The sequence below is a fragment of the Streptomyces sp. NPDC002176 genome, assembly GCF_044903645.1.
Classification (GTDB): Bacteria; Actinomycetota; Actinomycetes; order Streptomycetales; family Streptomycetaceae; genus Streptomyces.
Map to the genome: position 1 here is coordinate 1408928 of NZ_JBJDQW010000001.1, position 112896 is coordinate 1521823.

Here is a 112896-nt window from a genome sequence, read left to right on the forward strand (position 1 = left end):
GCACGACCGCGAGCCGGGCGTCCCGGATGCCGGCGACCAGGGTGCGGGCCTCGGCCGGGCCGGTCACCTGGTCCTCGGAGCCGACCAGGACGAGCGTGGGCACCCCGATACGGCCCAGCTCCGGGCGTACGTCGAAGGCGGCGAGCGCCTCGCAGGCGGCGATGTAGCAGCCGGGGTCGGTGGTGCGCACCATCTGCACCGCCCACTCGGTGATCGCGGGCTGCGCGGCGGCGAAGCCTCCGGTGAACCAGCGGTCGGGGGCGCTTCGCGCGATCGGGTCGAGCCCGTTCGTGCGTACGATCACGCCACGCTGACGGAACTCGTCCGGCGTGCCGAACCGGGGTGAGGCGGCGACCAGCGCGAGCGAGGCGAGCCGCTCGGGGTGGCGCAGGGCCAGCTCGATGCCGACGGCGCCGCCGAGGGCGCAGCCCGCGTAGCCGAAGCGCTGCACGCCGAGGCTGTCCAGGGTGGCCAGCAGGCGGGTGGCCAGCTCGGCGACCGAACCGGCCGGGTGGGCGGGGGCGCCGCCGTGGCCCGGCAGGTCGAAGCGCAGGACCCGCCACTGCTTGACCAGTTCCGGCACCTGGCGGTCGAACATGTGCCAGGTGGTGCCCAGGGAGGGGCCCAGGATCAGGACAGGTGCGTCTTCTGGCCCGTCAAAGCGGTATTGCAGGGTGTTCGGTGGTGTCTCGCTCACCCGTCAGACCCTCTCATCTCTCGGGGGCGCCTCTAAAACGGGGGCATGAGTGTACGGCCCTGATCAGGTGGAAGACCTCGCGGGCGGGGTGCCTCCGGAGGCATCGGACGACCGGAGGAGGAACTTCGGTCAGGGGCCTATGAAGCGGCGGTTCGCGCGAGGACCGTGTCGGCGAGTGCGGCCTGGGACAGGTAGCGGACGGCGTCGTGGGGAGCGGCGATGCCGTTGCTGACGCGGGTATCGAGGAGCGATCCCGACGTCACGACGTGCGCGAGGCCCGCCCCTCCGGTCACCGGGTCTCCGTCGGCGTGCAGGTTGTGCCAGTGGAGCGGCTCCGGCACGCTCAGGTGAGCCTCGCCCGGAAGGCGGCGGCGTACGGTCAGCCAGCCCAGCGGGGAGCCGCAGGTGATCAGGGTGTGGGTGTCGGGGTCCCGTAGTTCTCCGCGTCGCAGCATGTCGTACGCGATGACGCTGCCGAGCGAGTGGGCGATGAGGACGCGTGCTCCGGAGCGTTCGATCTCGGCCCGGATCACCTCGCGGATGCGTCGGCCGAGTTCCTCGTCGTGCAGGTAGCGGTATGCCTGCCGGACCAGGACCAGTACCTTCGCCCCGGCTCCCCGTCCGTGGCGGGCGTCCGCCGCCGCGAGGCGACGGGTCACCGCGTCGGGGAGGTAGGGCAGGGGCGCGCCGAGCGTATCCGGGGACCGGCCCGCCTCGGGGAGCGGACCCGGTGCGTAGGCCGCGAGTGCCCGGGTGACGAAGTCCTCCTCGTCCGCGTCCATCGGTTCGTCCGCGTCGCGTACGTCCGCGTCGCCAGGGCCCAGGTGCCGGCCACCACCGACGGGGGCGGGCCGGTAGAGGCCCGTGTAGTGGGGCACGGTCAGGCTGGGGACGGCGGTGTGGGGGCCGTACTTCCGCGTCAGGCCCCGCTGGAGCGCGTTGCCCCAGTCGTCCTTGAGGCGGACTTCGTTGGTCCTTCCCTGGCCGATGCCGTGCACGCCGACGATGTGACCGGCTGCCTCGGTGGTCTCGTTCATGCCGCTGTCCTCTGTCCGTCCCCGTCGGCGCGCAGATCGTATCGTGTGGGCCTGGAGAGGATTCAGCGATCCGATGAGGTGCTTGTGCGGGGGGACCGGCAGCCGGTGACGGCCGGGCGACGGCTCGTGGTGGTGAGCGTCGACGACTACAAGGATGACCACAAGAAGCAAGACGGCGCGGGTTTCGCCCAGGCCATCGAGGCTCAGGTGTCCGTCGTCACCGACTGGCTCGCCTCACCCGTCCTCGCCGATGAGCACCGGTTCACGGTCTCGCGCGCGACCGGTCTGCACTCGGTGCGGGACCTGAAGCGGTTTCTCGCCGAGCAGGACCTCGTGGAGACCCCCGCGGACGAGGCTCTCGTCGTCTACGTGACCGGCCACGGCATGAGCACGGGCGCCCGCAACCACTACCTGACGTTCGCCCACACCCAGGACGACGCTCTGGAGAGGACCGCGTTCCCCACCCGGGAGATCGTGTTCACCGCCCTGCACAGTCCGGCGGAACACGTGCTGGTCCTCGTGGACTCCTGCTTCGCCGGGGCCTTGCGCGAGGACGTCGCCTCGATCGTGTCCGAGATGAGCCCGGAACGACGGGCCACGCGCACGGTGGCCGTGGTGGCGAGCGCCGATCTCCACGAACGACCGGAGACCGGGGAGTTCAGCGAGGTGATCTCGCGTGTGCTGGCCCGGCTCGGCGACGAGTCGCTCGGGATCGTCGGCTCCCACCTCTCCTTCGAACAGTGGGGCAAACTCCTGGACCAGGCCAGCGAGCAGGCTCCCCGGCGCATGGAACCCCAGTGGCTGTGGCCCCACCGGCAACGGGACGTACCGAGCGCCTGCCTGCCCAATCCCCGTCACCGGCCGGTCGAGCCCGTGGTGTCCGGCCCACGGCGCCAGGTGTCGCTGTCCCGCCGCACCCTCGCGTACTGGACCTCGCGGGCCTCGGGCAGGACCAGCGACAAGGACCCGGGCTGGTACTTCAGCGGCCGGGCCGCGCTGATGCGTGAACTGGTCTCCTTCGCCGACTCCGGGACCGGTGTGCTGGTCGTCACGGGGTCCGCTGGTTCGGGCAAGTCCGCACTACTGGCGCGGCTCGTGACGTTGAGCGATCCGGACTTCCTCGCGGACCCGGACCTGTCCTCCCTCGCGCAGGCACTCCCGGAGGATGTACGTCCGGCCGAAGGTGCCGTGGACATCGCGGTGCTGGCCCGCGCGAAGACCTCGCTGGTCCTCCTCCAGGACCTGTTCGCCGCCTGCGGTCGCCCGCTGCCCGAGGGCGACACGCCGCTGCTGCCCGTCCTGCTGCAGCATCTCGACGCACGCGGGCCCGTCACCGTCGTACTCGATGGACTGGACGAGGCCGCCGATCCGGCCGCGTGCATCACCGACGTGGTCCTCCCCCTGGCGCGGAGCCGTCGCGTACGCCTGCTGCTCGGCATACGCAGCTCCATCGGGTTCGACGGCTACGCCACCGACCTCGACGAGGAGGCCGACCAGCTGCTCTCGACGCTGCTCGGCGCGCTCCAGGAGGACACCTTCGAGGACATCCCCCACGAGGTGCTCCGCACCGACCACTCGGAATCCCGCGCGGACATCACCGCGTACGTGACCTCTCTCCTGCTGAGCGGCACGAGCCCCTACCGCGACCGGGCCAATACCGCGAAGGCCACGGCGCGCATCGTGGCCGACGGGGTGTGGCCGTCCTTCCTCGACGCCCGCCTGGCCGCGGCCCAACTGCGCGCCGCACCGGCCGTCCAGGATCTCGACGAGGACGCGTGGCTGGGGCGGCTCGAGGACGGTACGACCGGGCTGCTGCGCGAGGATCTCGAGCATGTCGCGCGCGACGCGGGCATGGCGGCGCGCCTGTTGCTGACGGTGCTGCGGGCCACGGCCTTCGCCCCCGGTGCCGGTCTGCCCTGGGCGGAGGTATGGCCCGCCGTCGTGCGGGCCATCCTCGCGGAGGAGGGGTGCCACGAGGACGACGGAGACCTGGACGAGGCGGTTCGGGCGTTCCGTGCGAGCCGTCTCGTCGGATACCTGACGGAGGGCCAGGAGGATGGCCGCACCGTCTACCGCCCGGTGCACCAGCGGGTGGCGGAGAAGCTCCTCACCGAGCCGGATCAGCTGCTCGACACCGAGAACGCGGGCGGCACACCGCCACTGCTGTCACCGCGCCGGGTACACCGGGCCATCGCCGAGGCCCTGGCCGAACTCGCCGAACGCGACCGGCCGCACACCCCGCACCCGTACGTGCCGCGGCACCTGGCCGCCCACGCCCACGCCGCCGGTCTGCTGGACGACCAGCACCTCCCGGTGGGAGTGCTGGCCCGGGAGACCTCCGGAGAACTGCGCAGCCGACTCCAGCTCCCGCTGCCGGTCCATGATCTGACCCGGCGCAACGTGACGGCGGCGGCGCTGGTCGAGCCGTACGTGGACGAGACCACCGACGCCGCCTCGCGGCTGGACAGCATCGTCTTCCTGAGGGAGGCGCTGGGCGGGGAACTCCCCGAGGAGGGAACCCTCCCCACGGGCCGCCCGGTCCGCGCGCCCGAACCACCCCTGCTCACTCCGGCCTGGTCGGACTGGGTCCCCGCGGCGAACGTGCTCGCTCAGGCAGAAGGCCGGGTGACCGCCCTGCACGGATTCGGCCTCCCCGACGGGCGTGCGCTGGTGGCCTCGGCGAGCTACGACGGGGTCCAGGTGTGGGACAGCGGGACGGGAAGGTCCGTCTCCGGCCACAGCGGAATACGGACGAACGGCCTCGCACCGCTCACCGGAAGCAGCGGCCGGGTCTTCCTGGTCTCCACCGACCACCGTGGCGCGAGAGTCTGGGACCCGTTGTCCGGCCGCTCCGTGGCCCATGAGGAGAGCCTGTACGGCGACGAGGTGCGGGTGCTCCGCGAGGGAGAGGACCGCTGGCTCGTCGCGTTCCTCGCCGAGGACGCCCTGCGGCTGTGGCGGCCCGGCGAGTACGGACGGCCCGAGCTGGTCCGCTACCCGGCGCCGCTCCACCGCCCCGACAACTCGGTCGTGCTGCGCGGCCGGTGGGGCAGGACACGGATCGCCTACGGCGGGCGACGGGCCGGTGTCCACCTGTGGGACCCCGTCAACAGCCACGCCGAGTCCGAGTTCCTGGATCTGGGCGGATCGTTCAAGGGCCATGTCATGGCCGCCGTACGAGGACCGCACGGCTACGACCTGCTGGTGACCTCGCACGGCTTCAAGCACGGCCTCCATGTGTGGGACCCCGAGACCGGCGAGAAGGTCGACAGGCTCCCCTGGGCGGCCAGTCGGCTGGTCTCGGTGACGGGCCCGCAGGGACACCCCGTGCTCGCCGTCGTACGGCGACGGACCCTGAGCGTGCTGGACTTCGCGGGGGCGTCCCGGAGGCTGTTGGCGGAGTTCCCGGTGTCGGAGGTGGACGCGATCGCCGGAGTCGGCGGACGCACCCGTCCCTGGGCCGTGGCCACCGCGGGCAAGGAGGGCATCCGGCTCACCGTCCCGGTACAGGACGGCTCCGCACCGGCCACCGCCGGGTCCGTCGCGCGGGGGCGGACCGCGCCCAGGGCGCGCGCCGAGGGCCCCGTCGTCCTCCACCCGCCGGAGCGCCCGGGCAGTCTCTGTCTCGTGGCAGGCGGCGGCCCGCGCGGACGCGACTTGCTGGCAGTGGCCGCGAACAGCAGGATCACGTTCTTCGACGCGGGGAGCGGCGGCTGGTTCCGCGGGCAGCAGTCGTTCCCGGGCGTCCGCGGTGTCCGGCAGGTCCCTTCGGTCACCGAACGCGTCCTCGCCGTGGCCGGCTCCCAGGGCATGACCCTGTGGGACATGGAGCGGCGACAGGTCCTGAGATCCCTGCCCACCGGGGAGGCGGTGTGGTGCACGACGGCACTGGTCGACGACGTACCACCCGGTGTGATCACGGCCGGGCGGAGCGGCCTCCGACTGCACGACAGCACCGAATCCCACGCTCTTCCCCTGCCCCAGGGTGACTCCCCCGACGACATCACGTGCATGACCGCGCTGCCGGACGGCCGCCTGGCAGCGACCGTGCGAGGGAGGCTGCTGCTGTGGGACCTGAGAACCCGGCGCCTCATCGGCGAGGAGAAGATCGAAGATCTTTCCTGGATCCGCGCCCTCTGCGTGATCCCCGCGCCGAGGCACGGCTTCCACCTGGCCGCGGCGTCCTACGACGGACTCTGGCTCTGGCCGGGGAAGAAGGGGATTCGCGGGCTCGGGTCCTCACGGAGGATCACGATCCCTGGTGATTCCGTGACGGCACTCACTCCCCTGCGCCTCGAGTCCGGCGAGGTCATGCTCGTGTCCGCGGGTGGGACCGGGGTGCGGCTGTGGGATCTTCCGTCGGGCAGCGTGGTCCACTCCCTGGTCACGGCGGCGCCGGTGACCAACGCGGTGACGGGCGCCGGGCTGCTCCACCTCGGCGGCCCCGCCGGACTCGCCGCTCTCGCGCTGCCGACCCACGGATTCCTCCCGAACCCGTGACCACCCCGCCGGTGCGCCCGCCGAAGCACCTGGGCAGTGGATCTCGCCGTCCCGCCGCCAGGTACCGTCAGGGTATGAGTCATCCCCACCCCGACCTGAAAGCCGCTCCGCCCCTTCCCGAAGGAGGGCTGCGGGTCATCGCCCTGGGCGGCCTGGGTGAGATCGGCCGCAACATGACCGTCTTCGAGCACGCGGGCAAGCTGCTCATCGTCGACTGCGGCGTGTTGTTCCCCGAGGAGAACCAGCCCGGCGTGGACGTGATCCTGCCGGACTTCACCTCGATCCGGGACCGGCTGGACGACATCGTGGCCGTGGTCCTCACCCACGGGCACGAGGACCACATCGGCGGCGTGCCGTACCTGCTGCGCGAGCGGTCCGACATTCCCGTCGTCGGCTCCAAGCTGACGCTGGCCTTCCTGGAGGCCAAGCTCAAGGAGCACGGCATCCGGCCTCGGACGGTACGGGTGCGGGAGGGCGACCGGCGTCGCTTCGGGCCCTTCGACTGCGAGTTCGTGGCGGTCAACCACTCCATCCCCGACAGCCTGGCGGTCGCGCTGCGCACCCCGGCCGGGATGGTGCTGCACACCGGTGACTTCAAGATGGACCAGTTCCCTCTCGACGACCGCATCACCGATCTGCGCGCCTTCGCCCGCCTCGGCGAGGAGGGTGTGGACCTGTTCCTCACCGACTCCACCAACGCCGAGGTGCCCGGTTTCACCACCTCCGAGCGCGAGCTGAACCCGGCGATCGAGCAGGTGATGCGCACCGCGCCGCGCCGGGTCATCGTCTCCAGCTTCGCCAGCCATGTGCACCGTATCCAGCAGATCCTGGACGCCGCCCACCAGCACGGCCGCAAGGTCGCCTTCGTCGGCCGCTCCATGGTCCGCAACATGGGCATCGCCCGCGACCTGGGCTATCTGAAGGTCCCGTCCGGTCTGGTGGTGAGCACGAAGGAGCTGGAGAAGCTCCCGGACCACAAGGTCACCCTGGTGTGCACCGGTTCCCAGGGCGAGCCGATGGCGGCGCTGTCGCGGATGGCCAACCGCGATCACATGATCCGTATCGGCAAGGGCGACACCGTCCTGCTCGCCAGCTCCCTCATCCCGGGCAACGAGAACGCGATCTACCGGGTGATCAACGGGCTCACCCGGTGGGGCGCCCACGTGGTCCACAAGGGCAACGCCAAGGTGCACGTCTCCGGGCACGCCAGCGCGGGCGAACTCGTCTACTGCTACAACATCGTCAAGCCCCGCAACGTCATGCCGGTGCACGGCGAATGGCGACACCTGCGGGCCAACGCCGACCTCGCCATCCGTACCGGTGTCGATCCGGACCGGGTCGTCATCGCCGAGGACGGCGTCGTCGTCGACCTCGTCGACGGGCGGGTGTCCATCACCGGCAAGGTCCCGGCGGGCAACGTCTACGTGGACGGCATGGAGGTCGGCGGCGCGAACGAGGCGTCCCTCAAGGACCGTCTCACCCTCGCCAACGAGGGTGTGGTCACGGTGGTGGCGATCGTCGACGCGGACACCGGCGCCCTGACCGAGGCCCCTGACTTCCTGGCCCACGGCTTCGTCCACGACGACACGACGTTCGAGGCGGTCGTCCCCGTCATCGAGAAGACCCTGGCCACCGCGGCCGAGGAAGGCGTCGGGGACGCGCGTCAGCTCGAACAGCTCGTCGCCCGCGCCGTGTCGAACTGGACGTTCCGGACCTACCGCCGCAAGCCGCTCATCGTCCCCGTGATCATCGACGCCTGAGCCACAGCACGATCCGGGGGCGGGCAGGTCCGCCCCCCTCCACAGACCAGGGGCCCGCGCGGCGATCGCCGCGCGGGCCCCTGGTCTGGTTCTGCGAGGTCAGGCCACGTTGATGTTCTCGGCCTGCGGGCCCTTCTGGCCCTGGGTGACGTCGAACGTCACGGTCTGGCCCTCCTGCAGCTCACGGAAGCCCGTCGAGTTGATCGCGGAGTAGTGCGCGAAGACGTCCGGGCCGCCACCGTCCTGAGCGATGAAGCCGAAGCCCTTCTCCGCGTTGAACCACTTCACAGTTCCCGTAGCCATGGTCATGCCTTCCAGTCGATGAACGTCTCCCACACCTTGTGGCAGACGGAGGTGATCGCCCTGGTCCCTGCGGCACAGCACAGCAAAACGCCCACACCAAAGGCGTGGGCAGGAGGGAATTCCGAACCACGACAGCTGACGCAGACGCTACACGCCCACACACCGCGTCACCATAGGGAAATGATCACACCGCGTTTCGGTCGACCTGGATTCCCGCGTGCCCGGGGAGAGGGAAACGCGCCTCGACCGGCCCCTGGGTGGACCGAGCGGCCCCCGCTGAGCTGCCCGTCGGAGCCCCGGATCGCGGGCGCGGATATTGCTCCACTCGGAGTACCGCGTTTCCGGACACCGTGTCATTCCGGAGGAAAGCGGAACTCGAATTCCGGACGGTCCCACAGCACGGCGGGCGGGTTCGCGGGCACGGTTCCGATCCGCACCGCGCCGACGCTGCGGTAGAAACCCTCGGCGGGAGGATGCGCCACGACCTCGACCCGGTCGAGCCCGGCGGCCCGCGCCTCGGCACGCAGATGCGCGACGAGCAGGCGTCCGATGCCCAGCCCTTGCGCCTCGTCGGCGACGAACAGCAGGTCCAGCTCCGGTGGCGCGAGGACGAGCGAGTAGAACCCGAGGACCCTGCCGCCCTCCTCGTCGGCGTCGACGGCCACGAAGACGCGGTGGGTCTCGATGTAGTCGGGACCCACCCGGTAGCCCGCGACCATGGACGCGTACGCACCCTCGTAGGCGCCGGAGCCACGCACCAGCCGCGTGAGCCGCTTGGCGTCGCGCGCGACGGCCCGCCGGATCGTGACCGGACGGCTGGCCGGGGAGACGCGTGGACTCATCGGAAGAGTATTTCGCACCGGGGAGCTCCTTCGGGCGGTGGGTCGTGCCGGGGCGGTACACCTTCGGCGCTCAGAGCGGGTCCGGTATGTCGAGGGTGGTGAGGGCGGAGACCGGGTCGAGGTCGGGGGCTCCTCGGGGCCACCAGTCGTCATGGCCGGGCTCCGACTCGTACGCGTACCACAAGCCGTCCTGGCCCAGGCGGAGTTGGGCGTGGCCCGCCGGGTGGGTGAGCTGGTTGCGCCGGGGGCGGAACGCGGGCAGGTCGGCGGCGAGCAGCAGCGGGCGGGCGCGGTCGAAACGGCCCGCGGGCGGGTCCCAGGACTCCTCCAGCACGGTCAGCCCGGCGAGCCCGCCCTGCCGCCAGGCGGCGACCGCGCGGGCCAGCTCGGCGGGGGTGCGGTCCACGGCGGCGGCCAGGGTGGCGTACAGGCTGCGGGTGGCGGCGGTCAGGCCGGAGCCGGGGCGGGCCGCGGCCAGGCGTACGGCGTCCTGCCACAGCGTGAGTCCGCCCACCGGGTCGCGGCCGGTGGTGAGCAGCGCGTGCGCGCGGGCGGCGGCGTCGGTGGCCAGCTGGTCCAGCGCGAACGGGTCGGGGCCGCCGGGCGCCGCCGGGTACGCCGGTGGCGCCTCCGGGTGCGCGGGCGGGGGCAGGGGTGCCGGGAGCGGCGGGAGCGGGCGTCCGGCGAGCGCCTCCGACGCCCGTACGCCGGGCAGCGCGGCCGGGCCACGCTCGCGTGCGGCACGGGCCGCGTCGGCGGCGCTGCGCTGGGAGAGGGCTTCCAGCAGCTCCCGCTCGCCCCGGCCGCGCAGCAGGAGCAGGACGAACGGGTCGGCGTCCAGCAAGCGGGCGGTCTGGTAGCAGAGCGCGGCCGCGTGTTTGCAGGGGCGGCCGGAGTCGGGGCAGCTGCAGTGCGGGGTGAGGTCGCCGGGGCGGGGCAGCAGGGGGACCCCGCGGTCGGCCAGGGTGTGCGGCAGCTCCTTGTCGAGCAGCGCGGCGATGTCCGCGGGGCTGTCGACCGCCGCGTCCAGGAAGCGGTCCCAGTCCGCGTCGTCCAGCGTCCGCAGCCGCAGCTGCACCCGGTACGGGCGCGGGCGGCTCCCGCGCACGTACGCCAGCACGAGCCCCGGTGTCACGGTGATCGCGTCCACATGGCCCGCGTCGGCGTAACCGCGGCCTCTGCTCAGCCGGTTGACGTCCAGCGCGCCTCGCTCCAGCGCGTCGACCCATGCCTGCCCCCACCAGGTCCCGGCGAACTCCTGCCGCGGCTCGGGGCGGGGGGCGAACGGGGGGAAGGTGCGGCGGTGTTCGCTGTCGCGGTGCGGGGTGGCCATGGACGGGGGGACCTGCGGGGGCGCGGCGGGGTGGTCGGCGGTACGAGGGTCGGCGGTACGGGGTTCGGGGCGGGTCGGGGTGGTGCCGGGGGACGGCGGGGTCGGCTCGTGCTCGGGGTGCGGTTCCGGGGACTTGGGGCGCGGCGGGAGCACCGGGCCGGCCTTCAGCAGGGCAGCCATGCCGACGGGCTCAGGGGTGTCGGCGGGCGGCTGGGCCTCGGTGTCCTCGGGGCCGTCGGCCCATTCGGGCATACGGAAGGCGTTGCTGAGGAACTCCCGCATCTCACGCGCGACTTGGGCACGGGGAGACCGCCCGGAACCTTCGGCGGGCGCGGGTGCGGGTCGCGGGGTGGTCCGACGCGGGCGCCGCTCCCCACGCTCGGCCTCCCGCCGGGCGGCGCGGAGTGCCTCGCGGGCGACATCGCCGGGGCGCGGGGTCGCTGGGGTGGGCTGCTCGGGGGTCGGCGGAGGGTCGGCGGGCGTGGGCAGGTCAGCGGGACCGGCACCGGGATCAGCATCGGCATCGGCGTCCGCATCCGTGCCGGGGTCCGCCTCCGCGCCCTCACGCCGAGCCGCGACAGCGGCCCGCAGCGCGGCTCGGGCGACCTCACCGGGCCGGGCCTCGGTCTCGGCCGCCGCCCTTCGGGTCGACGCGGGTCCGCCCAGCTCCGCCGCTGCTCCCCCGAGCTTGTCGGACGCGACGCCATCCGCCGCGCGCCCCGCCCCGGAGGCGTCCTCCCCCGACCGGGCCGCGCGCAGCGCCTCGCGGGCCTCCTCCGCCGGGCTGTTCTCCCCGGAACTCATGTCGGCCTCCGCAAGGACACGAGGTCGGTCAGCTCGCGGTCGGTCAGCTCGGTGAGGGCGGCCTCGCCGGAGCCGAGGATGGCGTCGGCGAGGGCGCGCTTGGCGGTGAGCATCTCGGCGATGCGGTCCTCGACGGTGCCCTCGGTGACGAGGCGGTGCACCTGGACGGGCTGGGTCTGGCCGATGCGGTAGGCGCGGTCGGTGGCCTGTTCCTCGACGGCCGGGTTCCACCAGCGGTCGAAGTGCACGACGTGTCCCGCGCGGGTGAGGTTCAGGCCGGTGCCCGCCGCCTTGAGGGAGAGCACCAGGACCGGGATCTCCCCGGACTGGAACCGGTCCACCATCCGCTCCCGCTCGGGCACCGGGGTGCCGCCGTGCAGGAGGTCGACGGGGACCGCGCGATCGGCGAGGTGGGCGGTGATGAGCCGGGCCATGCCGACGTACTGGGTGAAGACCAGCACCGAGCCGTCCTCGGCGAGCACGGTGTCCAGCAGTTCGTCCAGCAGGGCGAGCTTGCCGGAGCGGGCGGAGAGCCGGTCCGGGTGGGACGGCTCCTCCTTGAGGTAGAGCGCTGGGTGGTCGCAGATCTGCTTGAGGGCGCCCAGCAGCTTGAGGACGAGGCCCCGGCGGGCGATGCCGTTCGCGTCCTCGATGGCGAGCATCGACTCGCGCACCACCGCCTCGTACAGCGCGGCCTGTTCGCGGGTGAGCGGGACGGGGTGGTCGGTCTCGGTCTTGGGCGGGAGTTCGGGGACGATGCCGGGGTCGGACTTCTTGCGGCGCAGCATGAACGGCCGGACCAGGCGGGCCAGCCGCTCCACCGCCTCGGCGTCCTCGCCGTTCTCCACGGCGCGCGCGTGCCGGGCGCGGAAGGACTTCAGGGGGCCGAGCAGGCCGGGGGTGGTCCAGTCGAGCAGGGCCCACAGCTCGGAGAGGTTGTTCTCCACCGGGGTGCCGGTAAGCGCCACGCGCGCGGGGGTCCTGATGGTGCGCAGCGCCTTCGCGGTGGCGGAGTACGGGTTCTTCACGTGCTGGGCCTCGTCCGCGACGACCATGCCCCAGGGGTGCTCGGCGAGCTGGGCGGCGGTGGAGCGCATGGTGCCGTAGGTGGTGAGGACGAAGCCGCCGGTGAGGCCGTCGAGGGTGCGGTCGGCGCCGTGGAAGCGGCGGACGGGGACGCCGGGCGCGAAGCGGTTGATCTCCCGCTGCCAGTTGCCCAGCAGGGAGGCGGGGCAGACCACGAGGGTCGGCTCGGTGCGGGCGCGCCGGAGGTGGAGGGCGATGAGGGTGATCGTCTTGCCGAGGCCCATGTCGTCGGCGAGGCAGCCGCCGAGGCCGAGGGAGGTCATGAGGTCGAGCCAGGCGAGCCCGCGCAGCTGGTAGTCGCGCAGGGTCGCGTCGAGACCGGCGGGGGGCTCGGCCGGGGCGATGCCCGCGGTCAGCCGGTCGCGCAGGGCCGCGAGGGCGCCGGTGGGGACGGCCTCCACGGTCTCGCCGTCGACCTCGGCGGTGCCGGTGAGGGCGACGGAGAGCGCGTCGACGGGGTCGAGCAGGCCCAGTTCGCGCTTGCGGGCCTTGCGGACCAGGGCGGGGTCGACCAGGACCCAGCGGTCGCGGAGCCGGACGACCGGGCGGTGGGCCTCGGCGAGGGTGTCCATCTCGGCCTCGGTGAGCGGGTCGCCGCCGAGCGCCAGCTGCCAGCGGAAGCTGAGCAGTTCCTCGCTCTCGAAGAAGCCGGTGCCGTCGGTCGCGGAGCCGGGGGCGGCGCGGACCTCGGCGGTGGCGGCGAGGTCGCTCGCGAGATCGCGGGGCCAGTGCACGGCGACCCCGGCCGCGGCGAGCCGGGCCGCCGCGACGCCGAGCAGGTCGGTGACCTCCTCCTCGGACAGGGCGAGCACGTCGGGCACGTCCTGCTCGGCGAGCCGGTCCAGCGGCGCCCACACGCGGGCCGCGCGCCGGACGGCGAGGGCGGCGTCCACGTGCGCGCGGGGCCCGAAGGCGTCCGCGTCCCCCGCCCACACGGTCGCCGCGTCGGCCACCAGGGTGGGGTCGGCGAGGCTGTGGACCTGGACGACGGCGGCTCCGGCGGCCCGCGCCCGCTGGTCGTCGCCGGTGTCGAAGACGCTGTACCCGGACAGGTCCAGGCGCAACGAGATACGCACGCCCGCGTCCATGCCCGCGGCGACCTCGGCGGCCCAGTCGTGGGCGCCGGGCAGCGGCTGGGGCTCGCGGGCGGCGAAGGGGCGCCCGCCGGCGTGCGGGGCGGCGGGGGTGCGGGGCAGGGTGTCCGCGACGGCGTCCACGAAGGAGCGGACCAGGGCCTCGGGCTCGGGCAGGGTCAGCGGTCCGGGGCCGGGCAGCGGCACGGCGTGGCCCTCGGGGGGCAGGGCGGCGGCCACCGCGCGCAGGTGCGCGATGTCGTCGGGCTCCAGCGGTCCGGCGCGCCAGGCGTCGTGCCCGCTCGGGGTGAGGCCGGGCAGCAGGCGCCCGCGCGCGGCCAGCCGCAGGGCGTGCAGCGCGGCGGCGCCCCAGCAGGCGGTGGCGGGGTGGGCGGCCGGGTCGTGCCGGGCGCGGACCAGCAGGGGCAGCGCGTCGGCGAGGGGCAGGGTGAGCGCGGGCACCTGGCGGCGGCGCACCCCCGCGCCGTGCGGGCGTACGACGGTCAGCTCGTCGGTGGTGTCCGGGCCGGGCAGGGGGTCGCCCGCGGGGTCCCAGAAGGCGATGCGGGCCTCGCGCGGGAGGGGCGCGGGCAGGTATACGCAGGCGAGGCGCGCCGGGACCGTGTCCTCGGTCCACGCGTGGCCTGTCGTGGGGGCCTGTGCCGTGGCCGTGCCGTCGCTCATGCGTCCTTCACCTCCCGTCGTCTCCCGTCCGTGCCGGATGAGCTGTCTCCGACTGTACGGGTGGGGTCTGACAACGGGTTCCGGAGCGGGCTCAGGGCACCGTGCGGGAGACCGCGTACACCATCGGGTACTGCGGGTCGGACATGTTCACGACCACGTCCTGGGTGGGTGCCGGGTTCTTCTGCTTGTGGGTGAAGCCGGACCAGGGGCCGGGGCCGGTGAGGTCCCAGCCGGAGACCTGCCGGTCGCGGGTGCCGATGGTGACGGCGCCCTGCTTCAGCTGGTCCCGGCGCAGGCCGAGGGCGCCGAGGAAGCTGTCCAGGCCCGCGTCGTTGGTGCGGAACTGCACGTACAGGCGGCTGGTCTTCCAGTTGTTGGTCTCGTAGTAGGCGAGCCGGTCGGCAGGGCGCGGTACGGGCACCTGGTAGAGGCGGCGCTGCACCTTGGAGGGCCAGCCGGGGGTGAGGCCGGTGGCGGAGTACTTCGCTTCCTTGTCCTTGCCGCTGTCGCGGCTCTGGTTGGCGGAGATCACCAGGTAGCCGGCCGGTACGCCGGTGAGCAGCACGATGAGCAGCAGGGTGAGGGCGCGGCGCTTGACGCGGTGGCGCGGGTCCTCGCCCGACGGCTGCGGCGTGGTGGGGGCGGCCGCCTGGTGGGGAAGCGAGGTGGTCATGCGGTGTCCCGGTCGCGGCGGGTCTGGGTGTACCGCTCGTAGCGTTCGTAGCGCTCCACGCGGCGGCGCTTGGCGCGGCGGAAGCGGCGGGCGACCAGCCGGGCGAGGTCCGCGGCGCCGACCATGCCCGCCTCGGGGCCGAGCTGGGCGCGGGTGATGCGGGCCTCGGGGCGGTAGCCGCGGCCGGTGAGGTGGCGCTTGAAGGCGTCGCGGGCGGGGCCGATGAGGAGGTCGTCGGCGGCGCTGACCCCGCCGCCGATGACGAAGCAGGACGGGTCGAGGGCGGCGGCGAGGTTGGCGATGCCGACGCCGAGCCACTGGCCGATGTCCTGGAGCAGCTCGATGCACATGGCGTCGCCCTCGCGGGCCAGCTCGGTGATCATCGGGCCGGTGATGTCGCCGATGTTGCCCTTGACGTGCTCGATGATCCCGTAGGCGACCGGGGAGTCGGCGGCGGCCAGCTCCCTCGCCTCGCGTACCAGGGCGTTGCCGGAGCTGTACTGCTCCCAGCAGCCGCGGTTGCCGCAGGGGCAGCGGTGTCCGCCGGGGACGACCTGCATATGGCCGAACTCTCCGGCCACGCCGAACTTGCCCCGCTTGACCTGGCCGTCCTCCAGGATGGCGCCGCCGATGCCGGTGCCGAGGGTGATCATGACGAGGTGGTCCTCGCCGCGCCCGGCGCCGAAGCGCCACTCGGCCCAGGCCGCGGTGTTGGCGTCGTTGTCCACCAGGACGGGCACGGACAGCCGGGCGGCGAGGCGGTCGCGCAGGGGTTCGTTGCGCCAGGACAGGTGGGGGGCGAAGAGCACCCGGTTGCGGTCGGCGTCGACCCAGCCGGCCGCGCCGATGCCGACGGCGTGCACGTCGTGCCGGTCGGAGAGGTCCAGCACCAGTTCGGCGATGGTGTCCTCGACGACCTGGGGGCTCTTGGACTTGTCCGGGGTCTCCGCGCGGAGCTTCTCCAGGATGTTGCCGTCGGCGTCCACGACGCCCGCCATGACCTTGGTGCCGCCGATGTCGATGCCGACCGTGGGCACCCGGGGCGCGGTCAGGTGGGAGCGGCGTTCCCGGGTGCCCACCGTGCGCAGGACGGGGGCGCGGCGGGAGCCGATGGGGGCGGCGAGGTCGCGGTAGGTGCTCATCGGGCTCGATTGTGCCTCACGCTCACGCCGAGTGCGGCGCGGTCAGCCGAGTGCGGCGCGGTCAGGGGCGGAGCCGCGAATCCCCGCGGCCCCGCGCCGGTCAGTCGCGCTTCAGCTCGTGGTGCAGAGCGTCCAGGTCCGCTCCGCCCGCCATCTGCTTGGTCAGTTCGTCCAGGGTGATCTCGTCGCGTGTGTGGTTGCCCACCATGGCGCCGCGGCGCAGCAGCACGAAGCGGTCGCCGACGAGATGCGCGTGGTGCGGGTTATGGGTGATCAACACAACACCCAGGCCCGCGTCCCGTGCCGCGGCCACATATTTGAGGACCACACCGGACTGCTTGACGCCCAGGGCGGCGGTGGGCTCGTCCAGGACGAGCACCTTGGCGCCGAAGTGGACGGCACGGGCGATGGCCACGCACTGGCGCTCGCCGCCGGAGAGGGTGCCGATGGGCTGGTCGACGTCGCGCAGGTCGATGCCCATGCGCAGCAGTTCCTCGCGGGTGGTGCGGCGCATCAGATCGGTGTCCAGGCGCGCGAAGGGGCCCTTGCCCTTGCGGGGCTCGGAGCCGAGGAAGAAGTTGCGCCAGACCGGCATCAGGGAGACGACGGCGAGGTCCTGGTAGACGGTGGCGATGCCCCGGTCCAGGGCGTCGCGCGGGGAGGCGAGCCGGGTCTCCTCGCCCTCGATGCGCAGGGTGCCGCCGTCGTGCTGGTGGAGGCCCGCGATGGTCTTGATCAGGGTGGACTTGCCCGCGCCGTTGTCGCCGAGGACGCAGGTGATCTCCCCGGCGTGCACCTGAAGGGAGACGCCCTCCAGGGCGCGGACGTTGCCGTAGTGCTTGCTGACGTCGGTCAGCTCGACCAGGGGCGTGCGCTCTTCGGTGACGGTCATTTGGTGGCCTCCGCGCGCTTGCGGACCCAGGTGTTGAGCAGGGTCGCCAGGAGGAGCATCGCTCCGAGGAAGAACTTGAACCAGTCGGGGTTCCACTCGGCGAAGACGATGCCCTTGCTGGTCATGCCGAACAGCAGCGCGCCGACCGCCGAGCCGATGGCGCTGCCGTAGCCGCCGGTGATCAGGCAGCCGCCGATGACGGCCGCGATGATGTAGATCAGCTCGTTGCCGACACCCTCGCCGGACTGGACGGTGTCGAAGGAGAACAGCAGGTGCTGCCCGGACACCCAGGCGCCGAACGCGACGCCCATGTAGAGGCCGATCTTGGTCTTGGCGACGGGGACGCCGACCGCGCGGGCCGCGTCCTCGTTGCCGCCGACCGCGAAGATCCAGTTGCCGACGCGGGTGCGCAGCAGCACCCAGGAGGCGAGAGCGACCAGGCCGAGCCACCACAGCACGGTGATCTTGATGTCGACCCCGCCCAGGCTGAGCGTCGAGGCGAAGACCGCTCGGGCGCTCGGGAAGCCCTCCATGTCACCGATGGACTTGGTGGAGACGGTGTCGTCGATCAGCTTGGTGAAGCCGAGGTTCATGCCGGTGAGCATCAGGAACGTGCCGAGCGTGACGATGAAGCTGGGCAGCTTGGTGCGGGTCAGCATGAACCCGTTGAACGCGCCGACCGCCAGCGTGGCCAGCAGGGACACGCCCGCGCCGACCCAGATGTTGGCCGTCATCTGGTAGCTGAACATCGAGGAGATCAGCGCGGAGGACGTGACCATGACGCCCGCGGAGAGGTCGAACTCGCCGCCGATCATCAGCAGGGCCACGGGCACGGCCATGATGCCGATGGTCGAGGAGGCGTACAGCACGGTGCTGATGCTGGACGCGCGCAGGAAGCCGTCGGCGGCGACCGCGAAGAAGACCAGGACGGCGAGGGCGCCGACGACCGAGCCCAGTTCGGGCCGGGACAGCAGCTTGCGCAGCGGGGAGGTGCGCAGCAGGCGTTCGTCGTGGGGCCGGTCGCCGCCGGGTGCCGGGCCCCCGGTGGGCCGGATGTCGGTGGTGGTGCTCATCGGGTGCCCCGATCGGTGTACGCCGCGAGCGCGCCCGCCTGGTCCTTGGTGATGATCTGCGGGCCGGTCAGGACGGGCCTGCCGCCGCCGAGGACGTCACCGTTGTACTTGTACAGCCACAGCAGGTCGACCGCCTCGTAGCCCTGGAGGTAGGGCTGCTGGTCGACGGCGAAGCCGAGGGTGCCGTCCTTCAGCTCGGCGGCGACCTTGGCGTTGAGGTCGAAGGTGTCGACCTCGGCCTTGCTGCCCGCGTCCTCCTTGGCCTTCACCACGGTGTCGGCGTAGGGGGCGCCCAGGGTGACGACGGCGTCCACGTCCCGGTCGGCCTGGAGCTTGGCGCCCACGGCGGACTGGACGTCGGGCATGTTGGTGCCGTTGACGTAGAGCTTGCGGACCTTGCCGTGGAAGGTCTTCTCCACGCCGTCGCAGCGCTGCTCGTGGCCGACGTTGCCCTGCTCGTGCAGGACGCACAGGGCGTTCTTCCGGTGGCGCTTGTTCAGCTCCTCGCCCACGGCCTCACCGGCGATGGTCTCGTCCTGGCCGATGTGGCTGAGGGCGCCGAACGCCTTGGACTGCGCCGAGCCGGAGTTGACCGTGACCACCGGGATACCGGCCTTGTGGGCGCGGGCCACGGCCGCCTTGAGGGCGTCGGGCTTGGCGAGGCTGACGATGATCCCGTCGACCTTCTTGTCGATCGCGGCGTCCACCAGCTGGGCCTGCTGCTGGGCCTCGTCGTCGTGCGAGTACAGGAACTTGATGTTGTCCTTGATCGCCGCCTGCTTGGCGCCGCTCTGCACGATGTCCCAGAAGGTGTCGCCGTCTCCGGAGTGGGTGATCATCGCGATGGTCCAGCGGGGGGTGGTCACCGCTGCCCTGCCCTGGGCCGTGGCGGCCTTGCGGGCGTCCTCGGCCTTCTTGCCGCCGGTGCTGCTGCAGGCGGTCAGCGAGACGCAGGCGAGCAGTGCGAACGCTCCTGCCACCGTCATGCCTACCCGGTTCTGAAACCGTGCCACGAGGCCGTGCCCCTTCTTGCCGTGTTCTGAGGTGCTTTACGTGCTCTGCATGCGAGAGGGGCGGGCGGCGCACCGGTCCGGTCGTCCCGGCGGTGCCTCCACCTGCCCCCAAACACTTCAGTATCGAACACGGGGAACACTCGTCACCTGCCCGGGGCGCCCCTGACGGGGTGTTTGTCCGGACAATGTGACGCGGCCGGGGATGGCTCAGGGGCGTACGAGGAGCTGGAACTCGAAGGAATACCGGGCCGGACGGTAGGTGTGGTCGCCGTGCTCGACCGCGCGGCCGGTGTCGTCGAACGTGACGCGCCTCATGGTGAGCAGGGGGGCGCCCTCGGCCTCGGCGAGCCGGTCGGCCTCGGCGGGGGTGGCGCCGCGGGCGCCGATGGACTGGCGGGCGCTGTGCAGGGTGATCCCGGCCGAGCGCATCAGCCGGTACAGGCCGGTGGCCTCCAGCCGGGCGGTGTCGAGGTCCAGCAGGCCGAGCGGCAGATGGTTGATCAGGTACGCCATCGGCTCGCCGTGGGCCAGCCGCAGCCGCTCGACGCGGTGTACGTCGCCGCCCTCGGTGACACCGAGCGCGGCGGCGATGTCGGCGGTGGCCGGGACGACCGTGTTGACCAGGACCTTGGTGGCGGGCCGCTGTCCGGCCGCCTCCAGGTCGTCGTAGAGGCTGCTCAGTTCCAGCGGGCGCTTGACCTGGCTGTGCACGACCTGGGTGCCGACGCCCCGGCGGCGCACCAGCAGGCCCTTGTCGACGAGGGACTGGATGGCCTGGCGGACGGTGGGCCGGGACAGGCCGAGCCGGGCGGCCAGCTCGATCTCGTTGCCGAGCAGGCTGCCGGGAGTGAGGGCGCCGCGCTCGATGGCGGCCTCCAGCTGCTGCGCGAGCTGGAAGTACAGCGGCACCGGGGAGCTTCGGTCCACGCGGAGATCGAGCGGCGCGGTCGGGTCCACATCTGGTTTCGGCACGGGCCCGAGCGTAGTCCGGCGCCCGGATGACGGGAAGTCGTGAAGTCCGGTTGTCCTGACATTTTGATTGACAGGTGCACGTTGTTCCCCCTCAATGTGTCCTCATGCGCATCGGGGTCATCGGGACCGGCCGTATCGGGGCCATCCACGCCAACACACTGAGCCGCCACCGGGAGGTCGGATCGCTGATCCTGACGGACTCCGATCCGTTACGCGCGCAGGAGCTGGCGCACCGGCTGGGCGAGACCGCGGCGCCGGGCGTGGACGAGGTCTTCCACTGGGGCGTGGACGCGGTGGTGATCACCACGGCGACGGCGGCGCACGCGGAGCTGATCGGCCGCGCGGCCCGCTCCGGGCTGCCGGTGTTCTGCGAGAAGCCGATCGCGCTCGACCTGCCCGGCACCCTGCACGCGCTCGCCGAGGTCGCGGCGGCCGGGACCGTGCTCCAGATGGGGTTCCAGCGGCGCTTCGACGCGGGGTACGTCGGCGCCCGTGAGGCGGTGCGCTCGGGTCGGCTCGGGCGGCTGCACACCGTGCGCGCCCTGACCTCCGACCAGTCCCCGCCCCCGCGCGAGTGGCTGCCGCTGTCCGGCGGCCTGTTCCGGGACACCCTGATCCACGACTTCGACATCCTGCGCTGGGTGACCGGCCGCGAGGTGGTCGACGTGTACGCGACCGGCTCGGACGCCGGTCCCCCGATGTTCCGCGAGGCCGGAGACGTCGACACCGGCGCGGCCCTGCTCACCCTGGACGACGGCACCCTGGCCACGGCGACCGCGACCCGCCTCAACGGCGCCGGTTACGACGTGCGCATGGAGCTGTCCGGCGAACTCGACACGGTGGTCGTGGGGTTGGACGACCGCACCCCCGTCGCCTCCACCGAACCGACGGGCCCGCCTCCGGCCGACAGACCCTGGCCCGGCTTCCTCGAACGCTTCGGCACCGCCTACGCGTCGGAACTCTGCGCCTTCGTCGACGTGGTACGCGGTGAACGCCCCAACCCCTGTGACGGCTGGCAGGCGTTGCAGGCCCTGCGGATCGCGGAGGCGTGCGAGATCTCGCGGCACGAGCGAAGAGCGGTGGCGCTGGCGGAGGTTCCGGACCGGGTGGAGCCCTCCTACATCTGAGCCGCCCCGGACATGACCCCGCCCCGCGACTCCTGGTGTGGGGGGAAGAGTCGCGGGGCGGGTCGAACGGGGGTGTCAGCAGCCGTAGTCGACGAGGTCGAACGTGGCGTAGTGGTCGGAGGTGTAGTAGTCCTCCTCGGTCTGCTGGCCCGTGACGATGCGGCGGGCGCCGCGGGTGGATTCGCCGGGGGTCTTGACCGTGTACTCGTGGTAGTACCCGGAGGACTGGCCCGGCAGGACGCCCTCGCGGTTCTGGAAGACCACGCCGTCCTGGGAGTAGGGGTAGGGGCCGCCCTGCGCGATGAGGTCGAGGGTGTCGTGCGCCTGGGACGGCAGGGAGCCGTAGCAGATGCTGCCGACCGACGCGGTGGCCGCGTCCGCGGTGGTGGCGGAGACGGTGCCGCCGACGAGGAGGGCGGAGAGGAGGGCCGCCGCAGCGCCGATACGAGTGGTGCGTGGGGGGAATCTCATGGATTCATGATGACGCGCGTAGACACGTTCATGTCAATGACGGAGATGTGGATTTTCCCGGCAGGTCCGATGAGTTCGCACGGAGTTAACCTGCGCCAACAGGAGCTGTTCGGGCTCCTGTTGGCATCCCGTCGACCGACTAGAAAGAGCCGTACTCGGGGCGGCCGTCGAGGTCGTACGACTGGATGGAGACCCCCTTGCCGGTGACCTTGCCGCCCGCGTGCCGGAAGCGGGTGGGGACGGCTCCCTCCACGAACAGGCGGCGGCCCTCGCCGAGCACCACGGGGAAGGTCAGCAGGTGCAGGGTGTCGATCAGACCCAGGTTGACCAGCGCCCGGACCAGCGCCCCGCTGCCGTGAATCTGGAGTTCGCCCTCGGTGCGCTCCTTCAGCGCCTGGACCTCCTTGCCGAGGTCGCCGGAGAGCACGGTGGTACCGACCCACTCGGGGTTCTCGACGGTCGCGGAGACGACGTACTTCGGCAGCGCGTTCAGCTTGGCCGCGACCGGGTTCCCGGGGTCGGTGACCTTCGGCCAGTAGCCCGCGAAGATGTCGTAGGTGTGGCGGCCGAGCAGGAAGGCGCCGACCCGGCCGAAGCTCTCGTCGACGAAGCCGCCGAAGTCGTCGTCGGCGTACGGGAAGGTCCAGCCGCCCTGGCCGAAGCCGCCGCTGGTGTCCTCCTCGGGGCCGCCGGGGGCCTGGTAAACGCCGTCGAGCGAGACGAAGACGGTGGATACGAGCTTGCCCATGGGTGCCTTCTTCCGGGTGCGGGGTCGTGCTGTCAACGGTGCAGACCCCGCGCGGGACCGCAACTCATCGGTCCCCCCGGCGGGCGTCAGCCGTCCAGTTCCCGGTACCGGGCGGCCAGGCGGCTCGCGCCGCTCTCGGTGAGGGAGCCGAAGAGGCGCAGCCGGGAGATGCCGCCGTCCGGGTGGATGTCCACGCGCGCGTGCGTGCCGACGACGGGGGCCGGGAGCGGGAAGCGGTGGTTGGTGTCCGGCTGGAGCCGGGTGCGCGGCAGGATCTCCGTCCACTCGCCGCTCTCGCCGTCCCGCACCGACACCGAGGCCCAGCCCGCGCTGTTCCCCTTCAGATACGCCGTGTCGATCTCGACGGCCCGGATGCTCGCCTGCCCGGTCAGCCGGTACGTGATCCAGTCGTGGCCCCGGTCGCGGCGGCGCCGGGTCTCCCAGCCGTCGTCCATCCGCTGGGAGCGGCCGGGCCGGATGGTGTTGGCGGCCGGGGAGTAGAAGCGGTCGGAGGCGTCCTCGGCCCGGCCGCCGTTCTCCAGCGCGGCCACGTCGAAGGTGCCGAGCGTCGCCAGCCACTCCGGGTCCGGGACGATCTCGCCGTGCACGCGCAGCCGGGCGACACCGCCGTCCGGGTGCTGGTTCAGCTTCAGGTGGGTGAAGCGCTGGGGCGCGGAGACGGTGAAGCCGTTCGCCGCGTGGCCGCCGACCGGGGTGCGCGGGACGAGCGTCGTCCACTTCACGCCGTCGCCGAGCAGTTCCTCGGGGGACGGGGTGCCGGGCGCCGAGGTCGCCTCGACGGAGACGGCCTGCGGGTGGTTGCCCCGGAAGTGCGCGGTGTCCACGACGATCCCCCGGATCACTCCGGGTGTGCCGAGCCGGATCAGCGCCCAGTCGTGGTCGTCGGCGCCCGGCCAGGGCTCCTCGGCGCTGGTGCCGCGTCGGCGGCGGGTCTCCCAGCCGTCCATGATCTTGCCCTTGTGGCCGAAGCGGCCGGGCTCGAACTCGGCGTGGTGGGGCAGCAGCAGGTTCTCCCGCTCAGCGAAGAACTCGTCGTTGGCGGCGATCACTCCGGCCCCCAGGCGCCGGTCGGCGAGGTCGGGGTGGTGGGTGAAGGGGAAGTCGGCGGTGCGGTAGTCCGCGTAGGGGTCGCCGCCGCCGTAGGGAGCCGCGTCGCCGGTGAAGTGGGGCGGGGTGGGGGGTTGCTGCGCCGTCACGGTGATCGGGGGTCCTTTCGGCGGGGGGATGCGGGGCTCAGCCGCCACGGGTGAGCAGGCGGCCCTGGGGCTCGGTGAACTCACCTTGGCTGTACACCTGTTGGCCGCGCAGCCAGGTGGACCTCACCACACCGTGCAGGGTCTTCCCGGCGTACGCGGTGACCGGGTTGCGGTGCTGGAGGCGGCCCGGGTCCACGGTGAAGGTGTCCTCCGGGGCGAGGACGGCGAAGTCGGCGTCCCGGCCCGGCGCGATGGCGCCCTTGCGGTCGAGACCGGCGAGCGCGGCGGTCCGGGCGGACATCCAGCGCACCACGTCGGTCAGTTGGTGTCTGCGGGTCCGTGCCTCGGTCCAGATCGCCGGAAGGCTCAATTGGAGGCCGGAGATGCCGCCCCAGGCGGTGGCGAAGTCCGGTGTCTTGAGGTCGGCGGTGGAGGGCGAGTGGTCGGTGACGACGCAGTCGATGGTGCCGTCCGCGAGCGCCTGCCAGAGCAGGTCACGGTTGGCGGCCTCACGGATGGGCGGACAGCACTTGAACTCGCTCGCCCCGTCCGGGACTTCCTCGGCGCTCAGGGTGAGGTAGTGCGGACAGGTCTCCACGGTGACCCGGACGCCGTCCGCGCGGGCGGCGGCGATCAGCGGGAGCGCGGCGGCGGAGGAGAGATGGAGTACGTGCACGCGTGCGTCCAACCGCCTTGCCAGGTCCAGCAGTTGAGCGATGGCGTCGGTCTCGGCCGCGTGTGGGCGGGAGGCGAGGAAGCCCGCGTACGCCGGTCCGGCGGGGGCGTCCGTGAGGTGGGACGGGTCTTCGGCGTGCACGATCAGCAGTCCGCCGAATCCGGCGATCTCGCCCAGGGAACGGGCCAGTTGGGCACCGTCCAGCTGCGGGAACTCGTCCACGCCGGACGGCGAGAGGAACGCCTTGAACCCGAACACCCCGGCCTCGTGCAGCGGGCGCAGGTCCTTGACGTTGCCCGGCAGCGCGCCGCCCCAGAAGCCGACGTCGACATGGGTCCGCCCCTCGGCCGCCGCCCGCTTCACCCGGAGGTGGTCGACCGTGGTGGTCGGCGGGAGGGAGTTCAGCGGCATGTCGACGAGCGTGGTGATGCCCCCGGCCGCCGCCGCGCGGGTCGCGGTCCAGAAGCCCTCCCATTCGGCACGGCCGGGGTCGTTGATGTGTACGTGCGTGTCGACCAGGCCGGGCAGCAGGGCGTCGTCATCCAGTTCGACGGCCGGAATTTTCGCCTCGTACGGCAGCACGGCCTCGATCGTCCCGCCTGCGACGGTGACCGTCGCGGGCCGCATTCCCTCCGGGGTGACGACACGCGTGGAACGCAGCGCCAGCTCGACGTCGGACACCCGAAACCCCTCTCCGCCGTTCACGTCCAGGAAACGGTGTTAACACCCATGTAACGGACTTCAACGTTCTGTTGAAGGAGTCTTGCCGCACGCTCGGGCGCGAGTCAAGGGTGCCAGGCACTGAGGCCGGCCCGTGTGCCTGCATGCTGTTCCCATGACACCCGACCGAGCCCCCCGCCACCCCCGAGTCGCCGGGCTGCTGCTCGCCGCCGGAGGAGGGCGGCGGCTCGGCGGGAGCCCCAAGGCCCTCCTGCGCCACAACGGCGCCCTGCTGGTCGAGCGGGCGGCGCGCGCCCTGTGGGAGGCCGGGTGTACCCGCGTGCACGTGGTGCTCGGGGCGGGAGCCGAAGAGGTGCGCGCACAGGCCGAGTTGAGTGGATGCGTGATCGTGGACAACCCCGGCTGGGACGAGGGGATGGGGTCCTCCCTCCGCGTCGGCCTTCGCTCCCTCACGGGCACGGACGCACGCGGCGCTCTCGTGAGCCTCGTCGATCAGCCGGGCATCAGCCCCGAGGCGTACGCACGGGTGCTGGACTCCTTCACCGGCGAGACCTCCCTCGTGTCGGCCGCGTACGGCGGAAGGCGCAACCACCCGGTGCTGCTGGGCGCCGCCCACTGGGCCGGTGTGGCCGCGGCCGCCCAGGGTGATCAGGGGGCCCGCGCGTATCTGCGGCGGCACTCCGCCGAGATCCGGCTCGTGGAGTGCGGGGACGTGGCCGAGCCGTACGACATCGACACCGGGGCCGACCTCGGCAGGCTGCGCCCCGGCGGGGCCCATTGAGCTTCGGCGATCAGGAAATTACGCTGCCCAGTCCGACCCGCCCGCCACGGAGGAAGTGACCGCTCATGTCCGCACCCGCGTCCCCGCCGGTCGTCGTCGACGCCGAGCCGCTCCCCCGCCAGGAGGAGGTCCTCACCGGCCCGGCGCTGGACTTCCTCGCGGAGCTGCACCGGCGGTTCACCCCGCGCCGGAACGAACTCCTGGCCCGCAGGACCGAGCGCCGCGCCGAGATCGCCCGTACCGGCACCCTGGACTTCCTGCCCGAGACGGCCGATGTCCGGGCCGACGACTCCTGGCGGGTGGCCCCGGCGCCGCCCGCGCTGCAGGACCGCCGGGTGGAGATCACCGGCCCGACCGACCGCAAGATGACGGTCAACGCCCTCAACTCGGGCGCCAGGGTCTGGCTCGCCGACTTCGAGGACGCCTCCTCCCCCACCTGGGAGAACGTGATCCTCGGCCAGCTCAACCTGACCGACGCCTACGCGGGCCGCGTCGACTTCACCGACGCCCGCAGCGGCAAGTCGTACGCGCTGCGCCCGCAGGAGGAGCTGGCGACGGTCGTGATGCGTCCGCGCGGCTGGCATCTGGACGAGCGGCACCTCGTGGGCGCCGACGGGGAGCCGATTCCGGGCGCCCTGGTCGACTTCGGCCTGTACTTCTTCCACAACGCCGCCCGCCTGCTGGAGCTGGGCAAGGGCCCCTACTTCTACCTGCCGAAGACCGAGTCCCACCTCGAAGCCCGGCTGTGGAACGACGTGTTCGTCTTCGCGCAGGACCAACTCGGCATCCCACAGGGCTCCGTACGGGCCACCGTGCTGATCGAGACGATCACGGCCGCGTACGAGATGGAGGAGATCCTCTACGAACTCCGCGACCACGCCTCCGGGTTGAACGCGGGCCGCTGGGACTATCTGTTCTCCATCGTGAAGAACTTCCGTGACGGCGGGCCGGAGTTCGTGCTGCCGGACCGCAACCTGGTCACGATGACGGCGCCGTTCATGCGCGCGTACACCGAACTCCTCGTCCGCACCTGCCACAAGCGGGGCGCGCACGCGATCGGCGGGATGGCGGCGTTCATCCCGTCCCGCAAGGACGCCGAGGTGAACAAGGTGGCCTTCGAGAAGGTGCGGGCGGACAAGGACCGTGAGGCGGCCGACGGCTTCGACGGCTCCTGGGTGGCCCACCCGGACCTGGTATCGATCGCCATGGAGTCCTTCGACAAGGTGCTCGGCGACCGCCCGCACCAGAAGGACCGGCTGCGCGAGGACGTCCACGTGGAGGCGGCCGACCTGATCGACATCGGCTCGCTGGAGGCGAAGCCGACGTACGCCGGGCTGGTCAACGCGGTGCAGGTCGGCATCCGGTACATCGAGGCGTGGCTGCGCGGGCTCGGCGCGGTGGCCATCTTCAACCTGATGGAGGACGCGGCCACCGCCGAGATCTCCCGCTCGCAGATCTGGCAGTGGATCGACGCGGGCGTGGTGTTCGAGAACGGTGAGCGCGCCACCCCCGAGCTGGCCCGCTCGCTGGCCGCTGCCGAGCTGGCGGCGGTGCGGGCAGAGATCGGCGCGGAGGCGTTCGCGGCCGGGCACTGGCAGGAGGCGCACGACCTGCTGCTGACGGTGGCGCTGGACGAGGAGTACGCCGACTTCCTCACCCTTCCGGCCTACCGGCGGCTCACCGGCTGAGCGGCCTCACTTGTCCGAGTGGCCGAGGGACCGCTCCGGCGCCACCCGGTCGCGCACCAGCCGCTTGACCGCCGTGGGCTCGGGAAAGCCCTGCTCACGGCGGTCCCAGACCGGTTCGCCGTCCACCCGGACGACGAAGACGCCACCGGTGCCGGGCTTGAGGGCGAGTTCGCCCAGCTCGGTCTCGAAGGTGGTGAGCAGCTCCTGCGCCAGCCAGGCCGCGCGGGGCAGCCAGCGGCACTGGGTGCAGTACTCGATCTCGACTCGGTGACTCACGAAGGTCCTTTCATCCCAGGTGTACCGACCAGTCCTGTTCCGCCGCGGGACGGCCGTGCAGGTCGGGGACCCGCTTGAGCCAGTCCGGGCGCCCCCGCTGGGACCGCTCGGCGCGGGCGGCCTCCTCGGCGGCGAGTTCCGCGCGGTCGGGGAAGTCGGTGGGCAGCCACTCGGCGGACAGCCGGGCGCGGGCCAGCAGGTGGTCGACGTAGGCGGCGCGGGCCTCGTCGGGGGTGGCGAAGGCGGGATCGTCGGTGAGCCAGGCGTCGGGCACCTCGGCGAGGATGCCGCGCAGCAACTCCTCGGTGACCTTCGGGGCCAGCTCGGCGTCGGCGGCGCGCACGTCGGGGCCGTACTGGCCGAGGGCGTGGTGGCGGAAGTCGTACTTCCGGCCGGGGTCGGTGGTGTCCCAGCGGTGGTGGAAGACGAGGGCGGCGCCGTGGTCGATGAGCCACAGGCGCGGGGGCGCGATGCCGAAGGTCGGCCAGACCATGAGGTTGGAGCTGTGGACGGTGCGGTCCACGTTGGCGGTGAGCGCGTCCAGCCAGACGATCCGGCCCGCCTCCAGCGGGTCCACCGGGAAGTGCCGGGCCAGCTCGGGGGTGAGGTCGCGGGCGCCCGGGAGATAGTCCATGCCGAGGTTGACGCCCGCGCTGGCGGCGTGCAGCTCGCGCACCTCCTGGTGCGGCTCGTCGGCGGCCACGACGGGGTCGAAGTGCACGAGCACCAGCTCGGGGAAGCGCAGGCCCAGGGCGCGGGCCAGCTCACCGACGATCACCTCGGCGACCAGCGCCTTGTGGCCCTGCGCGGAGCCGGTGAACTTCACGACGTAGGTACCCAGATCGTCGGCCTCGACGACTCCGGGCACCGAGCCGCCGGAGCGCAGGGCCGCGACGTAGCGGGTCGAGGTGACATCTCGCACGCTTCCCACCTCCCACATGAAGTGACCATAGTAACCAAGGGTGATCACCAGGGAGAGGGTGACGGGCGAGGCAGGCCGGGCGGCCCCGGATCTGCGCGCCCTGTCAGGTCACGTCGGGACGAGCCGCGGAGTCCAGTCGGGCGTAGACCACGACGTTGTCGCTGTAGTGATGGTCGGCGTCGGTGTAGTCGCCTCCGCAGGTGATGAGCCGGAGTTCGGCGTGGTCCGTGTTGCCGTACACCTCCAGGCTTGGGAAGTGGTCCTTGGGGTACTGAGCGGTCCTGGTCACCGTGAAGGCGGCCGTGGTTCCGTCGGCTCGGGTGACGTCGATCCGTCGGCCGGGGCGGAGCCGGGCGAGGTCGAAGAAGACGCCTTCGCGACCGTTCCAGGTGACGTGCCCGGCGATGACCGCCGGTCCGCGCGCGCCGGGTGCGACGCCCCGTTCGTACCAGCCGGCCTTGTCGGGGTCGCGGGGCTTTCCCAGGACGCCGTGGTCGTCCAGGCCGAGCCGTTCCAGGGAGGTCGAGACGTCCAGGGAGGCGATGGTCAGCCTCGTGGGCGGGGAGGCGGGCATCGTGGGCTCCGGCGTCGCTCCGTCCGCCCCCGGTGTCGCCGAGGGGGCCGGGCTGGCGTCGGTGGCGGGCGGTCCGGCCACCGTGTCGGGCCGCCCGGGTGGAGCGGGTTCCTGACGGGCGAATCCGGTGCCCAGCAGGACTCCGGCCACCAGCAGCAGCACGGACGCGGCGGTCAGCAAGGCCGCCCGGCGGGGATGCCGCCGGGCGGTCCCTTCAGCCGCCGGGGTCGTCTCCGGCATCCGCGCGCCGCCTCAGTGGGTGTCGGTCGCGGCCGTGCGGCGACGCCGCGCCGTCACGCCCAGCGCCGCCGCGCCCAGCAGGGCCGCGCCGCCCGCGGCGAAGAGGCCCGGCGACTCGACGCCCTGGGTCCCGCCCGAGCCGGTCTCGACACCGCCGACCGGCATGGAACCCACGGCCGCGCCCGCGACCATTCCGCAGGACGCGGGGGCGGTGGCCTCCTGGGGCAGCTTGGGGTCGAGTTCGCTCTTGCCCTTGCCGAAGTCGTATGTGTCGTTGCCGTTGGGGTCGATGCCGTGCTGGACGACGTGCAGGTCCTTGATGTGGTCCGCGACCTGCTGGGAGACCGTGAGGGTCCGCTCGTAGGAGAGCTTGCCGTCCTTGTCGGCCGCGGGCATCCGGGTGACGTCCAGGCCGCTCTTCTTGCTGGTGTCGCCCTTGGTGGTCAGGGAGATGTTGATGTCTCCGTAGGCGGGCAGGCCCTCGGCGGTGGTGACGATGCCGTCGCCGTTCTTGTCCGCGCTCGCGTCGGGGCAGTGGAAGTCGTGGCCGTCGGTGGAGCCGTGGAGGTGCTGGGCGTGCGGCTGACCGGGCACCAGACCCGACGCGTCGATCTTCACGTTCAGTTCGCGGCCGTCGAGCGTCAGCATCGCGGTGCCGTGGGCCCCGGAGTCGTTCAGCTGCTCCAGGTCGACCTGGTAGGACTGGGAACCGTCGGCCGCCTTCCCGGCCGGGTGGCCCGGGTGGGCGGCCGCGGGTATCGCCGCCGCCAGGCAGAGTGCCGCGGGCAGAACGATCAGGGTGGTCAGACGGGCGGTACGCGGAGCTGTCACGAGGATGTCCCTTTCTTCGCCCGGCCCGGCTGCCGCCAGGACGGGCAACGCCGTCGGATACAGGGGGAATCCGGGGCCTGGGGCAATGCGGATTGGTCTGCTCATGTGAAGCTCTTGCGAGCAGTTCTCGACGTGTCGCGGTGAGCGCACCGCCCCATCCGGACGGCGGTTCCGCGCAGAAACACAGTGGTGACACAGATAGGCGCCGCCGGTGAATTGCACTGGCGACGCCACCCATCTGTCCCTTAAATGAAGGCTAGCAAAAAAGCGCGGAATACGCCAAACATTTCACCCGGCCGCACACACGGCAGAGCGCCCCCTTCCGTGCCGTGCGGCACGAAAAGAGGCGCTCGAAAATCATCCGGTCGTCACTACCGGAGACAGGTGGCTCAGAGGCCGGCGGCGACGCCGCCCAGCGACGTCTGCAGCGGCGCGGAGACACCGGCCGCGACGCCACCGAGGTCGACGCCGCCCAGGTCCAGGCCGGTGGCCGGGGCAACGTTGAGGCCACCGATGTTGCCGATGTTCAGACCGCCGGCCACACCGTCGAGCTCCGCCTCGCCGATCTCGCGGGTCTCGATGGAGGAAGGCACGTGCTGCATATTCATCGTCCTTTTCTCAGAAAACACTTCTTGAATTCGACTCCCGTCTCCTCACGGAGAATCCGGTGGCACGGACAGGGCGCCAGTCGGGTGGAATCAATGAATCACCGACCGGGAGTGCTTACTCATTGGATCACATGATCCTGGCCGAGTGAGCCCCGGCGAGCATTTTCGAGAACGTGACGACACCCTCATGCATGCACGGTGAAAGTATCGCCTTTCCAACTTTTCTCAATCTTCACTGCCGCCCGCCAATCCATTTCGTTGAACGCGGTGCGACCTGGCAGTTCGAGCGGGCTCTCGCGGAGTGCCGGAGGCGTGTTTCGTCCCCCGAGGTCACTGGCGTCACGACGTCGTGATTCTGTGAAGGTCCTCGCGCAGCGGGTTGGGCAGCGGGAGGTAACGGGCGTCCGCCCCGTCCGCGCCGGTCCAGCGGAGCAGGAGGTTGGTCTTGCCCGGCAGGGTGGGCGCGGTGAGGAGGGCCGGGATCTCCGGGAGGGGGTGGCGGGACAGCTCGGCGCGGACGGCGGGCCAGGGGTCGAGGCCGGGGTGGTGTTCGGCGAGGGCGGCGGCGATCTCGGTGAGGTGGTTGACGAGCAGGCAGTACACCAGCCGCTCCCACCCGGCCTCGCGGCTCACCTCGGGCAGCAGCTTGGCCCCCTCGGCGTCCCGGAACAGCGCTTGTACGGGCGTTCCGGCGGCGTCGACGGCGACCAGGGTGTTCTGGAGGTGCGCCTCCAGCACGACCCCGTGCTCGTCGAAGGCGCGGAGCGCGGGCGGCACGACCTGGCGCAGATACGCGGCCCACCAGGCGTCCGGATCGGGTGCGGCGGCGAGCGGACTGCCGTCGAAGCCCTCGGCGAGCCCGGCCGCGAGCAGGGGCGTGGCGCCGGGCAGGAGGTGGCCGCGCAGGCCGTCGCGGACCAGGACGGCGAGTTCCTCGAAGGCGAACACGGCCGTGCGGTAACCCCGGTCGCTCAGCCAGGCCGCGGGCGGCTCCATCCCGGCGAAGGCTCCGCGGGCGGCGGTGTCGGTGCGGCCGAGCTTCTCCAGGTCGTGGCGCCACAGCCTGCGGATGTCGTTGGTGATGCGGACGTCCAGGCTGAACTTCAGGAACAGGTCGCGGGCGGGCTCGTACACGGTGCGCACGGCCGCCGTCGGCCAGACCACGGACTCGGTGGTGCCGAGTCGGATCAGGCGCCGGTCCGCGAAGGCGGAGGCGAGTTCGCGGGCGCGGAGGTCGAGCTGCCAGGGGTGGGCGGGCAGCAGCCGGTAGCCGGGCGGGGCGGTGCCGAGGGCGTCCAGGGCGCTGGTGTCGCCCTCCTCGGCGACCTGGTCCTCGCGGACGCCGAGCATCACCAGTGGGAACCGGGCGTGCGCCTCGGGGGCGTACGGCAGCCAGGCCGCGACCGGACCACCGCCGCGCGCCTTGGGCGCCGGGTGGTGCGGATGGCCGGTGAGCAGCGACTGCTCGGAGCACAGATAGGGGTCCTCGGGGGCGAGGGTGCGGGCGCGGGCGGTGAGCAGGGCGGCGACGGTGTCGCGGCTGTCCAGCATCTCGGCGGGCAGGTCGTCGTTGGGGAGCCCGGTGTGGGCGCGGAGTTCCTCGGCGACGAGTTTGACCAGTTCGGCGTGGGTCAGCCGGTGCCAGGCGCCGTCCACGCGCACCTCGGGGTCGGCCGGGCGGCGGCCGGGGCGGACCCGGAGCAGTCGGCCGGTGCCGGGCAGCCGGTATTCGGGCCGCTCACCGGCGTCCGGGACCGGCCGGGCCACCTCGCGCAGCAGGCAGTTCAGCAGCGGCGCCGACGCGTAGGCGTCGGCGCGCCGGGCGACGGCTTCGGTCGGGGGGTTGAGGTCCACGCGTTCCACTCGTTCTCGTCGTGCTGTGGCCGGTCCGGGGGGCCGACCGTGCTCACCAAGTCTGCGGTATCCGACAATCGTGCCCTGAGCTGCCAGTCCCCGAGGAGCCGACCGTGCACCACTCCCCCACCGCCGAGGCCGAGGTCGCCGAGGAGCTGGCCGTCGTACGGCCCGCCCTGCGCGACCGCTACACGGCCGCGCTGCCGGGAGCCCGCGCGGCGGTGCTGACCCGGCTGTGGCGGGCGCTGGCGCACGAGCCGCTGCCGTGGGTCGCGGCCCGGACGGCGGGAGCGCACGGGCTGACGGTACGGCTGGCGGACGGCCGGGCGCTGCACGGCCCGCGCTCCGACCCGTACGCGACCGGCGACCGCGTCACCGGGGTGCGGCTGGACCGGGAGCGGTACGCGGACCCCGCGCGGCTGATGACGGACCTCGCGGTACCGCACGCGGCCGCGTTCGCCGCCGAGCTGGCCAACAGCGTGGCCTCGCTGGCGCTGTCCCGCGCCGGGGCGGCGGAGCCGGGGGCCGGGTGGCCGGAGCGGGACTGGGAGTGGGAGCAGCGGGTGGTGGACGGGCACCCGTTCCACCCCAACTGCCGTTCCCGGCCCGGTTTCTCGGTGGCCGACCAGCTGGCGTACGGCCCTGAGCACCGGCCGGTGGTGGAGCTGGGCACGGTGGCGGTTCCGGCGGGCGAGTGCCTGGTGTCGGGTAAGTGGCCCGCCGAACTGCGTTCCGGGGCTGACCTGTTGCTCCCGGTGCACCCCTGGCAGGCGGCGCATGTGCTCAAGCGGACCGCCGAGCCGTGGCGTCCGGCGCATCCGCTGATGTCGCTGCGCACCCTGGCGCTGCCCGGCGGACCGCATGTGAAGACGGCGTTGAGCGCCCGGCTGACCTCCTCGGTGCGGGACATCTCCGCGTACTCGGTGCAGGCGTCGGCCGCGCTGTCGGTGCTCGCGGCGGAGCTGGTCGGGCGCATGGACGGGCTGTTGGACATCACGCACACGCTGGGCGCGGCCACGGCCCACTCGCCGGATCTGGCGGTACTGCTGCGCGAGTCGCCCGAGGCGTACGCGGGTCCGGGCGAGCGGGTGCTGCCGGTGGCCGCGCTGTCCACCACGGCCCTGCCCGCGTCCCCCGACTGGCTGGCCGCGTTCACCCGGCTCGCGCTCACGGCGGGGCTGCGTCTGCTGGAGCTGGGGGTGGCGCTGGAGGCGCACGGTCAGAACCTCCTGGTGGTGCTGGCACCGGACGACACCCCGCTGCGGCTGATCTACCGCGATCTGGCCGACATCCGCATCAGCCCGGCCCGGCTGGCCCGGAACGGTATAGCTGTGCCGGAGTTGACGGGACGTCTGGTCACGGATGACGAACTCGCCCTGCGCCGCAAGCTGTTCGGTTCGCTGGTCGGGGGTGCGCTCGGCGCGACGGCGGGTTCCGGCCCGGCGCTGGGTGCCGCGCTGCGGGCCGCGTTGCCGGATCTGCCCCGTACGCCCGACCTGGCCGCGCTGTGTGAAAATCCGTTGCCTGTCAAGGCGTTGACCCTGATGAGGCTGTCCCCGGAGACCCCGGGCGACCTGTGGACGGAGCTGCCCAGCCCCTTCGTTTTGGAGCCCGACACGTACGATCAATAAGATCCGCCGATGATCAGAAGACAACGGCTGGCGGCGGGCGTCTGCGCCCTGCTCGCCGCCCTGGCGGCCGGGATCGCGTATCCCGGCGGGGCCGCAGCGGACGAGACCGAGCCGCAGCCCGCTCCGAAGGTCGAACTCGTCCTGGATGTCAGCGGTTCCATGCGGGCACGCGACATCGACGGCGGCAGCCGGATGGCGGCGGCCAAGCAGGCGTTCAACGAGGTGCTCGACGCGACGCCCGAGGAGGTGGAGCTCGGCATCCGCACCCTGGGCGCCAACTACCGCGGCAACGACCGCAGAACGGGCTGCAAGGACACCGCACAGCTCTATCCGGTCGGTCCGCTGGACCGCACCGAGGCGAAGACCGCGGTGGCCACGCTGACGCCGACCGGCTGGACGCCCATCGGCCCGGCGCTGCTGAAGGCGGCCGACGACTTCGGGAACGGTGACGGCACCCGCCGGATCGTCCTGATCAGCGACGGCGAGGACACCTGCCAGCCGCTCGACCCGTGCCAGGTGGCCCGCGAGATAGCCGCCAAGGGCATCGGCCTGACCATCGACACCCTGGGCCTGGTGCCGGACGCCAAGACCCGCGACCAGCTCAGCTGCATCGCGGACGCCACGGGCGGCACCTACACCTCCGTCCAGCACAAGGAAGAACTGACGGACCGCGTCGGCCAGTTGGTTGAGCGGGCCGCCGATCCGGTGGTGACCCCGGTGGCCACCGAGGGCGCCGACGCGTGCGCCGGGGCCCCCGCGCTCAAGTCCGGTCTGTACACGGACCGCGAGGAGTTCGGCAAGCAGCGCTGGTACAAGGTCGACGTCCAGCCCGGCCAGGAGCTGCGCGCCTCGGTGAGCGTCGCCAATGACCGCGCCACGAACCCCAACTACGGTGTGCTCATGCGGGCGGTGACCCAGCACGGCCGCGAGATCGTACGCGGCGAGGGCGCGGGCACCGGCCGTACCGACGCGATCTCCACCGGCCTGCGCTACCCGAAGCCCGAGGCCGACGACGACACCGCGAGCCCGGAGACGGTCTGCCTCCAGGTGACCAACTCCTTCTCGGCCAACCCAGGCGTGAAGACCACGCCGGGCATGCCGCTGGAGCTGACGGTCGACGTGGTCGACGGTCCCTCCACCGCTTCTGACGTGGCCTCCTTCGGCCTCGGCCGCGGCTGGTGGCTGCTGGCCGCGCTGGTACTGACCGGCTTCGTCGCGGGTCTGCTGTGGGGCTGGCTGTCCCGCTGGCGGGTCGCGGTCTGGAGGACGAACTGATGTGTGCGATACGTGTGTTGAGCGCGGCCCTGCTGACGCTGGGCCTGGCCGCCGCCCCCGCCGCGGCCGACTCCTCCCCCTCCCCGAGCGCCTCGACGGACGGCAAGGCCCCCACCCAGGCGGGCACGTCCTTCCGTACGGCGGCCGAGATGGAGCAGGGCCAGACGGCCACCGCCTCCGCGTCCACCGGTGACTACCTGTACTGGTCGTTCCCGGCCGACACCGGCCAGCGCGCCACCGTCAAGGCGACGGTGAAGCTGCCGGGTTCGCACGCCGCGCAGACCTGGCAGCTCGACGTCTACGACGGTCTGCGCCGCCACCAGTCCTGCCAGTACGGCGCGGCCACCCGCACCGCCGAGCAGGGCTCGGCCACGGTCGAACTGGCCTGTGTACTGCGCACGGTGCGTGCCTGGTCCGAGCCGTGGGCCAACGACCCGCTGCCCGGCACCTACTACGTCCGCCTGACGGTGCTGAACCTCGGCTCCGCCGACCTCGGTCTGCCGGTGCGGGCCGAGGTCCGCGCGGACTCGAAGAACATCGGCGGCGCGGCGGCCGTGGACGGCTCGCTGGGCAAGCCGCTCGTCCCCGGTATCGCGGTCACGTCCGAGGCGGAGAAGGACGGTTCGAAGTCGGCCGTGCTCTCCACGATCGAGCCGGACGACGGCTGGTCCTCGCACTGGTGGTCCAGCCGCTGGGTGTGGACCGCCGTCGGCGGTGTGCTGGCCGCGCTCGCGGGCATCGGCGGTTACGCGCTGACCCGGGGCCGGGGCCGTCCGACGTACGTCCCACCGGGCGCCTGACCCGGACGAAGGCCCGCCGAAATGGCGGGCCTTCGTCGTCAGTCCGCCCGCAACGCCTTGGCGAGGGCCCCGTCACCCGTCACCGTGACCCGCCCCGCCCGCACCACGTCCACGATCGCGGACTCACCCCGGCACACCTCCGCGCAGGTCGCCGCGTCCATCACCAGCCGGGCGTCCACCGCCGTCGGCGCCGGTCCGTGCCCGTACACCGGCCCGCCCTCCGCGCCGACGTACAGATGGAAGTCGCCTTCCTCCGTGCTGACTTCGGCCACTCCGGCTCCCACCTCCGCCGCGTTCAGCGCCGCCAGCAGCGGCAGCGCCGACCAGTGGGCGCGTACCGCGTCGGTCGGCCGCAGCTCCGCCAGCTCGGGGCCGCCCCACTCCCCCAGGGCGTGCAGCACCGGTAGCAAGTCCCGTCCGCGCGGGGTGAGTTCGTACACGTAAGCCGCGCCGGGCGGGGGCAGCTTGCGCCGCCCGGTGATCCCGTCGCGCTCCATGTCCTTCAGCCGGGAGGCGAGGACGTCCGTGCTCACGCCGGGGAGGTCCGCGTGCAGGTCGGTGTAGCGGCGGGGTCCGGCCAGCAACTCCCGGACGATCAGCAGGGTCCAGCGGTCCCCGACGAGGTCGAGGGCGCGGGCCGCGGAGCAGTACTGGTCGTAGCGTCGGCGAGGTGGCATGCGACGCAGTCTAGACATGTTGTTGGACTTTCCAAGCTCCTACTTGGTAAAACCAAGCAACACACGTTGGCGGAGGGGTTGCGGCGCATGGAGTTCCGGCAGTCGAACAAGCTCAGCGAGGTCTGCTACGAGATCCGCGGTCCGGTGATCCAGCACGCGGACGCGCTGGAGGAGGCGGGGCACAGTGTGCTGCGCCTGAACACCGGCAACCCGGCGCTCTTCGGTTTCGAGGCGCCGGAGGAGATCACCCAGGACATGATCCGGATGCTCCCCCGCGCCCACGGCTACACCGACTCGCGCGGTGTCCTCTCGGCCCGCCGGGCGGTGGCCCAGCGCTACCAGACCCTCGGCCTGGAGGTGGACGTCGACGACGTGTTCCTGGGCAACGGCGTCTCCGAGCTGGTGTCCATGGCCGTGACGGCGCTGGTGGAGGACGGCGACGAGGTCCTCATCCCGGCCCCGGACTTCCCGCTCTGGACGGCTGTCACCACGCTGGCCGGTGGTCGAGCTGTGCACTACCTGTGCGACGAGCAGGCCGACTGGGCGCCCGACCTGGCCGACATGGCGTCGAAGATCACCGACCGCACCAAGGCCGTGGTCATCATCAACCCGAACAACCCGACCGGCGCGGTGTATCCGAAGGAGGTCGTGGAGGGCATCCTCGACCTGGCTCGGCGCCACGGCCTGATGGTGTTCGCGGACGAGATCTACGACCAGATCCTCTACGACGACGCCGTCCACCACTCGGCCGCCGCCCTCGCCCCCGACCTCGTCGTCCTCACCTTCTGCGGCCTCTCCAAGACCTACCGGGTGGCGGGTTTCCGCTCCGGGTGGCTGGTGGTCACCGGGCCCAAGCAGCACGCGAAGAGCTATCTGGAGGGCCTGACCATGCTGGCCTCCATGCGGCTGTGCCCCAACGCGCCCGCCCAGTACGCCATCCAGGCCGCGCTGGGCGGCCGCCAGTCCATCCACGAACTCACCGCGCCGGGCGGCCGGTTGTACGAGCAGCGCAACGTGGCCTGGGAGAAGCTGAACGAGATCCCCGGCGTGTCCTGCGTCCGCCCCAAGGGCGCGCTGTACGCGTTCCCGCGCCTCGATCCCAAGGTGCACAAGATCCACGACGACGAGAAGTTCGTCCTCGATCTGCTGCTCCGCGAGAAGATCCAGGTCGTCCAGGGCACCGGCTTCAACTGGCCCACCCCCGACCACTTCCGCATCCTCACCCTGCCCTACGCGGATGATCTGGAAGCGGCCATCGGCCGGATCGGGCGCTTCCTGAGCGGGTACCGGCAGTAGGTCCGCCGGGGACTGTCAGTGCCCGGTCGTACGCTTCGAGGACCAGCAGGGGACCCGGAGGGAGCAGCGCGATGGCACGACCGCCCACCGCCGCCCAGCAGCGCGTCATCGAGGGCGCCGACCCCGACACCGGGCGACTGCGCGGCACGGACGCCCAGCTCGCCGCGCTGGTCCGGCTCGGCCTCGCCTTCCGGCACCCCCGCCCGCCCCACGACCACTTCCTGACCCCGGCGGGCCACCGCCTCCGCGAGGCCGAGCCGGAGTCCGCCGCTCCCACCGCCGCCGAGCCCGGTGGTGTCTTCGCCGCGCGGGTCGGCGGCGCGGAGGAGGCACCGCCCGTCCCGAGCCGGACGCGTGAGATACGTGACGCCTGGCAGGGCCTCCTGGAGCTGCGCCGCATGACCAACCAGGACGGCGCCACCGACCGCCCCTGCGGCTGGGAACGCACCCACCTGGTCCGCGCCGCCGCCCTCGCCCTGGAGGCGGCCGGCCACCAGCCGGAGTCCGCGACCACCCCCGGCTACCGCGTCCGCGCGACCCCGCAGCCGGAGGCGGTCGCGGTGCACGGCCCGGCGCTCGGGGAGTACACGGCCACCCTGAAGGCGGCGGGCTGGCAGTGCGGCGAGTACACGGAGGCCCGCACCAGAGCCCGCCACCTCCTGGCGTCCCCGCGCCGGGTGTGAGCCACCGGTCAGCTCCGGGCGAGCCGCCGCGCCTGCTCGCGGGTGGTCCGGGCGAGCGCGTCCTCGTCCACGTGCAGCAGCACCCCGTCCGCCACGATCTGCCGCCCGCCCACGAAGGAGGCCGTGACCGGGGCGGGGGCGCCGAGGACCAGCGCCGCCACCGGGTCGGCGATGGAGGCGTGGGCCAGGGTGTCCATGCGCCACAGGACCAGGTCGGCGAGCTTGCCGGGCTCCAGGGAGCCGATCTCCTGGGCGCGGCCCAGGACTTGGGCGCCGCCGTAGGTGCCGAGGCGGAGGGCCTGGCGGGTGGTGAGGGCGGCTTCCCGGTGCGGGCCGAGGCGGTTGACCAGGAGGGCGTTGCGGAGTTCGGTGTGGAGTTCGCCCGACTCGTTGGAGGCCGTGCCGTCGACGCCCAGGCCGACCGGGACGCCCGCCGCCAGCAGGTCCGGCACCCGCGCGATCCCCGCCGCGAGGCGGGCGTTGGACGACGGACAGTGGGCGACGCCGGTGCCGGTGCGGGCGAACGCGTCGATGTCGGAGTCGTTCATGTGGACGCAGTGCGCCATCCACACGTCCTCCCCCAGCCAGCCGGTGGACTCGAAGTACTCGGTCGGGCCCATGCCGAACAGCTCGTGGCAGAACTTCTCCTCCTCCACCGTCTCCGAGCCGTGGGTGTGCAGCCGCACCCCCAGCCGCCGCGCCAACTCCGCGCCCTGCTTCATCAGTTCGGCGGAGACGGAGAAGGGCGAGCAGGGCGCGACCGCGACCTGGGTCAGCGCGCCGAAGGAAGGGTCGTGATGTTCGCGGACGGTGGCCTCGGTGGCGGCCAGCGCCTCGTCCAGGCTCTCCACCGCGAAGTCCGGCGGCAGCCCGCCGTCCGACTCGCCCCGGTCCATCGAGCCACGGGCCAGGGTGAAGCGGACGCCGGTGTCGCGGGCGGCACGCACGATCGCGCCGGACAGGTCGCCGGTGCCGCGCGGGTAGACGTAGTGGTGGTCCATGGCGGTGGTGACCCCACCGCGGGCCATCATCGCCAGCGAGCCCCGCGCGCCCGCGGACACCATGTCCTCGTCGATGCGCGCCCAGGTCGGGTAGAGGGCCACCAGCCAGTCGAAGAGGTTGTGGTCGGTGGCCAGGCCCCGGGTGAGCCACTGGTAGAAGTGGTGGTGGGTGTTGACCAGGCCGGGGGTGGCCAGGTGCCCGGTGGCGTCGATCCGGCGGGTGACCCCGGTGAGCCCCTCGGGGGCCGGACCCGCGCCGACCGACTCGATCCGGTCGCCGGAGAGGACGAGGTGTCCTGTGGCGTACTCGGTGTCGTCGGCGTCCACGGTGGCGATCGCGCAGTTCTCGATGACGATGCGCTCGGCTGGTGCCACGGTTCGTCCTTCACGCTCGAAGAGTTCTCAGAGGTTGGTGAGGTCCACCGGGATCGCCGCCTCGCGGCCCTCGCGGAGGACGGTCGCCTCGATCAGGCCGTAGGGCCGGTCGGCGGCGAGGTACACCTCGTTGTCGTTGGTCAGCCCGAAGGGGGTGAGGTCGGCCAGGAAGTGGTGCTTGTTCGGCAGGGAGAGCCGGATCTCGTCGACCTCGGCACGCTCCCCGATCACCCGCGCGCCCATCTCGTACAGGGTCTGCTGGAGGGAGTACGAGTAGGTCCCGGCGAACGCTTCCAGCAGGTGGCGCCGGGTCTCGGCGTAGGAGGCGTCCCAGTCGGGGGCGTCGCCCTCGCCGGTCCAGCCGTACCGCCAGCGGGCGTTCACCTCGGTGGCCAGGACGCGGTCGTACGCCTCGGGGAGGGTGGTGTACTCGTCCTTGGCGTAGCCCCAGAACTCGGAGTCGGTGGAGTTCAGCACCACCAGGTCCCCCAGGCCGGAGACGATCTGCCAGGACGTGCCGTCGTAGGAGACCTGGGCGTGCCGGACCTCCTGGCCCTTGCGGACGAACGAGTGACCGGCGTCTTCCGCGCCGATCCGCTCCCAGGAGTACTCCTCGATCCGGATGCGGGCCGTGCGGATCGCCTCCTGGGAGGTGACGAAGTGCCGGGCGAGGTGGATGCCGAACTGCTCGGCGGACTCGATGCCGTACCGCTTGGCGAACGCGTACACCGTGTTCTTGGTGGTGTCGGTCGGCAGGACGTGGGCGTTGGAGCCGGAGTAGTGGACGTCGTCCATGTCGCCGCCGAGGGTGACGGAGACGTTGAGGTCCTTGATGTGGTGGGTGGCGCCGTCGCGCGTGATCCGGACGACCCGGTTCTCGGCCTTGCCGTACTGGTTCTGCGCCAGGACCGCGGGCCCGGCCGGGCGGGACGTTTCTGCCATGGGTGCTAGCTCCCTCGGTATACGGAGTAGCCGAACGGGCTGAGCAGCAGCGGGACGTGGTAGTGCTCCCCGGCCCGGACGGCGAAGGTGACGGTCACCTCCGGGAAGAACGCGTCCCCTCTCTCGCCGAGGTACGGCTCCACGGCGAAGTCGAGCCGTACCCGCGCGGTTCCCTCGGGCGGGGTCGGCAGGTCCCGGCAGCGGCCGTCGGCGTCGGTGGTCCCCTCGCCGAGCGGCTGCCAGTCGGCGCCGGAGCCGGTGCGGGCCGAGAGGTGGACCGTGACGCCCTGGGCGGGGCGGCCGAGGGAGGTGTCCAGGATGTGGGTGGACACGGAGGCGGTGGTGGTGGTCATGGTGCGGGCGTCCTTCAGGCGACGAGTCGGGCCAGGCGGATGCGGTTGATCCTGCCCAGTTCGGCGCGGGCGGTCTCCCGTTCCCGCTCCGGCGTGTTGCCGAGCCGCTCCGTCAGGGCGTCGCGCATCTCCTCGCCGGTCAGGCCGGTGGCGCAGATCAGGAAGACCTGGCCGAAGCGGTCCTGGTAGGCGAGGTTCAGTTCGAGCATCTCCGCGCGCAGGGCGTCGGAGGCGTCCGTCATGCCACGTTGCTCCCGCGTGGAGGCGGGGTCGCCGGGTTTCGGGCGGCCGATCGGCGGGTGGCCCGCCATCGCCTCGGCCAGGTCGTCGGCGCCGAGACCGGCGAGGGCCGCGTCGGCGGCGAGGTACAGGTCGTCCGGGGTGGCGTACGGGCGGGCGACCAGGAGCAGGCGGGCCCAGGCGGTGGAGGCGCACACCTCGTGCAGGGCGGCGAGCGCGGCCTCGTCCCCGAGGGCGTTGAACCGGGCCAGGCCCAGGGGGGTGGCGGGCGATGTCACGGGCGCCTCCGTGGCCGCGAGGGCCGTCGTGCCGGACGGGGTGCCGTCAGCTAACGCCTCACGGCGACGGCACGTCAACACTTTGTTGAAAATTCTGGGTTACCGGGCGGGCTCAGCGGCCCTTCTCCCGGTTCAGGTAGTTGTAGATGGTGAACCGGCTGACGCCGAGCGCCCCCGCCACCGTCTCCACCCCGTGCCGCACCGTGAAGGCGCCCCGCGCCTCCAGCGTCCGGACGATCTCCTGCTTGGCCTTCCGGTCCAGCTCGGCCAGCGGCCGCCCCTCCCGGCGCTCCAGCGCGGTGAGGATGTGGTCGAGGGACTCCGCCAGCTGCGGCAGCCGTACGGCGGCGACGTCGGCGCCCTCCCAGGCCAGCACCACGTCGTCGGGGCCCGCCTCGCCCGGCGGGAGCAACTCACCGCCCATGGCGTCGACCAGGGGTCGCACGGCGGCGAGGAAGGGCTCCTCGGCGGTCACCTACCGCCCTCCCCGACCACGTTGACCTGCAGGGATATCCGGGTCGCCCCAGCCTCCAGGCTCCGCCGCAGCAGCGCGTCCACGGCTCTCAGCACCCCGTCCGCGCCGCCCTCGGCCATGGTGCCGAAGGGCCCGACGTCCACGGTGTCCAGCCCGCCGCCCTCGACCACCTCACGGGCCGCCACCGCGTGCGCGGGCGGGACGTCCAGGTCGAAGGGTTCGGTGGTGAACTCCACTCGCAGTCTCAACTGTGCCCCCAGGTCTAGGTCGTACGACCTTAGCCCCGGTCGGCCCCACGAGGTCGCTCCCGCGGGGCCGGAGGGGGTCACTCGGGCAGGTCCTCCGTCCCCCAGTCGGTGTCGGGCGTGGTGGCCAGGGTGAAGTCCAGCCGCCCGCCGTCGCGCGCCTCGGTCGGGGTGAGCCAGGAGCGGGTCACCGGGTGGCCGTCACGGCGTACGGCGCCGATGTAGACGTGGGTGTCGTCGGCTTCGGGGGCGGTGATGACGAGGTCGGTCCGGCCCGGCCGGTCGACGGTCGCCTTCGGGAACAGCGGGGCGCCGAGCAGCAGAGTGGCGCTGCCGGGGGTCTGCGGGTAGAGGCCGAGGGCGGAGAAGACGTACCAGGCGGACATGGTGCCGAGGTCGTCGTTGCCGGGGAGGCCGGCGGGGCCGGTGCCGTAGACGGTGTCGAGGATCTGGCGCACCGTCGCCTGGGTCTTCCAGGGCTGGCCGAGCGCGTTGTAGAGCCAGGGGGCGTGGATGCCGGGCTCGTTGGTGGGGTCGTAGCGCAGGGGGTCGCCGCCGCGTACGGACCAGGAGCCGTCCGGGTGGTGGAAGAAGCCGTCGAGCCGGGTCGCGGCCGTGCTCCGGCCGCCCATCGCGTCGGCGAGCCCCTGGATGTCGTGCGGCACCATCCAGGTGTAGGTGGCGCTGGTGCCCTGCGCGAACCCGAGGTCGCTCGCCGGGTTGAAGGGGGTGACCCAGGTGCCGTCGAGCTTGCGGGCCTGGACGTAGCCGGTGGCGGGGTTGAAGACGTTGCGCCAGTAGGCCGCGCGGTCGGTGAAGACCTTGGCGTCCTCGTCCCGGCCGAGCTGGCGGGCCCACTGGGCGAGGGAGAAGTCCGCGACCGCGTCCTCCAGGGTCTCCGCCGCGCCGCCCCAGCAGTGGCAGGCGTCCTGGGGTGCGTAGTGCGAGACCAAGTACTGCGCCAGGCCCGGGCGTTGACCCTCACACTGGCCGGGGCAGCCCGCGTCGGAGAGGTCGTCCGGGGTGGGCACGGTGGCCTGGCGGACCAGGGAGGCGTAGGCGCCGCGGTAGTCGAAGTTCCGTACCCCCATGGCGTAGAAGGTGGCCAGGGTGGCGGCGGACGGGTCGCCGGTCGTCACATGGGTGGCGCCGCTGATGTGCACCCAGCGGTCCCAGGTCCCGCCGTTCTGCCGGGCGAAGTTGTACAGCGACTGCGCGAAGTCGCCCGCCACCGTGGGCCTCAGCAGCGCGAGCAGCTGGATCTGCGCCCGGTACTGGTCCCAGCCGGAGAAGTTGCTGTACTGCGCCCGCTGCCCGCGCGCCAGCCGGTGCACGGCCTGGTCCATGCCCCAGTAGCGGCCGTCGGTGTCGCTGATCAGGTTGGGCTGCGTCAGAGAGTGGTAGAGCGCGGTGTAGAACGCGGTACGCCGGGCCGGGCTCCCGCCCTCGGCGCGTACGGTGCTCAGCTCGCGGTCCCAGTCCCGCGCCCCCGCCTCGGCCACGTCGGCCACGCTCGCCCGCGCGGGGATCTCGTGGCGGAGGTTGGCCTCGGCGCCCGCGAGGCTGACGTAGGAGATGCCGAGCCGCATGTGGACATCGTTGTCAGCCGCCGGGTCGAAGCCGACCCAGCCACCGGAGCCGCGTCCGGCGCGGTCGGCGCCCGTGGCGTAGCCCTCGCCGCCGGAGGCCGTGGTGGAGCCGGGCGACAGGGTGCCGTCGTGCCAGGTGCCGGTGGTGGCGAAGGCGCGGTCGAAGGTGCCGCTGAAGTGCAGCCGGTAGTAGCTCTTGCGGTTGTTGGTCCCGCCGTTGGCGCGGCGGCCGCAGAACGCGCCGGTCAGCACCCAGCCGGTCACCTTGCGGTGGGCGGCGTCGATGTCGATGTGCGCGTCCTCGCTGCCGTTGAGCGAGTTGGAGACGCGGAAGAGCAGGCTCGCCGGGCGGTCGGCGGGGAAGGTGAAGTCGGCGACCCCGGCCCGCCTGCTCACCGCGAGGTCGGCGGAGGCGCCGGAGGCGAGACCGAGGGTGTAGCGGCCGGGTACCGCCTTCTCGTCGGCGTGGGAGAAGTCCGCCGCGTAGACGGCGTCCTTGGTGTCGGCGGACGGGGAGGACGTGACGGCGCCGGTGAACGGCATGATCGGGACGTCCCCGGCCGCGCCGGGGTTGCAGCCCGCGCCGTTGACATGGGTGAGGCTGAGGCCGCGTATCCGGGTGGTGTTGTAGGCGTACCCGTTGGCCGCTCCCGTGCTTGTCTGGTCGCCCGTGGTGCTGGTGGGCGACCAGGCGATCATGCCCTGGGGCAGGGTGGCGCCGGGGAAGGTGTTGCCGCCGTTCGCGGAGCCGATCAGCGGGTCCACCAGCGACGACAGCCGCTCCGGGGCGCTCGCCGCGACGGCCGGGAAGGGGGCCGCCACGGCGAGCGCGGTGGTGACGGCCGTGACGGCCGATCTCGTGCCGAGCCGTCTCGCGGCGCGGAGGAGGGCGTGGCGCATGCGTCGGGTCTGCCTTTCCGTGGAGGACATCGGGCGCCGCGAGGCTAGAAGCCCGGCCGGTGCGGGGGAAGAGGGCGGGGGCGGCGGCCGGTGAAACCTGGGCGAATTCTCGGGCCCGTCCCGCTCCCTCCGGCCCCTCGCCCACGGCCGAGTAGCGGCACCGCCCGATCCGCAGGACGCTGAACCCATGGCCGATCCGACACGGTTCCCGCACATCGTGGTCCACCCCCCGGCCCTCGACGGCTCCCGCCGGGTCACCGAGGGCGAGGTCACCCTCGGCCTCGCCTCCCACCTGGACGACGTGATCGAGATCCTCCGCCTGGCCGACCTGGACCGCATCGAGGTCGAGGAGAGCGACCTGATCGACTGGCTGGGCGGCGGCCCGGACGACTGGCCGGGACTGTCGGAGCACGAGCTGTGAGGCACCGGGCGGCACGGGCCGCCGGGCATCCCGGCACCGGGAGCCAACCTCAAATCAACCTCTGAAGACCGCCCGAAAGGCTTCAACCGGCCCTGGAGGCGGGCAGATTGAGGGTGTGAGGTCCCGCCGGGACGGGGGTGGCGGGCCTTGCGCACGGGGGACTTGTGGGGCGCGGTCCGGCCGTCAGGCCACGGGGGCGACCGCGCCCCACGAGCACGTCAGGAACCGTGGCTCCGGCGCAGCTCGACCTTGCGGACCTTGCCCGACACCGTCATGGGGAAGGCGTCCAGGAGCTGGAGCCGACTCGGGATCTTGTAGTGGGCCAGCCGGTCCTGGCAGAAGGCGCGCAGCTCCTCCAGGGTGAGCGGGTCGGCCGGGTCGAGCGGGATGACACAGGCGAGGACCTCCTCGCCGTAGCGCTCGTGCGGTACGCCGACCACCTGGACGTCCCGGATCTTGGGGTGGGCGTAGAGGAACTCCTCGATCTCGCGCGGGTAGATGTTCTCGCCGCCCCGGATGATCATGTCCTTGATGCGGCCGACGATCTCCACGTAGCCGTCCTCGCGCATCACGGCGAGGTCGCCGGTGTGCATCCAGCGGCCGCTGTCGATGGCCTCGGCGGTCTTCGCGGGCTCCTCCCAGTAGCCGAGCATGACGCTGTAGCCACGGGTGCACAGCTCACCGGCCTCGCCGCGCGGCACGGTGATGCCGGTGGCCGGGTCGACCACCTTGACCTCCAGCTGCGGCAGGACGCGGCCGACGGTGCCGGTGCGGTGCTCCAGGTCGTCCTCGACGCGGGTCTGGAGGGAGACCGGGGAGGTCTCGGTCATGCCGTAGCAGATGGACACCTCGGCCATGTGCATCTCGGCGACCACCCGTTTCATCACCTCCACCGGGCAGGGCGAGCCCGCCATGATGCCGGTGCGCAGGGTGGAGAGGTCGTACTCGGCGAACCCGGGGAGGTTCAGCTCGGCGATGAACATCGTGGGCACCCCGTACAGCGAGGTGCAGCGCTCCCGCTGTACGGCGTCCAGGGTGGCCGTGGGCTCGAAGGACGGTGCCGGGATGACGATGCAGGCGCCGTGGGAGGTGGCCGCGAGGTTGCCCATCACCATGCCGAAGCAGTGGTAGAAGGGCACGGGTACGCAGATCCGGTCCTGCTCGGTGCAGGCGACCAACTCCCCCACGAAGAAGCCGTTGTTGAGGATGTTGTGGTGGGAGAGGGTGGCGCCCTTCGGGAAACCGGTCGTACCCGAGGTGTACTGGATGTTGATCGGGTCGTCGCAGGACAACTCGGCTTCGCGGGAGCTCAGTTGCTCCGCGGGGACCTCGGCGCCGAGCGCGGTGAACTTCTCCCAGCTCGGGTCCCCGAAGTACACCGTGCGCGCCAACCCCGGCAGCTTCGGCCGAACTTCGTCCACCATCGCGCGGTAGTCGCTCCCCTTGTGCTCGGTGGAGGCGAACAGCAGGGAGACACCGGCCTGGCGGAGGACGTACTCGACCTCGTGGGTGCGGTAGGCCGGGTTGACGTTGACCATGATCGCGCCGACCTGCGCGGTGGCGTACTGGACGAGCACCCATTCCGCGCGGTTGACCGCCCAGACACCCACCCGGTCGCCCTTGGCCACCCCGGCGGCGAGCAGCGCGCACGCCAGCCGCTCGACGTCGGCGGCGAACTCGGCGTAGGTCCAGCGGCGTCCGGCGGGGACGTCGACCAGGGCTTCCCGGTCGGGCCAAGTGGCGACCGTGCGGGCGAGGTTGGCGCCGATGGTGTCGCCGAGCAGCGGGGTGGTGCCCGTGCCGTGCGCGTAGGAGAGGGTCACCGGAAGTCCTCCTCGCGGTACTCGTCCGCCGAGCCCGCAGCCGTGGCCTCGCGCAGCTCGATACGGCGGATCTTGCCGGACACGGTCTTGGGCAGCGGCCCGAACTCCAGCCTGCGCAGCCGCTTGTAGGGCGCGAGCACCTCACGGGAGTGCTCGAAGAGCGCCTTCGCGGTGCCGGGTCCGGGCTCCCAGCCCTCGGCGAGCACCACGTACGCCTTCGGTACCGCGAGCCGGAGTTCGTCGGGCGCGGGGACGACGGCCGCCTCGGCCACCGCCTCGTGCTCCAGCAGCGCGCTCTCCAGCTCGAAGGGGCTGATCTTATAGTCGCTGGCCTTAAAAACATCATCCCCGCGACCCGAGTAGTAGACGTACCCATCGGCGTCACGGGAGCCGATGTCGCCGGTGCGGTAGTAGCCGTCGGCCATCGCCTCGGCGGTGCGGTCGGGGTCGCCGTGGTAGCCGGTCATCAGGCCGACCGGGCGGGCGGAGAGGTCGAGCGCGATCTCGCCCTCGGTGGCGCCGGGCGCGCCGGTGACCGGGTCGAGGAGTTCGACGCGGTAGCCGGGGCTGGGCCGTCCCATGGAGCCGGAACGCAGCTCCTGGCCGGGGCTGTTGGCGATCTGCACGGCGGTCTCGGTCTGCCCGAAGCCGTCCCGTACGGTGACACCCCAGGCCCGGCGGACCTGTTCGACCACCTCGGGGTTGAGCGGTTCACCGGCGGCGACGGCCTCGCGGGGCGGGGTGGCGAGCTGGGTCAGGTCGGCCTGGATGAGCATCCGCCACACGGTGGGCGGCGCGCAGAAGGTGGTGACCCGGGCCCGGTCCATCTCGGCCATGAGCCGGGCCGCGTCGAAGCGGGAGTAGTTGACGACGAAGACGGTCGCCTCGGCGTTCCAGGGTGCGAACAGGTTGGACCAGGCGTGCTTGGCCCAGCCGGGCGAGGAGATGTTGAGGTGCACGTCGCCGGGCTTCAGCCCGATCCAGTACAGGGTGGCGAGATGGCCGACCGGGTACGAGGTGTGGGTGTGCTCGACCAGCTTGGGGCGGGCGGTCGTCCCGGAGGTGAAGTACAGCATCAGCGGGTCGGCGGCGAGGGTCGGCCCGTCGGGGAGGAACTCGGCGGGGAGCGCGTAGGCGTCCTCGTACGGCTCCCACGCCTCCTCGGGCAGGCCGCCGACCGAGATCCGGGTGTAGGTGCCGGGGACCTCGGCGAACTTGGCGGTGTCCTCGGCGCGCGCGATGACGTGGGCGACCTCGCCGCGGTCGACCCGGTCGCGCAGGTCGGCGGGGCCGAGCAGCGGGGTGGCCGGGATGACCACGGCGCGCAGCTTCATCGCGGCGAGCATGGTCTCCCACAGCTCGGCCTGGTTGCCGAGCATGACCAGGACCCGGTCCCCGGCGCCGACGCCCAGCGCCCGGAGGTGACGGGCGACGCGGTCCGATCGGTCGGACAGTTCGGCGAAGGAGAGCCGGGTCTCGGTGCCGTCCTCCTCGACGATGTGCAGGGCGGTGCGGTCGTTGCCGTCCGCGATCACGTCGAACCAGTCCAGCGCCCAGTTGAAGTGCTCGAACTCGGGCCAGCGGAAGCCGTCGTGGGCGGCCTGGTAGTCCTCCCGGTGCTCCAGCAGGAAATCGCGGGCGCTGCGGAACAGCTCCGTCGGGGTCGTCATCCGTCTCCTCCTCGCTGCCGCGGTCGTCCACCACCGGGTGTACTCCCGCGTCCCGGACCATTGCCGGGCGGCTCTCCCCCATCGTCTAATCCGTGATGCGGGTCTCACCACCCCCGAACGGGGGTGGCGGCACGAAGGAGCGAGAAGGTGGCAGCAGATGCCGTGGCGACGGCGGAGATTCGGGGTGCGCTGGCGGGGCTGCGGCGTGCGACGGGACTGCCGGTCGCGTTCGGCGGAGTGGTCGGCCCCGGCGCGGCGCAGATCCGGATCAGCGAGCTGAGCGGCACCGCGACCGGCGCGCTGCGTTCGCTGGTGGTCACCTCCGGTACCGGGCTGGGCGGCCGGGCGGTGGCGCTGGGCCGGGCGTGCGCGGTGCCGGACTATGTCGGCTCCCGGCGGATCAGCCACGAGTACGACGCCCCGGTGGCCGCCGAGGGCCTGCGCGCGGTGTGCGCGGTGCCGCTGGTGGTGCGGCACCGGGTGCGCGGGGTGCTGTACGGCGCGCTGCGCACCGCCCAGCCGCTGGGCGACCGGGCGCTGGACGGGGCGGTGGCGGCGGCACGGGAGGTCGAGCGGGCGCTCGCGGTACGGGACGAGGCGCGGGGGCTGCTGGCCGCGCTCCGGCCCGCCGCGGTGGCCGTACCGGAGCCGGAAGCGGGGCGGGAGCACGTACGGGAGGCGCACGCGGCGCTACGGGCGCTCGCCCCGCGTATCGCGGACCCGGAGCTGCGGGCCGAACTGCTGGCGGCCTGCGACCTGCTGACCGCGCCCCTCACGGGCGGGAGCCCGGCGCTGGCGCCGCGCGAGCTGGACGTGCTGACCTGGGTGGCGACCGGCGCGACCAACGCGGCGGTCGCCGACCGGCTGGGCCTGCGCCCGGAGACGGTGAAGGGTTATCTGCGCGCGGCGATGCGGAAGCTGGGCGCGCACACCCGGGGGGAGGCGGTGACGGCGGCTCGCCGGGCCGGGGTCCTCCCCTAGGGCCGGAACCGGACACTCCGGTCTCCCGGCAACCGCCGCCGAAACATGCCATTCACATAGGCCCGCTTTGAATTTCCGGATGCTTGACGGGCTGTTATTTCCCTCACGACGATTTCTCGACGAATTCCGGCCTCCGTTGCCTAGAATTTGGCCCGGACACGACACACGAGGGGAGCGGGCGAACCGTGCGACGGGACTTCCAGGAGCCTGCCCGATGCCGCCCCGACCTGCTCATCGGCCGCGAGGAACTGTTCGCCGACGCGAAGGAACAGCTCGCCTCGGGCGGCAGTGTGCTGGTGCACGGCCCGGCCGGAATAGGGAAATCCACCTTCCTGCGGGCATTGGCCGAGGAATACGGCGCCACCGCGCGCACCGTGTTGCGCTGCTCGGCGACCGAGTCGGAATCGCATCTGCCCTTCCTCGCGCTGGCCGACCTCCTCGGGCTGGTCCTGGACGAGATCGCGCCCCACCTCCCCTCGGCCCAGCTGACCGCGCTGGAGTCGGCGCTCACCGGCCGGGGCGAGTCCAGCCTCCAGCGCGACGGACTCGCACTGCGCCTCGCGGTGCTCTCCGCGCTGCGCGCCCTCGCCGCCCGGGGCCCGGTCCTGGTCGTCGCCGACGACCTCCAGTGGCTGGACCCGGCCAGCGCCGAACTGCTCGGCTTCGCCGCCCGCAGACTGGAGGGCACCCCGGTGCAACTGCTGTGCGCGGTACGCACCGAGGGCCCGGAGAGCCAGGAGTACGACCGCCAGCTGCGCGCCTGCCCGCCCGACACGGCCGCCGTCCGGCTGGGCCCGCTCAACCGCGCCCAGGTGGCCCGGCTGCTCGACCACCGGGGGCACGGCGCGCTGCCCCGGTCCACGGTCCGCGAGATCCACCGCACCAGCGGCGGCAACCCGCTGTTCGCGCTGGAGCTGAGCCGCGCGCTCGCCGACAGCCCGACCCCGCCCCGGCCCGGCGAGCCGCTGCCGGTGCCGACCTCGCTGCGCGCCCTGGTGCTCAGCAGGCTGGACATGCTCTCGGTGGAGGCCCGCCGCACCCTGCTGGTGGCCAGCGCGGGCGCCCGCCCCACCCCCGCCCTGCTGCACGCGGCCGGACGGGAGAACGCCGAGGCCGAGTGCGCCCAGGCCGCCGAACTCGGGCTGCTCGCCACCGAGCCGGAGGCCCCGGCCGTACGGTTCGCGCACCCCCTGATCTCCGCCGCCCTGTACGCCGAGGCACCCGCGCCGGAGCGGCGGGCCGCGCACGCCGCGCTGTCCACCGCCGCCTCCGACCCGATCGAGCGGGCCCGGCACCTGGCGCTCGCCACCACCGGCACCGATCCGGAGGTGGCGGCGAGGCTCGCCGGGGCCGCGACCCTCGCCCGCGACCGGGGCGCGCCCTCCGTCGCCGCCCAGCTGGGGCTGCTGGCCGCGCGCCGCACCCCGGCGGACGGCGTGCCCGGCGCGGAGGAGCGGCGGCTGACGGCCGCCGAGGACGCGATCACGGCGGGCGAGGTCGACCTCGCGCGGGACATCGCGCACGAGGTGCTGAGCCGTACCGCCGTGCCCGCCGAACGGGTGCGGGCCTGGATCGTCGTCATCGACACCGCCGGGCACACCATGGCCGAGGTCGACGCCGTCTTCCCGCAGGCGCTCGCCGACGCCGGGCAGGACCCCCGGCTGCTGGCCCTGGTCAACTACCAGCTGGCCTGGCGCGCGCTCATCGTGCAGGGCGACTTCACCGAGGCCCGTACGGCGGCCGCGCACGCGGCGGCGCTCGCCGAGCACGGCGGCGACCGGCGCACCGAGCTGCTGGCGCTCGCCTTCCAGGCGCAGACGGAGACCCTGATGGGCCATCCGGAGGCGCCCCGCACCATCAAGCGGGCCCTGCGCGAGCCGCAGGACGCCTCGGTGGCCTGCCATCACAACGGCGCGGGCAGCGCCCGGTTCCGCTGGCTGATCATGGGCGACCGGCTGGCCGAGGCGCGCGGCACGGTGACCGCGCTGCTGGGCGAGGTGCGGCGGCGCGGCTCGGTGGAGAGCGAGGTGCACTTCCTGCGCGGGCTCGCGGAGACCGAGCTGCACGCCGGGAACTGCGGCCGCGCCCTGGAGGTGGCCCGCGAGGGGCTGCGGCTGGCGCGGGACTCGGGGATCGGGGAGACCGCGTCCGCGATGGGGACCTCACTGGCCGAGGCGTCCGGCGGGGACGTGGAACGGGGGCTGGCGCTGGCCCACGAGGCGGTGCGGCAGGCCGAGCAGGACGGCGACCAGATGTATCTGTCGCGGGCGCTCGCCGCGCTCGGGTACGCCCAGCTGGTGGCCGGGGACGCGGCGGGCACGGTCCGTTCGCTGCGCCGGGTACGCCGTCTGGAGCAGGATCTCGGCATCACCGACCCGGCGCGCGGCCGCTGGCACGGCGATCTCGCGGAGGCGCTGGTCCGGATCGGTGAACCGGCCGAGGCGCAGGACCTCATCGACACCAGCCGGGAGCACGCCGAGCGGCTCGGCCGGGCGAGCGTGCTCGCCGTCCTGGACCGGGCCGAGGCCGTGGTGCGGGCGGCGCGCGGCGACCGGGAGGGGGCGCTGACCCGGCTGACGTCCGCTCAGGACCGGCTCACCGAGCTGGGCTACGGTCTGGAGGCGGCCCGCGCCGCGTTCGCCCTGGCCCAGCTGCGCGCCCGCTCCCCCGAGGGGGCCCGCCGCAGGGGCACGGCGTACGACGAGGCGACCCGGCTGTTCCGGCGCTGCCGGGCGCTGCCCTGGCTGCGCCAGGTGGACGAGGCCCGTACCGCGCCCGAGCCCGCGCCGCCGGTTCAGGCGCCGGACGCCCCGGAGGCGCTGGACGCGCTGGCGGGGCTGGCCGCGATGGAGCGTCAGGTGGCGGCGCTGGTGATGGAGGGCGCCACCAACCGGGAGATAGCCGCGCGGCTGTTCGTGAGCGTGAAGACGGTGGAGGCGACCCTGACGCGGGTCTACCGGAAGCTGGGCATCCGCTCACGGGTGGACATCGTCCGATTGGCCGCAGGTCGGCGCGCGAAGTGACGGCACGCCCGGTTAACTGAGCCGGACCGAGGGTTTTCCCTCCCCTGACCCCCTAGGGGGTTCCCTCATTGGGAGGCGGGAGTTCCGGGTCCTAGCGTGAGGGGCGTGCCGCTCGCCGGGCACACGGTTCGGGTTCCTTCCGCTCTCCGCTCCACCGGAGTCGGGGGTGCCCCGTCCCGTGCACCACCCCCCACACCCGCGCGACCCCCACCGGCAACCCCCACTGAGGAGACTCATGTTCGGGCTCAGACGTGTCAGAAAGACCGCCGTGACCGTGCTGGCGACCGCCGCCGCCGCGGCGACCGCGCTCGTGGCCGCCCCCACGGCGAGCGCCGCGCCCCAGCCCATCGTGGGCGGCACGACCACCACCACGACCGCGTACCCGTACGTCATGCAGATCACGGACGCGTCCGGCAGCCAGTTCTGCGGCGGCACCCTGGTGTCCGCCAAGAAGGTGGTCACGGCGGCCCACTGCATGGTCGGCGAGTCGACGAGCAGCGTCCGGGTGGTCGGTGGCCGCACCTATCTGAACGGCACCAACGGCACGGTGAGCCGCGTCAGCAAGATCTGGATCAACCCGGACTACACGGACGCCACCCGCGGCGACGACGTGGCCGTGCTGACCCTGTCGACGTCGATGCCGTACACCCCGGTGTCCTACGTCTCCTCCTCCCAGACGGGTGTCTACGCGGCCGGCACCACGGCCCGCATCCTCGGCTGGGGCACCACCTCGGAGAACGGCGGCTCCTCCAACCAGCTACGGACCGCGACGGTGCCCACCGTGTCCGACTCCAGCTGCCGCAGCTCCTACGGTTCGGACTTCGTCCAGTCCGACATGGTCTGCGCCGGACTCACCTCCGGCGGCGTCGACACCTGCCAGGGCGACAGCGGCGGTCCCCTGATCATCGGGGGCGTCCTGGCAGGGATCACTTCCTGGGGCGAGGGCTGCGCGGAGGCCGGTTACCCGGGGGTCTACACCCGGCTGACCACCTTCTCCAGCCTGGTGACCGCGCAGGTCAACTCGTGACCCGGAAGACTTCCCGAGCACGCTCGGGTGCATGACCAGGGGGGCGCTGCGAGCCTCCACGAGCGGCCCGCAGCGCCTCCCTATCCAACGCCCCCAGGGGACTTCCCCCGGGGGCGCGCCCATGGGCGCGCGCGGTCCCGCGTGCGCCGGTGGCACTCCGGTCCATCCGCCGGGCAGGTGACCCGCCGGGGTGAACCCCCAGGTGGCGGACGGCGATTACCTACGATCGTGGCGTGTCCCTCTTCACGCTCGAACGCACCGTCCCGCTCTCGCTCGACGAGGCGTGGCGCCGACTCACCGACTGGCCCCGGCACGGCGACGTGGTGCCGCTCACCCGGATGACGGTGACCACGCCCCCGCCGACCGGCGTCGGCACCCGCATCCTGGCCCGTTCGGGCGTGGGCCCGCTGGTCTTCGACGATCCGATGGAGGTCACCGTGTGGTGTCCGCCGCTGGACGACGAACCGGGGCTGTGCCGACTGGAGAAGCGCGGCCGGGTGGTCCTCGGCTGGGCGGAGATCGAGGTTCGGCCGGGGCCCGGCGGCCGGACCCGGGTGCTGTGGCGGGAGGAGCTGCGCGTCTCGTTCCTGCCGCGCGCCTTCGACGGCGCGGTGACGGGCGCCGCCCAGTCCATGTTCGGACGCGCGGTGAACGGGCTGCTCCGGCGGGAGTGAACCGCGGTCGCGCGCGCTACTCCGGGTGCCCTCAGGCGGGCGAGCCCACCCGTGCGGGGAGGTCGCGGTGGATCGGGGTGTGGGCGCCGGTCAGGGAGATGCCGGTGCCGCCGCGGCGGGCGGCGACGATCTCCGCCGCGATGGACAGGGCCGTCTCCTCCGGGGTGCGGGCGCCGAGGTCGAGGCCGATCGGCGAGCGCAGTCCGGCCAGTTGGCGGTCCGTGACGCCCGCCTCGCGCAGCCGCTCCAGCCGGTCGAGGTGGGTGCGCCGGGAGCCCATCGCGCCGACGTAGGCCACCGGCAGGCGCAGGGCGAGGCGGAGCAGCGGTACGTCGAACTTGGGGTCGTGGGTGAGGACGCACAGCACCGTGCGGGCGTCGGTCTCGGTGCGCTCCAGGTAGCGGTGCGGCCAGTCGACGACGACCTCGTCGGCCTCGGGGAACCGGGCGCGGGTGGTGAACACCGGACGGGCGTCGCACACCGTGACGTGGTGGCCGAGGAACTTGCCGACGCGGACCAGCGCGGCCGCGAAGTCGACGGCGCCGAACACGATCATCCGGGGCGGGGGGACGGCGGACTCGATCAGGACGGTGACCGGGGAGCCGCAGCGCGCGCCGCGCGCACCCACCTCCACGGTGCCGGTGCGGCCCGTGTCCAGGAAGGCGGCGGCCTCGGCGGCGATCGTACGGTCGAGGTCCGGGTGGCCGCCGAAGCCGCCGTGCGGGGTGCCGTCGTCATCGACCAGGAGGGCGCCGCCGAGCAGGTCGGGCGGGCCCGCCGTGATCCGGGCGAGCGCCACGGCCCGGCCATGGGAAGCGGCGGCCAGCGCGGTGGCGAGCAGCGGGCGGGCCGGGCTGTCGGCGCGGACCGGGACCACCAGCACGTTGATGGTTCCGCCGCAGGTCAGCCCGGTGCCGAGGCCGTCCTCGTCGTCGTAGCCGAAGCGCTCCAGCACGGGTCGGTCGTCCACCAGGGCCTGTCGGCACAGCTCGTACACCGCGCCCTCCACGCAGCCCCCGGAGACCGAGCCGACGGCCCGGCCCTCGGCGTCGACGGCGAGGGCGGCGCCGGGGCTGCGGGGGGCGCTGCCGGTGACGGCGACCACGGTGGCGACCGCGAAGTCCCGGCCCTCGGCGGTCCACGCGTTCAGTTCCTCGGCGATGTCCAGCATCCGGCGGCCTCCTGACGCATCGCTCTCATGCCGTGCCGGTGAGGTGCTCGGGCCGGACCGGGGTGCGGTTCAGCTCGAGTCCGGTCGCGGCGCGGATGGCGGCGAGCACCGCCGGGGTGGAGGACAGGGTGGGCGCCTCGCCGACGCCGCGCAGGCCGTAGGGGGCGTGGTGGTCGGCGAGTTCGAGGACGTCGACCGGGATGGTCGGGGTGTCGAGGATGGTCGGGATCAGGTAGTCGGTGAAGGACGGGTTGCGGACCTTCGCCGTCACCGGGTCCACGAGGATCTCCTCCATCACCGCGACCCCGAGGCCCTGCACGGTGCCGCCCTGGATCTGGCCGAGGACGGAGAGCGGGTTGAGGGCCTTGCCGACGTCCTGGGCGCAGGCCAGCTCGACCACCTTGACCAGGCCGAGTTCGGTGTCGACCTCGACGACGGCGCGGTGCGCGGCGAAGGAGTACTGCACATGGCCGTTGCCCTGCCCGGTGCGCCGGTCGAAGGGCTGGGTCGGCCGGTGCCGCCACTCCCGCTCGATCTCGACGCTCTCCCCCTCCAGCACGTCGGCGAGATCGGCGAGCACCTCACCCCCGTCGGTGACCACCTTGCCGCGCTCCAGCAGGAGTTCGGCGGTGGCCCAAGCAGGGTGGTACGTACCGAACTTGCGGCGCCCGATCTCCAGCACCCGCTCCCGCACCAGCGCGCACGCGTTGCGGACGGCGCCGCCGGTGACGTAGGTCTGCCGGGACGCGGAGGTCGAACCGGCGCTGCCCACCCGGGTGTCGGCGGGCTGGATGGTGACCTTCTCGACGCCGAGTTCGGTGCGGGCGATCTGCGCGTGCACGGTGACACCGCCCTGGCCGACCTCCGCCATCGCGGTGTGCACGACGGCGACCGGCTCCCCGGCGACCACCTCCATGCGGACGCGGGCGGTGGAGTAGTCGTCGAACCCCTCGGAGAAACCGACGTTCTTGATGCCGACCGCGTACCCGACCCCGCGCACCACCCCTTCGCCGTGCGTGGTGTTGGAGAGACCGCCGGGCAACTGGCGTACGTCGGCGCCCTCGCTGGACTCCCACTGGCGCTCGGGCGGCATGGGCATCGCCTTGACGCGGCGCAGGAGTTCGGCGACCGGCGCGGGTGAGTCGACCACCTGCCCGGTGGGCAGGGTGCTGCCCTGTTCCATGGCGTTGCGCTGCCTGAACTCGACCGGGTCCAGGCCGAGTTCCTTCGCGAGTTTGTCCATCTGGGCCTCGTAGGCGAAGCACGCCTGGACCGCGCCGAAGCCGCGCATGGCCCCGCAGGGCGGGTTGTTGGTGTAGAGGGCGACGGCCTCGATGTCGACGTCGTCCACGTTGTACGGGCCGATGCCGAGGGAGGCGGCGTTGCCGACGACGGCCGGGGAGGCGGAGGCGTAGGCGCCGCCGTCCAGGACGATCCGGCACTTCACATGGGTGAGCAGGCCGTCCCGGGTCGCGCCGTGCTCGTAGGTCAGCTTGGCGGGGTGGCGGTGGACATGGCCGAAGAAGGACTCGAAACGGTCGTAGACGATCTTCACGGGCCTGCCGGTGCGCAGGGCCAGCAGGCAGGCGTGGATCTGCATCGACAGGTCCTCGCGGCCGCCGAACGCGCCGCCGACCCCGGCCAGCGTCATCCGGACCTTGTCCTCGGGCAGGCCGAGGACGGGGGCGATCTGGCGCAGGTCGGAGTGGAGCCACTGGGTGGCGATGTAGAGGTGGACCCCGCCGTCCTCCTCGGGGACGGCGAGCCCGGACTCGGGGCCGAGGAACGCCTGGTCCTGCATGCCGAAGGTGTACTCGCCGCGCACGATCACATCGGCCCCCGCGGCGGCCGCGGCCGCGTCACCGCGCACGATGGGCTGGCGGTGCAGGATGTTGGGGTGGTCGACGTAGGGGGCGTGGTGGTCGGTGCGGCCCTCGTGGACCAGGACGGCGTCGGGGGCGGTGGCGGAGAACTCGTCGGTGATGACGGGCAGTTCGCGGTACTCGACGTGGATCTTGGCGGCGGCCCGGCGGGCGGTCTCGGGGTGGTCGGCGGCGACGACGGCGACGGGTTCGCCGTGGTGGCGGACCTTGCCGTGGGCGAGGACCGGGGTGTCCTGGATCTCCAGGCCGTAGGTGCGCACCTCGGCGGGCAGGTCGTCGTAGGTGAGGACGGCGTGCACGCCGGGCAGGGCGAGGGCCTCGGAGACGTCGATGCTCACGATCTCGGCGTGGGCGACGGTGGAGCGCAGCAGGTGGCCCCAGAGCATGTCCTCGTGCCACAGGTCGGAGGAGTAGGCGAACTCGCCGGTGACCTTGAGGATGCCGTCGGGGCGCAGCGTGGACTCGCCGATGCCGCCCGCGGTTCCGGCACCCTGGGTGATCTTCGTGGGGACGCCTGCCGGTCCGGGTGCGGGCATGTCAGACCTCCTCGGCCTGCCGGGCGGCCGCCAGGCGGACCGCGTCCATGATCTTCTCGTAGCCGGTGCAGCGGCACAGGTTGCCGGAGAGCGCCTCGCGGATGTCGGCGTCGGCGGGTTCCGGGTTCTGCTCCAGGAGTTCGTCGGCGGCGACCAGCAGACCGGGGGTGCAGAAGCCGCACTGGACGGCGCCCGCGTCGATGAACGCCTGCTGGATGGGCGCCAGTCGGGTGCCGTCCCCCGGCACCGGCTGCCAGCGGCGGGCCTCGTCCAGCTCGACACCGGGTGCGCCTGTCCGGCGCCGTTCGGCGTGGTCGGCCAGGCCCTCCACGGTGACGACGTCGCGGCCCTCGGCCTGACCGGCCGCGACCAGGCAGGAGCAGGCCAGCTCGCCGTCCAGGCGGACGGTGCAGGAGCCGCATTCGCCCTGTTCGCAGGCGTTCTTGGCGCCGGGCAGGCCGAGGCGTTCGCGCAGCACGTAGAGCAGGGACTCGCCCTCCCAGATGTCGTCGGCCTGCTGCGGGCGTCCGTTGACGGTCAGACTGACGCGCATCACGCGGCTCCTTCGGTGGCTCGGCGCCCGCCCCGGTACGACTCCCAGGTCCACATCAGCGTGCGGCGGGCCAGCACGCCGATCGCGTGGCGGCGGTAGTCGGCGGTGCCGCGCACGTCGTCGATGGGGTTGCAGGCGGCGGCGCACAGGGCGGCGAACTGCTTGACGGCGGAGGGCGGGACGACTTGACCGTTCTCCCAGCATCCGCCTTCCTCCAGTGCCGAGTTGAGGAACTCCTCGGCGACCTCCGCCCGGATCGGGGTGGGCGCGGCGGAGCCGATGCCGGTGCGGACGGTGCGGGTCTCGGGATGCAGGGCGAGGCCGAAGGCGCAGACGGCGATGACCATGGCGTTGCGGGTGCCGACCTTGGAGTACTGCTGGGGGCCGTCCGCCCTGGCGATGCGGACGGCGCGGATCAGCTCGTCGGGCTGGAGGGCGTTGCGCTTGACCCCGGTGTAGAAGGCGTCGATGGGGATGAGCCGGGTGCCGCGCGCCGCCGACTCCACCTCGACCTCGGCCCCGGCCGCGAGGAGCGCCGGGTGGGCGTCCCCGGCGGGCGAGGCGGTGCCGAGGTTGCCGCCGACGCCGCCCCGGTTGCGGATCTGCGGGGAGGCAACGGTGTGCGCGGCGAGCGCAAGCCCGGGCAGCTCGGCGCGCAGGTGCCGCATGATCCGGGCGTACGGGACGGAGGCGCCCAGCCGTACGGTGTCGGCGCCGGTCTCCCACTCGGTCAGCTCGCCGATGCGGGTGAGGTCCAGGAGGTGGGTGGGGCGGCGGTGGTCGAAGTTGATCTCCACCATCACATCGGTGCCCCCGGCGATGGGCACGGCGGTGGGGTGCTCGGCCTTCGCGGCGAGCGCCTCGTTCCAGTCGGCGGGGCGAAGGAAGTCCATGGTCGGCCCTCTTCTTCCGTCTGGTGACACGGGGGTCGTGGGGTCAGTACACCGGTCCTTGTTCCGGCGGGGTCAGTCACCGAAAACCCGAAGGAGTTGGCTGGCCACGGCGGTCATCTTGTAGATTCGTATGAACGAAGGCCATCGGCAACCTCTCTGTTTTCCCCGGGAAACACAGGAGACACCGCAGGTGCGGGGCACGACCCGCGCGCCCCGCGCCGGGTCCGCCTCCGTCACCCATCCAGATCAAGCGAAGTTTCGACACAGAACGGCGGCGACGAGATGCGGCTGCGCGCACTGCTGGACACCGATGCGCTGGGGCTGCGGCTGCTCGGCGGCGAGGACGAGCTGGACCGTACGGTGCGCGGGGTCATGACGACCGACCTGCGCGATCCGAGCCGCTATCTCTCCGGCGGCGAGCTGGTCCTCACCGGCCTCGCCTGGCGCCGGGACGCCGCCGACTCCGAGCCGTTCGTCCGCCTCCTGGTGCAGGCCGGGGTCACCGCCCTGGCGGCCGGGGAAGCGGAGCTGGGGGACATACCCGAGGACCTGGTGGTGGCCTGCGCCCAGCACCGGATGCCGCTGCTGGCCGTGGACGAGTCGGTGGCCTTCGCCACCATCACCGAGCACGTGGTGCGCCAGGTCTCGGGCGAGCGGGCCGGTGACCTGGCCGCCGTGGTGGACCGGCACCGGCGCATGATGACCTCCGGCCCGGCGGGCGGCGGCCCGGACGTGGTCCTCGACCTGCTGGGCAGCGACCTCGACCTGCGCGCCTGGGTGCTCTCCCCCACCGGGCGCCTGATCGCCGGGTCCAAGGTCGCGGGCCCGGCGCTGCCGCCGGAGACCTGCGCGCGGCTCGCCGCCGAGCACCTCGCCGCCGTACGCACCGGGCGGCGCGGACCGCACCGGGTACGGCTGGACGACACCACGTACTCCCTGTTCCCGGTCCGCTCCTCTGGCCGCGCCCCGCAGACGGTGCCGGACGTACGGGAGACCGTGCTGTCGGACTGGCTGCTGGCCGTCGAGGCGGACGCCGCCGAGTGGCCCGAGGAGCGGCTCGACCTGCTCCGGGGCGTCACCCAGCTGATCGCCGTCGAGCGGGACCGGCGCGACGCCGCCCGCACGGTGCGCCGTCGGCTCGCCCAGGAGGTGCTGGAGCTGGTGCAGAGCGGCGCGGCGCCCGCCGAGATCGCGGCGCGCCTCAGGGTCGCCGCGCCCGTGCTGCTGCCGGGGCTCGGGGCGGCGCCGCACTGGCAGGTGGTCGTGGCCCGGGTCGAGTGGGAGGACGGCGCCGTCGCGGGCGGGCCGGTCGCGCAGTCGCTGCTGGAGGAGGTCCTCGTCGACCCGCTGGCCACCGGCCCGGAACCGGCCGACCGGGTCGCGGTCGCGCACACCGGGGACGAGGCCGTGGCGCTGGTGCCGCTGCCCGCCGTCTCCGCCGAGCACGACGGCTCCGAGGCCGGGCTGCACGCCGACGCGCTGCTGCGCTCGGTGCGCGAGGCGCTGTCGGCGGGCCTGGAGGGCGACGGACGGCTCACCCTGGGCGTCAGCGCCGCCGTGCACTCGGCGGAGGGGCTGCGCGGGGCGCTGGAGGAGGCCCGGCACGCCCGCCGGGTCGCCGCGGCCCGGCCCGGCCGGGTGTGCGCCGCCGGGCACCAGGAGCTGGCGTCGCACGTGCTGCTGCTGCCGTTCGTTCCGGACGACGTACGCCGCGCCTTCACCGCCCGGCTGCTGGAGCCGCTGACCGAGTACGACCGGCGCCACCGGGCCGAGCTGATCCCGACGCTGGAGGCGTTCCTCGACTGCGACGGCTCCTGGACCCGGTGCGCGAGCCGCCTCCATCTGCACGTCAACACCCTGCGCTACCGGGTGGGCCGCATCGAGCAGTTGACGGGCCGCGACCTGTCCCGCCTGGAGGACAAGCTCGACTTCTTCCTGGCCCTGCGGATGAGCTGAGGGCGGACCCGAGGGCGTACTGAGCGCGCTCTCACGCCCGTGATCAGCGGCGGTCGGCGCCGGGACCGAATTCGATCTTCCGGCGCCACCCGGCGGCCGATCGGCCACCCCTCCGCAACTTTGTGAAAAGTTTCACCCACCCTCTTGGCCCGGCCCGGTGATCGGTGCTGGAATGCACGCCACCACTCAACAGCTCGATGGCGTGCTCGGGGAGGGCAACGTGGCGCATCCCGCCATGTCTGGTAACGGAACGACCGCCGGTGACGATCCGCTCCAGACCGCGGTGTGGCGGCTGCGCTCACGGGCCTGCTGGGCCGACGCGGCGGCCCTCCTGCCCACGGACACCCCGGCGGCCACGCTCCAGCGGGCCACCCTGCTGGTGGAGCGGTGCCTGTACACCGAGCGGGGCTGGGAGGCGGCCGAGGACGCGCTGCGCACCGCCGAGGCGCGGGCGCACAGCGACGAGGAGCGCGGCGCGGCCGCCTGCGAGCGCGGCCAGCTCGCCTACGCCTCCACGCTGCACGGCGTACGGGACCGGGTGGACGAGGCGCGGGCCGCGCTGGGCCGGGCGGCGGCGCTAATACCGCCGGGGGCGCCGGGGCGGGCCCTGCTGGACTTCCGCCGGGGTCTGCTCGCCGAGAACCTGGCCGACGCCCCGCAGGCCGCCCGCGCCGCCTACCGCCGGGCCCACGCGGGCGCCACCGCGCAGGCCGACCCGCTCCTGCTCTCCTTCACCTGGCGTCATCTTGCCGGAGTGGCCCTGCGCGAGGGCGAGTTGGCCGAGGCCCGGCACGGCTTCGCCGAGTCCCTCCGGCTGCGCGAGGAGCTGGGCTACCTGGTGGGCACGGCCCCCGCCCTGGTCTCCCTCGCGGAGACCGAACCCGAACCGGAAGCCTCCCGGCTCCGCGAAGAGGCCCGCCGCCTCTTCCGCCTCCTGGGCGGAGTCCCCACCTGGCTCGCGCAACACCTCGCCCCACCGGAACCGGGGGCGGCGACGGCCTGAGGGCGGCTAGTCGCGCCGCGCGAAGTGCTCCGTCACGAGGCCCGTCACCGCGTCCAGTTCGCCGGAGGCCAACGCGTCCAGGAGGGCGGTGTGTTGGGCGGCGTCGCGAAGGAGGACGGCGCGGTGCTGGCGGGGCGGGGTGTCCACCAGGGGCCACTGGGCGCGGCGGTGGAGGTCTTCCGCGATGCGGAGGAGCTGTTCGTTGCCCGCGAGGGCGAGGAGGGCGCGGTGGAAGGCGCGGTCGGCCTCGGCGTAGCGGGCCGGACAGCCGGAGGCGGCCGCGCGGGCCGTGTCCTCGGCGAGCGGGCGCAGCTCGGCGAAGCGGGCGGCCGGGACGGAACCCGCAAGGCGCAGCAGGACGGGGACCTCGAGCAGGGCCCGTACCTCCGCCAGCTCGGCCAGCTCGCGGGCGCCGCGCCGCACGACCCGGAAGCCCCGGTTGGGGACGACCTCGACGGCGCCCTCCAGCGCGAGCTGCTGCATGGCCTCGCGGACCGGGGTGGCGGAGACCCCGAAGCGGTCGCCGAGCACCGGTGCCGAGTAGACCTCGCCGGGGCACAGTTCGCCGGTGGTCAGCGCGGAGCGCAGCGCGTCGAGGATCTGCCCGCGCACCGAGGCCCGCTGCACCACCGCGCGCGGCCGGGGCAGCGGCGGCTCGCTGTGCGTGTGCTCACCCCGTACGCCAGGGGTGCCGTCGGCCCGTTCGCGGGCCTCGGCGGCGCCGGACCGGTCCGGTACCCGCGGGGCGGCGGGCTGCGCGGCGTGCCAGGGCAGCCCCGTCCCGGAGACGTCCTGCAGGCCCTGCTTCACGGGTCCTCCTCGGGCTGGTCGGCGGCCGGGGCTTCGGGGCGCCCCGCCCTGGGGCCGGGCCCCGACACGGACGACGGACCGTCACATGTCCGTCAAGCACCTTAGGCGCAGGAGGCGGCACTTCAAATTCCCGGAAAGACCGGTAAGGTTAGCCTTACCTCCAAGCCCGCCCCCGTGTTCGAAGGATCGGTGGTCCCGCCATGCTCGCTACGGCCTCGCCGCTCACCGCAGCGTACGCCCGGCTCGGTGAGGTCTATCCGGGCCTGAGCGTGACGGTCACGGAGAACCCGGCGCACCCCCTGCCCGTGGGCGACGGCTGGGTGACCGCCGACGGGCTCGCGGCGGGCGGCGCCCAGCTCGACTCCTTCCTCGCCTGGGACGACGCCCAGGTGCTGCGGGACTACGGGCAGCACGCCCGCCCGGACGTCATCGCCGGCTTCGGCCTGCACCGCTACGCCTGGCCCGCCTGCCTCCTCATCACCGTCCCCTGGTTCCTGCACCGCCGGGTCCCCCGGCTGCCCGCGGCCCACGTCGCGTACCACCGCACCGAGGGCCGGATGACCGTACGGCCGGGCACCTTCGCCTGTCTGCCGGACGACCCGGCGGCCGGGCTGCCCGAGGCGGTCGTGGTGGCCGACGAGGAGGCGCTGCGCGCCGAGGTGCGCGCGGCCGTCGCCGAGCACCTGGAGCCGGTGCTGGGCGGCTTCGGCCCCCGCATGCGGCGGCGCGGCCGCGCGCTGTGGGGGATGGCGACGGACGAGATCGTCGAGGGCCTGTGGTACCTCGCCTCCCTGCTCGGCGAGGGCGAGGAGGGCCGCGCGATGCGCGAGCTGGAGCTGCTGCTGCCGGGCACCACCCGCCCGTACGCGGGCTCGGCCGCGTTCCGTGAGCTGACCGGCCCGGCCGGTGAGCCGCTGTCCACCCGTGACCGGGTCAGCTGCTGCATGTTCTACACGCTGCGCCCCGAGGACACCTGCGCCACCTGCCCGCGCACCTGCGACAGCGACCGGATCGCCAAGCTGACCGCCACCGCGGCGGCCTGAGCCCGGCGGAGCCACTCGTTCGAGCGGCGTAAATCGAACTCAACAGCCCGTTCGCAGCACAAAGTTCGAGCAGAGCGGCGCCATCACACCGCCCTCGCGCCCCTTTGAAGGACCGTTGCCTCGAAATCCCCGGCGGGGCGCCGGGAATGGGTCACTATGACGGGCGATACGCCCTATCCCAAGGCGCCCTCTTCCAAGGCAAGGGACCCCTGATGCGAATGACCGACATATCGCTGAACTGGCTGCTTCCGGGCGCCGTGCTGCTCCTGGGCGTGCCGGTGGCGATCGCGGTGCTCGCGCGCGGCAAGCGCAACTCCGGGGAGAAGGCGGGCTCCGACGACTCCTGGGAACGCAGCGAGGAGCGCCGCAGGCGCAAGGAAGCCGTCTACGGAACCGCCTCGTACGTCCTGCTGTTCTGCTGCGCGGCGGTCGCGGCGGCCCTCTCCTTCCACGGACTGGTCGGCTTCGGCGAGCAGAACCTCGGGCTCACCGACGGCTGGCAGTACCTGGTGCCGTTCGGCCTGGACGGGGCGGCCATGTTCTGCTCGGTCCTCGCCGTGCGCGAGGCCAGCCATGGCGACGCCGCCCTGGGGTCCCGGATGCTGGTGTGGATGTTCGCCGCGGCCGCGGCCTGGTTCAACTGGGTGCACGCGCCCAGGGGGATGGGCCACGACGGGGCGCCGCAGTTCTTCTCCGGCATGTCGCTGTCGGCCGCGGTGCTGTTCGACCGCGCGCTGAAGCAGACCCGCCGGGCCGCCCTGCGTGAACAGGGTCTGGTGCCGCGTCCGCTGCCCCAGATCCGTATCGTCCGCTGGGTACGGGCGCCCCGCGAGACGTACGGGGCCTGGTCGCTCATGCTCCTGGAGGGTGTGCGCAGCCTGGACGAGGCGGTCGAGGAGGTGCGCGACGACAAGCGGGAGAAGAACGAGGCCCGGCAGCGTCGGCGCGACCAGCAGCGGGTGGAGCGCGCCCAGTTGAAGGCGCTCACCCGAGGCGCCCGTGGTGTCGTCGGGCGGACGCCCGCACGGACGGTGGAGGTCCAGATGGACCGGGCCCCGGCGACCGGGGAGCCTGCCATAGGGGCGGCGGACAAGCCGGTCCCCCGCTCGCGGCCGTCGCTCCAGGCGGTCCGCAAGGGCGGCGAACCGGTCACCGTCGACCTCACCGCGGAGGACGACACGATGGCCCTGCCCCGGCTCGACTCGCTGGAGCGCAAGCTGAAGGACCTTGAGCAGCAGTTCGGTTGAGCACGGCAGCGGCGACGTTGAGCGCAGCGGCGGCGACGGGGCGGGAGTGCGGTTCCGATGGACCGCGCCCCCGCCCCGTCGCCGTATCCGCCTACGCCGCCTCGGCGCCCAGTTCGAACCACACCGACTTGCCCACCGCGTGCGCCCGTACCCCCCAGGCGTCCGCGAGGGACTGCACCAGGATCAGGCCCCGGCCGTTGGTGTCCTCGTCCGGTTCGGGGGTGCGCATCAGTGGGCCGCGGGCCACGAAGTCCCGTACCTCCACGCGCAGTCCGCGTGGGGAGACGACGGCGGTGAGGATCGCGTCGTCGTCGGTGTGGACCAGGGCGTTGGTGACGAGTTCGCTGGTGAGCAGTTCCGCCACGCCGGTCCGGTCGGGCCGGTCCCAGTGTCGCAGCAGGGCGCGCAGTTCGCGGCGCGCCTCGGGCACCGCCGCGAGGTCGGCGCGTGTCAGTTCCCGTCTGAGCCGCTGCGCCTCACGCGTGCCGCCCGTGTCGCCGTCGTCCGTGTCTCCGGTGTCCGCCGGGGAAGCCCCCACTGCCATGGGACCGCCTCTTCGCGCCTGCCTCGTCATGACCCCCGCCCACACGTCGCCGGCCCTCCCTCTCCTGGTCGACCGCGTCCACGACGGATGGTTGCCCAGTGGGCCAGGGGCCAGTCATGACCGCCGCCCGACCGCCGGTTGTTCGGCCACGCGGGGCGGGCGCACGGGCCGCCCACCGGGTGTCCGGGGACCCGCACCGAAAGCGCCGCGGCGGCCGAAAGACGCCGCAGGAGCCATCTGACGGCTCCTGCGGACCCACGCGGCCACCCAGTGCCCCCAATCGGTCACACGCGGTGAAACTGACCGGAAATCACCGTTCCTGAGGGCGAGTTCAGGGCCGGGGCACGTTACGGAGGTTGGAGCGGGCCAGCTGCAGCATCCGGCCGACGCCGCCGTCCAGCACGATCTTCGACGCGGACAGCGCGAACCCGGTGACCATGTCGGCCTTGATCTTCGGCGGGATCGAGAGGGCGTTGGGGTCGGTGACGACGTCCACCAGGGCGGGGCCCTTGTGCTTGAAGGCGTCCTTGAGCGCACCGGCCAGCTGCTTGGGCTTCTCCACTCGCACCCCGAAGGCACCGCAGGCGCGGGCGACTTCGGCGAAGTCGGGGTTGACGTCGGTGGTGCCGTACGAGGGCAGGCCCGCGACCAGCATCTCCAACTCGACCATGCCGAGCGCGGAGTTGTTGAACAGCACGATCTTCACCGGCAGGTCCTGCTGCACCAGCGTCAGGAAGTCCCCCATCAGCATGGTGAATCCGCCGTCCCCGGCCATGGCGACGACCTGCCGGTCCCGGTCCACGAACTGGGCGCCGATGGCCATGGGCATCGCGTTCGCCATCGAGCCGTGCGAGAACGAACCGATGATCCGGCGGCGGCCGTTGGGCGAGATGTAGCGCGCGCCCCAGACGTTGTTCATGCCGGTGTCGATGGTGAAGATCGCGTCGTCGTCGGCCAACTCGTCCAGCACGGACGCCACGTACTCGGGGTGGATCGGGACATGCTTGTCCACCTTGCGGGTGTACGCCTTGACCACGCCCTCCAGCGCGTCGGCGTGTTTCTTCAGCATCTTGTCCAGGAAGCGGCGGTCCGTCTTCTCCCGCACCCGGGGAATCAGACAGCGCAGCGTCTCGCGCACATCGCCCCACACCGCGAGGTCCAGCCGGGAGCGCCGACCGATGACCTCGGGCCGTACGTCGATCTGCGCGATCTTCACGTCGTCGGGCAGGAACGCGTTGTACGGGAAGTCGGTGCCGACCAGGATCAGCAGCTCGCACTCGTGGGTGGCCTCGTAGGCGGCACCGTAGCCGAGCAGCCCGCTCATGCCGACGTCGTACGGATTGTCGTACTGGATGTACTCCTTGCCGCGCAGGGCGTGGCCCACCGGGGACTTGACGCGGCCCGCGAACTCCATCACCTCGGCGTGCGCGCCCGCCGTGCCCGCGCCGCAGAACAGGGTGACCTTGTCGGCCTGGTCGATCAGCTCCACCAGGCGGTCGATCTCGGCGTCGCCGGGGCGGATCGTGGGCCGGGAGGTGACCAGGGCGCTCTCGAAGGACTGGTCCGGGGCGGGCTGGTCGGCCACGTCACCGGGCAGGGTGACGACGCTGACCCCGCGCTGCCCGATCGCGTGCTGGATGGCGGTCTGCAGCAGCCGGGGCATCTGCTGCGGGTTGGAGATCATCTCGCTGTAGTGGCTGCACTCCTCGAACAGCCGCTCCGGGTGGGTCGCCTGGAAGTAGGAGAGGCCGATCTCGCTGGACGGGATGTGGGAGGCCAGCGCCAGCACGGGCGCCATGGAGCGGTGGGCGTCGTAGAGGCCGTTGATGAGGTGCAGGTTGCCGGGGCCGCAGGAGCCCGCGCAGGCGGTCAGCTTGCCGGTGATCTGGGCCTCGGCACCGGCCGCGAAGGCGGCGACCTCCTCGTGCCGCACATGCACCCAGTCGATCGCGGCGTTGCGGCGCACGGCGTCCACGACCGGGTTGAGGCTGTCCCCGACGACGCCGTACATACGGCGCACCCCGGCGCGGGCGAGGATGTCGACGAACTGCTCGGCGACGTTCTGTTTGGCCATGGCGGTCGTCTGCCCCTTCGCGGTCCCGGAAATACGCCTCTGCCGTCCCATCAAGTCACAGGGGGCCCGATCACGCCTCCCAAACGGCGGCGGCCGTACGGTCGTCGGCGTACCCCTTCACCCGGGTCTGGGTGTCCCCGAGGAACGCCGCGAGGCCGGGCGCGGCGGCGCGCGACCAGCGGCGGCCGAGGAACGCGCGCAGGGCCGCCTCCCCGCGCAGCGGCTCCGCGAGGCCGGAGGTGCACATCATCAGCACGTCACCCGGCCGGGCTATGGCGGCCCGGAACCGGAACGGCACCTGCGGCGGCTCGGCGGGCGCGACGACGGGCTCGTACGGGCTCGGCGGGACCGGGATGCCGAGGTCCAGGGTGAGGCGGTCGCCGTCCGGGGTCTCGGCGGGCAGGGCGCCGGACGGGGCGGTGCCCTCCCCCGGTCCGCCCGGTGCGCCCGGCTCGATGTCCCGCCACTCCCCGTCCCGCAGCCGGAACAGCCCGCCCTCCCCCGCGCCGAAGAACACACGGGTGCGGCAGTCGGGGTCGGCGGGCAGCAGCAGGCAGCGCAGGCTCACGGTGGGTTCCCCGGAGGCGGCGCGGAGCTTGCCGAGGGTGCGGTCGGTGAGCCGGTTCAGCCCGGACTTGAGGTCGCCGCGCCGCCCGGCCCGCAGATCCTCCACCAGCCGTTCGTGGCTGCGCCCCACCGCCTGTCCGATCCACCGGCACGCCTCGGCGGCGACCCGGTGCGCGTCGGGCACCGCCCGCGCTCCGGTGGCCATGGCCACGAGGACGAGGGCCTGTTCGCCCGCGCCGAAGCGTGCGGTGAGCAGGGCGTCGCGGCGTGCCTCGCCCCGGTAGCGCGCGGAGTCCCCGCGCAGCGAGACGGCCCGCAGGGTGCAGGCTCCGTACCGGGCGCCCTCCAGCACGGTGTCGGACACCAGCTCGCCGAGCTGGTCGGGGTCGGCGGCGGGCAGCGCGGTCGGTTCGGGGGCGTAGGTGGGGGGCCGGGGGCCGACCCAGTCGAGGGTGGGAGGCGCGGTCGGCGTGAAGTGGGCGACGCCGGTGACGACGGGGCCTCGGGGGGTGCCGTCGGCGGGGCTCGCCGCCGGTTCGGGTGCGGGTCCGGGCCAGCCCGGCATGGGCGGGACGGCCGGGGGGCGCGCGGCCGGGGCGTCGGGGGGCGTCTGCTCACCGGCCCGCTGGGCGGGGAGGGGTGGGGTGTCCCGGACCTGGTCACCGGCATCACCGGCGTCACCGGCCCGCTGGGCCGGGAGCGGTGGCGGCTCGGCTCTGGGGGGCGGGGGTGCGGTCGTCTCCTGCTCGGGCGGCCCGCCGGGACCTCTCTCCGGTTGCCCCGGCTGCTCGCTCCCCTGTCCGGTCACCGTCGCCCGTTTCGCCGAGGCGTAGCGGTCGTCCAGGGAATCCGGGGCCGGTGCGGGACCCGTGTCGTCGGCCGTTTCGGCGTAGAGCTGCCCCCACCAGTCGTCGTCCTGGCGAGTGGGCCCGCCCCCCTGCTGACTCATGCCGGTAATTGTCACCACGCGGGCGGCGCGGAAACGGGGCATCGGCAAAATCCGGCCCTCCTCGCCCAGCGCATCGAGGGACAGGGCGAACGGCCGTACGAGATCTGCGGTTCCGTCCGGGCTCGGGCACGCTGGGCAGATGGGAGCGTGGGAACTCCTGCTGGTCGGCCTGGTGATCGCGCTCGGCCTGTGCGGAGTGCTGGTGCCCGGGGTACCGGGGTCGTGGCTGGTGTGGGCCGGGGTCCTGTGGTGGGCGCTGACGAATCCGGCCGGGCTCACCTGGGCGGTCCTGGTGGGTGCGACCGTGGTGCTGCTGCTGGCGCAGGTCGTGCGCTGGACGCTGCCCGCGCGCCGGTTGCGGACGAGCGGTGCGACGCCCCGGATGGCGGTGTACGCGGGTGTCGGCGCGCTCCTCGGTTTCGTGCTGGTGCCGGTGGTGGGCGCGCTGCCCGGTTTCATGGGCGGGATCTACCTGGGCGAGCGGCTGCGGCTCGGTCGGCACGGCGAGGCGATGGCCGCGCTGCGCACGGCGATGCGCTCGGGCGGCTCCAGCGTGTTCACGGAGCTGTTCGCGTGTCTGCTGATCGCGGCGGGGTGGCTGGGCGCGGTGCTGTGGGGCTGACCGCTCACAGCAGGACCCGGCTCACGCGGTCGGCGACCGCCCGCATCCCGTCGTCGTCGAAGTGCAGATGGTCGCCGGGGTCGTAGCGCGGCAGCAGGCGTACGGGGTCGGCGGGGTCGCGCAGCGCGGCGTCCGCGTCGGCGACCGCGTCGAAGACTCCGCCGGTGCGGATGAAGTCGTTGATCCCCTGCCGTACCGCCTCGCGGGCCGTCGTGTGCGCCGGGTAGCCGCCGTACGGGGTGAGGGTGACGCCCACGACCCGGATGTGCCGGGCGTGGGCGCGGGCGACGAGGGTGCGGTAGGCGTCGGCGTAGGCGCTGACGTCGGCCGCGGTGGGGTTGCCGTTGATGTCGTTGACGCCCTCGAACACGACGAGGACGCGGACTCCGGCCCGGTCGAGTGCGTCGGCGTCCAGCCGGGCGAGGGCGCTCGGGCCGGTGCCGTCGCGCAGCAGGCGGTTGCCGCCGATGCCCGCGTTGAGGACGCCGAGGCGGCGGTGGCGTTCGGCGAGCAGGTCGGGCCAGCGGTGGTTGGCGTCGTGGGTGGAGCCGTGGCCGTCGGTGAGGGAGTCACCGAACGCGACGACGCTGCCGGTGGCGGTGCCGCGTACGTCGACCCCGGCGACGTAGTACCAGTTGCTGATCGGGGTGCGGTACGCGGACCCGTCCTCGTCGGCCGCGTGCCCGGCGCCGACGAGCGCGACCCAGCTGGTCTGAAGGGCGGTGCCGTGCTGGGTGGCGGGGCCGGAGTCGTCCGGGGTGAACACGGTGACCAGGAGGTCGGCGGCGGCCGGGACGGTGAGGTGGATCGGGTCGGTGAGGAGATCCCGGCCGGGCGGGATCGTGGTCGTGGTCGCGTGGTGGAAGGTGGCGGTGCGCAGGGTGCCGGGCGCGGCGTCCGGACCCTGGCCCTGCCGGAGGGCGACGGTGACCGCGCCGAGGTGCAGCGGGGCGGTGCCGAACCGGTTGGTCACGCGTACGCGCAGCTCGTGCCCACCGACGCTGAGATGCACGACGTTGCGGATCGCGGCGCCGGGCAGCGCGGGCGCGGTGCCGGAGGGTGCGGCCTCCCAGGTGCCGGTCCAGGACTGGTTCCCGGCGGCGGCGTAGGCAGGGGCGGGGCTGAGCAGAAGCAGCAGGACCACCAGGACCCGCACGACACCGCCCATGTCCACCCCTCTCCACACCGGCCCCGTCCAGGCCGCCGCAGGCGACGGTGCCACACGTCCCGGCCGGGGCCAGGGCACCCGCACCGCGCGCACACCCGCTCGGCCCAGCCGGTCGGGACGGTCCGTCGGCTCACCCGCGCCCCTGACCGACTTGTGCTGTGCCTACCTAGGGGCGCGGGGAACTGCGCGACCAGCCACGACGGCGCGGCACCGAGGAGCCGGTAAGTGGACGGACAGAAGCACCTGGACCCACGTCCGCCATACCCACCCAGGGGCGCGGGGAACTGCGCGACCAGCCACGACGGCGCGGCACTGGACCGATCCCCCTACACCCCGCCCAGCACCCCCTCCAACCGCAGCAGCCACATCTTCCGCTCCACCCCGCCCGCGTACCCCGTCATCCTGCCGTCGGCCCCGATGACCCGGTGGCAGGCGCGGACGACCAGCAGGGGGTTGGCACCGAGGGCACCGCCAACCGCACGGATCGCGGCGCGCGGAGCGCCGACCTCGGCCGCGATCGCGCCGTACGTGGTGGTCGCCCCGTAGGGGACGGCGTCCAGGGCGCCCCACACCCGCTCGCGGAACTCGGTGCCCCGCACACGGACCGGCAGGTCGAACTCCTTGAGGTCTCCGGCGAAGTAGGCGGTGAGCTGTTCGGTGGCTTCCCGGAAGGGCCCCGCGTCGTGCCGCCAGCCTGCCTGGACGGTCCGGCCGCCCTTCTGACCCGGCACGGACACCGAGGTCAGCGCGCCGTCCGCGTCGGCGGTGAGCAGCAGGAGGCCGACCGGGGAGGCCAGTTCGGTCCAGTAGGGGTTGTCCATGATCGCCATCACTCGGTCAGCTCCTCGGCGACCCGTAGGTGTTGGACGGCGTAGGACCGCCAGGGCCGCCAGGCTTCGGGCAGGTCCGTACCGGGTGGGGTGACGTCCGGGTCGCCGAGCACCCGCGCCCGGAGGGCGGCGACGGCGGCCGGGGTGATGCCGGGCAGCTCGTCCAGCGCGCGCCGGGCCTCGTCCCGGTCGGCGCCGGGATCGAGGCACAGCGAGCCGTCCGCGAGGGCGGCGGCGAGCGTGCCGAGCGGGGTCCCGGCCTCCGCCTCGGCGAGGACGGCGGGCTCGGGAAAGAGGTGGGTGAGGCTGCCGCTGGGCGCGTCGAGCGTCTTGCCGTACCGGAGTACGAACCGTGCCACGTCGTCCGGTGATCCGGTCAGCACGCGGGCGGCGATCTCCAGCGGGTCGACGGCGCCGGGTGAGCGCAGTCCGGGCCGGGCGGCGACCAGCGGGGCGAGCCGGGGGTCGGCGGCGAGGCGGGCGTCGACGGCGTAGGGGTCGGCGTCGAGGTCGTACAGCCCGCGCAGCCGGTGTACGGCGGTGGTGAGGTCGCGGGGGTCGGTGAGCAGCAGGCGGGCGTCGAGCCAGCCGCCGGGCCGGGTGCCGCCGCGCGGCTCGGGGGTGTGGGCGCGCTCGTGGACGACGGCGATGCCGGTGCCGTACGGCAGCCGCAGGGTGCGCCGGTGGACGCGGGCGCCGGGGGCGCCGGTCACCTCCTCGACGCCGGGTACGGCCTCGCGCGCGAGCAGATCGAAGACGGCGCCCGCCTGGTAGGGGCCCCGGTGGGCGAGGCGCAGCGGGATGCCGGTGCCGGGGGCGCCGCGGCGGGAGCGCGGGGCGGCGTCGCGTACCTCGGTGGGGGTGTGGGCGTAGACCTCGCGGATGGTGTCGTTGAACTGGCGGATGCTGCGGAAGCCGGACGCGAACGCGATCTCGGTGACCGGGAGTTCGGTGGTCCGCAGCAGGGTGCGCGCGGTGTGGGCGCGCTGGGCGCGGGCGAGCGCGACGGGTCCGGCGCCGACCTCGCCGGTGAGCTGCCGCTGCACCTGGCGGGCGCTGTAGCCGAGGCGGGTGGCGAGGCCGGTGACGCCCTCGCGGTCGACGACGCCGTCCGCGATCAGCCGCATGGCCCGGCCGACGACGTCCGCGCGGACGTTCCACTCGGCCGAGCCCGGCACGGCGTCCGGGCGGCAGCGGCGGCAGGCGCGGAACCCGGAGCCCTGGGCGGCGGCGGCCGTGCGGAAGAACGTCACGTTGCACCGCTTCGGGGTCACCGCCGGGCAGCTGGGGCGGCAGTAGATGCCGGTGGTCCGGACGGCGAAGAAGAAGACGCCGTCGAACCGCCCGTCGCGGCTGCGCACCGCCTCGTACCTGCTGTCATCGTCCGTCATGCGTCCAGTGTCGGACGTCGGAGGGGGGCCGGGCCAGCGGAAAACGGACATGCAGCCCGGCCCCCTGGGCATCAGGTCCAGGGACCCCGCTTGGCCCGCATGGCCGCCCGTCCCTCGGCCCCCTTGCGCTTCCAGTCCTTGCGGATCTCGGCGCGCAGGCGGGCGTCGGTCTTGGCGACGATCCACTGGTTCTCGCGGACCAGCTTGCGGTAGCTCTCCAGCCGTCGGACGGGCAGCTCGCCGGAGTCGACGGCGGCGGCGACCGCGCAGCCGGGCTCGGAGTCGTGGGAGCAGTCGTGGAACCGGCAGCGTGCCGCCAGCTCCTCGATCTCGGAGAACACCTGCCCGACCCCGCTCTCGGCGTCGTACAGACCGACCCCGCGCAGTCCGGGGGTGTCGATGAGCACGCCCCCGCCGGTCAGCGGCAGCAGATTGCGGGTGGTCGTGGTGTGCCTGCCCTTGCCGTCCACGTCCCGCGCGGCCCGGACGTCCATCACGTCCGCGCCGACGAGCGCGTTGGCCAGCGTGGACTTGCCCGCACCGGACTGCCCGAGCAGCACGGCGGTACCGGTACCGATCAGCGCCCGGAGCACGTCCAGCCCGTCGCCGTGCAGCGCGCTGACGGTGAGCACGGCGACGCCGGGCGCGGTGGTCTCGACGTCCTGTACGAGGTGCGCGAGCGTCGCGGGGTCCGGCACGAGGTCGGCCTTGGACAGCACGATCACCGGCTGCGCCCCGGACTCCCACGCCAACGCGAGGAACCGCTCGACCCGCCCGAGGTCCAGCTCGACGGCGAGCGACACGGCGACGACGGCGTGGTCGACATTGGCGGCGAGGATCTGCCCGTCGGACCGCTTGGAGGAGGTGGACCGTACGAACGCCGTCCGGCGGGGGAGGTAGGTGCGGACGTAGCGGGGACTACCACCCTCGGGGTCGACCGCGGCCCAGTCCCCCGTGCAGAGCACCCGCATCGGGTCGTTGGGCGTCACGAAGGCGGTGTCGGCACGGATGACTCCGTCCGCCGTGAGGACGTCACACTGCCCCCGGTCGACCCGGACGACGCGTCCGGGAAGGAGACCCTGACGGGCGTAGGGGACGAACTCGGCTTCCCAGTGGGAGTCCCAGCCGAAGGGGAGAAGAGCGTGCGAGGAGGAGAGTTGCAAGGGAAACCCTTCACAGGGGTGACCCCGGCGAGCGCCTACGGCGCGGTCTGATCAGCCGGTGGCCACGGAGGTGGAGTGGATGAACTTCTGGTCGCGGGCACGGCCCGTCACAGAGACAGCCATCGGTCACACCTCCCATTCCTCACTCGGCCGAAAGCGGCGGCGAACTGCCGCCGTCCGAAGCGGTTCTCACCTTAGAGCGCCTCACGCGCGGTCGCCATCGATTTTCGTCGCGGTGCTTGTCGCCACCCCCTTCAGCCGCGCACGACGAGCGGGTGGGCGGCGTCGGTCACCCGTCCAGCATGTGGTGCATGACGGGTTCCGGGATGGCGGGGTTGGCCGCGGCGGCCATCGCGGTGGTGCGGTCGCGCAGGAGGGCGGTCAGGACGCGGGTGGGGAGGCGCGGGTCGGCGGCTGCGGCTTCCCGTATGGAGGAGCGCGGATCGTCGAGCAGCCGGATCACGGATGCGACGGACAGCCGCTCGTTGTCCAGCGCGGACCGGCGGACACTCGCGTCCGCGTCCCGGCTGAACCGTTCCACCAGCTCGGGGGTCGCCTCCGGATCGAGGAGAGCGAGCCCGCGCGTACGGGGGTCGGGGTCGTCCGCGAAGCGGAGGAGGCCCTGCCGGGGGAAGTTGGGGTGCTCGGTCATCCTCGCGGCCGAGTAGCCGTTCCAGGTCCGCACCATCTCCAGCAGGACTTCCGCCGGGGCCTGGGCGCAGTGTTCGGCGAGGAAGAGCCGGACGAGCCAGTCCTCGTCGTGTGCCAGCAGGTCGACCACGTCGGGCGGCAGATTCTTCGCGGCCGCGGCGCTGCGGCGGAGTGCGACGTGCGCGGAGGTGGCGCAGCGGCGCATCGCCTCCTCGTCGTCGTGCAGGTCCCGGACCCACTCGAGTGGGCGGAAGTGGTTGGTCGGGTCGAACTCGACGGCCACGCGGGAGCGTTCCGACTCGGTGAGTTCCGGACGGACGTACACCCACCAGCGGACGGCGGGCTCCGGGTCCTGGCCGAGCAGGGCCACGAGGTCGGCGTCCAGGTGGGGATTCTGGGCGACGGCGCCGCGCAGGGCGGTCTCGGTGGCGTGGGCCAGTTCCTCGGCCAGCACGCGGGTGAGGACGCAGGTGTGCGCGGCGCGTTCCCGGTGGGCGTCACCGGGAAGTGCGGCGAAGCCGGCCGCCGGGAGCGGCGCGGAACCGTGGTGGAGCAGCAGGGCTTCGCAGCGCACCGCGGTGTCCGGGTCCGCGAGCAGGGCCGTCCGCGCCGGAGGAGTCAGCCGGGTCCAGGCGCGGGAGGCGACCTCCTGGCGTACCCCGGGGTCCGGGTCGGCGGCGAGCGCGGTGAGGTGCCGCACCGGCAGGTCGCGGTGACTGACCAGTTCGGCGCGCACGCGCGGGCTGGGGTCGGTGGCGAGCTGGGCGAAGGTCTCCTCGGTGAATACGGGGTCCTGGTACACCACACTGGTGAGGAGCACCCACCGATGTCGCGGATCGGGATCGCGGAAGAGCGCGGCGTACTGTTCGGCGTCCAGAGGCCGCTCCGCCAACTCCGCGCGAACGGTCCACTCGGGGTGCGCGATCCAAGCCTCGATCACGTCCTCGGGCAGCTCCCGGTACTTGAGCCGGGACGGGAGCCGGTCCTCGGGACCGATGTCGGTGAGGCGGCGCAGCACGGCCGCGGGGGCGGCGGGGTTCGCGGCCAGCCCCTCGCGCCAGGCGCCCCGCAGCCGGACCGGGGCGGTCTTCCGTCGCAGGACGATGTCCCAACCGGACTCCCGACCCCCCGGGCTCTCCATCGCGCGCTCGCGTGCCGACGCTTCCAGCCAGTCGGTGAACGGGGCCACGGCGACGAACCAGACCTCGTACTCCTCGCAGGTGACGCCCAGGACGCTCTCCCCGTCCGGGGACATCGTCACGAACTCCGGCTGACCCGCCTTCGGCCCGAGGTGACCGGCCAGGTCCCACTGCTCCCCCAGCCGCACGCGGGTCCAGCCGGTGCGGCCCTGGTCCGCGACGGTGATCAGGAACTCTCCGCCCGCGTCGAACACGCCGTGCTCGACGGCGAGTCGGTGCCACTGCCGGTTCAACTCGGCGACCAGGTCGGGACGGTCGTCCGGCACCGCGAGCGTGGGCTCCGTGCTCGCCGCGATCACCGGGCGCCAGGCGGCCGTCGGGGGGCGCGCGTCGGAGACCGGGCCGGGTTCGACCACCTCGAGACCGGCGCGGTGGAGCAGTTCGTGGAGTTCGGCGTGGTCACCCGTCATGCCGTCATCCTCCCCCACGGTTTCGGTCAACCGTTCGCGCAGGGGTTGCCGTTGAGACTGAACGCCCGTGGCTCTCGGTTGCCCCCGGCCCATGTCCCGATGAAGCCGAACGCGATCGTGCCGTGGGCGGCGATCTCGCGGTTGTAGCTCTTGGCGTCCGTCGTGACCTGGGCGCCGTCCTGGTGGGGGGTCGCGTCCCAGGTCTGGCCGATGTGCTGGCCGTCGGGGAAGGTCCAGGCGAGCTGCCAGCCGGAGAGGGGGGCGTCGGTGGTGACGCGGACGGTGGCCTGGAAGCCGTCGCTCCACTGGTCGTCGAGGTGGTAGTCGACCTGGCAGGTGGTGGGGGTGCTCGGGGTGGGGGTCTGCGACGGGGTCGGGGTGGGCCGGGGCACGGGTGGCGGGGGTTTGCGGGTGGGGCTCGGCTTCGGGGGTGCGGGGACCGGGAGGGTGCGGGTGGTGGCCGGGGCCGCGGAGCGGGAGGGGGCCGGGGTGGGATCGGGGTGCGGGGTGTCGGGGGCGGCGATCGGCTTCTGGTCGTCGCGGGCGGACACGTCCGTGTCGTCCGGGGTGCCGAAGGGCATGAGGGAGACGCCCAGGGCGACCGCCGACAGCAGTCCGGCCGCCGCCAGGAGGCTGCCGCGCAGTACGCGGCCGCGGGCCGCCTCGTCGTCCGTACGTACCCCCGGCCCCGAGGCCGTGCTCACGCCGAGGCGGACCTCGGCGGCGCGGCGGCGGCGTTCCAGGTAGGCGAGGGCGCCCCAGCCGATGACGCCTCCGGCGAGCGCGGCCGGGATGCCGCCGCCGTGCAGACGCAGGCAGGCAGCGGCCTCGGCGCAGGGGACGCAGGTGGCGAGGTGGCGGGAGAGGTCCTCGGGGGTCTCCGCGCCGGGCGAGCGGGTGACGGCGTCCAGCAGCCGGGCGTAGCTGCGGCACTCGGCGTCCAGCGGGGTGTCGCGGTGGGCGCGGTGGCAGCGGTCGTGGAACAGGACGCGGACCTGGTCGAGTTCGGCGGCCGTGGTCAGCGGGTCCAGGCCGAGGCGGCGGGCGACGGTGGGCAGCGGGAGTGCCTCCACCTCGGCGAGCCAGAGCAGCGTGGCGTCGGCCTCCGGCATGTCCCGCAGGCCGCGCAGCGCGACGGGTCGGCCCAGCGGCGGGCCCGTGTAGCGGGCGGCGGCCTCGGAGTTGAGCCAGAGGCGGAGGTCGGGGTCGAGCTTGTGGCCCTGGCCCGCGCTCTCCCAGCCGGTCACCGTGTCCCGTACGGCGGTGAGGAGTCGGGGGATGACCGGCAACCGGGTGGCGCGGCCGCGTACGGCGCCCTGCGCGGCCCTCAGTTCACGCATGCCCAACGTGAAGGCTTCGTCGGCCAGTTGGTGTGCCGTTCCCGCTCCCGACGTGCACAGGTCCGCGTAGGAGAGGACCGCGTCCCAGCACTCGGCGAACAGCGCTGCCTCGGCGGCGTCCTGAGGGGGCGACAGATCGGGCATCGGTCTCCAGCGTCCACGAGCGAGGGGCAACTCATCGCAACCATGACGGAGTTGGGGGCCTCGCGGAGGCAGGAGCCTTTCACGCCGCCGCCGGGCTGACAAGCGGGTCAGGCGGATCGGGTGAGCCACTCGTCGCCCGGGGTGACCGTGCCCCGGACCGCCGCGCGCCCGCCACTCCGTACAGGGGTACGGAGGCGGGCGCGCGGCGGTTCAACGCACCGGTTCAGATCTCCACCCGCTCCTCGGCGGAGAGGCTGTCCATGAAGGAGCTGACGGAGAACACCGCGTTGCCGGGGCCGGGCGGGCCGTAGCCGGGCGGGTAGGAGAGGCCGAAGTCGTCCATGGTGTTGCGGTACGCCTCCAGCAGCCGGATGTGGTACTCCAGCGGCGCGCCCTGCGGGTTGGCCTTGCCGAGCGGGGTGGTGGGCTCAGGGCACCAGGTGGTGAAGCGGGGCGTGATGCCGTGCGACATGAAGAAGCGCAGGCCCTCGGTGGTGGAGGCGATGGCCTCGTCGACGGTGGTGAAGCCGAAGGGCTCGGCCATCTCCACGCCTGCCACGAAGTTGGGGATCACGTTGCGCGCGCCGAACACGTCGGCGGAGTCCAGGATGCGCTTGTGCCACTCGTCCCGGCCGACGTACCGCTCCTTGCCGGGGCAGTACATCTTGAACAGGTACTCGTCCCACACCTCGAAGTTGGGGTGGTAGATCTGCACGCCGTAGTCCTTGAAGCGCTGGACGTCCGGCTTGGGCAGCGCCTGCGCGACGACCTTGCCGATCCAGCGGCCCGGGAAGTGCTCCTCGATGGCCTTGGCGTAACGCCCGTAGAAGTCGGCCTCGTCCAGCCCCTGGACCTTCGACGTGATCGCGCCGCCGGTGAGCGTGTACGCGGTGGAGATCTTGGCGGTGTCGTACTTGTCGATGATCTCCAGCGCCTCGAGGACCTCGTCGACGTCCTTCACGCCCGTGTACGGACGGCCCGCCGCCTTGTGCTGGCGCCAGTTGTGGTTGATGTCGCAGTACTGGCACTCCTCCTTGGCGCCGAAGTACTGGCAGACGCGGAACGCGGTCAGGTAGATGAGGTAGCCCCACTGGATGGTGGGGGCCACCTCCATGACCGACTTCCCGTTGGAGAGCTTGTGCCGGTAGTACTCCGGCATCGGCGGCACACCCACGTCGGAGATCCGCTTGCCGTCGAGGTAGAGGCCGAGCTGGCCGTGCTCGTCGGCGGCGACCCGGTAGGGGGAGGCCGGGTTCACGCGGACCGAGACGACGGTGCGCCGCAGGTCGTAGGGGCCGCCGGTGAGGATGATCTCCTCCGGGGGCCTGCGCAGCGCGGCCTCGCCCAGCTCGGGCAGGGTGCCGTGGTCGAAGGAGAAGATGAAGTACGACTTCGGCTTGACCTCGCCGCTCTCGTTGTCGCTGAGCGCCGAGGGGTCGAAGGCGACTCCGCCCCGGAGCAGGTCCTCCTTGAAGACGGCTTCCCGCGGCACATGCGGGAACCGCTCCATCAGATCCTCGACCAGCGCGGTGCGGCTGCCCATCCCTGTCTCCTCCGGCTAAGGTTCCCGGCTCACACGTACATCTCACACCGTATGCCCCCACTTCCCGGCAAGCCCTCCCGGGGGGCTGTGAGGCACGCGACGTGTTGTCGCGCGGTCCAGGTCTTCGCAGGTCGCGGCGGTGATGAGAGGGTCTGGGCACAGGCATTCTCGGGGAGGGACGGCAAGGATGAGCGAGTCGGCGCGGGCGGTCACCAACTGGGCGCGGAACATCACGTACACGGCCGCGGAGTTCCACCGGCCCGCCTCCGAGGAGGTGCTGCGCGACCTGGTGGCGGGCAGCGCGCGGGTGCGGGTGCTGGGCAGCGGGCACTCCTTCAACCGGATCGCGGACCCCGGCGCCGGGGGCGTGCTGCTGTCGGTGGCCGGACTGCCGACGGTGATCGACGTGGACACGACGGCCCGGACGGTACGGGTCGGCGGCGGCGTCCGGTACGCGGAGCTGGCCCGCACGGTGCACGCGCACGGGCTGGCGCTCGCCAACATGGCGTCCCTGCCGCACATTTCGGTCGCCGGGTCGGTGGCCACGGGCACCCATGGCTCCGGTGTGGGCAACGGGCCGCTGGCGTCGGCGGTGCGCGAGGTGGAGCTGATCACGGCGGACGGCGGCACGCTGCGGATCGCCCGCGGGGACGCCCGTTTCGACGGCGCCGTCACCTCGCTGGGCGCGCTCGGCGTGGTCACCGCGCTCACCCTCGACCTGGAACCGGCGTACGAGGTCGAGCAGCACGTCTTCGCCGAACTCCCCCTGGACGGGCTGGAGTACGAGACGGTCGCGGCCTCGGCGTACAGCGTGAGCCTGTTCACCGACTGGCGGGCGCCGGGGTTCCGGCAGGTGTGGCTGAAGCGGCGTACCGATCAGGCGCCGGTGGACTTCCCCTGGGCCAAGCCGGCGGCCGGGGCGCTGCATCCGGTGCCGGGGATGCCCGCCGTCAACTGCACCGAGCAGGGTGGGGTGCCCGGCCCCTGGCATGAGCGACTGCCGCATTTCCGGGCGGAGTTCACGCCGAGCAGCGGGTCGGAGCTGCAGTCGGAGTATCTGCTGCCGAGGGCGGACGCCATGGCCGCGCTCCATGCCCTGGACGCAATCCGGGCGACGCTCGCCGGGGTGGTGCTGACCTGCGAGGTACGGACGGTCGCGGCCGATACGCAGTGGCTCAGTCCGGCGTACGGGCGGGACTCGGTGGCGCTGCACTTCACCTGGATCGAGGACGCGGCACGCGTGCTCCCCGTGGTCCGCGCGGTGGAGGCCGCGCTCGGCACGCTGGACGCCCGGCCGCACTGGGGGAAGGTGTTCGAGATGCCGTCGGCGGTCATCAAGGAGCGGCTGCCCAGGCTGGCCGACTTCCGCGCGCTGGCCGCCGAACTGGACCCCGCGGGCAAGTTCGCCAATGAATTCGTGCGGGAGATTCTTGCCTAGAGCCTCTAGGATATGGGCTAGACATCCAAGGAGGCAGAGCCATGGCGCGTGCGGGGATCACGGCCGACCGGCTGGTCGCGGCCGCCGCCGAGCTGGCGGACGAAGTCGGCTTCGAGCACGTCACCCTCTCCGCCCTGGCCCGGCGCTTCGGGGTGAAGGACGCGAGCCTGTACTCGCACGTCCGGAATCTGAACGACCTGCGCACCCGGCTGGCGCTGCACGCGGGCGGCGAGCTGATCGACCGCATCGCGGCGGGAGTCGCCGGACGCGCGGGCCGGGACGCGCTGACCGCGTTCGCGGACGCGTACCGCGCCTACGCCCTCGAGCACCCCGGCCGGTACGCGGCCACCCAGATCCGCATCGACCAGTCCCTGATCGCGGACTCCCCCGCCCTGCGCCGCACCGCCGAGATCACCTACGGGATGCTGCGCGCCTACGGCCTCGCGGAGCCCGACCTCACGGACGCGGTACGCCTGCTGCGCAGCACCTTCCACGGCTACTGCGTCCTGGAGTCGGCGGGCGGCTTCGGCGCCGACCGCGATGTGGACGCCTCCTGGGACAAGGGCGTCGAGGCACTGCACCGGGCGCTCGAACACTGGCCGAGGGAGAGCGAGCGATGACACCCCCTGACTTCGACGTCACCGGCACCGGCCCGGTGCTGCTCCTCCTGCCCGGCGGTGCCGGGCATCCGATGGGGCTGGGCCCGCTGACCGCGCGGCTGGCACGCCGGTTCACCGTGGTGACGTACGACCCGCTGGGCCTGGCGCACGGGCGCCTCGGGCAGCCGGTGCCGGATCAGCGGCCGGAGGACTGGGCCGACGGCGCGGACCGGGTGCTGGCGGCGGTGCTGCCGCCCGGCGAGCGGGGGTACGTCTTCGGGACCAGCTCGGGCGGGATCGCGGCGCTCGCGCTGGCCGCGCGGCATCCGGAGCGGCTGGCGCACGTGGTCGCGCACGAACCGCCCTGCGCACTGGTACTGCCGGACGGGGCGGAGCGGCGGCGGGAGCTGATCGCCGCGCTGGACGGTCCCGAGCGGCCGCCCGCCGAGGGGCCGGACGCGACCCCGATGGGCGTCTTCCTCGCCCACGTCCTGGGTCCGTTCACCGCGTACGTCCCCGCGTCCCGGCCGGACCGGCTGACGCTCGCCGCAGGAGCGGACTCACGCGGTCAACTCGCCTACCGCACAGCCGAGTTCCTGGCTGACGGCGCCCTGCTGGAACTCCCCGGCGGCCATCTCGGCACCCTGGAGCACCCGGTCGAGTTCGCGGACCGGCTCTCCGACGCCCTCACGTCGATTAGCGTCGAGTGATGAGCACCGACCTGACCACCGCCCTTGCCGAGGGCCCGCCGCTCGTCCTGGACGGCGGCCTCTCCAACCAGTTGGCTGCGGCCGGGCACGACCTGAGCGACGAGCTGTGGTCGGCGCGGCTGCTCGCGGAGGACCCGGAGGCGCTCACCGAGGCCCACCTCGCCTACTACACGGCGGGCGCCGACGTGGCGATCACCGCCAGCTACCAGGCCACCTTCGAGGGCTTCGCGGGGCGCGGCATCGGCCGTGCGGAGGCCGCGCGCCTCATGGCGTCCAGCGTGGAGCTGGCCCGCGAGGCCGCCCGGCGGGCCGCCGTCACCCGTCCGCTGTGGGTGGCGGCCTCGGTGGGCCCGTACGGCGCGATGCTCGCGGACGGCTCGGAGTACCGGGGCCGCTACGGCCTGACCCGCGCCGAGCTGGAACGTTTCCACCGCCCCCGCCTGGAGGTCCTGGCCGAGGCCGCGCCGGACATTCTGGCCCTGGAGACGATCCCGGACACCGACGAGGCGGCGGCCCTGCTGCACGCGGTACGCGGCCTGGGCGTCCCCGCCTGGCTCTCCTACAGCATCGACGGCGACCACACCCGCGCCGGTCAGCCCTTGGAGGAGGCGTTCGCCCTGGCCGCGGAGGCTGAGGAGATCATCGCGGTGGGCGTGAACTGCTGCGCCCCCGGGGACGTGCCCCGAGCGGTGGAGACGGCGGCACGGGTGACGGGCAAAGCAGTGGTCGCCTACCCCAACAGCGGCGAGACCTGGAACGCTCGGACTCGCGCCTGGGACGACTCGCCCACCCTCGATCCCGCCTTCTCGGCCACAGGCGCTCGCCTCGTGGGCGGTTGCTGCCGCGTGGGTCCGGAGACCATCACCGCGATCGCCCGGTCGCTGGGCCGGGTCTGACCGTCCGGTCAGCGCCTCCGCAGCACCGGTGACCTGCGCAGCCGCCGTACCGCCGCGAGCCGGTCCGGCGAAGAGGGCTGGCCGGGCACGAGGGGGCGGGTCCAGAGGGCGAGTTCCGCGTCTCGGGCGCCGTGGGCCAGGTCGGGGCCGGAGGTGTCGAAGACGCGGGTGGGGCGGCTGGCGCTCCAGGAGGGCCAGCCGGGATCGCCCGTGGTGGCGAAGCCGACCCAGGAGGCGTGCATGGTGTCGGACAGGGACTGCGGGGCGCCCTTGCCCGCGAGCTTGACCGCCTCCTCGACCTCTCCCGTGTCGAAGACGAAGCCGAGTTCCAGGGAGTGGCAGGCGCCGAGGCCGGGGCGCAGGGACGGCCAGGCGAACTCGTACACATGGGAGCGCGACGGGCGGGCGTCGGCCAGGCGGTGCAGGGGGAGGCGGAGCATGTGGTCGGTGATCAGCTGGCCGACCAGTTCGGCGGCGCCCGCCGACGGGTTCAGGGCGCGGTAGCCGCGCGGCACCTCGGAGCCGACGCGGCAGCGGGCCATCGCCCCGGCCAGCGCGACCGCGCCGAGCCGGTCGACATGCTCGACCAGGCCGCCGGGCACCAGCCACAGCCGGTACTCGTCCCGGGTCCAGCCCATCAGCAGGTCGACGCCGGGCGCCGCGTCCCCGTCGACGAGGGCGCGCAGCGGGTCGGTGGGGACGAGGTCGCCGTCGACGACGAGGCCGAAGCCGGGCCCGCCCAGGAGGGGGCTGCTGCGTCGGCTCACCTCGGCCTGGGTACGGAGCAGCAGGTCGCGGTCGACGGCCGCGAAGGCGGCGGCGGTCGCCGGGACCTTCAGCCGGGTGGCCATCCGGCGCACCATGCGCCGTACCTTCTCCCGGTCCGAGACCTCCGGCGCCCCGCTCTGCAGCACCGCCCGGCGGACCAGCCCGCGCGCCTGCGGGGCCGCGATCAGCACGCCGGTGCTGATCGCTCCGGCCGACTGTCCGGCCAGGGTGATGTTGCCGGGGTCGCCGCCGAAGGCCGCGATGGACTCGTGGACCCAGGCCAGCGCGGCGAGCTGGTCGCGCAGGCCCAGGTTGGCGGGGGCGTCCGGGAAGAGGCCGTAGCCCTCGACACCCAGCCGGTAGTTCACCGAGACCAGGACGACGCCGTCGCGGGCGAAGGCCCGGCCGTCGTACACCGGAACTGCCGAGGAGCCCCTGGTCAGCGCGCCGCCATGCAGCCAGACCAGCACCGGGAGGCGGGCGCCGGGGCCCGGTTCGGGGGTCCAGACGTTGAGGTTGAGGCAGTCGTCGCCGGGGATCGAGGGGTCGGAGAGGTACTGGGCGAACGCCTCGGAGTACGGGGGTTTCGGCGGGGTCGGCCCGAAGGCACCGGCGTCCCGGACGCCGTCCCAGGGCTCGGGCGGCTCGGGGGCGCGGAAGCGGCGGGAGCCGAAGGGGGGTGCCGCGTACGGGATGCCCCGGAACACCGCGACCCCGTGCTCGTACCGGCCGCGTACCGCGCCGTACGGGGTGCGGGCCACCGGGCCCGTCCGGTCCGCCGTCATCGCCCACCAGCCCTTCGTCGCCGATGCGGCCGCCGGGGCGGCGCGCACCACATCTGTCTCCCAGAGCGCCGCGCGGAGTGGATCTATTCCGGCGCACCGACCGTCCGTACGGTCAGTCGTCCTGGGGGTCCTTGGGGGGCTGGTGGCCGTTCCTGGTGTGGCCGCGCAGCCGCCCGGTGATGTCCTCCGGGGGCAGGAAGCGGGACCAGCGCTCGGGGAACTCGGACGGCATGTCCGGGTCGTCCGGGTCGGTGTCGCGCAGCCCGGCCGCCCAGGCGACGTAGTCCGCGACCTGGGCCTCCCGCTGGCGTTCGTTGGCCTCGCGGGCGGCGGCGGTCGCGGCGGCGGGCCAGACCCGGTCGATGGCGGCGTTGACGGCGGCGCCGACCAGTACGGCGAACGCGGACACGCCGATCCACAGCAGCACGGCGACGGCGGCGGCGAGGGAGCCGTAGATGGTGGCGCCCTCGATGGTGTGGGTGAGGTAGACGCGCAGCAGGAGGCTGCCGAGGACCCACATGGCGAGGGCGACCAGCGCGCCGGGCACGTCCTCGATCCACGGCGAGCGGACCGGGACGGACACGTGGTAGAGCGTGGTCAGGAAGACGATGGACAGCACGATGACGACCGGCCAGTACAGCACCTGGACGACCGTCGCCGACCAGGGCAGCACCCCGACCACCGCGTCCGGTCCGGCCACCATCAGCGGCAGCGCCACCGAGCCGATCAGCAGGGCGACCACGAACAGCAGGAACGCCATGATCCGGGTCTTGACGATGCCCCGGACCCCGTCGAGGCCGTACATGACGGTGATGGTGTCGATGAAGACGTTCACCGCGCGCGAGCCCGACCAGAGGGCGAACAGGAAGCCGATGGAGATGACGTCGGGTCGGCCGCCCTTCATCACGTCGTCCAGGATCGGCTCGGCGATCTCCTTGACGCCCTTGTCGGACAGGACGGTGCGGGAGGCTTCGAGGAGGTTGGTCTCCAGGCTGTGGATGGTGTCGGCGCCGGTCCAGTCGTCGACGTAGCCGAGCAGGCCGATGAGGCTGAGCAGCAGCGGGGGCACGGACAGCAGCGTGAAGAACGCGGCCTCGGCGGCGAGGCCCAGGATGCGGTACTCCATGCAGGAATTGACGGTGTCCGTCAGCAGCAGCCAGGCCGTCCTCCGTTTGGAGACGTTCCGGTAGAGCGCCTTGGCCCGGTGGAGGCGACCGTGGGGCCGCTTGGGGGATTCGCTTGCTGACTGCACGTCCTAACGGTATCCGCCGCACCGCGCGCCCCTCACCTCGCGGGGCGCGTACGGGAAAGGCCCGGTGGACGGCTCTGCGCCGCGGGGGTGGCGCCGCGCCGACTCGGCACCGCCCCCGCGACACGGGCCCGCGACCGGGCGCGAACGCCGCCCGGAGGCGGCGCGGGAGTCAAGTCTCCCGCCGCACTTCCGGGTTCACCAGGGTTGCAGGGGGTTGCAACTTGTCGCCGACAGTGCGCGGAGGGTGTTCCCCGACCCCGGAACGGCGGCAGTATGGGGGACGTCGGCCGACCGGAAACCGCCGTCCGGACGGCTTGACAGAGCTGTGCGCGCTGTCCGGACAGGGAAGGACTCCCGTGGTGAACCCGCCGATGGACGTGGCGCGTCTGGCCGCCGTCGACGCGCCCCGCACGGCACGGATGCTCCGGCAGGTGCGCGAGGCGACGCTCGCCGGGCGACGTGCGCCGATGGCGCCGCGGCCGGTGATCGGGCAGTCCTGGGAGCGGGTGCTGCGCGGCGGTGTCGACCCCGACCGGGACGTCAGATCGGGGCTGTTGACCGCCGAGGAGGTGCGCCACCGCCGGGAGGAGTCGCCGCTCAGGCACGTCCTGCCGGTACTGCGCGAGGGACTGCTTTCGGTCGCGGACGCCGCCCGGCACATCATGGTCGTCGCGGACGCCGAGAGCCGGGTGCTGTGGCGGGAGGGCTCGCCGTCGGTGCTGCGCCGGGCGGACGGGATCGGCTTCGAGGTGGGCGCGGACTGGCGCGAGGAGGTCGTGGGCACCAACGGGGTGGGCACTCCGGCGGTGGTGCGGCGGCCCGTCCAGGTGTTCGCCGCCGAGCACTTCGCCCGCTCGCACGCCTCCTGGACCTGCGCGGGCGCGCCGGTCACCGATCCCAGGGACGGGCGGCTCATCGGCGTGGTCGACATCAGCGGCCCGCTGGAGACCATGCATCCGGCGACCCTGGCCTGGGTGGAGTCGGTGGCCCGGCTCGCCGAGGCCCGGCTGCGCGAGCTGCACCTCGACTCGCTGGAGCGGCTGCGCTCGGTGGCCGCTCCGGTGCTGGCCCGGCTGGACGGGCGGGCGCTCGTGGTGGACCGGGACGGCTGGTCGGCGGCCGTGACGGGGATGCCGTACGTACGCCGGGTCGCGCTGCCCAAGCCCCTGTCGCCGGGCAGGCGCCTGCTGCCGGTGCTGGGCGCGTGCGCGGTGGAGCCGCTGGCCGGGGGCTGGTTGCTGCGGGCGTCCGCCGAACAGCCGGGCGCGGGCGGTGCCGGGCGCCTGGTGCTCGACCTGTCCCGGCCGGAGCGCCGGCTGCTCACGGTGTCCGAGGCGGGCGGCACCTGGTCGCGTGAACTGAGCGAGCGGCACGCGGAGTTGCTGTACCTGCTCGCCGCGCAGCGCGCCGGGCGCAGTGCGGCGGGGCTGGCCGAGGACATGTTCGGCGACCCGTCCCGCACGGTCACCGTCCGGGCGGAGATGTCCCGGGTACGCCGATATCTCGGGACGCTCCTCCTCCATCGGCCGTACCGGTTGCGGGAGGACGCCGAGGCGGAGGTGCTGCTTCCCGGCAACCCCCTTGACCTGCTGCCCCGTTCGACGGCACCGGGGGTGGCGCGGCGCCGTACGGCACAGGAGACGCGCTGAGCGCCCCCTTTCACGCCGGGCGCCTCCTGCCGCACACCGGGCACCTTCCGCGTATTTGCGGGCTCTTGGCCCCGGCGCGAGGCGTGCTGCCGTAGCATCCGAGGCGGGTCCGCCCCGTGCCGGGTGATCAACGCGACGATCGCCGGGCACAGTTGGCCCGCCTCGGGAGGAGACATGAAGCAACGCGGCAGACACCGCAGGCGCAGACGGGGCGCGGCCCTGCGCGCGGCCCTCACCGGGGCCGGGCTGGCGCTCACCGCGGCGGCCACGCTGATCAGCACCTCGCAGGCCGAGGTGGCCGGGAACCCCGGCGCGCTCAGGCCGCTCACCGCCGCCCCCGACACCGCCCCGCTGCGGCTCCAGGAGCGCCTGGAGCCCGCCCCCGTCCTGAACCGGCTCGCCGCGGCCATGGGCCGCCCGGTCGGCGTGGACACCGTGCTCGGCGACGCCGACCGCCAGATGCGCACGGGCGCCGACTGCGCCGACGGCGACCGCTCCTCCCTGCCCCTGACCCCCGAGGCCACCCGTTCCTATTGCTGGGACCCGGCCGACACCGCCGACACCGCCTGGCGGCCCGCCGCCGTGACCACCTCCGGCGACGCCGACGAGGACGGGGTCTGGGGCAGCCACCGGGTGGTGCTGACCGGCTGGACGCATGCCACCGACACCGGGAGCAGGGCCGAACGCGGCCTGACCCGCGTCGCGTTCACCAGCGTCGACGACCCCGCCCGGCCCGTCTACCGCTGGGTCCTGCTGGTGGTGCCCGTCGACGACGGCCGGGACTACCGCCCCCTGACCTCGGGCATCTCGGGCATGGTCTGGAACCACGGCAAGCTGCTGGTCACCGCCTCCGACGGCGGCGCCGAGGCGCTCTACGTCTACGACCTCGACCGCATCCAGCGCACCACCACCAACGAGCCCGCCGTCGGCCGGGTGCCGCACGGCTGGTCGGCCGCCGGTTACCGGTACGTCCTGCCCGCCGTGGGCTCGTACCGCTACGCCCAGGGCCGCTGCGCGGGCGGCCGCCCGCCGTGTCCCGGCCCGCTCGCGCTGGACCGGAGCACCGCCCCGGACAGCCTGGTCGCGGCCGAGCGCACCGCTCCGGACGGCGCGCGGCGCGCCCGGCTGTGGCGGTACGCGTTCAGCTCCGACCCGGCGCGCGGCGGTCTGCTCGCCACCGACTCCGCCGGGCACACCGACGCCGTCGAGGTGTTCCGGACGAAGGCGCGGGGGGTGCGGGGGGTGCTGTCGTACCGGCATGCCGGGACGGCGGGCGCCTCCTGGTACACCGGTCAGCTGCCCGGCGCCAAGGACGGCCGGGGCGGGCTGTGGCGGCAGGACGCGGACGGCGCGAAGGGCGCCCGCTGCGGCGCGGACGGCTCGCACCACTGCTGGACGGAGTCGGCGGTGTCGCTGTCGTACTGGCAGGAGACCGGCGAGGTGTGGTCGCTGTCGGACCGCATGCTGTTCTCGGTGCCGCTGGCCTCGCTCGAACGCTCGCTGGACTGAGCCGTGATCCCGCCGCCGACGATCGACAGTCCGGTCGGCGGGATGATTCCCTAAAGCCCATGAGCAGCGTCCCTGTCACCACCTGGTCCCTGGAACAGACCTCGCCGTCCGACCTCCTGCCCGCCGCGGCACCCGAGGGCGACGCGGTACGGATCGTCCGGGCCGAGGTGCCGTCCCCCGAGTTCAACCGGTTCCTGTACGCCTCGGTCGGCGGCGACATCCAGTGGACGGACCGGCTCGGCTGGACCCACGCACGGTGGCGGGAGTACCTGGGGCGGCCGGGCGTGGAGACCTGGGTGGCGTACGAGCGGGGCACGCCCGCCGGGTACGTCGAGCTGGAGGCGACCGGCGAGGGCGTGGTGGAGATCGCCTACTTCGGTCTGCTGCCCGCGTTCCGGGGGCGCCGGATCGGCGGGCATCTGCTGTCGGTGGGCACGGCCCGCGCCTGGGACCTGGCGACGCGGTGGCCGGGCCTCGACCCGGTCAAGCGGGTGTGGCTGCACACCTGCAGCAAGGACGGCCCGTACGCGCGGGACAACTATCTGCGGCGCGGCTTCACCCTGTTCGACACGAAGGTGGAGCTGGAGGCGGAGCTGCCGACGCCCGGACCGTGGCCGGGCGCGTTCCTGGGCGACTGACCCGGCACCGCCTCCCCTCTCCGTCTCGCCATTCAGAATAGATCCGTCCAGATGGCGGACAATGGTGGACTGGCCCGATCGGCGCGTGACACGCTGCCGTCATGTCTGGAACTGGAATCGCCTTGGTGAGTCGACGGCACGTCGACCTCGGCCGCATGTCCAGCGCCATGTGTCGGGCGAGCTGAGCACTCCAGCACCGCCGACCTTTTCTCCACCCCGTTCAGCGCAACGCCGCGCACGTGTGCCCCGCGTGCGCCCTTGCGCGCAGGCCAGAGCCGATTTGCCGCCTGTTTCTGATGTGACGCCTGTTTCCTAAGGACGTAGAACCATGGCCCCCAGTCCCCAGGACCCCGCTGCCGCCACGCCCCGCCGCAAGGTGAGCCGTCACCGTGGTGAGGGCCAGTGGGCGGCGGGACACCACACCCCGCTCAACGGCAACGAACAGTTCAAGAAGGACGACGACGGTCTCAATGTGCGGACACGCATTGAGACGATCTACGCCAAGCGGGGCTTCGACTCCATCGACCCCAACGACCTGCGCGGCCGCATGCGCTGGTGGGGTCTGTACACCCAGCGCAAGCCCGGTATCGACGGCGGCAAGACCGCGATCCTCGAACCGGAGGAGCTGGACGACAAGTACTTCATGCTACGGGTCCGGATCGACGGCGGTCGGCTGACCACCGCCCAGCTCCGCGTGATCGGCGAGATCTCGCAGGAGTTCGCGCGCGGCACCGCCGACATCACCGACCGGCAGAACATCCAGCTGCACTGGATCAGGATCGAGGACGTGCCGGAGATCTGGCGGCGCCTCGAAGGGGTGGGCCTGTCCACCACCGAGGCGTGCGGCGACGTCCCGCGCGTGATCCTCGGCTCGCCGGTCGCGGGCATCGCCGAGGACGAGATCATCGACGGCACCTGGGCCATCGAGGAGATCCAGCGCCGGATCATCGGCAACAAGGACTTCTCCAACCTGCCGCGCAAGTTCAAGTCCGCGGTCTCCGGTTCGCCCCTGCTGGACGTGGCGCACGAGATCAACGACATCGCGTTCGTCGGCGTCGAACACCCCGAGCACGGGCCGGGGTTCGACCTGTGGGTGGGCGGCGGCCTGTCCACCAACCCCAAGCTCGGGGTACGGCTGGACGCCTGGGTGCCGCTGGAGGAGGTGCCGGACGTCTACGAGGGCGTCATCTCCATCTTCCGGGACTACGGCTACCGCAGGCTCCGTAACCGCGCCCGGCTGAAGTTCCTGGTCGCGGACTGGGGTCCGGAGAAGTTCCGGCAGGTGCTGGAGGACGAGTACCTCGGCCGCAAGCTGCTCGACGGCCCCGCGCCCGAGCAGCCCGTGGAGCGCTGGCGCGACCACGTCGGCGTGCACCGCCAGCGCGACGGCCGCTTCTACGTCGGGTTCGCCCCGCGCGTCGGCCGGGTCGACGGCGCCACCCTGGCGAAGATCGCCGGGGTCGCCGAGGAGCACGGCTCCGGCCGGCTCCGCACCACCACCGAGCAGAAGATGATCGTGCTGGACGTCGAGGGCGACCAGGTCGAGTCCCTCGCCGCCGCTCTCGAGGCGCTGGACCTCCGGGTCACCCCCTCGCCGTTCCGGCGCGGCACGATGGCCTGCACCGGCATCGAGTTCTGCAAGCTGGCCATCGTCGAGACCAAGGCGCGCGGCAGCGCCCTCATCGACGAACTGGAGCGCCGCCTGCCGGAGTTCGACGAGCCGATCACCATCAACCTCAACGGCTGCCCGAACGCCTGCGCCCGTATCCAGGTCGCGGACATCGGTCTCAAGGGCCAGTTGATGATGGACGAGGAAGGCCGCCAGGTCGAGGGCTACCAGGTGCACCTGGGCGGCGCGCTCGGTCTGGAGGCGGGCTTCGGCCGCAAGGTACGCGGCCTGAAGGTGACGTCGCGGGAGCTGCCCGACTACGTCGAGCGCGTGCTGCGCCGCTTCGAGGCCGAGCGCGCCGACGGCGAGCGGTTCGCCGTGTGGGCCGCGCGGGCCAGCGAGGAGGCGCTGTCGTGAGCGAGCGTGCCGCACCGTTCCACTGCCCCTACTGCGGGGACGAGGACCTGCGCCCGAGCGAGGAGGGCCACGGCGCCTGGGAATGCGGAGCCTGCAATCGCGCCTTTCGGCTGAAGTTCCTCGGGCTGCTCGCCCGGGGGCTGAAGCGGGGCGACGACGGAGGGGACGACCGGATATGACGACCGCTCAGAAAGAGCGCACCGAGGACGAGTTGAGGGACCTGGCCGAGCGTGCGGGCCGTGAACTGGAGGACGCGCCCGCGCTGGAGGTGCTGCGCTGGGCGGTGGACACCTTCGGCGAGAGGTTCTGCGTGACCTCGTCCATGGAGGACGCCGTGGTGGCCCACCTGGCCTCGCGGGTACGGCCCGGCGTGGACGTGGTGTTCCTCGACACCGGCTACCACTTCCCGGAGACCATCGGCACCCGGGACGCCGTGGACGCCGTGATGGACGTCCACGTCGTCACGCTCACCCCCGAGAAGACGGTGGCCGAGCAGGACGCGGAGCACGGGCCCCGGCTGCACGACCGCGACCCCGACCTGTGCTGCGCCCTGCGCAAGGTCCAGCCGCTGGAGGCCGGGCTGACGGAGTATCAGGCGTGGGCCACCGGGCTGCGCCGGGACGAGTCGCCGACGCGGGCGAACACCCCGGTGGTCGGCTGGGACGCCCGGCGCCGCAAGGTCAAGGTCTCCCCCATCGCCCGCTGGACCCAGGACGACGTGGACGCCTACGTCGCCGAACACGGCGTGCTGACCAACCCGTTGCTGATGGACGGCTACGCCTCGGTGGGCTGCGCCCCGTGCACCCGGCGGGTGCTGGAGGGCGAGGACGCACGGGCGGGCCGCTGGGCCGGACGCGGCAAGACCGAATGCGGGCTGCACGGATGACGACCCATCAGAACGAGGAGCGACGAGACGTGACGACCGGAGCCACCGTCTGGCTCACTGGTCTGCCGAGCGCGGGCAAGACCACCATCGCCATCGAACTGGCCGCCCGGCTGCGCGCCGAGGGGCGGCGCGTGGAGGTGCTCGACGGCGACGAGATCCGCGAGTTCCTCTCGGCCGGGCTCGGCTTCGCCCGCGAGGACCGGCACACCAACGTGCAGCGCATCGGCTTCGTGGCCGAACTCCTGGCCCGCAACGGCGTGCTGGCGCTGGTCCCGGTGATCGCGCCCTACACGGACAGCCGCGAGGCGGTGCGCAAGCGGCACGCGGCGAACGGCACCCCGTACCTGGAGGTCCATGTGGCGACCCCGGTCGAGGTGTGCGGCGAGCGGGACGTGAAGGGGCTGTACGCCCGGCAGGCCGCGGGTGAGCTGACCGGGCTCACCGGTGTGGACGACCCGTACGAGGAGCCCGAGGCGCCGGACCTCAGGATCGAGACGCAAGGACAGAGCATCGCGCGGTCGGCGGCCGCGGTGCACGCCCTGCTCGGCGAGAGGGGACTGGCATGACGACGACCGTCGCCAAGGTCACGGGAGGCGGCGAGGGCACGGACAGCCCGTACGCCCTCTCGCACCTGGACGCGCTGGAGTCCGAGGCGGTGCACATCTTCCGCGAGGTGGCGGGCGAGTTCGAGAACCCGGTGATCCTGTTCTCCGGGGGCAAGGACTCGATCGTCATGCTGCATCTGGCGCTGAAGGCGTTCGCGCCCGCGGCCGTGCCCTTCGCGCTGCTCCATGTGGACACCGGACACAACTTCCCCGAGGTGCTGGAGTACCGGGACCGTGTGGTGGCCGCACATGGGCTGCGCCTCCATGTGGCCTCCGTACAGGACTACATCGACCGGGGCGTGCTCAAGGAACGTCCCGACGGCACCCGTAACCCGCTGCAGACGCTGCCGCTGACGGAGAAGATCCAGAGCGAGCGGTTCGACGCGGTGTTCGGCGGCGGACGGCGCGACGAGGAGAAGGCCCGCGCCAAGGAGCGGGTGTTCTCGCTGCGCGACGAGTTCTCCCAGTGGGACCCGCGCCGCCAGCGCCCGGAGCTGTGGAACCTGTACAACGGCCGCCACGCGCCCGGCGAGCACGTCCGGGTGTTCCCGCTGTCCAACTGGACCGAGCTGGACGTGTGGCAGTACATCGCCCGCGAGGGCATCGAGCTGCCGGAGATCTACTTCGCGCACGAGCGCGAGGTGTTCTCCCGCAGCGGCATGTGGCTGACGGCCGGGGAGTGGGGCGGCCCGAAGGAGACCGAGCCGGTCCAGACCCGGCTCGTGCGGTACCGCACGGTGGGCGACATGTCCTGCACGGGCGCCGTCGACTCCGACGCGACCACGCTGGAGGCGGTCATCACCGAGATCGCCGCGTCCCGGCTCACCGAGCGCGGCGCGACCCGCGCCGACGACAAGCTCTCCGAGGCCGCGATGGAAGACCGCAAGCGCGAGGGGTACTTCTGACCATGAGCACGATCACCACCGAGGCGCTCTCGGCCACCACCCTGCTCCGGTTCGCCACCGCGGGCTCCGTCGACGACGGCAAGTCCACCCTGGTCGGACGGCTGCTGCACGACTCCAAGTCGGTCCTGGTGGACCAGTTGGAGGCGGTGGAGCGGGCGTCCGCGAGCCGGGGCCAGGAGGCGCCGGACCTGGCGCTGCTCACCGACGGCCTGCGGGCCGAGCGCGAGCAGGGCATCACCATCGACGTGGCCTACCGCTACTTCGCCACCCCGCGCCGCCGCTTCATCCTGGCCGACACGCCGGGGCATGTGCAGTACACCCGGAACATGGTCACCGGCGCCTCCACCGCCGAGCTGACCGTGGTCCTCGTCGACGCCCGCAACGGCGTGGTCGAGCAGACCCGCCGCCACGCGGCCATCGCCGCCCTGCTGCGGGTGCCGCACGTGGTGCTCGCGGTGAACAAGATGGACCTGGTCGGCTACGAGGAGAGCGTCTTCGCCGCCATCGCCGAGGAGTTCACGGCGTACGCGACCGAGCTGGGCGTCCCGGAGGTCACCGCGATCCCGATCTCGGCGCTCGCCGGGGACAACGTGGTCGACGCCTCCGCCCGGATGGACTGGTACGGCGGCCCGACCGTGCTGGAACACCTGGAGACGGTGCCGGTCAGCCACGACCTGGCGCACTGCCACGCCCGGCTGCCGGTGCAGTACGTGATCCGCCCGCAGACCACCGAACTCCCCGACTACCGGGGGTACGCCGGGCAGATCGCGTCCGGCACCTTCCGGGTGGGCGAGGAGGTGACGGTGCTGCCGTCCGGCCGGACCTCCACCATCGCCGGGATCGACCTGCTGGGCGAGCCGGTGGACGTCGCGTGGACCACCCAGTCGGTGACCGTGCTGCTGGCGGACGACGTGGACGTCTCGCGCGGCGACCTGATCGTGCCGACGAAGGACGCGCCCGCGACCACGCAGGACGTGGAGGCGACCGTCTGCCATGTCGCCGACCAGCCGCTGACCGTCGGCCACCGGGTGCTGCTCAAGCACGGCACCCGCACGGTCAAGGCGATCGTCAAGGACATCCCGTCCCGGCTCACCCTGGCCGACCTGTCCCTGCACCCGCATCCGGGGACGCTCGCCGCCAACGACATCGGCCGGGTGAAGATCCGTACCGCCGAACCGCTGCCGGTCGACTCCTACGCCGACTCGCGCCGCACCGGCTCCTTCATCCTGATCGACCCCAGCGACGGCACCACCCTCACCGCGGGCATGGTCGGCGAGTCCTTCGCCGCGCCCGAGCCGGTGACCGACGCGGACGACGACGGGTGGGACTTCTGATCATGCAGTACACCGAGGTCTTCTCGACGTTCGCCAAGGAGGGCGGCCGCATCGGCAGCGGCGCGCTCGGCTCCGGGCAGGGCGGGGTCGCACGATGTGCGCGCTGACGTACGCGCACCGCTCGCGCGCCCTGCTCCCCCACGCAACACCCTCCTCCCACCCGTTGACGTCCCGGTTGCGACGACGAAGACCCATCGACCTCCCGGCCACGGCCTGACCGCCGTGACCCCGGGCCGACGAGAGGAAACGCCTCCCGTGCCTGCCACCCGTTCGCCGCTGCCGCGCCGCGGTCTCACCGTCCTCGCCGTACTCCCCCTGCTGGCCCTCGCGGCCTGCGGTTACGGGTCCGAGGCCAAGGACGACGCCGCCAACCAGAAGGTCGCCGCCGGGGCCAAGAAGATCGACGGCCTGGACTCCGTGAAGATCGGCTACTTCGGCAACCTCACGCACGCCACCGCGCTGGTCGGCCGCCAGCAGGGCCTGTTCCAGAAGGAGTTGGGCGCCACCAAGGCCGACTACGCCACCTTCAACGCGGGCCCCTCCGAGATCGAGGCGCTCAACTCCGGCTCCATCGACATCGGCTGGATCGGCCCCTCCCCCGCGATCAACGGCTACACCAAGTCCGGCGGCCGCAGCCTGAAGATCGTCGCCGGTTCGGCGTCCGGCGGGGTGAAGCTGGTCGTGGACCCCAAGAAGATCAAGTCGGTCAAGGACGTCAAGGGCAAGCGGATCGCCACGCCCCAGCTGGGCAACACCCAGGACGTCGCCTTCCTCAACTGGGCGGCGGAGCAGGGCTGGAAGGTCGACGCGCAGAGCGGCAAGGGTGACGTCACCGTGGTCCGCAGCGACAACAAGGTGACCCCGGACGCCTTCAAGGCCGGTTCCGTGGACGGCGCCTGGGTGCCGGAGCCGACCGCGTCCAAGCTGGTCGCCGAGGGCGGCAAGGTGCTGCTGGACGAGTCCGACCTGTGGCCGGACAAGAAGTTCGTGATCACCAACGTGATCGTGTCGCAGAAGTTCCTCAAGGAGCACCCGAAGGCCGTCGAGGCGGTCCTGCGGGCCTCGGTGCGCACCAACAAGTGGATCAAGGCCAACCCGGACGCGGCGAAGGAGTCGGCGAACAAGCAGTTGGAGACCGACTCCGGCAAGTCGCTGCCCCCGGCCGTGCTGGACCCGGCGTGGAAGTCGATCCAGACCATCGACGACCCGCTGGCCGCGACCCTGAACACCGAGGCCGACCACGCGGTCAAGGCGGGCCTGCTGAAGAAGCCCGACCTCAAGGGCATCTACGACCTGACCCTGCTCAACAAGGTCCTCGGCGCCGAGGGCGCCCCCAAGGTCGACGCCGCCGGGCTCGGCACCAGCTGACCGACGCGAACCGATGAGTCCCCAGGAGGTGACGACCATGGCCACCACCCTCGCCGAGGCCGGCCCGGCGGTCGATTACGCCGCCCGTCTCGACCACGTCTCGAAGTCCTTTCCGGGCCCGGGCGGGCAGCAGCTCGTGCTGGACGACATCAGTCTCGATGTCGCACCCGGCGAGTTCGTCACCCTCCTGGGGGCCTCGGGCTGCGGCAAGTCGACCCTGCTCAACCTGGTCGCGGGCCTGGACCGGCCGAGCGCCGGGTCCATCGACACCGACGGCCGCCCGGCCCTGATGTTCCAGGAACACGCCCTCTTCCCGTGGCTGACCGCGGGCAAGAACATCGAACTCGCCCTGCGGCTGCGGGGCGTGCCCAAGGCCGACCGCCGCGACAAGGCCGAGTCGCTGCTCGAACTGGTCCGGCTGAAGGGCGCGTACGGCAAGCGGGTGCACGAACTGTCCGGCGGTATGCGGCAGCGGGTGGCACTCGCCCGCGCGCTGGCGCAGGAGAGCGGACTGCTGCTGATGGACGAGCCGTTCGCGGCGCTGGACGCCATCACCCGCGACGTGCTGCACGACGAGCTGACCCGTGTCTGGACGGAGACCGGGCTGTCCGTGCTCTTCGTGACGCACAACGTGCGCGAGGCGGTACGGCTGGCCCAGCGGGTCGTGCTGCTGTCCTCCCGGCCGGGCAAGGTCGCCCACGAGTGGACGGTGGACATCCCGCAGCCGCGCCGCATCGAGGACGCCCCCGTGGCGGAACTGTCCCTGGAGATCACCGAGGCACTGCGTGGGGAGATCCGCCGCCATGGCCAGCACTGAGACGAAGTCGGCTCCCGACACCGGGAGCGTGGAGGCGGGCCTCGATGCCCTGGAGACCCCGCCCGGCGCACGCGCGTCGTTCCGTCAGACCCTGGTCGCCAAGGTCCTGCCGCCGGTCACCGCCGTCCTGGTGGTGCTGCTGGTGTGGCAGGCCCTGGTGTCCTTCGGGGTCGTCTCCGACCCCACCAAGCTGCCCGCGCCGAGGGCGGTGTGGGACGCGGTCCAGCGGGACTGGCTGGAGGGCAAGCTCCTCGGCTACATCTGGACCAGCGTCTCGCGCGGCCTGCTCGGCTTCGGTCTGGCGCTGCTCATCGGCACCCCGCTGGGGCTGCTGGTGGCGCGGGTGAGGTTCGTGCGCGCGGCCATCGGCCCGATCCTGTCCGGCCTCCAGTCGCTGCCCTCGGTGGCCTGGGTCCCCCCGGCGGTGATCTGGCTGGGCCTGAACAACTCGATGATGTACGCGGTGATCCTGCTCGGCGCGGTGCCCTCCATCGCCAACGGCCTGGTCTCCGGCATCGACCAGGTGCCCCCGCTGTTCCTGCGGGCGGGCCGCACCATGGGCGCCGGGGGGCTGCGCGGGGTCTGGCACATCACGCTGCCCGCCGCGCTGCCCGGCTATGTGGCCGGGATGAAGCAGGGCTGGGCGTTCTCCTGGCGCTCGCTGATGGCGGCGGAGATCATCGCGTCCTTCCCCGATCTGGGCGTCGGCCTCGGCCAGTTGCTGGAGAACGGCCGCAACGCCCTCGACATGGCGATGGTGTTCGAGGCCATCCTGCTGATCCTGTTCGTCGGCATCGCGGTCGACCTGCTGATCTTCAGTCCGCTGGAGCGGTGGGTGCTGCGCAGCCGTGGCCTGCTGGTGAAGAGCTGAAGTCCCATGTTCCACAAGCCCGTTCTCCTCGTCGTCGCCCACGGCAGCCGTGACCCCCGGCATGCCGCGACCGTGCACGCCCTGGTGTCGCGGGTCCGGTCCATGCGGCCGGACCTGCGGGTGGTGACCGGCTTCCTCGACTTCAACGTGCCCTCGGTGCCCGCGGTCCTCGCCTCCCTCGCGGCCGACGGGGTGCGCGAGGTGGTGGCACAGCCGCTGCTGCTGACCCGCGCCTTCCACGCCAAGGCCGACATCCCGGCGGTGCTGCGGGAGGCGCCGCGCGGGATGCGTATCCGGCAGGCGGAGGTGCTCGGCCCGTCGCCGCTGCTGGTCTCGGCGCTGGAACGGCGCCTGTACGAGGCGGGGCTGAGCCCCGCCGACAAGTCCTCGACCGGGGTCGTACTGGCCTCGGCGGGGTCCTCCGACGCGGAGGCGATCGCGGTGATCGCCGACATCGCGCGGGAGTGGTGGCGCACCGGTTGGTGTGCCGTGCGACCCGCGTTCGCCTCCGCCCAGCTCCCACGCACCGAGGACGCCGTACGGGAGCTGCGCGCCCAGGGGTGCGAACGGGTGGCCGTCGCGCCCTATGTGCTGGCGCCGGGCTTCCTGCCGGACCGGATCGCGCGGGGCGCGGCGGACGCCGATGTCCTGGCCGGGGTGCTGGGCCCGGCGCCCGAGGTGGCGCGGGTGCTGCTCGACCGGTACGCGGAGGCGCTGCGGTCGGTGCCGGTGGCCGTGGGCGCCTGAGCGCTCTAGAGCTTCAGCGCGGTCGTCAGGCGCCGGGTGTACTCGAGGGTGCCCGTACCGGCGGCGGCGCCGATGCACAGGTCGTCCAGCTGGTGCCGGATGCGGCCGCGGTTGGGCGGGAAGCCGTCGTCGGCCGCGAGGGCCAGCTCGGCCACGATGATCTCCCCGTGGGCGAGGAGCACCGGGTACTCGGCGTGCAGCGCGGCGACGAGCCCGTCGGCGAGCTGGATCAGGGTCTCCAGGTCGGTTCCGTCGCCGCCGGGTACCGGGCGGCCGGAGGTGCTGCCGGGGTGGTTGTACGCGTTCACGTTCTGTCCTCACTCCTGATCCGGGGGCCTTACGGGGGCCGGGCTGCGGCGAGGGAAGCGTGCCGGGTCGGCTCGGTCGGCGACGTTACCCACGAAGCGGCCGAGGGCACCAGCAATCAACCTCTTTGGAGTGAAGGGGGGTTGACATTCTCCGGCTATCGACTATGAGGGCCGGTTCAGCCGGTCAGCTCGACCAGTTTGCGCACGGTGTTCCAGTTGCGGGTGGTGGCGATCAGGCCCTTGGTGACACGCGGGCGGCCCAGTTCCTCGCCGAGCTTGGAGCGGCCGAGCCCGTCGGGGGCGTAGAGGTACAGACAGCGGTCGCCGAGGCGGAACTCCTCAGGGAGGCGGGCGGCGGTGTCGATCCCGGCGAAGCGCTCGGCGTCCACCGGGCCGGAGAAGTAGGTGATGTGCAGCTGCTTCGCCTCCAGCTCGTCGGCGGGGAACGGGCAGGCGTCCGCGACGGCGGTCAGATAGGCGTGGTCCCGCACGATCACCTCGACCGGGAAGCCGAACCGCTTCTCGATGGCCGCGCTCAACTCCCCCGCGAGAAAGCCCTCGTCGCCCTGGGAGGCGGTGAACACGGCCTGTCCGCTCTGGAGATGGGTGCGGACGTTGTCATGGCCCAGCTCGGTGAGGAGAGTTCGCAGGTCGGCCATCGGGAGCTTCTTGTTGCCGCCCACGTTGATCCCGCGCAGCAGCGCCGCGTACGTCGTCGTCATCCGTCCACGATAGACAGGACACAGACAGACACAGAGAGGCACGACAGAACGGCCGCCGTGCCCCGTGGGGGCGGGCACGGCGGCCGTACCGGACGGTACGCCCGTCGCGGGAAACTCTGTCGGATCGAACGGGCCCGGAGCAACTCCTCCACGATCTTGTGACTGGTTCAACAACGTTTCTCCACCGAGGTCAGCGTCCGGGCAGCTCGGCCTCGATCAGGTCGGCGGCGCGTGTCGTGCCCCCTTCCCGCACCATGTCGGCCTGGATCTGCTTCAGCAGGCGGGCCACCTCCGGGTCGTCGACCAGGGCGAGGGCGTTCTCGCGGAGGCGGTCGGCGGTCGCGTCCTCGGTGAGCAGGGTGCGGGCCACGCCGAGCGCCTGGAGCATCTCGGCGTTGCCGAACTGGTCGGCGGCCTGGGGGACGGCGATCATCGGGGTGGCGGTGGCCATGCCCTCCTGGCTGCCGCCCGCACCCGCGTGGGTGACGAACAGGTCGGCCTGCCGGAGCACGGCCAACTGCGGTACCCAGGAGTGCACTTCGACGTTGCCCGGCAGCTCACCGAGTTCGGCCGGGTCGACGTGCCGTCCGATCTGGAGGACGAGATGCCAGCCGGGCAGGTCACCGAAGGCCCGTACGCACTCGGTGTAGAAGGCGGCCCGCTTGGTGAAGGCCGAGCCGAGGGAGACGAGGACCACCTTCTCCGCGCCCTCGGGCCGCTGCCAGTCGCCCTGGTCGGTGCGGTCGCCCTGGCAGGCGCCGACGAAGCTGTACACGCGCTCGTCTACCCGGTCGGCGTGGGGCTGGAGCGCCTTGGGGATGAGGACCAGGGAGCGGGCGGGGCGGCCGGTGAACGGGTCCGGGTGCTGGGTGATGCCGTTCTCCGCGAGCCACTCCGCGAACCGGGCGTAGTACGCCTGGCCGCGCTCGGTCTTCAGCGGCTCCGCCCACATCGGCTCGGCGACCTCCTCCTCGTAGCCCTCCCAGGCGACGAGGTTCGGGGAGAGGGAGACGGCGGGGACGCCCCAGCGGTGGGCCAGGACGCGGGCGGGGTAGGAGGCGATGTCGTGCAGGACCAGGTCGGGTTCGTCGCCCTCGTACGCCTTGATGAGCTGAGGCAGCGCCTGGATGGCGTCGGCGAGGAAGGGCTCGACGTTGTCCAGCAGCGTGGTCCCCCACGCCGAGGGGTCGGCGTCGGGGCCGGGCAGGGTGGAGGTGTAGGGCACGGGTACGGCGCCCGTGGCGGCGACCTTCTCGGCGAAGAGCGGCGGGATGGCGTAGGTGACGCGGTGGCCGCGTGCGACGAGTTCCCTGATCACCTCGATGCTGGGGTTCACATGGCCGTGCTGGGCGATGGAGAACATGGCGATGTGGGCGGGGCGTCGGGGGGTCATGGTCGTGAGGCTAGGTGCCGTCCGGTGGCCCGCTCCAGTGAATTTCGCCCCGCCCGGTCAGCGCTGGTAGCGGGCGAGGACCAGGTTGCCGTCCTTCTCCAGCCGCTTGCGCAGCTCGGTGAGGCCGATGGCGCCGCTGTAGTACTCCTGGAAGGCCGGGGTGGCGATCTTGTCCTTCCATTCCGGGTAGCCGCGCACCGACTGGGCGGGCGCCGGGCGGAGGTGGGCGGCCAGGGCGGTGCCGGTGGCCCAGCCGTGGTCGGTGGTGTGCAGGGCGGGGTCGGCGAGGGCCTGGGTGCCGGTGGGCAGCATCCAGTCGCCGAGGGCGAGCCGGACCATGTTCTTCGGCCGCAGCAGGAAGTCGATGAACTGGGCGGCCTCCTTCTTGTGCGGGCAGTCCTGGGCGATGGAGAGGGTCTGCGGGCTGACGCCCTGGGTGAGGCCGTCGGCACCGGCCGGGGCGGGCAGCACCTCCCACTGGAAGCCCTTGGGTGCCTGCTGCTCGATCTGCTGGCGGTAGGAGAAGCCCAGCGGGACCATCGCGTACCGGCCGCCGAAGAAACCGGGCAGCGTGTCCGAGCCCCCGCTGCCGAGCGTGGAGGTGGGCGCGCTGCGGTCGCGGGCGACCTGGTCGTGCACGGTGCGCGGGACGACGGCGTCGGCGGCGCCGAACCGCACGCTCACCTTGCCGTCGCTCCCCCGCTGGAAGAGGGTGCCGCCCGCCGAGAGCCCGAGGTTGAGGGTGACGGACACGGGTTCCTTCAGCGGCCAGGCCACGCCGTACTTGCCGTCGCCGCTGAGCTGTGCGGTGATCCGCCGGAACTCCGGCCAGGTCCACGGGTGTTCGGGTGTCGGGATGCGTACCCCCGCCTTCCGCAGCCAGGCGGAGTTGGCGATCAGCACGCGGGGTTCCTGGAGGAAGGGCACGCCGTAGACGCCCTTGCCGAAGGTGGTGGCCTGCCAACTGCGCTGCGGTATGTCGGACTTGAGGCGGTCGGGCAGCAGTCCGCTCAGGTCGGCGAGGTCGCCGCCGTAGGCGAAGTCGGCGAGGTCGTCGGAGGCGTCGTGGATGACGTCGGGGGCCTCACCGCCCTCGAAGGAGGTGAGCAACTGGTCGTGCACCCCGTCCCAGTTGCCCTGCACGTACTCGACCCGGACGTCCGGGTGGGCGGCGTTCCACTCCCGCACGAGTTCCTTGTTGGCGGCGACCGACTCCTGCTGCCAGGCCAGGGACTGGAAGCGCAGGGTGATGGGGCCGCCGTCCTCGTGGCCGCCGGAGGAGCAGCCCGCGAGGAGCAGCAGGAGGGCGGCGACCGCCATGGTGATCCTGGTCCGCATCAGCTCTTCACCGCTCCGGCGATCAGGCCCCCGGTGATCCGCCGCTGGAGCAGGCCGAACACCACGAGGGAGGGCAGGGTGGCGAGGAACGCGGCCGCGGCCAGCGGGCCGAGGTCGGCGACGCCCTCCGCGCCGATGAAATGGGTGAGGACGACCGGCAGGGTCTGGTTGCCGGGGCTCTTGAGCAGCACGAGCGCGAAGAAGAACTCGTTCCAGGCGGTGACGAACGCGAACAGCGCGGTGGCCGCGATCCCCGGCGCGAGCAGTGGCGCGGTCACCGAGACGAGGGTGCGCAGCCTGCCCGCCCCGTCGACGGCGGCCGCCTCCTCCAGCTCCACGGGGACCGCCCGTACGTACCCGACCAGCATCCACAGCGCGAACGGCAGCGACCACACCACGTAGACCAGGGTCAGTCCGGCCAGGGAGTCGATCAGCCGCAGCTGCTTCAGCACCAGGAACAGCGGGATGATGATGAGCACGAACGGGAACGCCTGGCTGACCACCACCCAGCCGCTCGCCGCCCGCGCGAGCCGGTCGCGGCGCCGGGCCATGACGTACGCCATGGGGGTGGCGATCAGTACGGCGATCACGGCCGCGCCGAACGCCGCCAGCAGGGAGTTGAGGGCGGCGTGCAGCAGGGGCTGCTCGTCGAACGCCTGCCGGAAGTTGCCGAGGGTGGGGTGGCGCGGAATCCAGGTGGGGTGGAGGCTGCCGAGTTCGCGCGGCGGCTTGAACGCGGTGGACAGCAGCCACAGGAACGGGAACGCCAGGAAGATCAGATAGGCCAGCAGGGCGGTGTACTGCCCCGCGCGGGCCGCGGGCCGGGTCCTCACGCGTCCTCGCCTCCCTTCAGCCGTCCCGCGAGGAACACCGCGAGCACGATCGAGATGACGGCGACCATCACGCAGCCCATCGCGGCCGCGTAGCCGAACTGGCCGTAGCGGAAAGCCTCTTCGTAGGCGAACAGCATGGGCAGCCGGGTCTTTCCGCCGGGTCCGCCGCTGGTGAGCACGTACACCAGGGCGAAGGAGTTGAAGTTCCAGATCAGGTTGAGCGCGGTGATGGAGAGTGCGACGGGTCTGAGCGCGGGCCAGGTGACCGTGCGGAACCGCCGCCAGGCGCCCGCACCGTCCACGGCGGCCGCCTCGTGCAGTTCGCGCGGGGTGTTCTGGAGCCCGGCGAGCAGGGCGACCGTGGTCTGCGGCATCCCGGCCCAGACGCCGACGACGATGACGGCGGGCAGCGCGGTGGCCAGCCCGCTCAGCCAGTCCCGTCCGTCGCCGAGGCCGAGGTCGCGCAGCGTCTCGTTGAGGATGCCCGCGTCCGGGTTGTAGACCAGCCGCCACATGATGCCGACGACCACCTCGGGCATCGCCCAGGGGACGATGGCGAGGGCGCGGGCCAGCCAGCGCAGCCTCAGTTCCTGGTTGAGCAGCAGGGCGAGGCCGAGCGCCAGCAGGAACTGGGGCACGGTCACGCCGACCGCCCACACCAGGCCGATCCGGAACGACTCCCAGAACAGGGTGTCGTGCAGCAGGTCCTGGAAGTTCAGCGCGCCGATCCAGCGGGTCGGTGCCGTGCGGCCGGACTGGGCGTCGGTGAAGGACAGCAGGATGCCGTACAGCAGCGGGCCCACGCTGAGCACGAGGATGGGGATCAGGGCGGGCAGCACCAGGAACCAGACGGCGTGGTCGCGGCCGCCGGTGCGCGCGGGCGGTCGCCGCGCTTCGACCGGTGCTGTCACCGGCGATCTCACCGGTGATGTCATGGAATCAGCCCCTTTGCCTGGCTCGGTTGGCGTGTTCATGGTCGTGAACGCAGCGCGCCCCGTCAAGGGACCGCACACACCGCACACACGGTCCGACCTGTGCGAATGCGAGACTGGCCCCTCGACACGGCAGGGATCACCGACACAGGCCACGGAGGCGGACGATGGACGAGGCACGGGCGCGGGCGGTACTGGCCGGGGCGAAGGTGCTGCCCTCCGCGGCGGACGCCCGCCTGCTCGCCCTCGGCGAGAACGCCGTGTTCGCGGCCGGGGACCTGGTGGTCAAGGTCGGCCGGGACGCCGAGCTGCTCGACCGGGCCCGCCGCGAACTGGCCGTCGCCTCCTGGCTGGCCGAGTCCGGGGTGCCCGCGGTACGCGCGGCCGAGCCCGAACCGCTGCTGGTGGACGGCCACCCGGTGACCGTCTGGCACCGGCTGCCCGACGCCGTGCGCCCCGCCGAACCCCGCGACCTGGCCGAGCTGCTCCGGCTCGTGCACGCGCTGCCCGCGCCGCCGGTGCCGCTGCCGCCCCGTGAGCTGCTGGGCGGGGTGGAGCGCTGGCTGCGGCTCGCGGGCGACGCGATCGACCCCGAGGACGCGGCCTATCTGCGCGCCCGCCGCGACGGCTTCGCCTCGGCCGCCGCCGCGCTGACCCCCCGTCTGACGCCGGGCCCGATCCACGGGGACGCGCTGCCCCGCAATGTGCACCTCGGCCCGGACGGCCCGGTCCTGGTGGACCTGGAGACCTTCTCCGCCGACCTGCGCGAGCACGACCTCGTGGTGATGGCCCTCTCCCGCGACCGCTACGGCCTCCCCGCCGACGCCTACGACGCCTTCACCTCGGCCTACGGCTGGGACGTACGCGAGTGGGACGGCTGCTCCGTACTGCGCGGCGCCCGCGAGACGGCCAGCTGCGCCTGGGTCGCCCAGCACGCCCCGGCCAACCCGAAGGCCCTCAGCGAGTTCGAACGCCGAGTGGCGTCCCTCCGGGACGGGGACGAGTCGGTGCGCTGGTACCCGTTCTGAGCGGACCGGTACCGCCTACGAGACGGCGACGTCCGTCAGCTCGCGCAGCGGCCAGACGGGGTCGATCACCGCGTCCGTCTCGCCCTTGCGCCGCAGGAACGCCTCGAAGTCGGCGGCCCATTCCGCGTACCACTCGATCTGGCAGCGGTGCAGCTCCGCCGCTCCGAGCCCGGCTATCTTCGGGTACCGCTCGGCTATCGCGGTGGCGACCCGGGCGGCGGCCAGGGCGTCCGCCGAGGCGTCGTGGGCCCCGTCGAGCACCACCCCGTACTCCGCGCAGACCGCCTCCAGATTCCGCTTGCCCCGGCGGTAGCGGTCGACCCGGCGGTCGATGGTGTACGGGTCGATGACCGGGGCCGGGGCGCGGCCGCCCAGCCGCTCGGCGAGCGAGGGCAGGTGATACCGGCGCAGCTCGGCGGAGAGCAGGGTGAGGTCGAAGGCGGCGTTGTACGCGACGACCGGCAGGCCCGTCTCCCAGGCGGAGACCAGCGCACCGGCGATGGCGTCGGCCACCTGGTCGGCCGGGCGGCCCTCGGTCGTGGCGCGTTCGTTGCTGATGCCGTGCACGGCGACCGCGTCGGCCGGTATCTCCACGCCCGGATCGGCCAGCCACTCCCGGCGGCCCACGGCCTCGCCGGCCCTGACCTCCAGCACAGCGCCCGTGACGATGCGCGACTGTCGCGGATCGGTCCCGGTCGTCTCCAGGTCGAAGCCGATCAGCGGCTCCCGGTGCCAGCCCATGGGCGGCCCCCCTTCTTGGTGGTGCGTTCCCCCAGTGGCCTCCACCATGACACGGGGCACTGACAACGCCCCCGGCCGCCCGTCGACGGCGGACCTCAGGACACCGGCCGCGAATCCGCCCAGGCCATCTCGAACTCCTCCCGATAGGTGGGGAAGAGTCCGGAATCTCCCACATGGTCCGACTTGACCACGCGGCTGCCGCCCCGCAGCACCAGCACCGGCGACTCCATGCCGCGCGCCCCGCGCAGATAGGACTGCACCACGCCGATGCCGTCGGCGCCGTCGCCGTCCACCAGGTAGGCGGTGAAGCGCGGTGTCTCGTCGTACACCTGGATCTCGAAGGCGCCGGGGTCGCGCAGCCGGGAGCGGACGCGGCGCATGTGCAGGATGTTCATCTCGACCGAGCGGGCCAACTCGCCGCGTTTCATGCCGAGTTCGCGCTCACGCCGCTTGACCGCGCTGGAGGCCGGGTTGAGGAAGAGCAGCCGGACCCGGCAGCCGGACTCCGCGAGGCGGACCAGGCGGCGGCCGGAGAAGTTCTGCACCAGCAGGTTGAGCCCGATGCCGATGGCGTCCAGCCGACGGGCCCCGCCGAACAGGTCCTCGGCCGGGAACTGCCCCATCAGCCGCACCCGGTCGGAGTGCACGGCGACCACGTCCGCGTACCGGTCGCCGACCAGGTCCTCGACCGCGTCGACCGGGAGGCGGGCCGCCGAGGGCACGTCACCGGCCGCGCCGAGCAGCTCCAGCAGCCGTGCCGAGGCGCGCTCGGCCTGGTTCAGCACCGCCTCGGACAGGGCGCGGTTGCGGGAGACGACGTTCCGGGTCACCTCCAGCTCGTCCAGGGCGAGTTCGAGGTCCCGACGCTCGTCGAAGTACGGCTCGAAACACGGCCAGTGCTGCACCATCAGCTCACGCAGCTGGGGCAACGTCAGGAAACTGAGCACGTTGTCGTCGGCCGGATCGAGCAAGTAGCCCTTGCGGCGGCTGACTTCGCGCACCGCGACAGCCCGCTGCACCCACTCCTGCCCGGCCGGTCCCGCGGCGGCCACCACCCAGTCGTCACCGTGCACGGGTTCGTAGACCGGGCGCAGCACGGCGGCCACGACGGCGCGCAGCCGCTGCTCGACGAGGTTGAGCCAGATGTAGGCGCGGCCCGCCCGCTGGGCCCGGGTGCGCACCTCCAGCCAGGCGCCCGCGTCCCAGTCCAGTTCCGGTCCGATCGACCCCGCGCCCATCGGACGCGCCAGGGACACCGCGCCGGGCGGGACGTCCGTGGAACCGCTCCCCTCGTGACCCTCGCCACCAGGGGGCAGCTCCAGCCCTCCCGAGCCCACCCTGCACCGCCTTCCGTCCCCCGGACCTTCCCCGTCCCAACGATCAAGGAAGGGTACTCCGCGAGCGGTCGGCGGTGCAGCCGGATGGACAGGTCGGTTTCTCAACTTCCGTGCCGTCAGTGGCCGTTCCGGGCGCCCGGCAGCGGATGGAGTGAGCGGAGTCATAGCGGCGCGAACCCCGCTCACCGGGGCGCACCGCTGGTGAGCGGCCCGTATGCCGGTGGGCCCCGCCCGGCGCACCCCGTCCGGCCGGGACCGGGTCCGGCTCGCCGGGCCTGTGGCGGCTTCCCTCCTTCGGGTGGGGGTAGAGGTGATCCATGACCACGGGTCGGCCGGCAGCGGAGGGCGGTAGACGTCAGGTGCCCTCACTTTCGGGGAGACTCGCCGCCAACGCGCCCCCACCGGGGCCCCGCACCTGGAAGAGTCGAGCGCATGCAGGTCTGGCCTGGAGAGGCGTATCCCCTCGGCGCCACCTATGACGGTGCCGGTACCAATTTCGCGGTCTTCACCGAGGCCGCGGACCGAGTGGAGCTGTGTCTGCTGCACGACGACGGCTCCGAGACGGCGGTGGAACTGCGCGAGAGCGACGCGTTCGTCCGGCACGCGTACCTGCCCGGCGTGATGCCGGGACAGCGGTACGGGTTCCGGGTGCACGGCCCCTTCGCACCCGAGCGGGGGCTGCGCTGCAACTCGGCGAAGCTGCTGCTCGACCCGTACGCGAAGGCGGTCAGCGGGTCGGTCCAGTGGGGCGAGGAGGTGTACGGCTACCACTTCGGCGCGCCTGATCAACGCAACGACCTGGACTCCGCGCCGCACACCATGAGTTCGGTGGTGATCAACCCCTACTTCGACTGGGGCGACGACCGCCCGCCGCGCACCGACTACCACCGCACGGTGATCTACGAGGCCCATGTGAAGGGCCTCACCATGCGCCATCCGGGGCTGCCGGAGGAGCTGCGCGGCACCTACGCGGGGCTCGCCCACCCGGCCGTGATCGAGCATCTGACCCGGCTCGGCGTGACGGCGCTGGAGCTGATGCCGGTCCACCAGTTCGTCAACGACCACCGTCTGGTCGACATGGGCCTGAACAACTACTGGGGCTACAACACCATCGGCTTCTTCGCCCCGCACAACGCCTACGCCTCCTGGGGCGACCGGGGCCAGCAGGTGCTGGAGTTCAAGTCGGCGGTGCGGGCGCTGCACGAGGCCGGGATCGAGGTCATCCTCGACGTGGTCTACAACCACACCGCCGAGGGCAACCACCTGGGCCCGACCCTGTCGTTCAAGGGCATCGACAACCCTTCGTACTACCGCCTCACCGACGATCCGCGGTACTACATGGACACCACGGGCACCGGCAACAGCCTGCTGATGCGCTCGCCGCACGTCCTTCAGATGATCATGGACTCGCTGCGGTACTGGGTGACCGAGATGCATGTCGACGGCTTCCGCTTCGACCTCGCGGCCACGCTGGCCCGGCAGTTCCACGAGGTGGACCGGCTGTCGTCCTTCTTCGACCTGGTCCAGCAGGACCCGGTGGTCTCCCAGGTGAAGCTGATCGCGGAGCCGTGGGACGTCGGCGAGGGCGGCTACCAGGTGGGCAACTTCCCGCCGTTGTGGACCGAGTGGAACGGCAAGTACCGGGACACCGTACGGGACTTGTGGCGCGGGGAGCCGCGTGCGCTGGCGGAGTTCGCCTCCCGTCTCACCGGCTCCTCCGACCTCTACCAGGACGACGGGCGCCGCCCGCTGGCCTCGATCAACTTCGTCACCTGCCATGACGGCTTCACCCTGAACGACCTGGTCTCGTACAACGACAAGCACAACCAGGCCAACGGCGAGGAGAACCGGGACGGCGAGAGCCACAACCGGTCCTGGAACTGCGGGGTGGAGGGCGACACCGACGAGGTGGACGTCCGCGAGCTGCGTGCCCGGCAGATGCGCAACTTCATCGCCACGCTGATGCTGTCCCAGGGCGTGCCGATGATCAGCCACGGCGACGAGTTCGCCCGCACCCAGCGCGGCAACAACAACGCCTACTGCCAGGACAACGAGATCTCCTGGGTGGACTGGCCCGAGCTGGAGGAGGCGGAGGGGACGGAGGGGGACGACGAGCGGGCCGCGCTGCTGGAGTTCACCCGGGCGATGGTGGGGCTGCGCAGCGAGCACCCGGTGTTCCGGCGCCGCCGCTTCCTGCACGGGCGTCCGGTGGAGGGCACCCGGGACGAGCTGTCGGACGTCGCCTGGTTCACCCCGGAGGGCGAGCGGATGGCCCAGGCGGACTGGGACTCGGCGCCCGCCTCGGCGCTGGCCGTGTTCCTGAACGGCAACGCGATCTCCGAGCCGGGGCCGCGCGGGGAGCACATCGCGGACGACTCGTTCCTGATGATGTTCAACGCCTCGCACGAGCCGCTGGACTTCCAGGTGCCGGTGGACCACGGCAGGCAGTGGCAGGTGGTCGTGGACACCGCCCGGCCGGAGGGGGTGCCGCCGGGCCAGGGGCAGAAGGTGGCGGCCGGTGAGCACCTCACCCTGCCGGACCGCAGCCTGACCGTGCTCCAGCGCCCGGCGTGACGCGTACCGGCCGGGGACACACCGCCGTGTCCCCGGCCGGTGTCCGGTCCACATGGGCCGGATGCCCGGTCGGATGACACGAAGAGCCGCAGGCGGGGTACGTAGCTCTGCATGACTTCAGTGCGACCCGGACCAGGGGTGCCCACGGCCACCTACCGCCTACAGCTCCAGCCCTCGTTCCCCTTCGCCGCCGCCGAGGCGGCCGTGCCCTATCTGGCGTCGCTGGGCGTCTCGCACCTGCATCTGTCCCCCGTCCTGGAGGCCGTCCCCGGTTCCACCCACGGCTACGACGTCGTGGACCACGCGCGCGTACGCGCGGAGCTGGGCGGCGAGGACGGGCTGAGGGCGCTGTCGCGCACCGCGCGGGAGCACGGGCTCGGTCTGGTGGTGGACATCGTGCCGAACCACATGGCGATGGCCCCCCGCTACAACCGCGCCCTGTGGGAGGTGCTCCGGGAGGGCCCCGAGTCGCCGTACGCGCGCTGGTTCGACATCGACTGGGACTCGCGCGGCGGCCAGGTGCTGCTGCCGGTGCTCGGCGGGCCCGTCTCCGCCGAGCGGGAGCAGTTGGTGGTCGACGGCGACATGCTGCGCTACCACGACCACCTCTTCCCGCTGCGCTCCGGCACCGAGGGGCTGCCGCTGCCCGAGCTGCTGGACGCCCAGTGGTACCGCCCGGTGTGGTGGCGGCTGGCCCGCACCGAGCTGAACTACCGGCGCTTCTTCAGCATCTCCGAGCTGATCGGGGTGCGGGTGGAGGACCCCGAGGTCTTCGACGCCACCCACGGCAAGATCCTCCAGCTGCTGGCGGAGGACGTGCTCGACGGACTGCGCATCGACCACCCGGACGGTCTCGCCGACCCGGACGCCTATCTGGCCCGGCTCGACGAGGCGACCGGGGGCCGCTGGACGGTGGTGGAGAAGATCCTCGCCGACGAGGAGCAGCTGCCCGACTCCTGGCCCGTCGCCGGAACCACCGGCTACGACGCCCTGCGCCGCATCGACGGCGTCTTCACCGGCCCGGCCGGGGCAGCCGAACTCGAAGCCCACTACCGGGCGTTCGCCGCCCCCCAGCTCGACCGGGGCGGCGACTGGGACGCCACGGTGCGCCGGGCCGCGTACAAGGTGCTCACCCATGAGCTGGCCGCCGAGGCCGACCGGCTCACCCGCTCGGCGGTCCGGCTGTGCGCCGCCTCCGCGGACCTGGCGCTGCGCGACCGCGCGCCCTGGGCGCTGCGCA

The 112896-nt window shown here is 72.9% G+C and carries 98 protein-coding genes (2 of these 98 only partly in view); 41 read left to right on the forward strand and 57 right to left on the reverse strand.

The annotated features are described in order from the left end of the window. Both ACI2LY_RS06350 and ACI2LY_RS06355 read right to left on the reverse strand, forming a co-directional pair. Nucleotides 1-697: the 5' portion of an alpha/beta fold hydrolase gene (locus ACI2LY_RS06350; protein ID WP_404706132.1), read on the reverse strand. It extends 635 nt beyond the left edge of the window; only the first 697 of its 1332 coding nucleotides appear in the window; its start codon is at nt 695-697; its stop codon lies off the left edge, out of view. 137 nt (nt 698-834) lie between these two features. Beyond that, a complete protein-coding gene (locus ACI2LY_RS06355) occupies nt 835-1734 on the reverse strand; it encodes a hypothetical protein (RefSeq protein ID WP_404706133.1) in 900 nt (299 codons plus the stop codon). Nucleotides 1735-1839: 105 nt separating this feature from the next. Between ACI2LY_RS06355 and ACI2LY_RS06360 the strand changes: the two genes are divergently transcribed. Next, on the forward strand, nt 1840-6234 hold the full coding sequence (locus tag ACI2LY_RS06360; RefSeq protein WP_404706134.1) for a hypothetical protein: 4395 nt from the start codon (nt 1840-1842) through the stop codon (nt 6232-6234). A gap of 74 nt (nt 6235-6308) precedes the next feature. Further along, a complete protein-coding gene (locus ACI2LY_RS06365) occupies nt 6309-7994 on the forward strand; it encodes a ribonuclease J (RefSeq protein WP_404706135.1) in 1686 nt (561 codons plus the stop codon). 99 nt (nt 7995-8093) lie between these two features. Here the strand turns inward: ACI2LY_RS06365 and ACI2LY_RS06370 are convergent, their stop codons facing one another. The 10 genes from ACI2LY_RS06370 to ACI2LY_RS06415 form a co-directional block, all read right to left on the reverse strand. Next, nucleotides 8094-8297, reverse strand: coding sequence for a cold-shock protein (locus tag ACI2LY_RS06370; RefSeq protein ID WP_401442102.1), 204 nt, complete (start codon nt 8295-8297; stop codon nt 8094-8096). Nucleotides 8298-8650: 353 nt separating this feature from the next. Next, nucleotides 8651-9139, reverse strand: coding sequence for a GNAT family N-acetyltransferase (locus tag ACI2LY_RS06375; RefSeq protein ID WP_404706136.1), 489 nt, complete (start codon nt 9137-9139; stop codon nt 8651-8653). Between the two features lie 70 nt (nt 9140-9209). Next, on the reverse strand, nt 9210-11276 hold the full coding sequence (locus ACI2LY_RS06380; RefSeq protein WP_404706137.1) for an SWIM zinc finger family protein: 2067 nt from the start codon (nt 11274-11276) through the stop codon (nt 9210-9212). Then, on the reverse strand, nt 11273-14119 hold the full coding sequence (locus ACI2LY_RS06385) for a DEAD/DEAH box helicase (RefSeq protein ID WP_404706138.1): 2847 nt from the start codon (nt 14117-14119) through the stop codon (nt 11273-11275). The genes ACI2LY_RS06380 and ACI2LY_RS06385 overlap by 4 nt, the downstream gene beginning before the upstream one ends. 91 nt (nt 14120-14210) lie before the next feature. Next, nucleotides 14211-14792 (reverse strand): sugar kinase, encoded by a 582-nt coding sequence (locus ACI2LY_RS06390; protein ID WP_404706139.1) that lies wholly within the window; start codon nt 14790-14792, stop codon nt 14211-14213. Continuing rightward, nucleotides 14789-15934, reverse strand: coding sequence for an ROK family glucokinase (locus tag ACI2LY_RS06395; protein ID WP_389002318.1), 1146 nt, complete (start codon nt 15932-15934; stop codon nt 14789-14791). The genes ACI2LY_RS06390 and ACI2LY_RS06395 overlap by 4 nt, the downstream gene beginning before the upstream one ends. A gap of 100 nt (nt 15935-16034) precedes the next feature. After that, a complete protein-coding gene (locus ACI2LY_RS06400; protein ID WP_404706140.1) occupies nt 16035-16826 on the reverse strand; it encodes an ATP-binding cassette domain-containing protein in 792 nt (263 codons plus the stop codon). Beyond that, complete coding sequence (locus tag ACI2LY_RS06405) at nt 16823-17899, reverse strand: ABC transporter permease (RefSeq protein ID WP_404706141.1); 1077 nt, start codon at nt 17897-17899, stop codon at nt 16823-16825. Before ACI2LY_RS06405 ends, ACI2LY_RS06400 begins: the two co-directional genes overlap by 4 nt. Then, nucleotides 17896-18912: a sugar ABC transporter substrate-binding protein gene (locus ACI2LY_RS06410; RefSeq protein WP_404706142.1), complete on the reverse strand. Its 1017-nt coding sequence runs from the start codon at nt 18910-18912 to the stop codon at nt 17896-17898. The genes ACI2LY_RS06405 and ACI2LY_RS06410 overlap by 4 nt, the downstream gene beginning before the upstream one ends. Before the next feature lie 207 nt (nt 18913-19119). Next, nucleotides 19120-19869 (reverse strand): GntR family transcriptional regulator, encoded by a 750-nt coding sequence (locus tag ACI2LY_RS06415; RefSeq protein ID WP_389003165.1) that lies wholly within the window; start codon nt 19867-19869, stop codon nt 19120-19122. 119 nt (nt 19870-19988) lie between these two features. Here ACI2LY_RS06415 and ACI2LY_RS06420 point away from each other — a divergent pair, with 119 nt between their 5' ends. Continuing rightward, on the forward strand, nt 19989-21011 hold the full coding sequence (locus ACI2LY_RS06420; RefSeq protein WP_389002330.1) for a Gfo/Idh/MocA family oxidoreductase: 1023 nt from the start codon (nt 19989-19991) through the stop codon (nt 21009-21011). Between the two features lie 75 nt (nt 21012-21086). Here the strand turns inward: ACI2LY_RS06420 and ACI2LY_RS06425 are convergent, their stop codons facing one another. The 4 genes from ACI2LY_RS06425 to allB form a co-directional block, all read right to left on the reverse strand. Further along, the gene (locus ACI2LY_RS06425; protein WP_404706143.1) at nt 21087-21482 is read right to left on the reverse strand and encodes a ribonuclease domain-containing protein; all 396 of its coding nucleotides are present in this window, start codon (nt 21480-21482) and stop codon (nt 21087-21089) included. Nucleotides 21483-21621: 139 nt separating this feature from the next. After that, the gene (locus tag ACI2LY_RS06430; protein WP_404706144.1) at nt 21622-22230 is read right to left on the reverse strand and encodes a dihydrofolate reductase family protein; all 609 of its coding nucleotides are present in this window, start codon (nt 22228-22230) and stop codon (nt 21622-21624) included. Between the two features lie 86 nt (nt 22231-22316). Next, a complete protein-coding gene (gene alc, locus ACI2LY_RS06435) occupies nt 22317-23447 on the reverse strand; it encodes an allantoicase (protein WP_404706145.1) in 1131 nt (376 codons plus the stop codon). 37 nt (nt 23448-23484) lie between these two features. Next, on the reverse strand, nt 23485-24804 hold the full coding sequence (allB, locus tag ACI2LY_RS06440; protein WP_404706146.1) for an allantoinase AllB: 1320 nt from the start codon (nt 24802-24804) through the stop codon (nt 23485-23487). 154 nt (nt 24805-24958) lie between these two features. Between allB and ACI2LY_RS06445 the strand changes: the two genes are divergently transcribed. Both ACI2LY_RS06445 and aceB read left to right on the forward strand, forming a co-directional pair. Then, on the forward strand, nt 24959-25585 hold the full coding sequence (locus ACI2LY_RS06445) for an NTP transferase domain-containing protein (RefSeq protein WP_404706147.1): 627 nt from the start codon (nt 24959-24961) through the stop codon (nt 25583-25585). Between the two features lie 65 nt (nt 25586-25650). Then, the gene (aceB, locus tag ACI2LY_RS06450) at nt 25651-27273 is read left to right on the forward strand and encodes a malate synthase A (protein ID WP_404706148.1); all 1623 of its coding nucleotides are present in this window, start codon (nt 25651-25653) and stop codon (nt 27271-27273) included. A gap of 6 nt (nt 27274-27279) precedes the next feature. Here aceB and ACI2LY_RS06455 read toward each other — a convergent pair whose 3' ends face one another. From ACI2LY_RS06455 to ACI2LY_RS06480, 6 genes are all read right to left on the reverse strand, one after another. After that, entirely contained in the window at nt 27280-27549 is a 270-nt protein-coding gene (locus tag ACI2LY_RS06455; protein ID WP_404706149.1) for a SelT/SelW/SelH family protein, read from the reverse strand. Nucleotides 27550-27559: 10 nt separating this feature from the next. Continuing rightward, nucleotides 27560-28489: a HipA family kinase gene (locus ACI2LY_RS06460; RefSeq protein WP_404706150.1), complete on the reverse strand. Its 930-nt coding sequence runs from the start codon at nt 28487-28489 to the stop codon at nt 27560-27562. An 85-nt stretch (nt 28490-28574) separates the two neighbouring features. Beyond that, nucleotides 28575-29285 carry a class F sortase gene (locus ACI2LY_RS06465; protein ID WP_404706151.1) on the reverse strand — a complete coding sequence of 237 codons (711 nt, stop codon included), beginning with the start codon at nt 29283-29285 and terminating at the stop codon, nt 28575-28577. 12 nt (nt 29286-29297) lie between these two features. Further along, entirely contained in the window at nt 29298-30116 is an 819-nt protein-coding gene (locus ACI2LY_RS06470) for a hypothetical protein (protein ID WP_389002360.1), read from the reverse strand. Between the two features lie 389 nt (nt 30117-30505). Then, nucleotides 30506-30718 (reverse strand): type A2 lantipeptide, encoded by a 213-nt coding sequence (locus ACI2LY_RS06475; protein ID WP_404706152.1) that lies wholly within the window; start codon nt 30716-30718, stop codon nt 30506-30508. A gap of 345 nt (nt 30719-31063) precedes the next feature. Further along, nucleotides 31064-32587 carry an IucA/IucC family protein gene (locus ACI2LY_RS06480; RefSeq protein WP_404706153.1) on the reverse strand — a complete coding sequence of 508 codons (1524 nt, stop codon included), beginning with the start codon at nt 32585-32587 and terminating at the stop codon, nt 31064-31066. 104 nt (nt 32588-32691) lie between these two features. Between ACI2LY_RS06480 and ACI2LY_RS06485 the strand changes: the two genes are divergently transcribed. The 3 genes from ACI2LY_RS06485 to ACI2LY_RS06495 are packed head-to-tail and all read left to right on the forward strand — an operon-like array spanning nt 32692 to nt 36284. Next, the gene (locus tag ACI2LY_RS06485; RefSeq protein ID WP_404706154.1) at nt 32692-34209 is read left to right on the forward strand and encodes an IucA/IucC family protein; all 1518 of its coding nucleotides are present in this window, start codon (nt 32692-32694) and stop codon (nt 34207-34209) included. A gap of 9 nt (nt 34210-34218) precedes the next feature. Next, nucleotides 34219-35484 (forward strand): VWA domain-containing protein, encoded by a 1266-nt coding sequence (locus tag ACI2LY_RS06490; protein ID WP_404706155.1) that lies wholly within the window; start codon nt 34219-34221, stop codon nt 35482-35484. Next, nucleotides 35484-36284 carry a hypothetical protein gene (locus ACI2LY_RS06495; protein WP_404706156.1) on the forward strand — a complete coding sequence of 267 codons (801 nt, stop codon included), beginning with the start codon at nt 35484-35486 and terminating at the stop codon, nt 36282-36284. Before ACI2LY_RS06490 ends, ACI2LY_RS06495 begins: the two co-directional genes overlap by 1 nt. Nucleotides 36285-36322: 38 nt before the next feature. Here ACI2LY_RS06495 and ACI2LY_RS06500 read toward each other — a convergent pair whose 3' ends face one another. Continuing rightward, entirely contained in the window at nt 36323-36961 is a 639-nt protein-coding gene (locus ACI2LY_RS06500) for a winged helix-turn-helix transcriptional regulator (RefSeq protein ID WP_404706157.1), read from the reverse strand. Nucleotides 36962-37048: 87 nt separating this feature from the next. On the opposite strand from ACI2LY_RS06500, the gene ACI2LY_RS06505 reads away from it, so the two are divergent. Together ACI2LY_RS06505 and ACI2LY_RS06510 are read left to right on the forward strand one after the other, a co-directional pair. After that, nucleotides 37049-38257 carry a pyridoxal phosphate-dependent aminotransferase gene (locus ACI2LY_RS06505; protein ID WP_404706158.1) on the forward strand — a complete coding sequence of 403 codons (1209 nt, stop codon included), beginning with the start codon at nt 37049-37051 and terminating at the stop codon, nt 38255-38257. A 71-nt stretch (nt 38258-38328) separates the two neighbouring features. Further along, a complete protein-coding gene (locus ACI2LY_RS06510; RefSeq protein ID WP_404706159.1) occupies nt 38329-38940 on the forward strand; it encodes a hypothetical protein in 612 nt (203 codons plus the stop codon). Between the two features lie 8 nt (nt 38941-38948). On the opposite strand, the gene ACI2LY_RS06515 is transcribed toward ACI2LY_RS06510, so the two are convergent. The 7 genes from ACI2LY_RS06515 to ACI2LY_RS06545 form a co-directional block, all read right to left on the reverse strand. Further along, a complete protein-coding gene (locus ACI2LY_RS06515) occupies nt 38949-40316 on the reverse strand; it encodes an 8-oxoguanine deaminase (RefSeq protein ID WP_404706160.1) in 1368 nt (455 codons plus the stop codon). A gap of 27 nt (nt 40317-40343) precedes the next feature. Beyond that, on the reverse strand, nt 40344-41258 hold the full coding sequence (gene pucL / locus ACI2LY_RS06520; RefSeq protein WP_404706161.1) for a factor-independent urate hydroxylase: 915 nt from the start codon (nt 41256-41258) through the stop codon (nt 40344-40346). 5 nt (nt 41259-41263) lie between these two features. Then, complete coding sequence (uraH, locus tag ACI2LY_RS06525; RefSeq protein WP_404706162.1) at nt 41264-41611, reverse strand: hydroxyisourate hydrolase; 348 nt, start codon at nt 41609-41611, stop codon at nt 41264-41266. A 14-nt stretch (nt 41612-41625) separates the two neighbouring features. Further along, the gene (gene uraD, locus ACI2LY_RS06530) at nt 41626-42129 is read right to left on the reverse strand and encodes a 2-oxo-4-hydroxy-4-carboxy-5-ureidoimidazoline decarboxylase (RefSeq protein ID WP_404706163.1); all 504 of its coding nucleotides are present in this window, start codon (nt 42127-42129) and stop codon (nt 41626-41628) included. Between the two features lie 112 nt (nt 42130-42241). Then, on the reverse strand, nt 42242-42553 hold the full coding sequence (locus ACI2LY_RS06535; protein WP_389003168.1) for a helix-turn-helix domain-containing protein: 312 nt from the start codon (nt 42551-42553) through the stop codon (nt 42242-42244). A gap of 47 nt (nt 42554-42600) precedes the next feature. Next, complete coding sequence (locus ACI2LY_RS06540; RefSeq protein ID WP_404706164.1) at nt 42601-42852, reverse strand: hypothetical protein; 252 nt, start codon at nt 42850-42852, stop codon at nt 42601-42603. Between the two features lie 77 nt (nt 42853-42929). Beyond that, entirely contained in the window at nt 42930-45338 is a 2409-nt protein-coding gene (locus ACI2LY_RS06545; RefSeq protein ID WP_404706165.1) for a GH92 family glycosyl hydrolase, read from the reverse strand. 187 nt (nt 45339-45525) lie between these two features. Here ACI2LY_RS06545 and ACI2LY_RS06550 point away from each other — a divergent pair, with 187 nt between their 5' ends. Next, the gene (locus ACI2LY_RS06550) at nt 45526-45759 is read left to right on the forward strand and encodes a hypothetical protein (RefSeq protein ID WP_393911696.1); all 234 of its coding nucleotides are present in this window, start codon (nt 45526-45528) and stop codon (nt 45757-45759) included. 218 nt (nt 45760-45977) lie between these two features. Here ACI2LY_RS06550 and ACI2LY_RS06555 read toward each other — a convergent pair whose 3' ends face one another. After that, nucleotides 45978-47582: an AMP-binding protein gene (locus tag ACI2LY_RS06555; protein ID WP_404706166.1), complete on the reverse strand. Its 1605-nt coding sequence runs from the start codon at nt 47580-47582 to the stop codon at nt 45978-45980. After that, the gene (locus ACI2LY_RS06560) at nt 47579-49252 is read right to left on the reverse strand and encodes an AMP-binding protein (RefSeq protein ID WP_404706167.1); all 1674 of its coding nucleotides are present in this window, start codon (nt 49250-49252) and stop codon (nt 47579-47581) included. The genes ACI2LY_RS06555 and ACI2LY_RS06560 overlap by 4 nt, the downstream gene beginning before the upstream one ends. 147 nt (nt 49253-49399) lie before the next feature. Here ACI2LY_RS06560 and ACI2LY_RS06565 point away from each other — a divergent pair, with 147 nt between their 5' ends. The 4 genes from ACI2LY_RS06565 to ACI2LY_RS06580 all read left to right on the forward strand — a co-directional run bounded on the left by ACI2LY_RS06565 (nt 49400) and on the right by ACI2LY_RS06580 (nt 54957). Beyond that, the gene (locus tag ACI2LY_RS06565) at nt 49400-50233 is read left to right on the forward strand and encodes a LuxR C-terminal-related transcriptional regulator (RefSeq protein WP_404706168.1); all 834 of its coding nucleotides are present in this window, start codon (nt 49400-49402) and stop codon (nt 50231-50233) included. Between the two features lie 185 nt (nt 50234-50418). Next, on the forward strand, nt 50419-53256 hold the full coding sequence (locus ACI2LY_RS06570) for an ATP-binding protein (RefSeq protein WP_404706169.1): 2838 nt from the start codon (nt 50419-50421) through the stop codon (nt 53254-53256). 235 nt (nt 53257-53491) lie between these two features. Then, nucleotides 53492-54283, forward strand: coding sequence for a S1 family peptidase (locus tag ACI2LY_RS06575; protein ID WP_404706170.1), 792 nt, complete (start codon nt 53492-53494; stop codon nt 54281-54283). 233 nt (nt 54284-54516) lie between these two features. Next, the gene (locus ACI2LY_RS06580; protein ID WP_389002434.1) at nt 54517-54957 is read left to right on the forward strand and encodes an SRPBCC family protein; all 441 of its coding nucleotides are present in this window, start codon (nt 54517-54519) and stop codon (nt 54955-54957) included. A gap of 31 nt (nt 54958-54988) precedes the next feature. On the opposite strand, the gene ACI2LY_RS06585 is transcribed toward ACI2LY_RS06580, so the two are convergent. Genes ACI2LY_RS06585 through ACI2LY_RS06600 form a run of 4 tightly spaced genes read right to left on the reverse strand, consistent with a single transcriptional unit; the run spans nt 54989 to nt 59993 of the window. Further along, nucleotides 54989-56128, reverse strand: a complete 1140-nt coding sequence (locus ACI2LY_RS06585; protein ID WP_404706171.1) for an XdhC family protein — start codon at nt 56126-56128, stop codon at nt 54989-54991. Nucleotides 56129-56153: 25 nt separating this feature from the next. Then, nucleotides 56154-58547, reverse strand: a complete 2394-nt coding sequence (locus ACI2LY_RS06590) for a xanthine dehydrogenase family protein molybdopterin-binding subunit (protein ID WP_404706172.1) — start codon at nt 58545-58547, stop codon at nt 56154-56156. Between the two features lies 1 nt (nt 58548). Then, nucleotides 58549-59100 (reverse strand): (2Fe-2S)-binding protein, encoded by a 552-nt coding sequence (locus tag ACI2LY_RS06595; protein WP_404706173.1) that lies wholly within the window; start codon nt 59098-59100, stop codon nt 58549-58551. Then, nucleotides 59100-59993, reverse strand: coding sequence for an FAD binding domain-containing protein (locus tag ACI2LY_RS06600; RefSeq protein WP_404706174.1), 894 nt, complete (start codon nt 59991-59993; stop codon nt 59100-59102). The genes ACI2LY_RS06595 and ACI2LY_RS06600 overlap by 1 nt, the downstream gene beginning before the upstream one ends. 282 nt (nt 59994-60275) lie before the next feature. Here ACI2LY_RS06600 and ACI2LY_RS06605 point away from each other — a divergent pair, with 282 nt between their 5' ends. Both ACI2LY_RS06605 and ACI2LY_RS06610 read left to right on the forward strand, forming a co-directional pair. Then, nucleotides 60276-61949 carry a PucR family transcriptional regulator gene (locus ACI2LY_RS06605; RefSeq protein ID WP_404706175.1) on the forward strand — a complete coding sequence of 558 codons (1674 nt, stop codon included), beginning with the start codon at nt 60276-60278 and terminating at the stop codon, nt 61947-61949. Between the two features lie 235 nt (nt 61950-62184). Next, entirely contained in the window at nt 62185-62952 is a 768-nt protein-coding gene (locus ACI2LY_RS06610; RefSeq protein ID WP_389002451.1) for a hypothetical protein, read from the forward strand. Between the two features lie 6 nt (nt 62953-62958). On the opposite strand, the gene ACI2LY_RS06615 is transcribed toward ACI2LY_RS06610, so the two are convergent. Further along, nucleotides 62959-63762, reverse strand: coding sequence for a GntR family transcriptional regulator (locus ACI2LY_RS06615; protein WP_404706176.1), 804 nt, complete (start codon nt 63760-63762; stop codon nt 62959-62961). 200 nt (nt 63763-63962) lie between these two features. Here ACI2LY_RS06615 and ACI2LY_RS06620 point away from each other — a divergent pair, with 200 nt between their 5' ends. After that, the gene (locus ACI2LY_RS06620; RefSeq protein WP_404706177.1) at nt 63963-64805 is read left to right on the forward strand and encodes a (2Fe-2S)-binding protein; all 843 of its coding nucleotides are present in this window, start codon (nt 63963-63965) and stop codon (nt 64803-64805) included. Nucleotides 64806-65017: 212 nt separating this feature from the next. Continuing rightward, nucleotides 65018-66052 carry a DUF2637 domain-containing protein gene (locus ACI2LY_RS06625; protein WP_404706178.1) on the forward strand — a complete coding sequence of 345 codons (1035 nt, stop codon included), beginning with the start codon at nt 65018-65020 and terminating at the stop codon, nt 66050-66052. A gap of 91 nt (nt 66053-66143) precedes the next feature. Here the strand turns inward: ACI2LY_RS06625 and ACI2LY_RS06630 are convergent, their stop codons facing one another. The 3 genes from ACI2LY_RS06630 to ACI2LY_RS06640 form a co-directional block, all read right to left on the reverse strand. Beyond that, entirely contained in the window at nt 66144-66596 is a 453-nt protein-coding gene (locus ACI2LY_RS06630; protein WP_404706179.1) for an ATP-binding protein, read from the reverse strand. Nucleotides 66597-66927: 331 nt separating this feature from the next. Further along, on the reverse strand, nt 66928-68670 hold the full coding sequence (locus ACI2LY_RS06635) for a pyruvate dehydrogenase (protein ID WP_404706180.1): 1743 nt from the start codon (nt 68668-68670) through the stop codon (nt 66928-66930). A gap of 70 nt (nt 68671-68740) precedes the next feature. Beyond that, nucleotides 68741-70186 carry a protein phosphatase 2C domain-containing protein gene (locus ACI2LY_RS06640; RefSeq protein ID WP_404706181.1) on the reverse strand — a complete coding sequence of 482 codons (1446 nt, stop codon included), beginning with the start codon at nt 70184-70186 and terminating at the stop codon, nt 68741-68743. A gap of 139 nt (nt 70187-70325) precedes the next feature. Here ACI2LY_RS06640 and ACI2LY_RS06645 point away from each other — a divergent pair, with 139 nt between their 5' ends. Next, nucleotides 70326-70808 carry a DUF456 domain-containing protein gene (locus ACI2LY_RS06645; RefSeq protein WP_404706182.1) on the forward strand — a complete coding sequence of 161 codons (483 nt, stop codon included), beginning with the start codon at nt 70326-70328 and terminating at the stop codon, nt 70806-70808. A gap of 4 nt (nt 70809-70812) precedes the next feature. Here the strand turns inward: ACI2LY_RS06645 and ACI2LY_RS06650 are convergent, their stop codons facing one another. The 7 genes from ACI2LY_RS06650 to ACI2LY_RS06680 form a co-directional block, all read right to left on the reverse strand. Then, complete coding sequence (locus ACI2LY_RS06650; protein WP_404706183.1) at nt 70813-71976, reverse strand: GDSL-type esterase/lipase family protein; 1164 nt, start codon at nt 71974-71976, stop codon at nt 70813-70815. 326 nt (nt 71977-72302) lie between these two features. Beyond that, nucleotides 72303-72797 (reverse strand): methylated-DNA--[protein]-cysteine S-methyltransferase, encoded by a 495-nt coding sequence (locus ACI2LY_RS06655; RefSeq protein WP_404706491.1) that lies wholly within the window; start codon nt 72795-72797, stop codon nt 72303-72305. 8 nt (nt 72798-72805) lie between these two features. Continuing rightward, on the reverse strand, nt 72806-74197 hold the full coding sequence (locus tag ACI2LY_RS06660; protein ID WP_404706184.1) for an AlkA N-terminal domain-containing protein: 1392 nt from the start codon (nt 74195-74197) through the stop codon (nt 72806-72808). Between the two features lie 71 nt (nt 74198-74268). Further along, a complete protein-coding gene (gene rsgA, locus ACI2LY_RS06665; protein ID WP_404706185.1) occupies nt 74269-75360 on the reverse strand; it encodes a ribosome small subunit-dependent GTPase A in 1092 nt (363 codons plus the stop codon). 289 nt (nt 75361-75649) lie between these two features. Continuing rightward, nucleotides 75650-77620, reverse strand: coding sequence for a PE-PGRS family protein (locus ACI2LY_RS06670; RefSeq protein ID WP_404706186.1), 1971 nt, complete (start codon nt 77618-77620; stop codon nt 75650-75652). A gap of 26 nt (nt 77621-77646) precedes the next feature. After that, nucleotides 77647-79104, reverse strand: coding sequence for a cellulose binding domain-containing protein (locus ACI2LY_RS06675; protein WP_404706187.1), 1458 nt, complete (start codon nt 79102-79104; stop codon nt 77647-77649). A gap of 223 nt (nt 79105-79327) precedes the next feature. After that, nucleotides 79328-80647, reverse strand: a complete 1320-nt coding sequence (locus ACI2LY_RS06680; RefSeq protein WP_404706188.1) for a radical SAM protein — start codon at nt 80645-80647, stop codon at nt 79328-79330. Nucleotides 80648-80834: 187 nt separating this feature from the next. On the opposite strand from ACI2LY_RS06680, the gene ACI2LY_RS06685 reads away from it, so the two are divergent. Genes ACI2LY_RS06685 through mmuM form a run of 4 tightly spaced genes read left to right on the forward strand, consistent with a single transcriptional unit; the run spans nt 80835 to nt 84290 of the window. Beyond that, the gene (locus ACI2LY_RS06685) at nt 80835-82085 is read left to right on the forward strand and encodes an FAD-binding protein (protein ID WP_404706189.1); all 1251 of its coding nucleotides are present in this window, start codon (nt 80835-80837) and stop codon (nt 82083-82085) included. A gap of 41 nt (nt 82086-82126) precedes the next feature. Continuing rightward, nucleotides 82127-82705 carry a TetR/AcrR family transcriptional regulator gene (locus ACI2LY_RS06690; protein WP_404706190.1) on the forward strand — a complete coding sequence of 193 codons (579 nt, stop codon included), beginning with the start codon at nt 82127-82129 and terminating at the stop codon, nt 82703-82705. Beyond that, the gene (locus ACI2LY_RS06695; RefSeq protein WP_404706191.1) at nt 82702-83394 is read left to right on the forward strand and encodes an alpha/beta fold hydrolase; all 693 of its coding nucleotides are present in this window, start codon (nt 82702-82704) and stop codon (nt 83392-83394) included. The genes ACI2LY_RS06690 and ACI2LY_RS06695 overlap by 4 nt, the downstream gene beginning before the upstream one ends. Next, nucleotides 83394-84290, forward strand: coding sequence for a homocysteine S-methyltransferase (gene mmuM / locus ACI2LY_RS06700; RefSeq protein WP_404706192.1), 897 nt, complete (start codon nt 83394-83396; stop codon nt 84288-84290). The genes ACI2LY_RS06695 and mmuM overlap by 1 nt, the downstream gene beginning before the upstream one ends. Before the next feature lie 8 nt (nt 84291-84298). On the opposite strand, the gene ACI2LY_RS06705 is transcribed toward mmuM, so the two are convergent. Both ACI2LY_RS06705 and ACI2LY_RS06710 read right to left on the reverse strand, forming a co-directional pair. Then, nucleotides 84299-85843 (reverse strand): carboxylesterase/lipase family protein, encoded by a 1545-nt coding sequence (locus ACI2LY_RS06705; RefSeq protein ID WP_404706492.1) that lies wholly within the window; start codon nt 85841-85843, stop codon nt 84299-84301. Nucleotides 85844-85955: 112 nt separating this feature from the next. Beyond that, on the reverse strand, nt 85956-87095 hold the full coding sequence (locus tag ACI2LY_RS06710; protein ID WP_393911725.1) for a YihY/virulence factor BrkB family protein: 1140 nt from the start codon (nt 87093-87095) through the stop codon (nt 85956-85958). 371 nt (nt 87096-87466) lie between these two features. Between ACI2LY_RS06710 and ACI2LY_RS06715 the strand changes: the two genes are divergently transcribed. The 14 genes from ACI2LY_RS06715 to ACI2LY_RS06780 all read left to right on the forward strand — a co-directional run bounded on the left by ACI2LY_RS06715 (nt 87467) and on the right by ACI2LY_RS06780 (nt 100450). Then, nucleotides 87467-88744 carry a GAF domain-containing protein gene (locus ACI2LY_RS06715; protein ID WP_404706493.1) on the forward strand — a complete coding sequence of 426 codons (1278 nt, stop codon included), beginning with the start codon at nt 87467-87469 and terminating at the stop codon, nt 88742-88744. A 174-nt stretch (nt 88745-88918) separates the two neighbouring features. Continuing rightward, nucleotides 88919-90253: a hypothetical protein gene (locus tag ACI2LY_RS06720; protein ID WP_404706193.1), complete on the forward strand. Its 1335-nt coding sequence runs from the start codon at nt 88919-88921 to the stop codon at nt 90251-90253. 59 nt (nt 90254-90312) lie between these two features. After that, complete coding sequence (locus ACI2LY_RS06725) at nt 90313-90891, forward strand: GNAT family N-acetyltransferase (protein ID WP_389002514.1); 579 nt, start codon at nt 90313-90315, stop codon at nt 90889-90891. 101 nt (nt 90892-90992) lie between these two features. Further along, nucleotides 90993-91076, forward strand: a complete 84-nt coding sequence (locus tag ACI2LY_RS06730) for a putative leader peptide (protein WP_350748019.1) — start codon at nt 90993-90995, stop codon at nt 91074-91076. Between the two features lie 143 nt (nt 91077-91219). Beyond that, entirely contained in the window at nt 91220-92917 is a 1698-nt protein-coding gene (locus tag ACI2LY_RS06735; RefSeq protein WP_404706194.1) for a nitrite/sulfite reductase, read from the forward strand. After that, nucleotides 92914-93096 carry a hypothetical protein gene (locus tag ACI2LY_RS06740; RefSeq protein ID WP_130336901.1) on the forward strand — a complete coding sequence of 61 codons (183 nt, stop codon included), beginning with the start codon at nt 92914-92916 and terminating at the stop codon, nt 93094-93096. Before ACI2LY_RS06735 ends, ACI2LY_RS06740 begins: the two co-directional genes overlap by 4 nt. Next, nucleotides 93093-93803 carry a phosphoadenylyl-sulfate reductase gene (locus ACI2LY_RS06745; protein ID WP_404706195.1) on the forward strand — a complete coding sequence of 237 codons (711 nt, stop codon included), beginning with the start codon at nt 93093-93095 and terminating at the stop codon, nt 93801-93803. Before ACI2LY_RS06740 ends, ACI2LY_RS06745 begins: the two co-directional genes overlap by 4 nt. Beyond that, nucleotides 93785-94369 (forward strand): adenylyl-sulfate kinase, encoded by a 585-nt coding sequence (cysC, locus tag ACI2LY_RS06750; protein WP_404706196.1) that lies wholly within the window; start codon nt 93785-93787, stop codon nt 94367-94369. The genes ACI2LY_RS06745 and cysC overlap by 19 nt, the downstream gene beginning before the upstream one ends. Further along, complete coding sequence (cysD, locus tag ACI2LY_RS06755; RefSeq protein ID WP_389002530.1) at nt 94366-95313, forward strand: sulfate adenylyltransferase subunit CysD; 948 nt, start codon at nt 94366-94368, stop codon at nt 95311-95313. Before cysC ends, cysD begins: the two co-directional genes overlap by 4 nt. Nucleotides 95314-95315: 2 nt before the next feature. Beyond that, the gene (locus ACI2LY_RS06760) at nt 95316-96647 is read left to right on the forward strand and encodes a sulfate adenylyltransferase subunit 1 (protein WP_404706197.1); all 1332 of its coding nucleotides are present in this window, start codon (nt 95316-95318) and stop codon (nt 96645-96647) included. 255 nt (nt 96648-96902) lie between these two features. Beyond that, complete coding sequence (locus ACI2LY_RS06765) at nt 96903-98015, forward strand: aliphatic sulfonate ABC transporter substrate-binding protein (RefSeq protein ID WP_404706198.1); 1113 nt, start codon at nt 96903-96905, stop codon at nt 98013-98015. A 37-nt stretch (nt 98016-98052) separates the two neighbouring features. Then, nucleotides 98053-98832: an ABC transporter ATP-binding protein gene (locus tag ACI2LY_RS06770; protein ID WP_393592149.1), complete on the forward strand. Its 780-nt coding sequence runs from the start codon at nt 98053-98055 to the stop codon at nt 98830-98832. Continuing rightward, a complete protein-coding gene (locus ACI2LY_RS06775) occupies nt 98819-99703 on the forward strand; it encodes an ABC transporter permease (protein WP_404706199.1) in 885 nt (294 codons plus the stop codon). Before ACI2LY_RS06770 ends, ACI2LY_RS06775 begins: the two co-directional genes overlap by 14 nt. A 6-nt stretch (nt 99704-99709) precedes the next feature. Next, a complete protein-coding gene (locus ACI2LY_RS06780; RefSeq protein ID WP_404706200.1) occupies nt 99710-100450 on the forward strand; it encodes a sirohydrochlorin chelatase in 741 nt (246 codons plus the stop codon). Between the two features lie 5 nt (nt 100451-100455). Here ACI2LY_RS06780 and ACI2LY_RS06785 read toward each other — a convergent pair whose 3' ends face one another. The 6 genes from ACI2LY_RS06785 to ACI2LY_RS06810 all read right to left on the reverse strand — a co-directional run bounded on the left by ACI2LY_RS06785 (nt 100456) and on the right by ACI2LY_RS06810 (nt 105979). Then, complete coding sequence (locus tag ACI2LY_RS06785; protein ID WP_404706201.1) at nt 100456-100758, reverse strand: hypothetical protein; 303 nt, start codon at nt 100756-100758, stop codon at nt 100456-100458. A 176-nt stretch (nt 100759-100934) separates the two neighbouring features. After that, nucleotides 100935-101480: a DUF1697 domain-containing protein gene (locus ACI2LY_RS06790; protein WP_404706202.1), complete on the reverse strand. Its 546-nt coding sequence runs from the start codon at nt 101478-101480 to the stop codon at nt 100935-100937. Nucleotides 101481-101670: 190 nt separating this feature from the next. After that, the gene (mgt, locus tag ACI2LY_RS06795; protein WP_404706203.1) at nt 101671-102873 is read right to left on the reverse strand and encodes a macrolide-inactivating glycosyltransferase; all 1203 of its coding nucleotides are present in this window, start codon (nt 102871-102873) and stop codon (nt 101671-101673) included. 57 nt (nt 102874-102930) lie between these two features. After that, entirely contained in the window at nt 102931-104211 is a 1281-nt protein-coding gene (locus ACI2LY_RS06800; protein WP_404706204.1) for an ABC transporter substrate-binding protein, read from the reverse strand. Continuing rightward, nucleotides 104211-105044: a carbohydrate ABC transporter permease gene (locus tag ACI2LY_RS06805; RefSeq protein ID WP_404706205.1), complete on the reverse strand. Its 834-nt coding sequence runs from the start codon at nt 105042-105044 to the stop codon at nt 104211-104213. The genes ACI2LY_RS06800 and ACI2LY_RS06805 overlap by 1 nt, the downstream gene beginning before the upstream one ends. Beyond that, nucleotides 105041-105979, reverse strand: coding sequence for a carbohydrate ABC transporter permease (locus tag ACI2LY_RS06810; protein ID WP_404706206.1), 939 nt, complete (start codon nt 105977-105979; stop codon nt 105041-105043). Before ACI2LY_RS06810 ends, ACI2LY_RS06805 begins: the two co-directional genes overlap by 4 nt. Nucleotides 105980-106143: 164 nt before the next feature. Between ACI2LY_RS06810 and ACI2LY_RS06815 the strand changes: the two genes are divergently transcribed. Continuing rightward, nucleotides 106144-107004, forward strand: a complete 861-nt coding sequence (locus ACI2LY_RS06815; RefSeq protein ID WP_404706207.1) for a phosphotransferase enzyme family protein — start codon at nt 106144-106146, stop codon at nt 107002-107004. 15 nt (nt 107005-107019) lie between these two features. Here ACI2LY_RS06815 and ACI2LY_RS06820 read toward each other — a convergent pair whose 3' ends face one another. Together ACI2LY_RS06820 and ACI2LY_RS06825 are read right to left on the reverse strand one after the other, a co-directional pair. Further along, a complete protein-coding gene (locus ACI2LY_RS06820; RefSeq protein WP_404706208.1) occupies nt 107020-107745 on the reverse strand; it encodes a 3'-5' exonuclease in 726 nt (241 codons plus the stop codon). Nucleotides 107746-107840: 95 nt separating this feature from the next. Continuing rightward, on the reverse strand, nt 107841-109082 hold the full coding sequence (locus tag ACI2LY_RS06825; RefSeq protein WP_393911745.1) for an SAV2148 family HEPN domain-containing protein: 1242 nt from the start codon (nt 109080-109082) through the stop codon (nt 107841-107843). 432 nt (nt 109083-109514) lie between these two features. Here ACI2LY_RS06825 and glgX point away from each other — a divergent pair, with 432 nt between their 5' ends. Together glgX and treY are read left to right on the forward strand one after the other, a co-directional pair. Continuing rightward, on the forward strand, nt 109515-111656 hold the full coding sequence (glgX, locus tag ACI2LY_RS06830) for a glycogen debranching protein GlgX (RefSeq protein WP_404706209.1): 2142 nt from the start codon (nt 109515-109517) through the stop codon (nt 111654-111656). Nucleotides 111657-111767: 111 nt separating this feature from the next. Further along, nucleotides 111768-112896, forward strand: the 5' end (the start) of a protein-coding gene (gene treY, locus ACI2LY_RS06835) for a malto-oligosyltrehalose synthase (protein ID WP_404706210.1). It continues 1241 nt past the right edge of the window; 1129 of the gene's 2370 nt are visible here — the first part of the coding sequence; it begins with the start codon at nt 111768-111770; its stop codon lies beyond the right edge, outside the window.

What these genes read in the sequence shown, in the direction of transcription:
- ACI2LY_RS06510 (WP_404706159.1), top strand. Translation starts at nt 38,329, where the DNA reads ATGGCACGACCGCCCACCGCCGCCCAGCAGCGCGTCATCGAGGGCGCC.
- ACI2LY_RS06660 (WP_404706184.1), bottom strand. Translation starts at nt 74,197, where the DNA reads ATGACGGACGATGACAGCAGGTACGAGGCGGTGCGCAGCCGCGACGGG.
- ACI2LY_RS06735 (WP_404706194.1), top strand. Translation starts at nt 91,220, where the DNA reads ATGGCCCCCAGTCCCCAGGACCCCGCTGCCGCCACGCCCCGCCGCAAG.
- ACI2LY_RS06605 (WP_404706175.1), top strand. Translation starts at nt 60,276, where the DNA reads ATGCGGCTGCGCGCACTGCTGGACACCGATGCGCTGGGGCTGCGGCTG.
- ACI2LY_RS06535 (WP_389003168.1), bottom strand. Translation starts at nt 42,553, where the DNA reads ATGGGCGGTGAGTTGCTCCCGCCGGGCGAGGCGGGCCCCGACGACGTG.
- ACI2LY_RS06685 (WP_404706189.1), top strand. Translation starts at nt 80,835, where the DNA reads ATGAGCGAGTCGGCGCGGGCGGTCACCAACTGGGCGCGGAACATCACG.
- ACI2LY_RS06430 (WP_404706144.1), bottom strand. Translation starts at nt 22,230, where the DNA reads ATGGGCAAGCTCGTATCCACCGTCTTCGTCTCGCTCGACGGCGTTTAC.
- mmuM (WP_404706192.1), top strand. Translation starts at nt 83,394, where the DNA reads ATGAGCACCGACCTGACCACCGCCCTTGCCGAGGGCCCGCCGCTCGTC.
- ACI2LY_RS06690 (WP_404706190.1), top strand. Translation starts at nt 82,127, where the DNA reads ATGGCGCGTGCGGGGATCACGGCCGACCGGCTGGTCGCGGCCGCCGCC.
- ACI2LY_RS06585 (WP_404706171.1), bottom strand. Translation starts at nt 56,128, where the DNA reads ATGCTGGACATCGCCGAGGAACTGAACGCGTGGACCGCCGAGGGCCGG.
- ACI2LY_RS06760 (WP_404706197.1), top strand. Translation starts at nt 95,316, where the DNA reads ATGAGCACGATCACCACCGAGGCGCTCTCGGCCACCACCCTGCTCCGG.
- ACI2LY_RS06650 (WP_404706183.1), bottom strand. Translation starts at nt 71,976, where the DNA reads ATGGGCGGTGTCGTGCGGGTCCTGGTGGTCCTGCTGCTTCTGCTCAGC.
- ACI2LY_RS06420 (WP_389002330.1), top strand. Translation starts at nt 19,989, where the DNA reads ATGCGCATCGGGGTCATCGGGACCGGCCGTATCGGGGCCATCCACGCC.
- ACI2LY_RS06670 (WP_404706186.1), bottom strand. Translation starts at nt 77,620, where the DNA reads ATGACGGGTGACCACGCCGAACTCCACGAACTGCTCCACCGCGCCGGT.
- aceB (WP_404706148.1), top strand. Translation starts at nt 25,651, where the DNA reads ATGTCCGCACCCGCGTCCCCGCCGGTCGTCGTCGACGCCGAGCCGCTC.
- ACI2LY_RS06550 (WP_393911696.1), top strand. Translation starts at nt 45,526, where the DNA reads ATGGCCGATCCGACACGGTTCCCGCACATCGTGGTCCACCCCCCGGCC.
- ACI2LY_RS06790 (WP_404706202.1), bottom strand. Translation starts at nt 101,480, where the DNA reads ATGACGACGACGTACGCGGCGCTGCTGCGCGGGATCAACGTGGGCGGC.
- ACI2LY_RS06800 (WP_404706204.1), bottom strand. Translation starts at nt 104,211, where the DNA reads ATGCGGACCAGGATCACCATGGCGGTCGCCGCCCTCCTGCTGCTCCTC.
- ACI2LY_RS06590 (WP_404706172.1), bottom strand. Translation starts at nt 58,547, where the DNA reads ATGCCCGCACCCGGACCGGCAGGCGTCCCCACGAAGATCACCCAGGGT.
- ACI2LY_RS06595 (WP_404706173.1), bottom strand. Translation starts at nt 59,100, where the DNA reads ATGCGCGTCAGTCTGACCGTCAACGGACGCCCGCAGCAGGCCGACGAC.
- cysC (WP_404706196.1), top strand. Translation starts at nt 93,785, where the DNA reads ATGCGGGCTGCACGGATGACGACCCATCAGAACGAGGAGCGACGAGAC.
- ACI2LY_RS06635 (WP_404706180.1), bottom strand. Translation starts at nt 68,670, where the DNA reads ATGGCCAAACAGAACGTCGCCGAGCAGTTCGTCGACATCCTCGCCCGC.
- ACI2LY_RS06680 (WP_404706188.1), bottom strand. Translation starts at nt 80,647, where the DNA reads ATGGGCAGCCGCACCGCGCTGGTCGAGGATCTGATGGAGCGGTTCCCG.
- ACI2LY_RS06775 (WP_404706199.1), top strand. Translation starts at nt 98,819, where the DNA reads ATGGCCAGCACTGAGACGAAGTCGGCTCCCGACACCGGGAGCGTGGAG.
- mgt (WP_404706203.1), bottom strand. Translation starts at nt 102,873, where the DNA reads ATGACCCCCCGACGCCCCGCCCACATCGCCATGTTCTCCATCGCCCAG.
- ACI2LY_RS06620 (WP_404706177.1), top strand. Translation starts at nt 63,963, where the DNA reads ATGCTCGCTACGGCCTCGCCGCTCACCGCAGCGTACGCCCGGCTCGGT.
- ACI2LY_RS06505 (WP_404706158.1), top strand. Translation starts at nt 37,049, where the DNA reads ATGGAGTTCCGGCAGTCGAACAAGCTCAGCGAGGTCTGCTACGAGATC.
- ACI2LY_RS06815 (WP_404706207.1), top strand. Translation starts at nt 106,144, where the DNA reads ATGGACGAGGCACGGGCGCGGGCGGTACTGGCCGGGGCGAAGGTGCTG.
- cysD (WP_389002530.1), top strand. Translation starts at nt 94,366, where the DNA reads ATGACGACGACCGTCGCCAAGGTCACGGGAGGCGGCGAGGGCACGGAC.
- ACI2LY_RS06725 (WP_389002514.1), top strand. Translation starts at nt 90,313, where the DNA reads ATGAGCAGCGTCCCTGTCACCACCTGGTCCCTGGAACAGACCTCGCCG.
- ACI2LY_RS06355 (WP_404706133.1), bottom strand. Translation starts at nt 1,734, where the DNA reads ATGAACGAGACCACCGAGGCAGCCGGTCACATCGTCGGCGTGCACGGC.
- ACI2LY_RS06780 (WP_404706200.1), top strand. Translation starts at nt 99,710, where the DNA reads ATGTTCCACAAGCCCGTTCTCCTCGTCGTCGCCCACGGCAGCCGTGAC.
- ACI2LY_RS06560 (WP_404706167.1), bottom strand. Translation starts at nt 49,252, where the DNA reads ATGACGACCCCGACGGAGCTGTTCCGCAGCGCCCGCGATTTCCTGCTG.
- ACI2LY_RS06495 (WP_404706156.1), top strand. Translation starts at nt 35,484, where the DNA reads ATGTGTGCGATACGTGTGTTGAGCGCGGCCCTGCTGACGCTGGGCCTG.
- ACI2LY_RS06810 (WP_404706206.1), bottom strand. Translation starts at nt 105,979, where the DNA reads ATGACATCACCGGTGAGATCGCCGGTGACAGCACCGGTCGAAGCGCGG.
- ACI2LY_RS06370 (WP_401442102.1), bottom strand. Translation starts at nt 8,297, where the DNA reads ATGGCTACGGGAACTGTGAAGTGGTTCAACGCGGAGAAGGGCTTCGGC.
- ACI2LY_RS06425 (WP_404706143.1), bottom strand. Translation starts at nt 21,482, where the DNA reads ATGAGATTCCCCCCACGCACCACTCGTATCGGCGCTGCGGCGGCCCTC.
- ACI2LY_RS06465 (WP_404706151.1), bottom strand. Translation starts at nt 29,285, where the DNA reads ATGCCGGAGACGACCCCGGCGGCTGAAGGGACCGCCCGGCGGCATCCC.
- ACI2LY_RS06655 (WP_404706491.1), bottom strand. Translation starts at nt 72,797, where the DNA reads ATGGACAACCCCTACTGGACCGAACTGGCCTCCCCGGTCGGCCTCCTG.
- ACI2LY_RS06645 (WP_404706182.1), top strand. Translation starts at nt 70,326, where the DNA reads ATGGGAGCGTGGGAACTCCTGCTGGTCGGCCTGGTGATCGCGCTCGGC.
- ACI2LY_RS06715 (WP_404706493.1), top strand. Translation starts at nt 87,467, where the DNA reads ATGGACGTGGCGCGTCTGGCCGCCGTCGACGCGCCCCGCACGGCACGG.
- ACI2LY_RS06600 (WP_404706174.1), bottom strand. Translation starts at nt 59,993, where the DNA reads ATGGACTTCCTTCGCCCCGCCGACTGGAACGAGGCGCTCGCCGCGAAG.
- ACI2LY_RS06445 (WP_404706147.1), top strand. Translation starts at nt 24,959, where the DNA reads ATGACACCCGACCGAGCCCCCCGCCACCCCCGAGTCGCCGGGCTGCTG.
- ACI2LY_RS06745 (WP_404706195.1), top strand. Translation starts at nt 93,093, where the DNA reads ATGACGACCGCTCAGAAAGAGCGCACCGAGGACGAGTTGAGGGACCTG.
- ACI2LY_RS06705 (WP_404706492.1), bottom strand. Translation starts at nt 85,843, where the DNA reads ATGACGGCGGACCGGACGGGCCCGGTGGCCCGCACCCCGTACGGCGCG.
- ACI2LY_RS06695 (WP_404706191.1), top strand. Translation starts at nt 82,702, where the DNA reads ATGACACCCCCTGACTTCGACGTCACCGGCACCGGCCCGGTGCTGCTC.
- ACI2LY_RS06460 (WP_404706150.1), bottom strand. Translation starts at nt 28,489, where the DNA reads ATGTGGGAGGTGGGAAGCGTGCGAGATGTCACCTCGACCCGCTACGTC.
- ACI2LY_RS06390 (WP_404706139.1), bottom strand. Translation starts at nt 14,792, where the DNA reads ATGACCACCTCGCTTCCCCACCAGGCGGCCGCCCCCACCACGCCGCAG.
- ACI2LY_RS06365 (WP_404706135.1), top strand. Translation starts at nt 6,309, where the DNA reads ATGAGTCATCCCCACCCCGACCTGAAAGCCGCTCCGCCCCTTCCCGAA.
- ACI2LY_RS06730 (WP_350748019.1), top strand. Translation starts at nt 90,993, where the DNA reads ATGTCTGGAACTGGAATCGCCTTGGTGAGTCGACGGCACGTCGACCTC.
- ACI2LY_RS06395 (WP_389002318.1), bottom strand. Translation starts at nt 15,934, where the DNA reads ATGAGCACCTACCGCGACCTCGCCGCCCCCATCGGCTCCCGCCGCGCC.
- ACI2LY_RS06375 (WP_404706136.1), bottom strand. Translation starts at nt 9,139, where the DNA reads ATGAGTCCACGCGTCTCCCCGGCCAGCCGTCCGGTCACGATCCGGCGG.
- ACI2LY_RS06630 (WP_404706179.1), bottom strand. Translation starts at nt 66,596, where the DNA reads ATGGCAGTGGGGGCTTCCCCGGCGGACACCGGAGACACGGACGACGGC.
- ACI2LY_RS06640 (WP_404706181.1), bottom strand. Translation starts at nt 70,186, where the DNA reads ATGAGTCAGCAGGGGGGCGGGCCCACTCGCCAGGACGACGACTGGTGG.
- ACI2LY_RS06675 (WP_404706187.1), bottom strand. Translation starts at nt 79,104, where the DNA reads ATGCCCGATCTGTCGCCCCCTCAGGACGCCGCCGAGGCAGCGCTGTTC.
- ACI2LY_RS06770 (WP_393592149.1), top strand. Translation starts at nt 98,053, where the DNA reads ATGGCCACCACCCTCGCCGAGGCCGGCCCGGCGGTCGATTACGCCGCC.
- ACI2LY_RS06625 (WP_404706178.1), top strand. Translation starts at nt 65,018, where the DNA reads ATGCGAATGACCGACATATCGCTGAACTGGCTGCTTCCGGGCGCCGTG.
- ACI2LY_RS06400 (WP_404706140.1), bottom strand. Translation starts at nt 16,826, where the DNA reads ATGACCGTCACCGAAGAGCGCACGCCCCTGGTCGAGCTGACCGACGTC.
- ACI2LY_RS06720 (WP_404706193.1), top strand. Translation starts at nt 88,919, where the DNA reads ATGAAGCAACGCGGCAGACACCGCAGGCGCAGACGGGGCGCGGCCCTG.
- glgX (WP_404706209.1), top strand. Translation starts at nt 109,515, where the DNA reads ATGCAGGTCTGGCCTGGAGAGGCGTATCCCCTCGGCGCCACCTATGAC.
- ACI2LY_RS06545 (WP_404706165.1), bottom strand. Translation starts at nt 45,338, where the DNA reads ATGCGCCACGCCCTCCTCCGCGCCGCGAGACGGCTCGGCACGAGATCG.
- uraH (WP_404706162.1), bottom strand. Translation starts at nt 41,611, where the DNA reads ATGACCACCACCACCGCCTCCGTGTCCACCCACATCCTGGACACCTCC.
- pucL (WP_404706161.1), bottom strand. Translation starts at nt 41,258, where the DNA reads ATGGCAGAAACGTCCCGCCCGGCCGGGCCCGCGGTCCTGGCGCAGAAC.
- ACI2LY_RS06610 (WP_389002451.1), top strand. Translation starts at nt 62,185, where the DNA reads ATGTCTGGTAACGGAACGACCGCCGGTGACGATCCGCTCCAGACCGCG.
- ACI2LY_RS06475 (WP_404706152.1), bottom strand. Translation starts at nt 30,718, where the DNA reads ATGCAGCACGTGCCTTCCTCCATCGAGACCCGCGAGATCGGCGAGGCG.
- ACI2LY_RS06380 (WP_404706137.1), bottom strand. Translation starts at nt 11,276, where the DNA reads ATGAGTTCCGGGGAGAACAGCCCGGCGGAGGAGGCCCGCGAGGCGCTG.
- ACI2LY_RS06820 (WP_404706208.1), bottom strand. Translation starts at nt 107,745, where the DNA reads ATGGGCTGGCACCGGGAGCCGCTGATCGGCTTCGACCTGGAGACGACC.
- ACI2LY_RS06385 (WP_404706138.1), bottom strand. Translation starts at nt 14,119, where the DNA reads ATGAGCGACGGCACGGCCACGGCACAGGCCCCCACGACAGGCCACGCG.
- ACI2LY_RS06490 (WP_404706155.1), top strand. Translation starts at nt 34,219, where the DNA reads ATGATCAGAAGACAACGGCTGGCGGCGGGCGTCTGCGCCCTGCTCGCC.
- ACI2LY_RS06500 (WP_404706157.1), bottom strand. Translation starts at nt 36,961, where the DNA reads ATGCCACCTCGCCGACGCTACGACCAGTACTGCTCCGCGGCCCGCGCC.
- ACI2LY_RS06575 (WP_404706170.1), top strand. Translation starts at nt 53,492, where the DNA reads ATGTTCGGGCTCAGACGTGTCAGAAAGACCGCCGTGACCGTGCTGGCG.
- ACI2LY_RS06405 (WP_404706141.1), bottom strand. Translation starts at nt 17,899, where the DNA reads ATGAGCACCACCACCGACATCCGGCCCACCGGGGGCCCGGCACCCGGC.